The sequence below is a fragment of the Kitasatospora sp. CB01950 genome, from assembly GCF_001905465.1.
GTDB lineage: Bacteria > Actinomycetota > Actinomycetes > Streptomycetales > Streptomycetaceae > Kitasatospora.
Genome location: NZ_LISX01000012.1, coordinates 1 through 115,343, shown reverse-complemented (window position 1 = coordinate 115,343; position 115,343 = coordinate 1). Strand labels below are relative to the sequence as shown.

Sequence of the window (115,343 nt, the reverse complement as noted above, 5' to 3'; positions counted from 1 at the left end):
CCGTGCGCGCGCCGTTGTGAAGGAAGGGGATCGATTCTGCCCACCTCCGAGCCTGTTTGCGCAAGGCCCTTCCGCTGCTCGTTCGTATCTGACAGAGTCGTCCGCCATCCGGTACACGCTGACCGGTGACGGGGGAAGTGGGAACATGCTCGGCTTTGTCCTGCGCCGACTTCGCGGGCGGCTGCCGCTGGCTGCCGCCGTGCTCTTCACGGTGCTGATCACCACGACGGTGCTGACCACACTGGTCGCCTTCAACCGCACCGCCGCTGAGGCCGGCCTGCGCCGGAACCTGCACGGCGGCGGTCGACCGGTCGTGCAGTTGAGCGCCGACCACACGGTCGACACCAGGTCGGCGGACGACGCGAAGGCCGCCGCGCTCGGCGCCCGGCTGTTCGACGGGCTGCCGGTCGCCACGCAGTCCCTGGCGCTCAGCCGCGCCTACGGGCTGCCCGGCCCGCCGAACCCGACCCACGAGGCGGACCTGACGGTGCTGGCCGCGCTCGACCACGGGCAGGTCCGGCTGGCGGCCGGCCAGTGGCCGACCGCCGAGGGCGCCGCCGCGGGCCCGGGCACCGGCGGGACGGTCCGGGCGGCCGTGCCGAAGAGCACCCTGGTCCGGCTCGGCCTGGCCGAGGACGCGCTGCCCGCGCAGATCACCCTCTCCGACCGGTACGGCGGCAAGCCGCTGACGCTCCTCGTCACCGGCGTCTACCAGGTCGCCGACCGGGACGACCCCTACTGGCGGCTCGACCCTCTTGGTGGCCGCGAGATCCAGATCAGCGGCTTCACCACGTACGGGCCGATGCTGGTGGACGACGGCGTGTTCACCTCCGGCCTGCTGGCGCAGGGCCGCCGGAACGCGATGCTGACCGCCGACTTCTCCACCGCCGACCCGGAGCGCATCGACCGGATCCGTTCCCGCGCCGAGCACCTGCCGGAGCTCGCCAAGCAGTACAGCCCCGACCTCCAGCAGACCTCCGAACTACCAGCCCTGCTGGCCGAGTTGAACTCGGCGACGCTGGTCACCCGGTCCACCCTGCTGATCGGCGCGCTGCAGCTCGCGGTGCTCGCGGGCGCCGCGCTGCTGCTGGTGGTGCACCTGGTGGCGGAGCGCCAGTCGCCGGAGAACGCGCTGCTCACCTCGCGCGGCGCGACCCGGGGCCGACTGGTCGCCTGGACGGTGCTGGAGACGCTGCTGCTCGCGCTGCCCGCCGCCGTGCTCGCCCCGTTGCTGACCGCTCCGCTGCTGCAGCTGCTCACCTCCTGGGGCCCGCTCGCCGGGTTGCCGCTGGCGCACACCGACACGGCCGTCCGCTGGCCGGTGGCGGCGCTGTGCGCACTGGCCTGCGTCCTCCTCGCCGCGCTGCCCGGCCTGCTGCGGCGCGGCGGCGAGCGGGTGGTGTCGCGCCGGCAGGCCGTGGTCTCCACCGCGGCCCGCTCCGGCGCCGACCTGACGCTGCTGGCCCTCGCCGTGATCGCCTACCAGCAGCTCGACGCCCGCACCGGCGGCCTGTCGGCCGACTCCTCCGGGCAGTTGGGCATCGACCCGGTGCTGGTCGCGGCGCCCACCCTGGCGCTCTGCGCGGGAACGCTGCTGGTACTGCGGGTGCTGCCGTTCGCGGCACGGCTCGGCGCCCGGCTGGCGGCCCGCGGCCGCGGGCTCGGCCCGGCGCTCGGCGGCTGGCAGCTGGCCCGCCGCCCCGGCCGGGCGAACGGCCCGGTGCTGCTGCTGGTGCTGGCGGTCGCCACCGGCGTCCTGGCGCTCGGTCAGCACGCCGCCTGGCGCGACTCGCAGCACGACCAGGCCGACTTCGCCGCGGCGGGCGGCCTGCGGATCCAGGCGTCCGCGCTGCCGCCGATGGGCCAGGGCGGCCGGTACGCGACGCTGCCCGGCGGCGACCGGCTGCTCCCGGTCGCCGGGTTCGACCAGTGGCTGCCCGGCGACCGGAAGGGCCGGGTGATCCTCACCGACACCGCCCGCGCCGCGGCCGAACTGCACGTCCGGCCCGACCTGTTCGACCACCGCCCGGCCACCGAGCTGTTCGGTCCGCTCGCCGAGCCGCAGCCCACCGGCGTCCCGCTGCCCGGCACGCCGTCCCGGATCGACCTGACCCTGGACGTCCACGTCGCCGACCTCCCCACCGACGGGTCGGTCCCGCCCTGGCGGCAGCAGCAGCTGACGGCCCCCGACCTGTGGCTCCAGCTGCGCGACAAGTTCGGTGCGGCGTACCGCATCCTGGCCCCGCAGCTGCCGATCCGCGGCGAGACCACCCTCTCCGTCAACCTGAACGCGCTGACCGCCGCACCGCTGGGCTCCGTCGCCGCGCCGCTGACCCTCACCGGCCTGGAGCTGACGTACGGCACGAACTCCAGCGAGGCCGCCAGCGAGGTGACGCTCCGCCGGCTGGCCGTCGCCGACTCCGTGACCGCGGCGCCCACACCCGTCTCCGCGCCCGCCGGCGCCTGGAGCCTCGCGTCGGGTTCCCCCGTGCGGGTGAGCGGCCCCGACCAGGACCGGATGATGACCGCCTCCTACACCCCGCCCCCGCCCGGCAGCCCCACCGAGGCGCGCGACAGCAAGCACGCCCTGGTGTACGCCCCCGGCGGCAGCATGACCGGCCCCGAGGTCAAGGGCCTGGCCACCCGCGCCTACCTGACCGACGCCGGCGCCAAGGTCGGCGACCTGATCAAGGTCCAGGACGGCAACACCAGCGTGCCCGTCCGGATCACCGGCCAGGTCGAGGCGCTGCCCGTGTACGGCGCGAGCGCGCTGCTGCTCGACCTCGCCACCACCGACCGCTGGCTGAACGACCGCAGCGCCGAACTCGCGCCGGTCTCCGAGTGGTGGCTGCCCGCCACCGGCCCCGACGACCGCACCCCCGCCGAGGCCGCCGCCGCGCTGCGCTCCGGAGCGACCGCCCAGCGGCTGACGCTCCGCGAGGACGACGTCGCCGCCCGGTCCGGCGACCCGCTGAGCGCCGCCCCGCAGAGCGCGCTCGCCGCGCTGGCGCTGGCCGCCGCCGTCCTCGCCACCATCGGCTTCGCCGCCGCTGCGGCCGCCTCGGCGGGCGAACGGGCCGGCGAGTCCGCGGTGCTGCTCGCCCTCGGCACCCCCCGACGGCTGCTGCGGCGCACCGCCGCCGCCGAACAGGTCGTGCTGGTGGGCATCGGCACCGGCGTCGGGCTGCTGCTCGGAGCCGTGCTGGCCCACCTGGTGGTGCCGCTGGTGGTGCTCACCCCGGCGGCGACCCCGCCGACACCCGAGGTCCTGGTCGGGCTGCCGCTCGGCCAGGTGCTGATCCTGGCGGCCGGGACCGCCGCCCTGCCGCTGCTGTCCGCCTTCCTGGTCGGCGGCCGCCGCCGGGACGTGGCTGCCCGGCTCCGGTTCGTGGAGGACAAATGAGCACCCCGGCCCCCTGGGTCCGTACCCGGCTGCGCACCGCGCCGCTGGCCGCCCTGCTCACCGGCGCCCTGGCGCTGACCGTGGTCTTCCTGGCCGCCGCACTCCCCCGGGCGCAGGACCGCGGCGCGGACGGCGCGCTGCACAGCTTCCTGCGCACCGCCGGCCCGACCGCCACCAGCATCCAGATCACCGCCGCCGTCCCCACCACCGGCGACCCGTCGCAGCAGCTGGACACCACCGCGGGCCGGCTCACCGACACCATCGACCCGGTGCTGCCGCTCGACCCGAGCGGCCCGGTGTACGGACGCCGGGCCGGCTGGGCGCGTTCGCTGGGCGACCCCGCGCTGGACCGCCCCGAGGGCGTGGAGCCCGAGTTCGCCGTGCAGTACCAGCACGGCACGACCGAGCACGCCCGGTTGACGGCCGGCCAGTGGCCGGGCGCCGCCGCCGAGGGCGAACCGATCCCGGTCGCGGTGTCGGAGGCCACCGCCAGGACCGTCAAGCTCACGCTCGGCACGGTGTACGACGGCGGCAAGTCGGTGCAGGACCGCAACCTGGAGAAGCTCCGCCCGCAGCGGATCAAGGTGGTCGGCCTGTACACCGTCGACAACCCGTCCGACCCGTTCTGGGACCGGTTCGGCTGCGCCGTCACCACCTGCATGAACCTCACCCCCAGCAGCGGCCCCGGCGACCCGCCGGAGCGGTACTGGTACGCCGTCGCCCTCACCGGCCCGGAGGGCATGTCCCGCATCGCCGACTGGGGCCGCGCCGCCGAGGACTACTGGCGGATGCCGGTACGGGTCGACGCCCTGCGCGCCGACCGGCTCCGGGAGACCTCCTACGATCTCGCCGCCGTCACCACCGGCCCGGTCGGCGTCAAGGCCTCCACCTCGCTCGGGCGGTCCAACGTACGGATCACCACCGAGCTGCGCACCCTCGTCGACAACGCCTGGAAGCGGCAGTCCGCCATCGACTCGCTCGCCTACGTCGGCCCGGCCGGCGCAGCCGGCGTCGCCGCCGTGGTGCTCTGCCTCGCCGCCGCGCTGACCGCCGAACGGCGCACCACCGAACTGCGGCTGCTGCGCGCCCGTGGCGCCTCGACCCGCGGGATCTGGCAACGGCTGCTCGGCGAAGGCGCGTTGACGGTGCTGCCCGCCGCCGGGCTCGGCGCGCTGCTCGCCTTCACCCTGCTGCCCACCCCGCGCTGGCTGCCCGCCGCCGTCGCGGCCGGCTCGGTGACGCTGCTCGCCCTGCTGGCCTTCCCGGTCCGCACCGCGCTGATGCTCCGCGTCAAGGCCTCCGCCGGCCCGTCCGGTCGCCGCCGCCTGCTGGCCGAACTCGGCGTGCTGGTCGCCACCACGGCCGCCGTCACCCAGGTCGTCCGACGCGGCGTGGCCCCGCTCGGCGAGGGCGTCGACCCGCTGCTGGTGACCGCGCCGCTGCTGGTCGCCCTCACCGGCGCGCTGCTGCTGGCCCGGCTCCAACCCGCCCTGATCGGGCTGCTGGCCCGCTGGGCCGGCCGGCGCCCCGGCGTGATCGGCTTCCTCGGCCTGGCCCGGGCCGCCCGGGGCAGCGGCCCCCGCTCACGCCCCTCGATGCTGCCGCTGCTCGCCCTGGTGCTCGCCGTGACCTGCGGCGCGATCGGCTCCACCGTGCTCAGCTCGGTCGCCGCGCAGCGCTCCACCGTCGCCCGGTACAACATCGGCGCGGACGTCATGGTCGGCGCCGGCTCGCTCGCATCGCTGCCCGACGACTTCGTCGCCGCCGCCGAACGGCTGCCGGGCGCGGACGTCTCGCTGCCGGTCTGGGTCGACGAGGACGTCGTGCTGGTCACCGACGGGAACTGGTCCGCCCGGGTCAACATCGTGGTCGCCGACCCGGTCAAGTACGCGAAGATCGCCGAGGTCGCCGGGCGCGGACGGTTCGACCCGTCGGTGCTCACCGGACCCGTCGAGCCGGGCGGGCCGATACCGGCCGTGGTCAGCAGCGACCTGCCGAAGGGCCGGTTCGACCTCCGGCTGGCCGGCGGCGAGGCCGTCCCGATCCGCAGCGTCGCCGTCGCCGACGGCACCCCCGCCCTGAACGGCTCGGCCGGCACCACCGTGGTGCTGCCGCTCTCCGCCGTCACCGACCTGATGCCGCGCTTCGGCAGCCCCCACGAGTGGCTCGCCGCCGGCAACGTCGACGACACCGCGGTGCGCGCCCTGGCCGAGAAGCACCTCGGGCCGCCGGCCGTCGGCACCAAACCCGGCCACCAGGTGCGCACCCGCGCCGGGGAGGTCGGCGAGCTCGCCAAGGACCCGCTGCAGTCCTCCGCCGAACGGCGGTTCTGGGTCTCGGTCGGCGCCACCGCCCTGTTCGCGCTGCTCTCCGTCCTGCTCACGCTGTTCCGCGCCGGACCGGAGCGCGCCGCCACCCTGGCCCGGCTGCGCACCATGGGCCTGCGGCCCCGGCAGGGGCTGGCGCTGATCCTGGCCGAGGCCCTGCCGCACGCCCTGGTCGCCGCCCTCGGCGGCGCACTGACCGCGGTCTGCTGCGTGCTGATGCTCGGCCCGGCCGTCGACATCGCCCCCCTGGTCGGCGCCTCCGACCCGACCGGGCTGCGGCTCACCGCCGCACCGATCCTCCAACAGGCCCTCGGGCTGGCGCTGTTGGCCGCCCTCGCGGTGCTGGCCGAGACCGCCGTCACCGCCCGTCGCCAGATCACCACCGAGCTACGAGCGGGAGACAACCGATGAGCACTCCGCCCCCGAGCCTGGACGAGCTCCAGCGCAAGGCGCTGGCCGCCAGTGCGCCCCGCGCCGTCCGCTCCGACCTGGCGATCAGCTGCGAGCGGCTGGTCCGGATCTTCAGCAGCGACGGGATCGAGGTCCAGGCCCTCCAGGGCCTCGACCTGACGGTCGACCAGGGCGACCTGGTGGCCCTGGTCGGCGCGTCCGGCTCCGGCAAGTCCACCCTGCTGAACGTGCTGGCCGGGCTGGACACCCCGACCGCGGGCAGCGCCACCGTGGCCGGCTGCGACCTGCTGACGATGACCGCCAAGGACCGGCTGCGCTACCGGCGCGAGGTGGTCGGCTTCATCTGGCAGCAGACCGCCCGCAACCTGCTGCCGTTCCTCACGGCCGCCCAGAACATCGCCCTGCCGATGCAGCTGCGCTCCGGGCACCGCGCCGCGAAGAAGCAACGGACCCGCGTCACCGAACTGCTGGAGGCCCTGGACATCGGCGAGTTGGGCCACCGACGCCCCGCCGAACTCTCCGGCGGCCAGCAGCAGCGCGTCGCCATCGCCGTCGCCCTGGCCAACGACCCGGCGGTGCTGCTCGCGGACGAGCCCACCGGCGAACTCGACTCCGAGACCGCCGTCGGCATCTTCGAGGCGTTCCGCACCGTCAACCGCGACCTCGGCACCACCGTCGTCGTCGTCACCCACGACCCGATGGTCGCCGGCGAGGTCCGCCGCACCGTCGCCATCCGAGACGGCCGCACCAGCAGCGAGGTGCTGCGCCGCACCGTCACCGACGAACACGGCCAGGAGACGGTCAGCGAACGCGAGTACGTCATGCTCGACCGCACCGGCCGGGTGCAACTGCCCGCCAAGTTCCTCGCCGCCCTCGGTATGGAACACCGGGTGGCGGCCGACCTGGCGGCCGACCACATCGAACTGCGGCCGGACGACACCGACGGATAGCAGGCCCCCGTGGAAGTTCCCCGAGTTGCGGGAGAACCCGGCGATCAGCAAGCTCCGGCGGCAGGCGGGCCTCCCGGAGCGACGCCGCCGGCCAGCAGCCGGCGCAGCGCGGTCGGGGTGCGGCCGAGGTGGCGGCGGGCGGTGCGGGTCAGGTGGGCCTGGTCGGCGTAGCCGAGGTCGGCGGCGAGGGTGCTGAGGCTGGTCTCGCCGGCCTCCAGGCGGTCGAGGGCGCGGGCGAGGCGGACGCGGTGGCGGTAGTGGGTGACGGTGACGCCGAGCTCACGCGGGAAGGCCCGGCTGAGCCGGTACGGGGACGCGTCGAGCAGGTCGGCGAGCCCGAGCAGGGTGCCGGCGGCCGGGTGGTCGGCGGCGATCGCCTCCCGGGCGGCCGCGACCAGGGCGCGGTCGGGGTGCTCGTCCGTGCAGGGCGCGGGGCCGGTGGTCGTCCGGGCGACGGCGGTGGCCAGCAGCGCGAGCAGCTCCTCGGTGAGCGCGTAGTCGACGTCCCCGTCGCGGGCGGCGCGCAGCACCCGGCGGTGGGCCAGGTCGAGCGCCGGGTCGACGTAGAACGCGCCGGGCCGCTGCCGGTCGCCGTCCCCCGCGAGGGTGCGCCAGAGCGCGGGCGTGACGATGACCGCCGTGCACCGGTCGCCGCCCGCCGGGTGCGCGAACGCCTCCTCCTCGCCCGGGACGCCGAGGTAGCCGACGCTCGGGTCGAGGTCGGCGGCCGTCCCGCCGGAGCGTCGGCGGAAGCGGCCGCTCCGGACCAGCACCACCCGGTGGCCGCCGTGCACTTCGGGCGGTGACCACCGGGTGTGGTCGCTGCGGCAGGCGACGGCGCTGAGGTCGAAGTCGGGGCGGGCGGCGACGGATCGTAGCGAGAGCACCGGCGAACGGTACTCGGCGGGTCCGACAACGGGCTTGGCCCGCAAGGATGTTCAAGACCCGGGCGGGCCGGGTGGGCGAGGCTGCTCCGCGAAGCCGCGAACGGCTTCCGTTTCCCGAGGAGTGTTTCCGTGTCCGTACTCACCCAGCTCGCCACCGTGTCCGTGAACTGCGCCGACCCGGTGGCCCTGGCCGCCTTCTACCAGAAGGCGACCGGCTGGCAACTCGCCGACAGCGGCGAGGATTTCGCCGCCCTCTCCGCCGGTCCGGCCGGCCCCGGCCTGGCCTTCGTGCGAGTCCCCGCCGACCGCACCCCGAACTGGCCCGAGGACGCCCCGAGCCTCCACCTCGACTTCACCGTCGCCGACCTCCCCCAGGCCGTCGCCGCCCTGCTCGCCCTCGGCGCCGGCCGCCCCGACTTCCAGCCCGGCGGCGACGGCTGGACGGTCCTCACCGACCCCGAGGGCCACCCGTTCTGCCTGGTGCCCGCCTCCGCCTGACCCTCGGCTCCCCCACCGGAGCTTCGGACCCTCGCCCGCGGCGGCGGGCGGGGTCAGCGTTCCGGGTCCCAGTCGATCAGACGGTCGAAGACCCGGGTGTCGCCGCCGAGCTTCAGATCCTCGAGCGGGAAGCGGCCGTAGAACATGAGGAGCAGGTCGGACGCCGGGCCCGCGGCGGCGGCCGAGGGCACGGCGTCCGCGGGGACGGCGACGAGGGCGGCGCCGGCGGCGGAGAGGTCGTTGCGCCAGGAACGGCCCTCGGTGGCGTGGTAGTCGGCGGTGGCGGCCTCGTGCGGCCAGGCCTCCGTGGTGGTGCACATGGTGGAGAGGAACTCCTCCACGCCGTCGAGCGCGATCCCGACGGGCACCGGCTCGGCCGCGCCGGCGGCGAGCTGTGCGTCCCAGGTGTGCACGGCGATCTCGTGGAGCTGGCGGCGGGCGACGCCGGCGCCGGTCAGCGGCGTCTGCGACTTGCCCCACCAGCCCCAGCAGGTGCGCTCCGGGCCGGCCTCGCGCAGGGCGTCCAGCAGGAGCGCGACGGAGGCGGCCAGCCAGCCGAGCAGCGCCTCGCGCTCCTCGGGGGCGGCAGTCTCGCCGATCGGGTCCTGCTTGGCGGTAGCGGCCGGCCCGGCCGCGACGGTCGCGGCCCAGGCGCGGCGGCCCTCGCCGATGTGCTGGGCGAGGTCGCGCAGCGTCCAGCCGGGGCAGGAGGGCACCGGCGCGTCGAGGTCGGGCGCGGCGGCGATCGCGGCGCGGAACGCCGTCGCACGGTCGTCGATCAGGCGCAGCAGCTCGGCGAAGCCGGGGCCGGGGCCGGGGCCGGGGCCGGCGAAGTCAGGGTTGTTGTCCACGCGCGGTGTTGTACCAGCCGCGCCCGCCCGCCGGACACCGGTTTTTGCGCGGCTCTGCCGTCACCACCGCATCCGGACGTCCTCGGCCCAACCCAACAGTCCGTCCACGGCGACGAGTTGGCCCTCGTCGGTGCGGATCGTGCCGCGGTAGCGGCCGAAGCACTGGTCGGTGCGGTTGGCGAGCAGGCCGGCCTCGGTGCGGACCCGGCGGTCGTGGAACGGGGTGAAGGTCAGGTCGACCTGGTCGCTGCCGGGGGTGGTGATCCGCCAGGGCGCGAGCGGGTCGGCGGGGTCGTACTGCCAGTCGAGTTCGGCGCCGATCTTGCTGAGCCGGCCGTCCACGCAGAGCGCGTTCTCGGTGGAGCCGGTACCGACCGTCCACTGGCCGCCGAACTGGAGGCCGACGACGTGCCCGTCGGTGCGGCCGGACGCGGCGCCCCAGTTCCAGCCGAGCGAGCGCGGCCAGCGGCCCCGGCCGTGGTCGAGCACGCCCCAGGCGTCCTCGTCGAACGCGTAGCTGCGGTTGCCGAGCCGGACGGTGCCGGTGGCGGGGCGCGCGGTGTGCTTGGAGGTGTACTGAAAGCGCTTTCCGTCCCAGGGGACGACCACCGACAGCGTTTCGTGGCCGTCGGGCAGCGCGACCAGCAGGTCCACTTCGAGCGGCCGCAGGTCGGCGGTGAGCGCGCGGGCCTGCAGCCGGGTGCCGTGCTTCTCGTGCCGGATCACCACCCGGACCTGTCGGCGGTTCGGGCGCTCGGGGCCGACGACGAGGTCCGCGCCGTGCGGGCCGCCGGAGCCGGCGATCCCCTCCGGCAGGGCGGTGGCGCGCAGCGGCAGGCCGGGGGCGAGTGCGGTGCGTTCGTGGTCCTCCAGGACGCCGTGGTCGTCCCAGGCGAGGAAGTGGACGCTGTCGAGGGTGAGGAAGTCGAGGTCGCTGACGGTCAGCGCGACCAGGTGGGTGGGCGTGGTGACGCACCAGTACTCGAAGCGCTTGGTGCGTCCCCAGCCGCGCAGGTTGGCCCGGTGCAGCGGGGTGCGGGACCAGCCGACGGCGTCGGGGTCGAGCTGCCCGTCGGGGCGGCACAGGTCGACGGGTTCGGTGATCTCACGCTCATGGGTCGCCATCCGCGCACCCTACTGCTGTGCCTCGGGCTCGGCCCTCCCTTTCGGATCTTGTCGGATCAGCGCGCGGCATCGGGCGCCCGGCAAGATCCCGAAGAGCGGGCCCAAGGCCACGGGCCGCCCGCGGCTGCGGACGGCCCGTGATTCAGCACGGTCGGGCTACTTCGCGGCGGCGCCCTCTGCCGCACCCTCGGCGACAGCCGGAGCCTCGTCGGTGGGCACGGCCTTCAGGGCGGCCGTCCGGCGGATGCCGGGGATGGCGAGGGTGACCAGGCCGGCCAGCACGGCCGCGACGGCGCCGATCAGGAACGCGGTGCGGAAACCGCTTTCCGACGGCAGTGCGTGGCCGTGGAAGTCGACCGTCATGTGGGCCAGCACCACGCCGATGACGGCGGAGGAGGTGGACGTGCCGATGGAGCGCATCAGCGCGTTCAGGCCGTTGGCGGCGGCGGTCTCGGAGGCCGGGACGGCACCCATGATCAGCGCGGGCATGGCCGCGTAGGCGAACGCGATACCGCCGCTGATCAGGCAGGAGAACACCAGGACGCCCCAGGCGTGGCCCATCAGGGCGAGCGCGGCGAGGTAGCCGCCGGTGATGACGACCGCGCCGACCAGCAGCGAGACCTTGGGGCCCTTGGCGCGCGACAGCTTGGCGGAGATCGGCGACAGCAGCATCATCACCAGGCCGGCGGGGGCCATCCACAGACCGGCGTTGACCATCGACTGGCCGAGGCCGTAGCCGGTGCTGGTGGGCAGCTGGAGCAGCTGCGGGGAGACCAGGCTCATCGCGTACATCGCGAAGCCGATCACCACGGAGGCCAGGTTGGTCATCAGCACCTGACGGCGGACGCTGGTGCGCAGGTCGACCAGCGGCTGTTCGGTGCGCAGCTCCCACCAGCCCCAGACGGGCAGCACGACCAGCGCGACGGCGAACATGCCGAGCGTGGAGCCGGACGCCCAGCCCCAGTCGCCGCCCTTGGAGATGGCGAGCAGCAGGGAGACCAGGCCGATGGTGAGGCCGATGGCGCCGACCACGTCGAAGCGTCCGCCGGAGCGCACCGGCGACTCGGGGACGAGGGCGAGCACGGCGCCGGCGATCAGCGCGCCGAGCGCGGCGGAGATCCAGAACAGGGCGTGCCAGTCGACCTTCTCCGCGATGACGGCGGACAGCGGCAGGCCGAACGCACCGCCGATGCCGAGCGAGGAGCTCATCAGCGCCATCGAGGAGCCGAGCTTCTGCGGCGGCAGTTCGTCGCGCATGATGCTGATGCCGAGCGGGATGACGCCGGCGCCGACGCCCTGCAGGACGCGGCCGATCACCATCGGCGCGAGCGAGCTGCTGAGGCCGCAGATCACCGAGCCGATGACCAGCAGGGTGAGGCTGATCAGCAGCACCCTGCGCTTGCCGTACATGTCGCCGAGTCGGCCGAGCACCGGGGTGGCGACCGCGCCGGCCAGCAGGGTGGCGGTGATCACCCAGGACGCGTTGGCGGCGGTGGTGTGGAGCAGCTCGGGCAGTTGGGGGATCAGCGGGACGACCAGGGTCTGCATCAGCGAGACCACGATGCCCGCGCCGGCGAGCACTCCGACGACGGGGCCGGTGCGTGCCTGACTCATGGGGTTCTTCTCTTCTCTACGACTCTCCGCACCTGCATATGCATGATGCACATATTGTGTACCATACATATTTGAGTCTTGCGGGATATGCTGCCGAAAAGTGACGCACGGGACGGAGGAGCATGCGGCACACCAAGGAACTCTCCCTGATCGAGCGGGAGATGATGCTGCTCAGCCGCCACCAGGTGCTCGCCACCGCCCGCACCTCCGGCAGCCCCGACAGCCTCGACCGCAGCGCCTACACCCTGCTCAGCCGGATCGAGACCGAAGGCCCGCTCACCATCGGCCAGCTCGCCGAGGCGTTCGGCCTGGACACCTCCACCGTCAACCGGCAGACCGCCGCCATGCTCCGGGCCGGCCTGGTCGACCGGATCCCCGACCCGGACGGCGGGGTGGCCCGCAAGCTGCGCATCACCGAGGACGGGCTGCGCCGCCTGCACCGCGACCGCGACTGGTCGATCCAGGGCCTGGCCCGGGTGGTCGACGACTGGTCCGCCGAGGACCTCGCCGCGTTCGCCGGGATACTCGAACGCTTCAACCGCGACATCGAGAAGATCCAGGGCCGCCCCTGGCCGCGCGCCTGACGCCCGCGCCCCTCCTCACCGCTGCTCCGCACCGCTCCCCCGGCCGCGCGGCCGACGCCCGCGCCCCTCGTCACCGTCCGCCGGCCCGGCGTCAATTCGCGCCGCCGGACGCTCCCCCGACCGCGTTGCACCCGAGCGGGTGGCCGGTGCGGCACGGGACCGGAAACTGGCGGGTAAAACCTGTCGCCCGGGGTCCGGTGACCGCCCCCGGCGAAACGATCAGGCCCTACGATCACCCCCAGGAGCGGGCACCCGGGGCCCCGGGTCGGACCGTGCGGGAAAGGGCGGGCGAGGCGAAGTGGCCGAAGCGGCGATCGATCTCAATGCGGACCTCGGCGAGGGCTTCGGCCGCTGGCACCTCACCGACGACGAAGCCCTGCTCTCGGTGGTCACCAGCGCCAACGTCGCCTGCGGCTTCCACGCCGGGGACCCCTCCACCATGCGCCGGGTGTGCGCACTGGCCGCCGAACGCGGCGTGCGGATCGGCGCCCAGGTCTCCTACCGCGACCTCGCCGGATTCGGCCGCCGCGCGATGGACGTCCCGCCCGAGGAACTCGCCGACGAGATCGCCTACCAGATCGGCGCCCTCCAGGTGTTCGCCCGCGCCGCCGGCTCCCGGGTGTCGTACGTCAAACCGCACGGCGCCCTCTACAACCGGGTGGTGCACGACAACGAGCAGGCGGAGGCGGTGGTTTCGGGCGTCCTGCGCTCCGGCGCGATCTGCGACGGCCCGCTGCCGCTGCTCGGCCTGCCCGGCTCCCGCCTGCTGGCCGTCGCCGAGGGCGTGGGCCTCCCCGTCGTCGCCGAGGCCTTCGCCGACCGCGCCTACACCTGGGCCGGCACCCTCGTCCCCCGCCGCGACCCCGACGCCGTCGTGCACGACCCCGAGGCGGTCATCGCCCGCGCCGTCGGCATCGCCCGCGACGGCACCGTCACCGCCGTCGGCGGCGAGACCATCACCGTCCGCGCCCGCTCCCTCTGCGTCCACGGCGACACCCCCGGCGCGGCCCAACTCGCCTGGCGCGTCAGGGGCGCGCTGGCCTCCGCAGGCGTCCGCGTGGAGGCCTTCACCTGACCTGTCGCCACCCGGCGGCCACCACCGGAGAATTCCTCGAATTCGTGCCGCCACGACCGCCCGGAAATGCCCCGCACACGCCCTCCGCACCCCCCGCACCGAGGCCCACACGCCCCCGTCGCACCCCCTGACGGACGCCCGCCGCCACTCTCAACTGTCCAGGAAGGACAGCAACTTCGCCCACCCGCCGACATGCGCGGCCTGGTTCGCGGCGGCGTCGCCGCCCAGGTCGAGCGTCGCGCCGTCAAGGGTGACCAGGGTGCCCCCGGTGGGCAGGTACGGGAACCCGGCGACGGCGTGCCCCGCGCCGGGGTAGAGCACGGCCTGCCGGTTCGGCGCGGCGGCGGTCGGGGTGCCGATCTGCCGGGCCCAGCGCGGCGCCGGCCAGAGCCGGTCCTGCTCGCCGGCGACGGCCAGGATCGAGGCGGTGATCCGGTCCAGCGCGATCGGCCCGGTCGGCACGGGGGCGCCGTTCTCGGTCCACGCCACCCCGCCCGGCAGGCCGCCGTTGACGTCGGCGGACGGCGCGTACACCATCACCCGCCGTACCAGGTCGGGCAGTTGGGCGGCCACCAGCAGGGCGAGTTCGCTGCCCCGAGAGATGCCCTCGACGGCGATGCCGCCGGTGGCGCCGGTGGCGCCCGTCCGCTCGGCCAGCAGCCGGGCCGCACCGGCCGCGTACTCGACCGGGATGTTCTGCAGCGTGGGCGGCAGTCCGAGCGCGCCGAAGTAGGCGACGGCCAGCGCGGGGTGGCCGTGCGAGGCGAGCAGTGCGGCCGCGCCGACGCCCGAGTTGCCGCCCTCGGAGCCGCCGAGCAGCAGGATCGGGGTCTTGGCGGGCGTCCCGGCGGGCGGCAGGTAGAGGGTGCCGACGACGTGGTCGGTGTCGAGCTTCAGCGCGGTGGCGGTGACGCCGTCGGCCGTCCAGCGGCGGGTGACGGTGTGTTCGGCGGCGGCCGGGCCGTCGGCGGTGGCGGTGATGCGGATCGGGAAGTCGGCACCGGCCGCGGGCGGCGGCGGGGTGAACAGCGTGGTGGCGATGCCGTCGGTCGGGAGCATCGACCAGAACAGGCCCATGCCGTCGACCTGGTGGTAGGAGCCGCTGATCGGCGCGTCCCGGTCGAGGCTGACGGAGCCGTGGCTGTCCGCGCGGTAGACGGCCTTGGACTGCCATCCGTTGCCGGCGATGTCCCGGGCCTCGGCGGTGACGGTCACCTCCTGGCCCGACCGCAGGCCGCCCACCACCAGGTGCACGGGCTGGTCGGCGAGCGTGTCCTTCTCGACCGCGAAGATCACCAGGTGGTGCCGGTCCGATCCCGACGTACAGCCCGACGAGCCGATGAGCAGCAGCGCGCCCAGGGCAGCACCCAGGGCGCGGCGAGTTGTCCAGACCATTCTTCCCCCCGTGTCGCGGAGCATTCTGCCGTGCGACGGGAGTGGTGCTCAAGCGAACCGACTCTCGAACTTCCGCTCCGTGCGCAGTGGTTGACCGCACGCCGGACGCCCGCCCGCTCCCCGCCCACTATTGGGGAAATCACCTCATATGTCCGATTGCTAGTTCCCCGACACCTGGAGCCCCTATCATGCGGCCACGCCGGACCGAGCCCCCCAGGACAGGCCCTGGCCGCAACCGGACCACCCCACGAACGAACAGGACGGACGCCATGCTGAACCACCGAGCGATATCCGCGGGGGTAGTCCGGTGATCGACTGGTTCCACGGGGCCGTACTCGGTCTGCTGCAGGGCCTGACCGAGTTCCTGCCGGTCTCCTCCAGCGCGCACCTGCGGGTGTTCTCCGCCCTCCTCGGCTGGGACGACCCGGGCGCGGCATTCACGGCGGTGACGCAGTTGGGCACCGAGACGGCGGTGCTGATCTACTTCCGCCGCGACATCGGCGCGATCATCAAGGCCTGGGTGCTGTCACTGTTCAAGGCCGAGTGGCGACGCGACCAGAACGCGAAGCTCGGCTGGTACGTGATCGTCGGCACGCTGCCGATCGGCATCATCGGCAAGCTGTTCCAGGACACCATCGAGACCACCCTGCGCGATCTGCGGCTGATCGGCACCACGCTGATCGTCTTCGGCCTGATCCTCGCCGTCGCCGACCGCTCCCGCGCGGTCCGCAACGCCCGCCCGATCAGCTCGCTGACCTTCCCGCACGCGCTGATCTACGGCGCGGCCCAGGCGCTGGCCCTGATCCCGGGCGTCTCCCGCTCCGGCGGCACCATCAGCGCCGGCCTGTTCCTCGGCTACAGCCGGGAGGCGGCCGCCCGCTACTCGTTCCTGCTGGCCATCCCGGCCGTGCTGGCGTCCGGCGGTCTCGAACTGCTCAAGATCGGCGAGGGCCCGGCGCCCGCCTGGGGCCCGACCGTCCTGGCCACCCTGATCGCCTTCGCGGTCGGCTACGCGGCCATCGCCTGGTTCCTGAAGTACATCTCGAACAACAGCTTCATGCCGTTCGTGATCTACCGGATCCTGCTCGGCATCACCATCATCGGCCTGGTGGCCGCCGGCGTCCTCACCCCGGACGCGGGCGCGGCGCACTGACCCCACCCGCACCCCCGCGAAAGGGGCGGGCCCCCGAACCACCGGGCGGCCCGCCCCTTTTCCGTACCCCTACCGCCGCGCACCCGCCCCACGCACGTCCGCCCGTCGGCGACCGGTCGGCGGGGCTTCCTCGAATGGCGCGGCACGGCAGCCGACACTGTCAACGTGCCTGTTTGTTAATCGATCTGATGTGCGATTGGATTCGGTGGCATGACACTCTCGTGGAAACTGGTCGTGGACAGCGCCGACGCCTCCGCCATCGCCGCGTTCTGGGCCGCCGCCCTCGAATACGAGCGGGAGGACCCCACCGCCCTCATCGACTCGCTGCTCGCCGCCGGCCGCCTCCCGGCCGCCGCGGTCCGCGAACACCCGGACGGGCGCAAGGAGTTCCGCGGCTACGCGGCCGTCCGCCACCCCGAGGACCCGTACGACCCGGTCTCCGACATCGGCAAGGGCCGCCGCATCCTCTTCCAGGACGTGCCCGAGCCCAAGGAGGGCAAGAACCGCCTCCACCTCGACATCCACTCCGACGGCCGGCTCGAAGCCACCGTCGCCCGTCTGGAGTCCCTCGGCGCCACCCGCCTCAAGGAGCACGACCAGGGCCCGATCGGCCACTGGTGGGTCATGCTCGACCCGGAGGGCAACGAGTTCTGCGTCGCCTGACGCCCCTCGATCCTCACAACTCCGCGGCGCCGTCGGCGAGATGGTCGCCCAGTGCGGTCCGGTGGTAGAGCACGCGGCGGCCGACGCGGGTGCGGTCGACCAGGCCGGCGTCGCGCAGCACCGCTAGGTGGCCGCCGACGGTGCCGACGGACTGGGCCATCAGGGCGGCGAGTTCGCTGGTGGTGGCGGGCGTGTCGAGGTGGCGGAGGATCACCGCCCGGCCGGCCCCGATCAGCCGGGCGAGCGCCCGGGCACCGCCGGTCGCGCTGCCGGTCGCGCTGCCGGCGGTGCCCGTCCCGCGCGCAGGGTAGACGAGGGCGTGCGGACGGCCGGGCGCGTGGCACAGCCAGGAACTGCGGCGCGCGCTGACCGGAACGAACAGCATCCCGTCCGCCCCGACCGCCCGATCGTTCCCGGGCCGGTCGCCGAACCGGATCGCGTCCGCGCCCACCCACGCGCTGCGACGGTTCATCAGGTGCAGCGCGCGCGGCCACCCGTGCGCGGCCAACAGCCCGGCCCGGTGGGTGACGTCCCGCTGCAGGACGGCCCGCCGGGCGGGCCACTCGGCGGCCAGGTGGGTTTCCCAGACGCTGCGGAACAGCTCGGCGGCCCGCGCGCCGTGGTCGCGCCCGGTGCACCAGTCCACGTGCCCGCCACCCGCGCTGTGCGCCAGCGACAGTCGCAGGCCCTCCCGCACCACCTCGTCCGACACCCGCGCCACCTCGGCGAGTTCGGACTCCAGGGTGGTCTCCATCCCGCCGCCCGGCGGCAGTGCAAGGTGGTCCGGCAGATGCTTGCTCGCCGACATCAGCCCGACCAGCCCCCGCGCGTACGGGTCCGCCCGCAACCGGGCGTGGAACTCCACCCGGTGCCGGGCATGCCACTCCGGATGCCACGAATCGGCTGCGGGACGGGCGAGTTGGACGATCGCCGCCAGCGTCTCCGCGAACGGCGACAGCGCGAACCGGGAGCGCGTCAACGCCTGCGCATCCAACCGCAGCATCACCACGGCGAACCCCCGCCCTTCCCCAGGTTTCGGTGAACGGCGAAACGATAGAGCCCCGACACCCGCGCCCGCTCACTCTGCGGGTGCTTCCACCACTCCTTCACCACTCGGACCTCCGCCCGGACCCGCAGCGGCCAACGGGCAGCGCTGCGGGAGGAGTTGCCGCCGACTACGCAGCAGCGCGCGTCCGGCGGCCGCAGGCCCTGAGGCCCTGAGGTCCTAGCGGCCGGAGCGGCGGGAGCGGCGGCGCACCAGCAGGGCGATCACGGTGCCGAGCACGGCCACCGCGACCAGACCGCCGAGGACGATCGTGGTGGTGCTCTCCCCGTTGTCGTCGGATTTCGCGACCGGGTCGGACGAAGCCGACGGCGAAGCGGCCGCAGGCGCGGTGGCGACCGAGGAGACCGAGGCCTCGGCGGCCGGTGCCGAGGACGAGGGCACCGCGGCGGGCAGTGCGCTGGCTCCGGCGGCGGCCGGGCGCAGCGCGAGCGCGGGGGCGGGGTGTTCGGGCTTGGCGTCGCCCTGCGCGAGTTCGATCCACCGGTCGGTGTGCCCGTCCGAGTAGTCGACCAGGGTCTTGAACACCACCGAGGCGGCGGCGGGGAGTTGACGGATCTTCACGCTGTACTCGGCGGCCGCGCCGGGCGCCAGGGCCGGGCCCTCGAGGGCGAAGCCGTCGGCGGTGGGCGTGAACTTCCAGCCGTCGGGGGTCGTGACGGAGCTGACGTCGGCGGGGGCGAGCCCGGCGGGCAGCGTGACCTTGACGTCCTTGATGCCCGCCGTGGAGGACTCGCCCTCGACGGAGAAGGTGACGGTGGCATCGACGGCGAGCGCCTGCGCGGTCGAGGAGTTGACCTCGACGTGGGCACTGGCGGTTCCGGCCGCTCCGAGGACCAGCCCGAGGCTGAGCAGGGCGGTCAGGGCGTGGCGAGGCGCTCGCGGTCGCTGCATGGGCGTGACTCTACCGGTCGCGGGCCGTCAAACGGCCGCGAACGGCGGCATGGACTTCGGCTTCCTCGGCGGGGTCGGCGGCCAGTCGGCGCAGACGTTCGAGGACGCGGGCGTCTCCCGTGGTGGTGACGTGCGTGGCGGCGAGTTCCCGGGTGGACTCCTCGCAGTCCCACAGGCATTCGACCGCGGGGCCCTCCCCGAAGTACGGGTCGGTGACGGCGAGTGCCTGGGCTGCGCGGCCGCGCAGTTCCGAGGAGGCCGCTTCGCCGTACACGTGCCGCAGGGCGGGTACCGCGGCGTGTGCGCGGAGCCGGCCGATGCCGTCGACGAGGCTGCCGAGGGCGGTGCCGGTGACACCGTTCAGCGAGATCCACTGGTGGAGTGCGGCGACCACCAGCGGGGCGTCGCAGGCTTCGCCGGCGTCGGCGAGGAGGCGGACGGCTGCTTGGCCGAGGGCGCTGTCGGCGCTGCCGGTGGCCGGGTCGGCCCAGCGGCGGGCGTGCCTGAGCGCCTCGGGACCTCGCATCCGACCGAGCAGTTCCAGCGCGGTGGCGACGATCCGGTGGTCGAGGTCGGCGGCGGCGGTCTCGATGTACTCGGCGGCGGCCGGGTCGCGTTGCTCGACCAGGTGACGCATCGCGGCGCAGCGGGCGCCGGCCGGTCCGCCGGCGGCGGCCTCGGCCAGCAGCGGCGCGTCCTCGGGTCGGACCACGGCGGTGAGGCAGCGGGCGGCCGCGGCGGCGCGCCGGGCGAGGGCTCCGGGTTCGGTGCCTTCGCCCTGGTCGGCCCAGGCGAGGACGTCGGCGGTGGACCAGCCCGGCGTGACGCCTTGCCGATTGAGCTGCCGTTGCCACAGGTCGAACGGCGACTGCTCGCTCGCGGTGGCGACCCGCGGGTGGTGGACGGCCCACAGTCGCCAGACCCGCGGCTCGTACGCGGCGCGGATGGCTTCGCGCAGTTCGGCGTCGCCCTCCGGTCCGGACGGGAAGCGGTTCAGGACGGCGGGGGCCAGGGCGAGCAGGGTCTCGTCGGTGTCGCGCAGGGCGAGTTCGTCGAGGGCCCAGGCCCAGTTGGTCCCGGTCGTGGTGTAGGCGCGCAGCAGGTCGAGGGCGTCGCGGCGGCCGTAGCCGGCGAGGTGGCCGAGTACGGCAAGGGCGAGGCCGGTGCGGGCCTCGTCGGTGTCGGTGGCGTCCTCGGGGGAGGTGAGGTGGAGTTCGAGGCCGGTGAGGGGGGCCTCCAACTCCATGTAGAGCCGCGCGTAGTACAAGGAGCGGTTCTCGACCTGCCAGTCGGCGCGGGGGTCGTTGGTCACGCAGCTCTCGACGGCGGCGATCGCCTGGTCGCGGTCTGCGGCCAACGCATGCAGCTGCCCGTCTCCGCGGCCTCTCTGGAGGAGGCCGAGGAGGCTGGCGCTGGGCGCTATCACTGGCTCGAACATGAGGTCAGCATCCGTTGCGGCGGTCGTCGTGGCAACGGGATTTCCGTCGCCGGGGTCGGTTGGCACAGCTCAGGCGCCCGGGCGCCGGAATCACCGAAGGTTACCGCCTGGGGGGCCGATCCGCACACAGGGCAACGGATTTCCGCAGGTACGACTGTTTCCGGCCGCCTCCGCCCGCCCTGCCCGCACCGGGCCTCGGACGCCGCTCGCGCCGGGGCGCCCGGTCCGTCCGTACCGGATCGACCGGTTCCGGAAGGCGGGCGCCCCGGCGTACGGGAGGTTGCCGGCCGGCCTCAGATCGGCCGGGGGGCGCGGGGTGCGGGCAGCGCCGCGCGGATCCGCTCGCGCAGTTCCGCGACCTCCGGCCGGCGCTGGTGGCGGACGGAGAGCCGGTCCATTGCGCGCAGCCGGTCCCAGGTGCGTTGGGAGGAGGTCTGCCCGATCGAGTCGAGGACGCGGTTCGCCTGGGCCACGGCCGCCTCGTGCTCGTCCGCGATCCAGTGCGCGGAGGCGAGGGTGATCCGGTCGAACAGTGCGGAGCGTTCCCGGCCGGTCCGCTGCCGCAGCCGGATGGCCTGCTCGGCGTGGTGGACGGCGGCCGGGACGGCGCCGGTGTCGTGTTCGGCGAGGGTGCGGTGGGCCAGGGCCTGCATGCCGTGCAGTTCCGCCTCGTCGAACAGCGCCATCCAGCTCGGGGTGGGCCGGTCGGTCGGTCGGACGAAGAGCTCCTCGGCCTCGCCGAGGGCGCGGTGGGTGGCGTCGGCACGGCCGAGCGAGGCCTGCGCCCAGGCTTCGACGGTGCACAGCATGGCGCGGGTGCGGGGCAGTGCGCCGTCGGCGGCGCGGGTGCCGGCCCGGGCCAGCCGCATCAGGTCGAGGGCCTCGTCGGCGCGGCCGAGGTGGAGCATCTGGCGGGCGGCGCGGGAGACGGCCTCGCCGGCCCGGGGGCGGTCGTCGGCCTCCCGGGCGGCCTGCGCGGCGATCACGAAGTAGCGCTGGGCGGTGGGTTCGAGGCCGACGTCGTGGGACATCCAGCCGACCAGCACGGCGAGGTTGGCGGCGACCGTCCAGAGCCGGCGTTCCAGGGCGGCGGGGTGGCCGTGGGTGAGCAGGCCGCCGACCTCGTTGAGTTGGCCGACCACGGCCTTGCGCTGGAGTCCGCCGCCGCGGGAGGCGTCCCAGGCGCGGAACACCTCGACCGAGCGTTCCAGGGCGGCGACTTCGTCCTTTCCGACCGGGCCCGGTTCGTAGGCCTCGGTCAGGGGTTCGGGGCCGTCGCCCCGGACGACGAGGGGGCGGGTGGCGGCTTCGGCGACCGCGCCGCCGGTGAGCCAGTCGTGCAGGTTGTCGGCGATGACCGCGCCCGCCGCGAGGGCTGCGGTGGCGCCGACCAGTCCGCGTCTGTTCAGCATGAGGTCCATTCCCGTGAACTCGGTGAGGACCGCGGCCGTCCGGTCCGGCGCCCCGGGTTCCGTCGGCGGTGTTGCCGTGCTGCCGGACCTGGCGGGTCGGTGCCGTTCGAGTCCTAGGTCCTCGGTGGTGACGACACGGCCGAGCCGCTCGGTGAACACGGCGGCCAGCACCCTCGGCACCGGGTCGCGCGGGATTTCGCCCTGCTCGATCCAGCGCCGGACCCGGGAGGTGTCGGTGGACAGCTGTTGCTCGCCCAGTGCCGCACCCCGCCGGTTGACCAGCCTCGCCAGTTCGCCCTTCGACCAGCCGGTCAGGGCGAAGTGGTCGGCCAGTCTGCTGTTCGGCCCCCTGCTCAACTGAAGCCCCCAGGTGATCGGCTGAGCCCGACAGTAATGGCTCTGGCACATGCCGAGCGACCATTCGCCAGGGTTCGCCAGGGCGCGCTACGTGGTGTGCCAGTACCGATCGGGTGTCAGGTAGGTATGCGCCACCCCGACCTCGCGTCGGAACCGCCCCCGACCGGCCCGGATGTCGACCCGACGGTCCGTCGGGAGCCGTTCGCGGACGAGTCGTCCAGGGGGTGGCGCGACCGGGTGGCGCGGGGGCGCCGGGCATGGCACGGACGGTCGGACGGACGCATTTCCCCAGGGTGCGGCCGGTTCGCCGGGCCGGCTCCGTGCCCGGCGCCCGCGCTCCACCCGGCGGCCCCGACCCCTGTCCGTCCGGGCCTCGAAGCGTTGCCCCCGGTCAAGGAAGGACCCTCACCCGCCCATGTACTCCACAGCCGCCACCGGTATTCGACCGACCGCCCCGAACGGGGTGGACGGCGCGGCCGCGCGCCCCCAACGCTCCGGACTGCGCCCCCCGACCGCCGGTGCGGGCCGTCCCGCGCCGCGCGCCGTGGAGCTGCGCGACCCGCGCGGGCGCACCACCCTGGTGACCCGCCCGATGCCGGAGCAGGCCGGGCGGCTCGGCCGTCCGATGCCGGGGCGGGGTGTGGAGGCGTTCGTGGACCGGGTGGATCCGGCCGCGCTGCAGACCCCGGGGGTGCGTGCGGCGCTCGCCAACATCGCGCGGATATGTCCCGCGTTCCTGCCCCGGCAGGTGCTGCGCGAGGGCGCCCGGCACATTCTGGTCGCGGGCACCATCGGCCGGGCCCCGGTGGTCGCCAAGTGCCTGAACCCGGCGGCGCTGCGCGGCCCGCAGGCAGCGAAGCTGATCGACCGGTTCCACCACGAGGTGGCGGTGTACCGGGCGTTCGTGCGGCACCGCCCGCCGGTCCGGCTCCCCCGGCTGGTGGCGGCGGACCACGACCGCTGCGTGCTGGTGCTGGAGCGGGTGCCGGGCCGTCCGGCGGCCCGCGAGCGGCACCCGGCCAACGCGCCGACGCCGGGCGAGGTGCGTGCGGTGCTCGGCGCGGTGCGCACGCTGAACCTGTGGCGGCCGCCGACGGACGTGTTCGACCAGCCGCTGGACTACCAGCAGGAGATCGGCCGCTTCCACTCGCTGGGCCTGCTCACCGACCGGGACGCGGGCGACCTGCGCGCCCTGCTGCACGGCCTGTCCTCGGTGCCGCGCCAGCTGTGCCACGGCGACGCGTTGCTCGGCAACGTGCTGCTGGCCCCGACCGGCCCGGTCCTGCTCGACTGGGAGCAGGCCGGCTGGTACCTGCCCGGCTACGACCTGGCGGTGCTGTGGAGCGTGCTGTCGGGCGACACCGCGGCGCGTCGGCAGATCAGCCAACTCGCCCAGTCCGGCGGCACCTTGGCCCGGGACGCGTTCCTGGTCAACCTGACGCTGGTGCTGATGCGGGAGCTGCGCATCCACGACCTCCCGGGCGCGGGCGAGGAGCAGCGGATCATGATCCGCCGGCTGTACGACGACGCCGCGCTGGCCCGCCGCGCGGTGCGCGCGGCCGTCGGCACCCGCTGATCGGCCGTCAGTTCCCCAGCAGCGCTCCGCCGAGGGAGTCCAGAACGGCGTCCTCGGCGGGCAGTTGGGTGCGCAGGCTGAGGGTGTCGCGCAGGTGGCGCTCCAGCGGGTGGCGGCGGTCGAGGCCGGCGCTGCCGGTGAGGGTGAGGGCCTGCTGGACGGTGTCGGCGGCGGTGCGGGCCGCCAACAGCTGGACGGCGGGGGCCCGTTCGGCGGCGGTCGGGTCGGCGTCGGTCCGGGCGGCGAGGCCGTGCACGAGTTCCTCGGCGCCGGTGAGCCGGGCGTCGAGCTCGCCGATCGGTCGGCGGTGTGCGGCGCTGCCGCGCAGGCGGCCGGCCGACCAGTCGAGCGCGGCCCGGGCGGTGCCCAGCAGCACGGCGGCGAGGGCGAGTTGACGCCAGGCGGCGGCGAGCGGCGGGCCGGCGGGGGCGGTGCGGGGCAGCAGGGCGGCGTCGGCGCCGACCCGGGCGCCGGTCAGCAGGACGTCGTGGCCGGCGGCGGCGCGCAGGCCGAGTTGGTCGGCGGCGGGGTCGATCTCCAGTCCGGGGCTGTCGGCGCGGACCAGGAACAGGCCGGTGCGGGGCTGCGGTTCGTCGGTGCGGGCTTCGACGGCGAGCCAGGCGAGGGCTTCGGCGCCGGGACAGTGCGCGGCGCGGCCGGTGAGGTGCCAGGCGTCGCCGTGCCGGCGGGCGGTGACGGCGGACGGGCGGCCGGGTGCGGCGCGCAGGGTGCCGACCAGGGCGGGGCCGCGGCGGGACTCGGTGAGCAGTCGCCGGTAGAGCGCGGCGGGCCAGGGCGCGGTGCGGGCCTGTTCGGCGTGGTGCAGCAGGGTGTGCGCGGTGAGCAGGGCGACCGAGGCGTCGCCGCGGCCGAGTCGGGCCAGCACCCGGACGGTGTCGGCGAGTCCGGCGCCCGGGCCGGCGTGGCGCTGGCCGACCGTCAGGGTGAGCAGGCCGGCTTCGTGGACGGCTTCGATGCCCTGGTAGGGGAAGGTGCCGTCGCGGTCGTGTTCGGCGGCGCGGGCGGCGAGCAGGTCGACCACCCGGGGCAGTCGGCCGAGTGCCCGTTCGAGGGCGGTGCCCGTGGGTTCGACGGCGGGGACGGCGTTGACGGCGGGGGTGTGCGCGGGGGTGCGGGGCATGGCGGCGGGCCTCCGGGCGGGCGTGGTCGGTCGGGCGGTCCTGGACTCGGGGTCGGTCAGGACGCCGGACAGGCCGCGCCGGCGGTGCGCCGGAGGTCCACGTGCAGGCGGCGGGTGAGCAGCAGCGGCCGGGGCATCGCGCCTAGTCCTGCTGGAACATCTCCGCCGGAAGCGGCTTCAGGAGCTGGTAGAGGTCGTCCGAAATCGGTCGGTCCCAGGAGGCGATGGTGACCTGGACGTCGTCGCTGCGCCCGAACTGGGAGCAGTACAGGCGTCCTTCGCTGACCTTGACCTTCCGGACGATCAGCAGGTCGTCGCCGAGCATGACCGGGAAGTCCTCGGCGGAGACGAAGTCGACCGGCTCGTCGTTCTCCAGGGCGGCGAGCAGCTGGCGGACCTCGAAGGGGACGCCGTCCTCGCTGTCGCGGGCGGGCGATCCCTGCGGGACGTTGCCGATCAGCATGGCCGGGCCGCGGCCGCCGAGCAGGTCGTAGCGCAGGAAAATGCCCTGGCAGGAGCCGTCCGGAGCGGCCATGATCATGGCCCCGAACAGGCCGGGCCAGTCGCCCGGATCCATGGCCAGGACGTCGAAGTCCGGGCCGGCGGGCTGTCCGGAGCGACGGCGGAGAAATGACATGGGCCCATCGTACGTGCCCGGTGGGCCGGGGCCGGTGAGTGGGTCCGCGATCAGGCCGGGATCTACGCTCAGGGACCAATGTTGACTCTGAGCAACCGTCCGGGCTACGTTCGGTTCAGCACGAAGGCCGCTCCGGGCGAGATCCATTGGGTGCGGCTTGTCGCGGCGTGCCTGCGCGCATTCCCTCACTGCGTTCGTGGCCGTGTGAGCTCAAGTCGTGCGAACTCACAAGCACCATTTGCTGATTCAATCGGTCTTCGCCCTCGCGGCAGCCTGCGGACGACGCAGCAGGCGTTGTGCGGTGGGCGGCCCGGTCGGGCGGCACACAAAGCCATATGGAATACCGAGCCAGGTCCGCGGGGGCCCTCCAGCCGTCGCGTTCGCGGACCTTGCCCGGATCACCGCCGCGTGGGGGCGTGCGGAATCCGGGTTTCGGCCCTGCCGGGGGGTAGCTCTTCCCGGTCGGGCCTGCTCCCGTCGCGACGGCTGCCGCACTCTGTGCGGCCAGGGGTGGGAGGGCCCGTCATCGGCGCCGGTGACGGGCAGCACAAGCAGGCGCCGTGCCAGGCCGCGTGGGGGCGGTCGGCACGGCGTCTGCCTGCTCTTACTCTCTGGCAGGCTTGTCGGACAGTCAACAAGTTTCGGCCCATCAGAACTCTTTTGTAACCTCGGAGTATGCCCGCTCGTCATCTTTCCGAGCGGTTTCGACGGGTGCGGACCGGGGCAGTCCGGGCGTACCGGTCATTGCCTGAACGGCCGAAATCGGCCCGTGCGCGGCCGAATTCGACACCGGGGGGGCCGTTTCGGTTCGCGGGGCTCCGGTTTCAGTCCTTCTCCTGCCGCGCGGGGTCGAATTCGCCGTCCCGTGCGCCCAGTACGAAGGCCCGCCATTCGGCGGGGGTGAAGATCAGGGCCGGCCCGTCGGGCTCCGCGCCGTTGCGCATCGCGATGCAGCCGTCGACGAAGGCGATCTGCACACCGGTCGGGTCGTCGCCCGCGGACTGCCATTCGGCTCCGCTCACGTCCAGCTCGATCTTGCGCCGGTCCGCCGCCTGTGCCGCCATCCTGGTGCTCCCTCCGCTGCGGGTCATGTCGAGCTGCCAGCGTAGCCATCGCGGGCGGGCGGCTCGGCGGATCGCGCCGGGTCTGCCCCGCGGGTGGTCGAGATGGTCCGATCCGGCCGTGTCCGGCCGACACCTGTGCTAAAGGCGGGCGGCCGGGGTCCGTTCGAGGTAGGGATGGGTGACGAGCAGTCAGCCACGCACCGGGGAGCAGCCGATGGACCAGCGGGACGGCAGCCGCGCCGACGTCATCCCGATCACCACCGCGCCGTCCGCCCCGCCGGTGGGCTCCGCCACCGGCACGTTGACCGCCCCGACGCCGACGGTGCCCCGGCCGTCCCGGCCGACCGGGCACGGGCGGGTGGGCGTGGTGCTGGTCTCGCACAGCCACGAGGTGGCGGATGCGGTGCGGGCGTTGGCGCTGGCGGTGGCGGAGTCGGCCGATCCGGCGCCGGTGGTGGCGACCGGCGGCTCGATCGCGGACGGCCTGGGCACCAGCGCGGTGCTGGTGGCGACGGCGGCCCGCCGGGTCGACCAGGGCCACGGGGTGGCGGTGCTGTGCGACTTGGACGGGGCGGTGGAGACGGTGCTGGCGCTACTGACCGACGCGGACGAGCACGGTCTGCCGTTCCCGGTGCGGTTCGCGGACGCGCCGTTCGTGGAGGGCGCGGTGGCGGCGGTGGCGACGGCGACGGCCGGCGGCGACCTGGCGGCGGTGCTGGACGCGGCGGAGGAGACCGGGCGTCGTCCGAAGCGCTGACGCGGTCTCTGCCGGTCGTCGTACGAAGTGTGGCCGATGGGTCGGTTTGGGCCCGACCGGGCGGGTTTTCGGCCCGTCGGGCGGGTGGGCGCGGCTAGAGTCGGCGCATCGGCCCGGTGGGGGGATCCCCGGGCCCGGCGAGGGGTGGTGTGCGCGATGCGAGTGGTGATCACCGGCGGGGCCGGATTCATCGGGGCCAATCTGGCCCGGGAGTTGACGTCCCGTCCGGAGGTGTCGGAGGTCCGGGTGGTGGACGACCTGTCCACCGGCAGCAAGGCCAACCTGGCGGGCGTGGACGCCACGCTGTTCGAGGGCACGATCCTCGATCCGGCGCTGCTGGACGCGGCGTTCGCCGGGGCGGACGCGGTGGTCCACCTGGCGGCGCTGCCGTCGGTGCCGCGTTCGGTGGCGGCGCCGCTGGCCAGCCACCACGCCAACGCCACCGGCACGTTGGAGGTGCTGGAGGCGGCCCGCCGGGCGGGCGGGCTGTACGTGGCGGCGGCGTCCTCGTCCTCGGTGTACGGCGCCAACCGGGAGTTGCCGAAGCGCGAGTCGATGCGCACCGCCCCGATGAGCCCGTACGCGGTGTCCAAGCTCGCCACCGAGGCGTACTTGGGGGCGTACCACCACTGCTACGGCCTGGGCGTGCTCCCGCTGCGGTTCTTCAACGTCTTCGGGCCGCTGCAGGCGGCCGGCCACGCGTACGCGGCGGTCGTGCCGGCGTTCCTGGACGCGGCGCTGCACGGCCGCCCGGTGTCGGTCCACGGGGACGGGCTGCAGAGCCGTGACTTCACCTATGTCGGCACGGTCGCGCAGGTGCTGGCCGAGGCGGTGCTGCGCCGGGTGGTCAGCGCGGAGCCGGTGAACCTGGCGTTCGGCACCCGGACGACGCTGGTGGAGCTGATCGCCCTGATGGGCGAGGCGCTGGGCGCGCCGGTCGCCGCCGAGCACGTCGAGCCGCGACCGGGGGACGTGCGGGATTCGCAGGCCGACAACTCCCGGTTGCGGGAGCTGTTCCCGGATGTCCGGCCGGTCCCGCTGCCGGAGGGGCTGCGGCGCACCGCGGCCTGGTTCCGGACGCTCTGAGGCGAACCGGCGTTCCGGGGCGCGGCGTTGTGCGCCCCGGGGCACCGTTATGCGTCGGACAGGGCGAAGTGCGCTGCACTGTTTCCGGCCAGCGCCAGCGCGATCCGTTCCTGCACGTATGCGTCGACGGCGGGCAGCGCGTCCGGGTGGAACCAGGCGACTTCCAGCGACTCGTCGTCGTTCACGCACGCCTCGCCCGCCAACGGACGGCAGCGGAAGGTCAGTTCGAGGTACTGGCAGCGGTCGCCGTTGGGGTAGTCGATCACCGGGGAGACGGTCACCGAGGTCAGCGCCTGCGGCTCCACCGTCACGCCGGTCTCCTCCAGGCACTCCCGCACCGCGGCGTCGGCGGGCTGCTCGCCCGGGTCGATGATGCCGCCGATCAGCGCCCACTCCCCGGTGTCGGCCCGCCGCCCGAGCAGCACCCGTCCGTCGTCGTCCACCACGACCAGCGTCACCGCCGACAGCCACAGGGCCCGCTGCCCCACCAGTTCGCGCAGTTCGGCCAGAAACACAGGAATTCCCATGCCCCGAGCCTACGGTGTGCCGGTCCGCGGACCGGTCAGCGCCACCGTCAGGGCATGGGGCGGGCCGGGGAGCCGATCACGGTGGTGCGGGCGGGGACGTCGCGGGTGACGACGGCGCCGGCGCCGACGAAGGCGGCGGGCCCGAGAGTGCGGCCCTGCAGGACGACGGCGTTGGAGCCGACGGTGACGTCGTCGTGCAGCAGGACGGCGCCGGAGACGTTCGCACCGGGGTAGACGGTGACGCGGGCGCCGAGGCGGGCGTCGTGGCCGACGGTGGCGTTGTAGTGGACCTGACTGTGCGGCCCGAGGGTGACGCTGCTGGACACGTGGGCGCCGCCCATCACCAGGCACCCGTCGGCGAGTTCGGTCTCGGGTGCGACGATCGCCCGCGGGTGCACCAGCGTCGCAGGCCGTCCGCCGGCCGCGTCCAGCGCCTCGGCCAGCCTCGCCCGCACCGCCGGATCGGCGATGCCGATCAAGTACGCTGCGCCGGCCGGGAGTTCGTCGGGCTTGCGGACGGGCAGCCCGCGCACCCGCTCGCCCGCGAGCCGGTCGTCGAGGAACCCGGCGACGGGCACGCCCGCCGCGATCGCGACATCCAGCGCCTCCCGGCCGACGCCGCCGGCGCCCGCGATCCACAGCATGTGTCCCTCTCCCCTCACCGCCTGCTCCCGGACCTTACGGCACTCCGGGCGGCGACGGGGCGATCCGCCGCCGCCCGACCGAGGGCCTGTCCACCCGTCCGGGGGCCGGTCCGTCCGGGCGAATCGTTCCGTCAGCGACGCAGTTCCTCCGGGGCCAGGCGGGGTGCGGCGGCGGTCGCCTGGCGGGGCAGGACGAGCCGCGGGGCGGCGGGGGCCTCTGCGGGGATCGGGAAGCCCGGGTTGACGCCGCCGGCGGCGGTGATGCCGGTGGGGCGCAGCAGCATGCGGGCGGTGCCGACGAGTATCCGCAGGTCGAGCAGCAGGGTCCGGTGGTCGATGTACCAGAGGTCGAGTTCGATCCGTTCGGGCCAGCTGATGGAGTTGCGGCCACGGATCTGGGCCCAGCCGGTGAGGCCGGGGCGCAGGGCGAGGCGGCCGCGCTGGCGGGGCGAGTAGTGGACGACCTGTTCGGGCAGGGTGGGGCGGGGGCCGATGACGGCCATGTCGCCGCGGACGACGTTCCACAGTTGCGGGAGTTCGTCGAGGCTGGTGCGGCGCAGCAGGGCGCCGAGGCGGGTGATGCGTGGCGCGTCGGGTTCGTCCTCGAAGCGTTTGTCGCGCATGGTGCGGAACTTGAGGATGCGGAACTCCTGGCCGTGGCGGCCGGAGCGGGTCTGGCGGAAGATCACCGGTCCGCCCATGGTGGCGCGGATCAGGAGGGCGATCACCAGGCCGAGCGGGACGGCGATGATCCCGGCCAGTGCGGCGACCGCGAGGTCCCCCCCTCGCTTCATTTCTCCCCCAACTGGGTTGGTGCGTTGTGGTGTTGTGGGCCCCGGTCGGGGCGGGTTGCGGGCGCGCCGGGCTGCGGGCGCGCAGAGACTGCGGTCCTTGCCGTGCGTGTGCGGGTGCGGTGGTGCGGGTGGCGCCGGTCAGTCGGTGGTCCAGGGCAGTCCGCGTCGGCGGGCGACGGCGGCGTAGGTCTCCAGGGAGATCCGGGCGACGTTGCGCTGGTCGAACTGTTCGAGGGCGCGGCGGCGTGCGGCCGTGCCCAGGCGTGCCCGCAGGGCCGGTTCGGTGAGGAGCCGGTCGAGTGCGGTGGTCAGTGCGGCGGCGTCGGCCGCGGGGGCGAGCAGCAGGTGCTGGTCGTGGGTGCCGATCTCGCGGCAGCCGCGGATGTCGCTGAGCACCATGGGCAGTCCGCCGGCGGCGGCTTCCATGCCGGAGCGGGAGAAGCCTTCCCGGTAGGACGGCAGGACGAACACGTCGAGTGCGGCGTACACGGCGGGCATGTCGTCGCGGCTGCCGAGGAATTCGAGTCCGGCTTCGGCGTCGCGCAGGGCGTCGGGCTTGTCGGGGTCGTCCGGTCCGATCCACACGAAGCGGGCCTTGCCGGCCAGCGCGCGGGCGGCTTCGGCGTACTCGCGGATGCCTTTCTCGGCGACCCGTCGGCCGACTCCGCCGACCAGCAGTTCGTCGTCCCGCACGCCGAGCCGGTTGCGCAGGGCGGTGCGCAGTGCGTCGCGGGCGGGGCCGGGTGCGGGGAAGCGGTCGAGGTCGACGCCGTTGCCGACGATGCGGGCGCGCCGGGCGGGGACGCCCCAGCGGGCGAGGGTGCGGTGGTCCTCGGCGTTCTGGTAGAGCTCGGCGTGCGAGAACCGGGCGGCGAACGCTTCGGCGCCGAGCACCAACAGCCGCTTCGCGAGCGGGTCGTGGGCCTGCGCCCAGAGTCCGTGGCAGGTGTTGACGACGACGGGCACCCGGGCGAGCCGTCCGAGGACGCGGCCGAGGACGCCGGTCTTCGGGTTGTGGGTGTGCAGCACGTCGGGCCGGATCTCGCGCAGCGCGGCGAGCAGTTCGCGGGCGGCGGCGAGGTCGGCGGCGGGCTGCCAGGAGCGGGTGAGCGAGGGCAGCGGCCGGTGCTGGACGCCGAGTTGCTCGATGCGCTGCCGGTAGGGCCCGGGGGCGCTGAGGCCGTAGGTCTCCAGGCCGGCTTCGACGTCGACGGCCAGTTCGGTGGCGAGCAGCAGGTGCAGCGACATGTCGACGGTGGTGAGGTGGGCGACCCGCAGCGGCCGGCCGCCGTCGCCCTTCAGCCGCAGCTCAGGCACGGGCGCCCACCGCCTTCGCGGTGGCGACGATCCGGGCGTAGGCGCGTTCGGGGATCAGTCGGCCGTAGAGCTTGGCGCGGAAGAAGTCGATCGGGTCGGTGCGGCGGACCGGCACCCGGTACAGGCGGACGGGGTCGCCGCCGGGCAGGTTGCGGCCGACCTGGCCGGTGGCGCTGGTGCGGAACCGGGCCCGCAGCGCGGTCTCCATGTGCGGGACGGGCGTGCCCCAGGTGTAGGCGAAGTGGCGCGGCCGGGTGCCGAGGTGTTCCTCGACGTCGTCGCCGCAGGCGTCGAGTTCGCCGGTGGTGAGCAGTGCGGGGCGGGCGTGGCTGCGGGTGTGGTTGGCGACGGTGCACAGCCCGGACGCGGCCATTTCGCGCAGCTGCTCCCAGCCGATCCCGACTGCGGGGGCGCCCTTGGCGGTGGAGCCCTCCCAGCTCATCGGGCCACCGACCATGCCGCTGGCCAGATAGACGGTGAACGGCAGGGAGCGTTCGCGGAGGATCGGCCAGGCGGTGTCGTAGGTGTCGGCGAAGCCGTCGTCGAAGGTGAGGACGGTGCTGGGGGTGCGCAGGCCGGCGTCGAGGCGGTCGGTGGCGGTGTCCAGGGAGACCACGCGGCCGGGCGGGAGCTCGGCGAGCAGGTCGGCCTGGGCGGTGAAGTCGGCGGTGGAGAGGTCGAGTTCGTCGGCGGTGCCGCCGCCGATCCGGTGGTAGATGAGGACGGTGGCGCCCTCGCCGGGGACGCGGCCGGCCGCGCGGGCCAGCTGCTGTTTGACCTTCGTCCTGATGCCGGTGCTCGCGCCTGCGCCCGTGCCGGTGTTCGCGCTCGTGCCGGTGTTCGCGCTCGTGCCGGTGTTCGCGCTCGTGCCTGTATGTGCGGCGTCGACGGCGTTGCTCGCCATGACTTCCCCCTCGCGGTGCCCCCGCACCGGACCAGTACGGTCGCGGTGCCCCCGCACCGGACCCTGATGTCTCCCCCGGCCCGCGGCTTGCGCGGGCGATGCGTCTCACAGTAGGGGGAAGTGTGGTGCCACTGCTGCGGAAAAGTGAAAGAAGTGCGGAGGTAGGCCGAAAATCGGCCGATCCGACCGGCGCTGCCCGTTAGGTGAACGTTTCCGGCCGTTCGCACCCCTTGTGGTGCCGTGCCCCAAGCACCCCGGGACCGTTCAGGGGCCCCGGTCAGGACGCGGTGCCGCGCCCGGGCCGCAGCAGCGCCAGGCCGACCCGGGCGAGCAGCAGCACGCCGGTGGCCAGACAGCCGGTCACCGCCATCACCCAGGCGGGGCCGTCGCTCTCCGGGACCAGGAAGGCGACCAGGATGCCGAGCACCACGCAGCCGACGCCGACCAGGGACAGCAGCAACTGGTGGCGGCGCAGTGCGCAGCCGCCGAACGCGGTGGACCAGCGCGTAGTCGGCCGGTCACTTGGGGTGTCTGCCATGCCCTCCACGGTAACCCGGCCGCGCCCGGCGGGCCACGGCCCTTCGGCCCTGGTCAGCGGCCCCGCGGCCGGTCTCCGGCCGCCCGCGCGGGCCGTTCTCGGGCGGCCCCGGTCGGCCGTTCGGACGGTTTCCGGTCGGCCGCCGGAAGCCGCCTGCGAAATCTCGCCGTCCGCCGTACAACCATCCCGCCACGTCGATGGTCTCCACTACATTGAGCGATCCAGGAGCCGTCCGACGTGCGGGTCGGGAGTACCCGCCGCGGGCTAGATCACTCGGGAGCGGAGCCGCCGTTCCCGGGGTCGGAGGCCGGCTCCGCCTGCCGACGGTACCGCCACGCCGCATGCCGGCGACCGAGGGGGGAACCGTGTCGTACGCCACCACCGCTGCCGCCGTCTGCGCCCCGCCCCAGCCTGCCGCCGTCCCGGCCGCCCCCGTCCGGGCGGAGCAGCCGCGGGACCGGAGCAGTTGGCTGCGTTTCAGTCCGGCCCAGCCGTTGTTCCGGGCCCGGGCCGCGCAGCGGCTGGCGGTGCTCGCCTATCACGGGATCACCGATCCACGGTCGTTCGGCGCCCAGCTGGACCGACTGCGACGGCTGGCGACCCCGGTGTCGGTGCAGGACGTGGAGCGCTCGCTGGCCGAGGGCCGGCCGCTGCCGCCGCGTTCGGTGCTGGTGACCTTCGACGACCCGGACCGCACGGTGCTGCGGCACGCGCTGCCGGAGCTGGTGGCGCGCCGGATCCCGGCGGCCGCGTTCGTGATCGCCGAGATGGTCGGCACCGAGCAGCCGTTCTGGTGGCACGAGGCGGCGTTCCTGGCGCGGCACGGCGGCCGGGCCCGACTGCTGCCCGGCGGCGGGGACCCGGCGCGGGTGCTGGCGCTGCTCAAGGCCCTGCCGGACCCGGACCGCCGGCGCAGCCTGGCCGAGCTGCGGGTCTCCGCGTACCGCCGGCCGCCGGCCCAGGAGCAGCTGCGCCCGGAGGACCTGCGGGCGCTGCGCGAGGCGGACGTCACGGTGGGCAACCACACGCTGGGGCATCCGTCGCTGCGGCGCTGCGACGAGGCGACGGTGCGGGCGGAGATCGCGGGCGCGCACCTGTCGCTGACCCGCTGGCTGGGCGAGGCGCCGTCGGCGTTCGCGTACCCGGACGGCGGGTTCGACGAGCGGGCGGACGCGGTGCTGCGCCAGCTCGGCTACCGGCTGGGTTTCCTCTCCGACCACCGGCTCGGCCCCCGGCTGCCGGCCCATCCGCTGCGGATCAGCCGCCTCCAGGTGGACTCCACCACCTCGACCCGCCGGTTCGACACCATCCTGTCGGGCCTGGAGCCGGCCGTTCAGCGCCTGCTGGGCGCCCAGGCGTAGCGGCGCAACGGTCCGTCGGGCGTAACGATTCGCCCGTCCGCCGCTGGGCGGGCGGGCGTGGGTACGGACGGGCGGGCGGGCGGTCAGGCGGTGCTGGTGGGCCGGATGTTCCGCATCCGGCCGACCGCGTACACGCAGCCCGCCAGGGCGAGGTCGGAGAGCAGCATGAAGCCGATCGAGTAGCTGCCCTTGGTGCTGTAGATCGCGCCCATGACCAGCGGCGGGACGAACCCGCCGAGGCCGCCCATCGCGCCGACGATGCCGGTGACGGAGCCGACCTGGGCGACCGGGGTGACCTGCGAGACCAGCGCGAACACCGAGCCGCTGGTGGTGCCGAGGCCGGCGGCCATCAGCAGGAACGCGATCGTGCCGACCGGGCTGAGCGCCGGGTCGAAGGCCTGCACGACGGCGAAGACCGCGGTCAGTGCGAGCGCCCAGCCGGTGACCACGGCCGGGTGGACGCGGTCCGACAGCCAGCCGCCGAACGGCCGGAAGACGACGGTGACGAGCGCGAAGCCGGCCGCCTTGGTACCGGCGTCGGTCGCCGACAGGTGGTACCAGGTCTTCAGGTACGTCGGCAGGTAGACGCCGAACGCGACGATGCCACCGAAGCCGATCGCGTACAGCCCGGACAGCTCCCACGTCACCCGCAGCCGCCCGGCCCGACCCAGCCGGGTGACCAGCGAATCGGTCGGCACGGCCCGGTCCGGGCGGTCGCGCAGCAGCAGCGCGGCGAGCACGGTGTACGCGGCGAGCGCGATCGCCATCACCAGGAACGGCAGGTCGTGGCCGTGCTTCCACAGCCGCGGCGTGAAGTACCCGGACAGTGCGACGCCGCCCATGCCCATGCCGAAGACGCCGAGGCCCAGGCCCCGCTTGTGCGCGGGGAACCAGGAGTTCACCAACGGCACCCCGATCGCGAACGTGGTGCCGCCGAGCCCGAGGAAGAACCCGACCGCCAGCAGCGCCCCGTACGAGTCCCGGGCCGGGATGATCAGCAGCACGGGGACGATGGTCAGCGCCGAGATCAGCGGGAACATCAGCCGGGCCCCGTACCGGTCGGTGAGCGCGCCGACCGGGACCCGGCCGAGCGAGCCGACGATCACCGGGACGGCGACCAGGAACGACTGCGCGAACGACGTCATGTGGAGGGTCTTGTCGAACTCGCCGGCCAGCGGCGCGATCAGGTTCCACGCCCAGAACGTCAGCGCGAAGCCCACCGTCGCGACCACCAGGTTGGTGTACGCCGTCCCCGACATCCGCTCGCTCGCCGGCACCCGCTCGTTCGAAGTCGTCACCTGTCCCATGGGACCCAAGCCTCCGCACCCGCCGCCGCCCGCACCGGCCGACCCGGCCGCACCACCGGCCCGCCGTCAGCCGGACGGAGCAGGCGGCGGGCTCACCGCCCGGCCGGCGGCATCTCCCACGGGTCCTGCGGCAGCGGCTCCCCCGTCTCCAGCAGCGACTTCAGGTTCGCCAGCACGGCCGGCCAGCCGTGCGAGACCGCTTCCAGCGCCGCCCGGTCGCGCAGCTTCTCGTGCGTGACGGTCAGCCGGACGATGTCCCGGTACGGCTCGATCAGGAAGGTGACGGTGGCGGCGTCGTCGGCGAACAGGTCCGGCCGGTCCTCGAAGGTCAGCGTCAGGCGCTTCGGCGGCTCCGCCGCCAGCACGTGCCCGGTGGCGTCGACCGTGCCGGAGCCGTCCGTACGACGGTGCTCCCAGGCGGAGCCGGGCCGCCAGTCGGAGACGTTGGCGTGGCCCCAGAAACGGGCCGTCGCCCCGGAGTCGGTCAGCGCGTTCCACACCTGTTCCGGCGTCGCCCGCAGGTAGGTGGCGTACTCGTAGGTCGGGACGGGATCGCTGCTCATGGCGCACTCCGCTCTGCCGGGGTCACGGCTGCCGGGCCATCCTGCCGACGCCCTCCGACCACTCGCAAACGCTCGCCCCCGAACGTTCGGCCCCCGGAGGCGAAGATCGTCACCCGGGCCGTCCGCGCGTCCCGGCAGGTCACCCGGATGTCGAGGTCTCCCGACATCCCCCGCCGTCGGCCGCCGTCGGAACCGAGCCGCCCAGGTACCCGGCCACGTCGTGGCAGTCGTGGTCGTGGTCGTGGGCGACCGCCCAGCGCGCCCGGCCGAGCAACAGGCTCGTGACCGCCACGGCCAGCACCAGCCGCCGCCGGACTCTCATCGCACCCCTCCGCCCTGGGCCCGCCGGGCCCGTCAGGCGGCATCCTCGCGGCTGGTTTGAACTCGTTCAAGAAAGGGTGGGCGATGCTCACCGGACCGGGGTCCGCGCCGACCGGAGGTAGAGTCGTTGCTCGTGAAGATCGCCCTCGTGGACTCCGGAATCGGCCTGCTCGCCGCCACTGCCGCGCTGCGCCGCCTGCGGCCGGACGCGGACCTGGTCATCTCCTGCGACCCCGACGGCATGCCGTGGGGCCCCCGCACCCCCGAGGACATCACCGAGCACGCCCTCGCCTGCGCCCGCGCCGCCGTCGCGCTGGAGCCGGACGCCCTGGTCGTCGCCTGCAACACCGCCTCCGTGCACGCGCTCGCCCGGCTGCGCGCCGAGTTCGAGCCCGAACTGCCCGTGATCGGCACCGTCCCCGCGATCAAGCCCGCCACCGCGGCGGGCGGCGTGGTGGCGATCTGGGCCACCCCGGCCACCACCGGCAGCGCCTACCAGCGCGGCCTGATCGCCGAGTTCGGCGGCGACGCGAGCGAGGTCCACGAGGTCGCCTGCCCCGGCCTGGCGGAGGCCGTCGAGCACGCCGACGAGGACGCCATCGCCGCCGCGATCGCCTACGCGGCGGCCCGCACCCCGGCCGGCACCACCGACGTCGTCCTCGGCTGCACCCACTACGAACTCGTCGACGACCGCATCGCCTCCGCGCTGGCCGTCCCCGCCCGCTTCCACGGCTCCGCCGACGCCGTCGCCGCCCAGGCCCTCCGCCGCATCACCTCCCCCACCCCCGGCGCCGGCACCCTCACCGTCCTGCACTCCGGCCGCCCCGCCGCCCTCCAGACCGCCGCCCTCAACTACCCCCAGGGCGAAGTCCTCATCGGCGCCCGGGTCTGACCCTCCCCGGGGGCACCCGCCGCCACCGGACTCCGCCGGGACACCGGACGCCACCTGCCGCGACGCTGCAGCACCCGCGAGCGCACACTCCTCGGCCAGGCACGCCCTTCCGCCCCGACGGCAGCCCGCACGCCCCGCTCCGACCAGCCCCAACAGGCTGCCCCGCGCCGCGTCCCGATGCCGCACCACTGGCCCGTCGGCCGGCTGGCCTGCCCGGGCCCCTCGCGGCCATTGCGCCGAATCCGCCCGACCGCAGCCCGGCGACCGTCGTTCCGCCTCGGCGTGCCCGGGCCCACCGACATATCGGGCCCGACCGTCCGCCCCTGGCCTCGCCCCCCTCCGCCCGGCCGCCGCCTCAACATCGCCGCGCCCCTGCCCTCTCCCCTCCCGCCCAGCCGCAGGCCGCCGCGCCCCGGTGTCCGCGCGACCCCTCTGCCCGGCCCCACCGATAACTTGGGCCCGACCGTCCGCCCGTTGGCCTCGCCACCCCTCCCGCCCGGCCGCAGGCCGTCCCGCCGCCTCAACGTCCCTGCGCATCCGGCCCTCGCCCGCCGACATGCCGGGCCCGACCGTCCGCCCACCCCCTGCCCCCGCCCGGCCGCAGGCCGTCCCGCCTCAACGTCCCCGCGCATCCTGCCCTCGCCCCCGCTTCCGCAGGCCGCCGCGCCCCGGCGTCCGCGCGCCCCCTCTGCCCGGCCCCGCCGATATGTCGGGCCCGACCGTCCGCCCTCGCCCCCCTTCCGCCCAGCCGCAGGCCGTCCCGCCTCAACGTCCGCACGCACCCTGCCCTCACCCTCCGACTTGCCGGGCCCGACCGTCCACCCGCCCCCTGGCCCCGCCCCCTTCCGCCCGGCCGCAGGCCGTCGTGTCTCGGGGTCCGCTCGTCGCCCGTGGGGCAGACTGCCGGGGTGACCGTGCTGTGGTGGGTGTCGGTGGTGGCGCTGGTGGCGTGGGTGTGGCTGGCGGCGTGTCACGGCGGGTTCTGGCGGACCGATCAGCGTCTGCCGCGCGGGGGTGCGGAGCCGTCGCGGTGGCCGGAGGTGGTGGTCGTCGTTCCGGCGCGGGACGAGGCCGGGGTGCTGCCGCTGTCGCTGCCGTCGCTGCTGGCGCAGCAGTACCCGGGCCGGGCGCGGGTCGTCCTGGTGGACGACCACAGCAGCGACGGCACCGCCGAGGCGGCACGGGCGCTGGCGGCGGGCCCGGGGCTGGAGCTGGAGGTGACCACGCCCCCGCCGCTGCCGGAGGGGTGGACGGGCAAGCTGTGGGCGCTGCGGCACGGCGTCGAGCGGGCGGGGGACGCCGAGTGGCTGCTGCTGACGGACGCCGACATCGCTCACCGGCCGGGCTCGCTGCGGGAGTTGGTCGCGGCGGGCGAGGCGCACGGGCTGGACCTGGTGTCGCAGATGGCGCGTCTGCGGGTGGCGTCCGGCTGGGAGCGGCTGATCGTCCCGGCGTTCGTGTACTTCTTCGCCCAGTTGTACCCGTTCCGCCGCTCCAACCGTCCCGCCTGCCGGACGGCCGCCGCCGCGGGCGGCTGTTCGCTGGTGCGCCGCCGGGCGCTTGCGCGGGCGGGCGGGGTGGCGGCGATCCGCGGGGCGGTGATCGACGACGTCTCGCTCGCCCGCGCGGTCAAGCGCACCGGCGGCCGGACCTGGCTGGGCCTCGCCGACCGGGTCGACTCCGTCCGGCCCTACCCGGGGCTGGCGCCGCTGTGGCGGATGGTCTCCCGCAGCGCCTACGCCCAACTCCGTTACTCCCCGCCGCTGTTGCTGGGCACGGTGGTCGGCCTGGCGCTGGTCTACCTGGTGCCGCCGGTCGCCGCGGTGACCGGCGCTCTGGCGGGCGACCTGCGCACGGCCGTGACCGGGCTCGCCGCCTGGGCGCTGATGGCCGGCACCTACACGCCGATGCTGCGCTACTACGGCCGCCCGCCGGCGGAGGCCCCGCTGCTCCCCTTCACCGCGCTGCTGTACCTGCTGATGACGGTCGACTCCGCCGGCCGGCACTGGCGCGGGCGCGGCGCGGCATGGAAGGGCCGCACCTATCCGGACCCGCAGCGCGCCGACCGGACTGGCACGATGGGCTGATGGACCGTCAGGAGATCGGGCGCATCGCCCACCGTGACCACCCCGTCGCCGCCCCGCTGTCGGACGCCTCGGTGCACCGCCTGCTGGAACGCCAGCTGCGGCGCTGCCCGGACGGCCGGCTGCTCGACCTCGGCTGCGGTGAAGCCGCCTGGCCGGTACGGGCGTTGGCCATGCATCCGGGCCTGCGCGCGGTCGGCGTCGACAGCAACCCGGCCGCGCTGGAGGACGGGCGCCGGAGCGCCGAGCGGGCGGGTGTCACCCATCGGATCGCCCTGCACCACTGCGACGTCCGGGAGTTCACCACCCCCGAGCCGTTCGACGCCGTCCTGTCGGTCGGCGCGGCCTACGCCTTCGACGGCCTGCTGCCGACCCTGAAGGCCGCCCGTCCGCTGCTCGCCCCGGGCGGCACCCTGCTGCTCGGCGAGTCCTACTGGGACGGCCGACCTCCGGACCACGCGCGGGAGTTCTTCGGCGACGACCTCACCGACCTGCCGGGCGTCCTGGCCGCGATCGCCGCCGCCGGCTGGTGGCCGATCGCCGGGCACACCTCGACCCGCGAGGAGCTCGACGCCTACGAGTGGTCCTGGACCGGCTCCCTCACCGACTGGGCCCTCGACCAGCCGCCGGGCCCCGACCGCGACCAGGCCCTCGACGCGGCCGCCCGCCACCGCGACCAGTGGCTCCACGAGTACCGCGACGGCTTCGGCTTCGTCACCCTCCTGCTGCGCCCGGAAGGCTGAGGGGCCGGTCAGCGGGTGAGCAGGCGGCGGGCCGTCGGCTTGACGTACTCGTAGCGGGTCATCTGTTCGAGGTCGCGGAGCCAGGCGGTGCGGCCGGGGGGTTGGCGGAGGAGTTCGCGGTAGATCTCCTCGAATGCGGTGGAGACGTGGTCGAGGGAGAACCGGCCGACCACCCAGTCGCGGCCCCAACTGCCGAGTTCGGCACGGCGGTCGGGGTCGTCGGCGAGGACGCGGATCTGGGCGGCGAGGGCCTTGGCGTCGGCGGGCCCGTCGCCGTGGCCGTACATACAGCGGGAGGCGTGCGGTTCGACCAGCGGGCCGGGTTCGTGGATGGCGGAGTAGCCGTTCGCGCCGTGGACGATGACGGGCTTGGCGAAGGCGAGGCCGCGCAGGGCGGAGCCGCCCATGCCGAGGACGAGGTCGGCGGCCTGGTACGCGGGGCGGGGGTCGGAGCGCTGGCCGGTGAGGACGATGGCTTCGCGGCCGAGTTCGGCGTTGAGGCGGGCGGCTTCGGCGCGCAGCGGCTCCTCGCTGGGGCCGCCGCCGACGACGGCGAGGACCAGCGAGGGGTCGTCGAGGAGGCGGACGGCGGCCATGGTGCGGCGCACGCCCGCGTCCTTCTCCAGGCCGGACACCAGTCGGGTGACGATGCACAGCAGCAACCGGCCGTCGCCGGCGCCCACTTCGGCGCGGAAGGCGGCGCCGGAGACCGAGCCGGGCGCGTCCTCGGCGGTGTTGACGGGGGGTTCGATCAGCCGCAGGTCGCGGTGGCCGAAGGTGCGCGCGTCGGGCATCAGCGCGCCGAGGCCGAGGACGAGCGGCTGGTGGCGGGGCATGCCGCGGAGCATGCGGATGCCGTAGAAGGTGGTGACGATCGGGAGGCGGCCCTGCCGGCCGGGGCCGAAGTAGGCGTTCCGGGCGGCCCGGACCTCCCAGGCATGGACGAGTTGGGAGCCGTGTTCGTCGGCGAGCCGGCCGAGGCGGGCCCGGATGACGGCGTGCGGGGTGTCGGGGTCTCCGGCGACGACGAGGTCGAGGTCGTGGGAGGCGGCGAGTTCGACGAGCGGCGCCGGGCCGTCGACGCCCTGGGCGAAGAGTACGGGCTGGTGCCCGCGGTCGCGCAGGGTGCGGGCGATGTCGACGGCGTTGAGCTGGGCGCCGCCGAGCGCAAGGTTGTTGAGATGGACCAGGACACGGACCGAACGCACGCTCACTCCTCCCACTGGTGCGGTACGAAGACCGGCGCGGCGAGCACCACCGCGCGCGGCGGGGTGTCCAGCATCGGGCCGAACACGTCGAACTGGCCGGCGGAGTGCCAGCTCATCAGGGTGCCGCCGTCGGTCTTGCCGATGGAGTAGACGCCGGTCCACAGGGTGTAGCGGCCGCGCGGCAGCGGCAGCCGGGGGATGACGCAGGCGACGCGGTGGTCGCCGCCGGTCAGCCGGATCTCGTGGCTGATCTGGAAGATCGGGCTGGAGGTGCCTTCGCTGACGCCGAGGTGCAGGGTGGCGTCGCCGCGGTAGTCGCCGGCGAGGGTGAGTTCGACGGTGACGGGTTCGTCGGTGTGCAGGGTCTCCTCGCCGCTCCCGGCCCGGACCTCGTACTTCAGCAACGCCAGCGGCTCGCCGACCCGGGCGGAGGCCTCGGACTGCGCCTCGATGGAGTCGCGGTAGCCGGCCAGCGCGTCCTTGATCCCGGCGTCCACCCGGACGGTGCCCTGTTCGAGCCAGACGCCGCGCCGGCAGATCGACTGCACGGCGGGGAGGTCGTGGGAGACGAAGACGATGGTGGTGCCCTGTTCGGCGACTTCGCGCATCCGGTCGAGGCAGCGCTGCTGGAAGACGGCGTCGCCGACGGCGAGGACCTCGTCGACCAGCAGGACGTGCGGCTCCAGGTACGCGGCGACGGCGAAGCCGAGGCGCATCTGCATGCCGGACGAGTAGAACTTCACCTGCCGGTCGATCGCGCCGCCGAGGCGGGCGAACTCGACGATGTCGTCGAAGCGTCCGGCGACCTCGCGGCGCTTGAGGCCGAGCAGCGCGCCGAACAGGTAGATGTTCTCCCGGCCGGTCAGGTCGGGGTGGATGCCGGCCCGGATCTCGATCAGCGCGCCGATCCGGCCGCGGACGTCGATGATGCCCGCGTACGGGTACATGACCCGGGTCAGCATCTTCAACAGCGTTGACTTTCCTGACCCGTTGGAGCCGATCAGGCCGACGGACTCGCCGGGTTCGATGTGCAGGTTGATGTCGCGCAGCGCCCAGCGCCAGTCCTCGCCGCGGTCGCCGCGCAGGCGGCGGGCGGCCTGTTCGACGCGGTCGCGCAGCAGCATCCGCTGCTGGTCGGCGCGGAAGCGCTTCCAGACCTGCTGGGTGCGGATGGTGCCCGGTGGGTAGTCACGCGACATCGGCGATCCCCGTTTCCAGCTTCTTGAAGAACAGGTAGCCGCCGACCAGGAAGACCACCGAACTGGCGGCCGCGATCAGCGTCATCCGCCCGTCGGGGGCCTCCCCGTACAGCAGGGCCTTGCGGTAGCCCTCGATCACCGCGCCGAGCGGGTTGACGCCGACGTAGATCTCCTGCAGCCGGTGCGGGATCTTGGCCAGCGGGTAGGCGACGGGGGTCGCGAACACGCCCATCTGCGTGATGATCGGCAGCAGGTGGCGGACGTCGCGCAGGTACACCACGGCCACCGAGAGGATCAGCGCGATGCCGTAGGTGAACGCGAACTGGATCAGCAGCAGCGGCAGCGCCCACAGGAAGGTGGCGGCGGGGGCCGTCCAGAACACCAGGAACATCAGGCCGAGCACGCCGACGCCGATCGCCATGTCCACGGTGGCGACCAGCATGGTGGCCAGCGGGAACACCTCGCGCGGGCAGTACACCTTGTTCAGCAGGCTGAGGTTGTTGGCCAGGCTGAGCGCGCCCTGGTTCATGGTGTTGCTGAAGAACTGCCAGACGATCAGGCCGACATAGGCGAACAGCGTGTACGGCACGGCGCCGGTCTCGATCTTCACGGCGCGGTGGAAGACCAGCGTGAAGATGGCGCACAGCGCGAGCGGGGTGAGCACCGCCCAGGCGAAGCCGAGCACCGCCTGCTTGTACCGGGCGCGCAGGTCGCGTTCGGCCAGTGCGCGCACCAACTCCCGTGCCGCCCACAGCTCGTGGGCAACCTGGACGGGGCGCAGCCGTCGTTTGAAGACCAGTTCGGGCGGTGGTCCGTCCGGGATCGCGACGCCGCCCGGCGGGTGCCGGTCCTCGCGGTCGTCGATGACCTGTGCGCGCTGTCCCCCCACGGACTCCCGCCCTCTCCGGGCACGGCGCGGCCGCGCCCGGTGTCTGTGTCGACTGTGTGTCGGCGCCGGGCGGACGCTGCGGTCCGGCCGGGCCCGGCGACCACCATGACACAGAGTGTGGGGGCGGCGGGCGGGTTCCGTGAAGATTGCGCCAGCTCAGCCCGGTTGTCGACGGTTTCGGGCCGAACTGACGCGCCTGCCAGGGACGTTCGCGGGACGCGAGGCCGGTGCTACTGGGCTTCGGTGACCAACCGGTCGAGGGCGGCGGGCATGTTGTCGACGCCGCCGGCCCGGGTGGGCGAGGTACGGCCGTTGCCGTCCACGATCACCGTGGGCAGTTCGTTGACCTGGTAGTCGGCGAACAGCTTGGGCGCCTGCTCCACCGCCCGGTCCACCTCGGCGGAGCGGTACGCGGCCCGGAACTTGGCGGCGTCGATGCCGTGCCCGGCGGCCCAGTCGGCGGCGCCCTGCTCGGTGGCCAGGTCGGCGTGCTCGTCGCGGACCGCGCGGAACACGGCGGCCTGCCGGCGATCCACCTCGCCGAGCCGGTCGAGGGTGTAGAACAGCCGTGCGTGGGCGCGCTGTTCGGCCTCGTCGGGGCTGCCGACCCAGATCGCCGGGATGCGGCGCAGCGTGACGTCGGAGCGGTGCTTGGCGGCCCAGTCGGCGAGCGGGGCTTCGAGGGCCGCGGAGTGCATGCAGTCGTACCAGAAGAACTCGACGGCCTCGTGGGTGCGGGTGGCCTTCGGGCCGTTCGTCGAACCCTGCGGCGCGGGGGCCTGCGGGGCGGCGGCCTGCGGTGCCGGGGCCTGCTGCGCGGGGGCCTCTTGGGTCGGGGGCGGGGCGTGGTGGTGCTGCTTGGCGGCGGCCAGGTACTGATCGGGAGTCAGCAGCTGCTTCCCGGTCAGGCCGTGCGACGCGGTCGGAAACGCGGACACGGCGTGGGCGGCGGCGGCCGGGGCGGCGACCAGGCCCCCGGCGACGGCGATCAGGACGGTGGTTCTCAACAGCGGCTTCACGAGGGCAGCGTGGCAGGCCGCCCGGGTGCGGGCCAGGTGATCCGGCCCCGGTCGGCGGAATTCGCCGGAACGGAGCAGTGCCGGTCGAACTGACGTCGGACGTCCGGGCATTGGCGGGACCTCAGGCGCCCGGTGGGCGGGCGCGCCCCCGCTCGCTCACCCACCCCGGCCCCGCCCACCGGCCCGGGGTCACTTGCCGAGGGCGCGCAGCTGGGCCTTGGCCTCGGCCTCGGAGGCCTGCGGGACGCCGATCTGCACCTGGTCGGAGCCCTCCTCCTTGACCGGGCAGTACCGGGCGTCCTTGACCGGCATGGGCAGGGTCAGCACGCCCTCGTTGCGGACCATCACCAGCAGCGAACCGGTGGTGCAGGAGGAGTTGGGCGCGACGGGCGGCGAGGCGAGCCAGGTGACGGCCTGGTACACCGGCACGTTGGGGTGCAGCACGGTGCCGTTGGCCTTGTCGGTGGCGAAGGTGCCGGAGCCGAGGACGCCGCTGACGAGCTTCTCGAACTGCGCGGTGTGGTCGGTGCGCAGGTCGGCCTTGCCGTAGACGACGCAGTCCGTGCTCGTGGTGTTGGTGAGCTTGATGACGCCGGTGATCCGCGGGTCGGCGCTCCGGTCGAGGGTCAGTTCGGCCTTGACGTCACTCTCCTTCTCGGAGCCGCCGCACGCCTTGACGTCACCGGCGGGCTTGGCGGGCGCGGACGACTTTCCGCCGGTGGCGCCGGTGCCGCCGGCGGAGGCCCCGGCGGACGGCGCGGCCGCCGAGCCGCCCGCGGCGGAGCTGGTGGCGGGTGCCGGGTTGGCGGCGGTGTCGGGGTCACAGGCCGTCAGGGCGAGGACGGAGCAGGCGAGAAGGGCGGCTGCGGCGGGCTTGCGGAGGTTCATGGGGGCTCCTGCGGGGGCTGTGTCCGCTCCGCCGGTCGGCGGGGCATGCGTCACCACGCGTCCGTCTGTCGGACGGTTCCTCGGGTATCCGTCCGGAACGCCGCTGTTACACGTCCGGGACGGCGCGCGGACGCCAACTCCCCTCAGGGCCGGTCCCGTTCGGGCTCGGACGGTGCGGCCGGTGTGACGCCGTTCACCTCGAACCGGTCCAGCCGGAACACCGGCCCCGCCGCACGATCACCGCTGCCGCCGGCGGGCCCGGGGCCGTCAGCTCTCCCAGTCGACCGAGGCCACCGCCCCGGCCCGGGTCGCCCTGACGGCGAGGATCTGGTCGCCGAGGTCGGGCTCGAAGGTGTAGTCCAGCACGACCGGGGGCCGGCCTTCGGACGGGCCGGTCGGCCACAGCCCGATGCCGGTCAGGCGCATGGCCGCCACGAAGGCGTCCGGCCCGACCTCCGCGCCCGCCGCCTCGCGGACGAGCCGGGCGGCCGTCCCGCTGTCCTCCCACTCCTCGAGGTGGAAGTCGATGAAGGAGCGGTCCTCGTGCAGGTACGCGCGCAGGGCCGTGCGCGCCGCCGCGTCGAGGGTCGGCAGGTCGGTGAGTCGGGCGGCGAGGTCGTCCAGCACCTCGGCGGACGGCTGGGCGGACGGTCCGGCCCAGAGCCGGGCCTCGACCTGGGCGTCCCCCAGTTGCACGGCGCCCTCCCAGACGACGTCGGTGTCGTGGAGCGCGTCCGTGTCCAGTCGCCCGAAATACGTGTGTCCCATGGCCATCGGGCGACGGTATCTGCGCGGTCCGACATCGGCGTCAGCGAGTGCGGGCGACCTGGCGCAGCAGCGACTGCCAGCGGGTGGCGACGGCGTCGAGGTCGAAGTGGGCGAGGGCGTGGGCGCGGGCGGCGTCGCCGTACGGGGTGCGGTCGGCGGCGAGGAGGGCGCGGAGGGCTTCGGCGGTCGCGGCGGGGTCGCCGGGGGGTGTGAGCAGTCCGGTCTCGCCGGGGCGGACGACGTCGGAGACCCAGCCGACGTCGGTGGCGACGGCGGGCAGCGCGGCGAGGGCGGCTTCGATCAGGACGCCGGGGACGCCTTCGGAGTCGCTGGTCAGCAGCAGCAGGTCGGCGGCCCGGTAGAGCGGCGCGGGGTCGGCGAGCGGGCCGAGCAGGTGGGTGCGGGGGCCGGCGTCGGCGGTGAGGCGCGCGCGCAGCGGGCCTTCGCCGGCGAGCGCGAGTCGGACCGTCCCGGGGAGGAGGGCGTGCGCGGCGAGGGCGACGTCGGGGCGCTTCTCGGGGCTGAGGGCGCCGATCCAGGCGACCAGCGGCCCGTCCCCGGGCAGCCCGAGAGCCGCCCGGGCGGCGGCCTTCTCGGCGGGGCCGGCGGGCGGCGAAAAGCGTTCTGCGGGGCGGGCGTTGGGCAGCACGTGCAGCCTGCGGGCGGGCAGCCGGAAGCGGGTGCGCAGCAGGTCCACGGCCTGCGGGGAGATCGCGGCGACGGCGGCGGCCCGGTGCAGGAACGCGCCGACCCGCAGGCGCCGCGCGGCAGTCGACGTCCAGTGTCGGGGGTCGCCGATGTTCACGTAGACGAACGGGGTGCGGGACGCCATCAGCCCGAGCGCACACGCCTGCAGGGTCGACGAGCCGTGCGCCACCACCACGTCGACCCGTCCGGCCGCCCGCCGCAGCGCCCGCAGCGTGTCCGGATGATGGCGGGACGGCCCCAGCACGGCCACCGGCTCCCCCGGGTCCGCGTCCGGATGCGGATGCAACGCCACCAGCTCGGACACCTGCCCCCGGCGCACCAACTCGCCGTGCAGATCCCGCGCCGAACGCTGCGCGCCACGGGCCCGCGGGTCGGTGATCACATGCAGAACGCGCGGCTCGGCCATGCGCCCGACCCTACCGAGACGCCTCGGGCCGGCGGGCCCGGTTCACCCAACTGGACCCGCCGAACCCACAGTTGCCCGCTCGTGACCCGCCGGACCCGCCGGACCTGCCGGACCCGCGGGTTCAACTCCGCTGGCCGGCGGCCGACTTCCGCAGTTCGGCCAGGTTGTCGGCCAGGAACTCGTCCACCGTCCGGGCCGGGCGGCCGAGGAGGTCGGCGACGGCGGCGGTGACCTCGGCGAGGGAGCCGGCGGCCGCGCCCCGGAGAAGGACGGCGAGGTCCTCCGCGAAGCCGATGGGCGCGCCCCGGCCGGCGAGGGCGGCGGCGAGGTCGCCGGGGGTGAGGGTGACGCGGCCGACGGGGCGGCCGAGCGCGGTGGCGACGCGGTCGGCGAGTTGGGCGTCGGTGAGGGCTTCGGGGCCGGTGAGGACGAAGGTCTCGCCGGGGCGGGCGGGTCCGGTGAGGAGGACGTCGGCGCAGGCGGCGATGTCGTGGCAGTCGATGTGCGAGATCGGCCCGTCGCCGTAGCGGCTGATCAGCCGCCCGTCACCCGAATCGGCGACCGCGCCCGATCGGCCGACCGCCCCCGACCGCCCCCCGCCCGTCGCCGCCCGCGCGCGGATGCGCTGCGCAACCGGGAGCGCCTGCTCGCCGAGGCCGACGCGGTGTTCCGGGAGGAGGGCACGGGGGCTTCGCTGGAGGGGGTCGCCCGCCGGGCGGGCGTCGCGATCGGCACCCTGTACGGGCACTTCCCGACCCGCGCCGCGCTGATCGCCGCCCTGCTGGAGCAGCGCACGGCCGAACTGTTGGTACACGGCGAGGAGTTGGCGAAGGGCGGCGACCCGGGCCGGGCGCTCGCCGAGTGGGTCCGCGCGGTGGTCCGGCACGCCGCCGCCTACCAGGGCCTGACCGAGCAGCTCGCGGCCGGAGCCGCCGAGTTGAGCGAGTCGTGCGCCGAACTGACCGCCCTGTGCGACGGGTTCACCGAGCGGGCCCGTGCGGCCGGTGTGCTGCGCGGCGACACCACCGGCGCCGACCTGTTCACCCTGATGAACGCCGCCGCGTGGAGCCGCGAGCACGACACCCCGGAGCAGGCCGACCGGCTGCTCGACCTCGCCCTGACCGGCATGCTGACCACCGCTCCCCCGCAGACCCTCGCGTAGCGGCACCGGCCGGGTTTACTCCGGTTTCGCGGACGCGGGCCCCGTCCGGCTGGGATGCTGAGCGGCGGTCGGGCGGTCGCCTGGGCAAGGGGGTTGCTGCGGTGCGCGTGGTGTACGTGATCGACAGTGTGAGCCGGGTGGGCGGTGCCGAGCAGGGCCTGGCGGCGATGGCCCCGCTGCTGGTGCGGGCGGGCGTCGAGTTGCAGGTGGCGTTCCTGAAGGAGTCGCCGGGCGGTTTCCAGGCCGAGCTGCGGGCGGCGGGCGCCGAGCCGGTGCCGGTGCTGCGCGGTTCGCGTCCGGCCCGGCTGGCCGCGCTGCGCGCCGAGTTCCGCCGCCGCCGGCCGGACCTGGTGCACACCACCCTGTACGAGTCGGACGTGCTGGGCCGCCCGGCGGCGCTCGCGGCGCGGGTGCCGGTGGTCTCCAGCCTGGTCAACTCGGCGTACGGGCCGGAGCACCTGCGGGCCCGCGGCCTGAGCCCGTGGAAGGTGCGGGCCGCGCAGGGCGTGGACGCGCTGACCGCACAGGGCGTGCGCCGCTTCCACGCGCTGACCGAGCACGTCGCGGACGCGATGGCGGCCCGCCTGCTGGTGCCGCGCCGCCGGATCGACGTGGTGCCGCGCGGCCGCGACCCGCAGCTGCTCGGCTCGGTGACCCCGCAGCGCCGGGCGGCGGTGCGGGCGGAGCTCGGGCTCGCCGAGGACGTGCCGGTGGTGCTGGCGGCGGCCCGCCAGCAGTACCAGAAGGGCCTGGACGTGCTGCTCTCCGCCTGGCCCCAGGTGCGCGCGGCCCGTCCCGATGCGGTGCTGCTGCTGGCCGGCAGCCGCGGCGCGGAGACGGCCCGGCTGGAGCAACTGGCCGCCCGCACCGAGGGGGTGCGCTTCCTGGGGCCGCGGGACGACGTGTTCGACCTGATGGCGGCGGCCGAGGTGTGCGCGGTGCCGTCCCGCTGGGAGGGCCTGGGCAGCGCGGCGATGGAGGCGATGGGCGTCGGCGTGCCGCTGGTGTGCGCGGACGTCCCGGCGCTGCGCGAGACCGTCGGCTCGGAGGACTACGCGCTGCTGGTGCCCCCGCAGCGGCCCCGCGAGCTGGCGGCCGCGCTGCTGCGGGCGTTGGACGACCGGGGCGAGGCGCTGGTGCGGGCGAAGGCCGCGCGGGCGCGTTTCCTGACCAGGTTCACCCTCCAGCAGGTGTCCGCGCGGATGGTGGAGTTCTACGAGCGCGCACTGACCTGACGCCGCACGGTCGGTTCGCTCCCGGAGCGCTTCCGGGGCCCTCCTCCGGCCGGTGTGGACGTTTGATGATGTTTCGTCAGATTGTGTGCGGGCGACCGGAATACGTCCACAGCTTGGTACCGGAATCGCCAAAGTGCTTGCGCCGCAGGTCCGGGCCGGGAAGCATCGATCGCAGGGGCAATGGTCTGGGGGGACCGTCCAACTGTCGTGGTCGCAGCCCGCCCGGAGGGCGGGCGGGCGCGGGCGTCGGGACGAGGCGAGGGGAACCAACCGGTGGAACCGGCAAATCTGTTCACCGTTCTGCGGCGGTACTGGCGGCTGCTGGCCGGCTGTACGGCCGCCGCACTGATCGTGGGTTTCGTGCTGACGCCCGCCGGTGACGCGGTGGACAACGGCAAGTGGCAGTGCAAGGTGGCGATCACTCCCGTCGCGGGCGCGGCCGACACCGTCCGGGCCGACCAGGTGCTGTCGTACGCGCAGGGCTCGGCGGTGACCACGGCGGCGGCGCAGACGCTGCACATCACGGACGTCGCGGGCCTCTCGGCGCGCCGCACGGTGGCGGCCGCGTCCACCCAGATGCTGGTGTTCACCACCACCGGCCCGACCCAGCAGTCCTGCGCGGACCTGGCGGCGGCGCTGTCGGAGGCCACCATCACCGGCTACAGCCAGGAGTCGAAGAAGAGCGCCGACGAGTCGATCAAGCGGCTGCGCGCCCAGGCCGACGCCCAACAGCAGCAACTCGACGATCTGCAGAAGCAGTTCAGCCGGGCCGGTGCGACCGATCAGGCCAAGCTCCAGCCGCAGTTGTCGACCGCGACGGCGGCGCTGACCAAGACCCTCGGCGCCATCGCCGACCTGCAGAACTACAGCCAGACCGACGCCATCCAGCAGTGGGGGTCGATCGACGCCAAGGAGCTCGGCGGCAACCTGTTGACCTCGCCCAGCCGGGGCGTGCGCCTCGCGCTGGCGGTGGTGCTGGGCCTGGCGCTGGGCGTGGTCGCCGCGCTGATGCTGTCCCGGATGGACACCCGGCTGCGCACCCGCGACGGCGCCGAGGAGGCGTTCAACCTGCCGGTGATCGGCGAGATCCCCCGGCTGTCGCGGCGGCTGCGCCGGCTGCGCGAGCCGCTGGTGACGGCCCGCCCGGAGGACCCGGCCACCGAGGCCTACCGTTCGCTGCGCTCGACCCTGCTGCTGACCGGCCCGCACGCGCTGTCCGCGCAGCTCGGCCAGGGCGGCCTGGACCCGGACGACCGCCGGGCCCGGCGGGCCGCCGAACCGGCGCCGGTGGTGCTGGTGATGTCGGGCCGCTCCGGCGACGGGCGGACCACCACGGTGGCGAACCTGGCGGCGACGCTCGCCGAGACCGGACGCCAGGTCCTGGTCCTGGACTGCGACTTCCGCCAGCCCGACCTGCGCAGCCAGTTCGGCGTGGGCGACGGCCCGGGCATGGCGGAGCTGCTGTCGGGCGAGCAGCTGCCCGACCCGGTGGACCTGATCCGCCGCACCAACGTGGCGGGCGTCGCGCTGATCACCGGCGGCAACACCACCGCGTACCCGGCGGCGCTGGTGCTGCGCGCCGGCGAGGTGCTGACGCTCGCCCGCCGGCACGCGGACGTGGTGCTGATCGACTCCTCGCCGCTGCTGCACGCCAACGACGCCTACGACCTGGTGCAGCACGCGGACACCGTGCTGGTGACGGTGATGGCGGGCAACGTCCGCCCGGAGGAGGCCGACCGGGTCTCCGAACTGCTGGCCCGCACCGGCGTCCCGGTGGCGGGCGTGGCGCTGCTGGGCGCGGAGGGCACCACGGGCCGCCGCAAGCGCATCCCGCGCCCGGGCCGGGCCGGCGCGAAGGGCGCCCCCGCCGCGCCGCCCGCGCCCGCGAAGGCCGAGCCGCGCCGTCCCGAGCAGCAGCGCCGCAGCGAGCCGCAGCACCGTCCCGAGCCGCAGCGTCACAGCGAACCGCAGCACCGCGCCGAGCCGCAGCGTCACAGCGAACCGCAGCACCGCGCCGAGCCGCCGCACCGGGTGGAGCCGCAGCGCCGCGCGGGCGAGCACCAGCGTCCGGCCGATCCCCGCCCGGCCGCGCCCGGCTACGGCGAGGAGCAGAACCGCCGCGGTGGGACGACGAGTTGGGGCCGCCGCCCGGCCGAGCAGCCGCCGGAGGAGCAGAACGAGACCACCCTGCAGCTGCGCCTCGGCGAGGAGCGGTGACGGGCGGTCCGGCCCGGGTGCTCTGGCTGGCCAAGGGCCTGGGCCGGGGCGGCGCGGAGCAGCTGCTGCTCAACTGCGCCCGCCACGTGGACCGTTCGCGTTTCGCCGTCGAGGTGGCGTATGTACTTCCGCACAAGGACGCACTGGCGCCCGCCCTGGAGGCGGCCGGCGTCCCGGTGCACTGCCTGGGCGGCGCGCCCGCCCGGCGCTGGCCGCTGCGGCTGCGGGCGCTGCTCGCGGAGCGCCGCTACGACCTGGTGCACACCCACATGCCGGTGCCGGCCGTCGCGGCCCGCCTGCTGACGGTGGGCCGCGGCACCCGCCTGGTGCACACGGAGCACAACCTGTGGGAGCGCTACCGCCTGCCGACCCGCTGGGCCAACGCGCTGACGTACGGCCGCAACGACGCGGTGGTCGCGGTCTCGCACGCGGTGGCGGCGGGCATCGGCCGCCGCCGCCCGGGCGACTGGCTGACGGTGGTGCACCACGGCCCGGACCTGGGCGACGCCCCGTCCGGCCCGGCCGCCCGTCACGCCGCCCGGGCCGAGCTCGGCCTGCCGGACGACGCGTTGGTGATCGGCACGGTGGGCAACCTGACGGCGAAGAAGGACCAGGCCACGCTGCTGGCGGCGTTCGCGCTGCTCCGCCGGGCGCACCCGAACGCCCGCCTGGTGCTGGTCGGTTCGGGCCCGCTGGAGGCGCGGCTGCGTCAACTGGCGGGCGAGGGCGTGCTGTTCGCGGGCTCGCGCGGGGACGTGCCGGCGCTGCTGCCGGGTTGGGACGTGTTCTGCCTGAGTTCCCGCCAGGAGGGCCTGCCGGTGGCGCTGATGGAGGCGATGACCAGCGGCCTGCCGTCGGTGGTGACCAGGGTCGGCGGCATGCCGGAGGTGCTGGACGACGGCGCCGAGGGCCGCCTGGTTCCGCCCGACGATCCCGCACAACTGGCGGCGGCGCTGGAGGAGTTGGCGTCCGATGCCGGCCTTCGGGGGCGGATGGGCGCGGCCGCCCGGGAGCGCTCGAAGTCCTTCGACGTGGCGGGCGCGCAGCGGGCGGTCGAGCGGGTGTACGCACGCGTGCTGGCACGCTGAGTCCGGAGGGGACGAGCACGACGTGAGCGGTGAACTGACGTACCGCGGCCTGGAGTCGGCGGACGTACCGGCGGTCCTGGAGCTGCTGACGGCTTCGCTGGCGGGCGGCCCGACGGGGCGGCGCAGCGCCGAGTTCTTCGACTGGAAGCACCGGGCGAACCCGTTCGGGGCGAGCCCGGGCCTGGTGGCGGTGGCGCCGGACGGCCGGACGGCGGGGGTGCGGCTGTTCCTGCGCTGGTCGTGGCAGGGCGAGGGCGGCCGGGAGGTGCGGGCGGTGCGGCCGGTGGACACCGCGACGCATCCGGACTTCCGGGGGCGCGGGATCTTCCGCCGACTGACCCTCGACCTGCTCGAACAGGTCGCCGGTGACGCCGAGTTGGTGTTCAACACGCCGAACGGCAACAGCCTGCCGGGCTACCTGGGGATGGGCTGGCGGGAGCTGGGCCGGGTGCCGGTGGCGCTGCGGGTGGCCCGGCCGCTGTCGTTCGCCCGGGGCGCGCGGGCCGCGCTGACCCGCCGCCCGGGCCCGTCCCGGCCGCCGCGCTGCGAACTGCCCACCGCCGCCGACTGGTTCGCGTTGCCGGATCCGCGACTGCCGGAGCTGCTGGCGGAGCGGGCGCTGGCGGACGCCGCCGAGACGCGGCTGCACACGGTGCGCACCGTCGAGTACCTGGCGTGGCGGTACGGGGCCGCGCCGGGCCTGGACTACCGGGTGGTGACGGTGGAGCGCGGCGGCGAGCTGGTCGGGCTGGCGTTCGGCCGGCCGCGGCGGCGCGGCCCGCTGGCCGAGTTCACCCTCGCCGAGCTGATCGTCCGCCCCGGTGACCGGGCGGCGGCGGCCCGGCTGCTGAGCGCGGCCGCCGCGTCCGGCTGCGACCACGCGGCGACGCATCTCGCGCCGGGCACCGAGGCGGCGGCAGCGGGCCTGCGGGCGGGCTGTGTGACGGCGCCGCGCACCGGCATGGTGCTGGCCGCCCGCACCCCGACCGGCCCGCTGCCCGCCGAACGCACCCTCGCCGACTGGCGGTTCAGCCTCGGCGACCTGGAGGTCTTCTGATGACGACGGCGTGGCCGGCCGCCCTGCGGCTGCGCGCGGCGGTGCGGCGCGGCCGGCTGACCGCGCTGGCGTGGGCGCTGGTGATGGGCTACGTGACGGTGTTCGTGCTGGCGATGGTGCACACCTCGTACGACACCTGGGGGGCGTTGCTGGTCGCGCCCGCGCTGATGGCGATCGGCACGCCGATCCTGGCCCGGGTGGCGGCGAACAACCCGGAGCGGGGCGTGTTCAAGCTGCTGATCGTGGCGATGGGCGCGAAGCTGTTCTGCGCGTTCCCGCGCTACCTGATGGCGTTCGTGCTGTACGGCGGCGCGGCGGACGCCAAGATGTACGACCAGAAGGGCACGGAGCTCGCCCGGTACCTGACCACCACCGACCTGTTCGCGGGGCTGCACTACGACCTGGGCATGAAGGTGGCCGGCACCGGTTTCGTCATCATCGTCACCGGCGTGGTCTACGCGATCACCGGCCCGACCCTGGTCGGCGGGTTCCTGGTCTTCTCCTGGCTGGGCTTCTGGGGGCTGCTGTTCTTCTGGCGGGCGCTGCAGATCGCCTTCCCGGAGGCCGATTCGCGGCGCTACGCGAAGCTGGTGTTCTTCCTGCCGTCGCTGCTGTTCTGGCCCTCCAGCATCGGCAAGGACGCCTGGATGATGTTCTGCCTGGGCCTGACCACGTACGGCGTGGCCCGGCTGCTGGACCGCCGCTTCGGGGCGTTCGTGTGCATCGCGCTGGGCTCGCTGGGCACGGCGATGGTCCGCCCGCACGTCACGGTGCTGGCGGGCGCGGGGCTGACCGTCGCGTACGTGCTGCGCAAGCGGCCGCAGCAGGTGTCGGCGCTGGGACCGCTGCGCACGGTGCTGACGGTGGCGGTGCTGGGCCTCGGCGTGATGCTGATGCTGCAGCAGGTGTCGACGTTCTTCGGCACCAGCGGCACCGGCGGGGACGCCGTCAACCAGGTGCTGTCGGAGACCTCGCGGCGCACCTCGCAGGGCTCCTCGGTGATCAACGCGGCGACGGCGGAGGATCCGGCGCCCGCGTTCAGCCTGAATCCGGCGCGGCTGCCGGTGTCGGTGATCAGCGTGCTGTTCCGACCGTTCCCGTTCGAGGCGTCGAACATCCAGAACCTGATCCAGTCGGTGGAGTGCTTCGCGCTGCTGGTGATGTTCGTCCGGGCGTGGCCCCAACTGGCCCGCATTCCCAAGCTGTTCGTCCAGCGCAGTTACGTCGCCTTCACGGTGGTGTACACCCTGCTGTTCTGCTGGGCGTTCTCCACCATCAACAACATGGGCATCCTGTCCCGCGAACGGGTGCAGGTGCTGCCGCTGGTCCTGGTGCTGCTCGCGATCCCCCGGCCGGCCGGCTCCGGCCGGCCGGTGGCCGGGCGCCGGCGCCCGCCGGTGTGGCGGGTGCAGCCCGGCCAGTGGGGCGGCGGCCCAGGGCCCGAACCTCCGGTCGCCGTCGGCGTACCGGACACCGTGTCACGAATCCAGGGGGGATCGACCACATGACCACCGACCAGCTGCGCCCAGCCGTCCTCGACGGCGCGCCCGCCTTCCCCGACGGCCTGCCGCTCACCCGGGTCCGGGTGCCCGACCGCGAGCGGCTGCTCGGCCGGCTCGCCGAGGTGCTCGACTCGGGGATGCTCACCAACGGCCCCACCGTCCGCCAACTGGAGGAAGAGGCCGCCGAGTTCATGGGCGTGCCGCACGTGGTGGCGGTGTCGAACTGCACGGCGGGCCTGATGCTCGTCCTGCAGGCCGCCGGGGTGGACGGCCGCCGCCCGGTGCTGATGCCGGGCTTCACGTTCTCGGCGACCGCGCACGCCGCGCACTGGGCGGGCGGCACGCCGCTGTTCGCCGAGGCCCGCGAGCAGGACATCACGCTCGACCCGGCGGACGCCGAGGCCCGGCTGAAGGCCGCCGACTCCCCGGCCGCACTGATGGCCACCCACGTGTACGGAACGCCGTGCCAGGTCGAGGAGTTGGAGCGGATCGCGGACGCCGCCGGGGTGCCGCTGGTGTACGACGCGGCGCACGGCCTCGGCTCGGCCCGGCGCGGCGTGCCGATCGGCAACTTCGGCCTGGCCGAGGTGTTCTCGATGAGCCCGACCAAGGTCGCGGTGGCCGGCGAGGGCGGCCTGGTCGCCACCCGCGACGCGGCGCTCGCCGCCACCCTGCGCACCGCCCGCGACTACGGCAACCCGGGCGACTACGACACGCTGTTCCCCGGCCTGAACGCCCGGATGAGCGAACTGCACGCCGCCGTCGGCCTGACCTGGCTGGCCGGCCTCGCCGAACGCGTCGCCCACCGCGGCACGCTGGTCGCCGAGTTCGCCCGCGCCACCGCCGGCCTGCCCGGCCTGCGCCTGGCGCTGCCGGAGGACGGCGACACGTCCACCTTCAAGGACCTGACGCTGATCCTCGACGCCGACGCCTTCGGGCTGAGCAGCCGGCAGCTGGCCGCCGCGCTGAAGGCCGAGGGCGTCGACACCCGCCGCTACTTCCACCCGCCCGTCCACCGGCAGCGCGCGTACGCCCACCTCGGGCAGGCCGCCGAACTGCCGCGCACCGACCGGCTCGCCGACTCCGTGCTGACCGTCCCGCTGTGGTCGCACATGAACGCCGCGACCGTCCGCCGGGTCGCCGACGCGGTGGTGCGCATCCGGTCCTTCGCGCCGGAGGTGCGGGCCGCCCTGGGCGACGCCTGACCGAGCCTCGCACGGCGGTCCGGGAATTGGGGCCTGTCCGGTCGATCTTGCCGGGCGCACGAGATCGACCGGACAGACCCATTAGTCGGATCGGGTGAACTCGGTTGGACCCCCAGGAGGTTGGGACGTCAGGATGAGCGGCATGTTCAAGGGATTCCGCAGCTTCCTGCTGCGCGGCAACGTGGTCGACCTCGCGGTCGGCATCGTCATCGGCGCCGCGTTCACCGCCGTCGTCACCGGTTTCGTCGCAGCCTTCCTGACCCCGCTGGTCGGCGTCGCGTCCGGCGCGGTCGGCGACTTCAGCAAGGAGGCGTTCACCGTCGCCGACGTCACCTTCCCGTACGGCGCCTTCCTCCAGGCGATGATCAGCTTCGTGCTGGTCGCCGCCGTGATCTACTTCGCCGTCGTGCTGCCCGTGAGCAGGCTGCAGAACCGGTTCAACCCGGTCAAGGACACCCCGGTGGCCAAGGCCGAGTGCCCCGAGTGCCTCAGCACCGTGCCCGCCGCGGCCACCCGCTGCGCGCACTGCACCAGCGAACTGGCCGGCCGCCCGGGCTTCCCCACCCAGGCGACCGCCGCCACCGCCGGCGCAGCCGCCCGCTGAGCCACCGCCCCGCACCATCCCGCTCCACCCCGCACCATCCCGGCCCGGACGGCGCCCGCCGCCCGGGCCGACGCCTGTCCGGAACCCGACGCCCCGGATCGCCCGCGCTTGGCCTTCCCGCGCCTGTCGATACTCGTGCCCGACGCTCCCGGAGTCGGCGGGATGCGTCAACCACCGTGCGGGGAGGGCTCGATGGGCGCAGTGATCGGCCGGCTGATGGCAATCGTGGCGGCCGGGCCGCCGTCGCGGCGTGGCACTGGCTCCGGTATCCGGGCCACCGGCGTTTCGCCTTCGAGCCGCGGCCCGCCGACCGGCGGCGCGATCTCGACACCCACCGCCGCCGGCTGTGCACCGCCCTGGACGCCGGCCGCCGCGCCGCGCATCAGTCGCCCGAGCGGGCTTAAGCGAATCCTGCGGGATCCTCATCCCCGGCCGAGATGATCCTTTTGTCCCCTTCCGACCGGAGGATCGCGCACCGACCATACGTCGGGGATGGCCGAAATGACGCAACCCATTCGGCCGACTATCAAACGAATTGCCCGGTTTGAGCCCGCGAAGAGTCTGTAAACAAGTGAAGTCCGGGCCGTCCCGCTCTCCTCAGCAGGCATGTTGTGGGCTTACGGTATGCCCCATGACCTCGCCCCGCTCCTACGACGGAGTCGGCTACCCCTCTCCGTCCTTCGGCTCCGGCACGCCCATCTACGACAGCCTTGTCGCAGAGCGCGGCATCCCGCAGATCGCACCCATCAACGTGCCCCCGGCCAACGCGGCCACCACCTGGTCCTCCGCCTACGGAAGCTCCCTCACCGACGGGTTCGGCACCGGCGGCCTCGGCGGCGGCTTCGACTCCCCGGGGTCGAACCTGCCCGCCCTGCCCCCGGCCCGTCTCGCTCTCGGCCCCGGCCCGAGCAGTTCCCCGGTGCCCGCCCCGCACATCCCGGTGCAGCCCGGCTACGCCGCCGCGCCCGTGCCGCCGCAGCCGTTCATGCCCGGCCAGCGTCCGGCCGCCCCGGCGTACCCGCAGCCCGCCCAGGCGTACCCGGCGAACTCCTTCGCCACCGCGCCGCAGAGCTTCGCCCCCCAGCAATTCGGCGGCGGCGGCCAGCAGTTCGGCGCCCAGCAGTTCGGGAACCAGCCGGCCGCCCCGCAGCAGGGCTTCGCCGACCAGTCCTTCGGCGGCAACGGCCTGCGCCCGGCGGCCCAGCCCAACCCGCCGCAGCAGTACCCCCAGTACCGCCAGTACCCCCAGGCGGGCTGATCCGGAGCAACGGCAACTCCCCTCCCCACAGGGGCAAGGTCTCATAGCGAAACAGTGTTCCCCGCGTCCCCCACCCAGGGGCGCGGGGACCTGTGCATCCGGGGGTGCCGCCGGTCCACCGACCGGGCCCGGAGCGCCGGTCGGCCTCTGGCAGGATGGACCGCATGCCGACTCTCGACTCCGTCCACCTGTACCCGGTCAAGTCCATGTACCGCCTGAGCCCGGCCTCCGCCGAGGTGCAGCCCTGGGGCCTGGCCGGTGACCGGCGCTGGATGCTGGTGGACGCGGAGGGGGTCGCCCTGACCCAGCGCGACGAGCCGTCGATCGGCCGGTTCCGCCCGTCGCCGTCCGCCGACGGCGCCTCGCTCACCCTGACCGGCCCGGACGGCGCCGCCCACACGCTCCCGGTGCCGACCCTGGCCGGCGGCGCCGAGGAGGCGTCGGTCGAGGTCTGGGGGACGCGTTTCTCCGCCGCCACCGCCGCGAAGGACACCTGCGCGTGGCTGGCCGAGCGCCTGCCCGCGAAGCTCGGCGAGGTCCGCCTGGTGCACCTGGACCGCCCGGGCACCAGCCGTCCGATCGACCCGAAGTACGCGGGCCCGGACGAGACCGTCTCGATGGCGGACGGCTACCCGCTGCTGGTCACCACCACCGCCTCGCTGGCCGAGCTGAACGCCCGGATCGCCGAGGACCACCCGGGCGACGGGCGGAAGGGCGCGGCCCTGCCGATGGAACGTTTCCGCCCGAACCTGGTGGTGGCCGGCACCGAGCCGTGGGAGGAGGACGGCTGGCGCCGGATCCGGGTCGGCGCCCTGGAGTTCCGCGTGGTGAAGCCCTGCGGCCGCTGCGTGGTGACCACCACCGACCAGGAGACCGGCGAGCGTCGCGGCCCGGAACCGCTGCGCGCGCTGGCCCGGCACCACAAGTTCGGCCAGAAGCTGGTGTTCGGCCAGAACCTGATCCCGGTCCGCCCCACGCCGGAGGCCGACGTGCTGGGCACGCTCACCGTCGGTGACGAGGTGGAGGTCCTGGAGCGGGTCGAGGCCCCGCTGCCGGACCGCCGCTGAGCAGCACCCGGAACCACCCCCCGGCTCATTCGTTGAACCGGGCGACGGTCCGGTCCGCCCCTCGCGCTACGGTGGGGGCGATCGCGCAGCGTCTCGCACGCACTCGACGAAGGCGGGGATGACAGATCGTCATGGGTGAGCTCAGGGTCCGGGTCACGCAGGACAGCGCCTCCCGGTGGCGGCGCCGCAGCGGGGAGTACGCGACGCTCCGCGAGGCCCTGGAGGTGGCCGAGCCGGGTGACACCCTGACGGTGCGGGCCGGGCTGTTCCGCGAGGCGGTGGTGGTCGACAAGCCGGTGACGCTGGTCGCCGAGCTGGGGCCGGGCACGGTGCGGATCTCGCCGCCGGAGAGCGCGGTGCGCGGCGGCACGGCGTTGACGGTGATGGCGGGCGCGACGATCCGCGGCCTGACGGTGGAGAGTTCGGACCGCAGCGCCCCGGCGGTGCTGCTGGCCCACGCGGACGGCGCGGTGCTGGCGGACTGCCGGATCGAGACCTCGTCCGCGGTGGGCGTGGAGATCACCGACGGCGCCCGGGCGCAGCTGCTGAACTGCACGGTGGAGAACCCGTCCGGTCTGGGCGTGCGGCTGCGGGCGCAGGCGCAGGCCGAGCTGGTGGACTGCGAGGTGTCGGCGGCGGGCCAGAGCGGTGTGGCGGTGCTGTCGGGGTCACGGCTGCGCGCGGAGCGGCTGAAGGTGCATCACACGGGCGGCGCGGGCGTGCTGCTGGCCGACCCGGGGTCGCTGGCGGAGCTGACGGGCTGCGAGGTGTACGAGGTGCGCGGCTCGGGCGTGCAGGCCGAGGCGCAGGCGGTGGGCCGGTTGACGGACTGCGCGGTGCACCGGGTGTCCGGCAACGGGCTGAGCCTGGACACCGGGGCGGAGCTGGAGCTGTCCAACTGCCGGGTGCACGAGGTGCCGGAGAACGCGGCGGACCTGCGCGGCGGCTCCCGGCTGACGCTGCGGCAGGTGACGGTGCACGCGTTCGGCCGGGGTGCGCTGTCGGTGTGGGACGGCGGGACGAAGGTGCTGGCGGAGGGCTGCCGGTTCCACTCGGCGCAGGGTGACTATCCGGCGCTGTGGGTGAGCGACGGCGCGGCCCTGGAGCTCGTCGACTGCGCCCTCGACGACCTGCCGGACGCCCTGTTCGTCCTCGACCAGGGCTCGTCCGCCTCGGCCCGCGACTGCTCGTTCACCGCGATCCGCTCCTCCGCGGTCTCCGTCTCTGGCGGGGCCAGCGCGGACCTGTCGGGCTGCCGGATCCAGGGCGCGGGCACCGGCCTGTGGTTCCGCGACCACGGTTCGGGCGGGATGCTGACGGACTGCGAGATCGCGGACGTCGCGACCGGTGTGATCGTCACCAAGGGCGCGGACCCGGTGCTGCGCGAGTGCACGGTGCGCGGCGCGAGCGAGGCCGGGGTGTACGTGTCGGCGCAGGGCCGCGGCGAGTTCGACACCGTACGGGTGTCGCAGGGCGGCGGGTTCGGCTTCCACGTGATCGACGGCTGCCGGACGAAGCTGGTGCGCTGCCGGGCGGAGCGCAACGCCCGGGCCGGGTTCGAGTTCTCCGAGCCGGGCCCGGTCGCGGAGGGCTGCACCTCGGACGACGTGGCGCCGCCGCCGGCCGCGCCGGTCCCCGCGCCGCGGCCGACCGAGCCCGCCCCGCCGCCGCTGGCGACGCTCGCCACCGCCGTCCAGACCGCGTCCTCGTCCCCGTCCACCGCCGTGATCGCGCCGATCCCGGACTGCCGCCCGGCGGAGGTGGCGCTCGCCGAACTGGACGCCCTGGTGGGCCTGGCGACGGTCAAGCAGGAGGTGCGGACGCTGATCGACCTGATCTCGGTCGGCCGGGCCCGCCAGCGCGCGGGCCTGAAGGCCCCGTCGCCGCGCCGGCACCTGGTCTTCACCGGCTCCCCCGGCACCGGCAAGACCACTGTCGCCCGCCTGTACGGGGAGATCCTGACCTCGCTGGGCGTCCTGCAGCGCGGCCACCTGGTGGAGGTCGCCCGCATGGACCTGGTCGGCGAGCACATCGGGTCCACCGCGATCCGCACCGCCGCCGCGTTCGACAAGGCGCGCGGCGGGGTGCTGTTCATCGACGAGGCGTACGCGCTGGCCCCGGAGGACGGCGGGCGGGACTTCGGCCGGGAGGCGATCGACACCCTGGTGAAGCTGATGGAGGACCACCGCGACGAGGTGGTGATCATCGTGGCGGGCTACACCGCCGAGATGGAGCGCTTCCTCGCCGCCAACCCCGGTCTGTCCTCGCGTTTCTCGCGGACCGTCACCTTCCCCGACTACACCGCCGACGAGCTCCTCGACATCGCCCGCTCCCAGGCCACCGAGCACGAGTACCACCTCGACGAGGCCACCGCGTCCGCCCTGCACGCCCACTTCGCGGCCCTCGACCGGGGCGTCGGCTTCGGCAACGGCCGCACCGCCCGGCAGGTCTTCGAGAGCATGATCGAACGCCACGCCTCCCGCGTCGCGCACCTCACCGACCCGACCACCGAGGACCTGCAACTCCTGGTGCCCGCCGACCTGCCGTCCTGACCTGCCTTTTTCCGCGCGGCAGTTGCCGGCCGTGCGGCAGGATGGCGGCCATGGACGGACACACCCCCGACGGCTGGGTCACGCTCTTCCGCCACCCGAACACCGGCGAGCGCCGGCGGCTCGGCCGGCAGCTCGTCGTTTGACTGCGTGACCGGGGCATCGACTGGTTCCCGTTCGCCGAGGGCGAGGTCGAGGCCGGCCTGATGTGCGGGATCCGCGACGACGGGGACTGGCACGGCACGCACTACCTCCGCGTCCGGGCGGACGCGCTGCGCCGGCTCGGACTGCACCCCGATCAGCCGACCTCCGGGCCGGCCGACCCGCTTCCCCCCAAGTGGTGGGGCCCGTGGGCGCATTGAGCGGTGTCGGCGTGCCGGGCGAGGGTGGCGGCGAGGCGGTCGCGCAACGCGGTCTGGGCCTCGATCCGGCGCTCCAGCACGGCGAGCCGCTCCCGGGCGACGGCCAGCGCCCGGCCCGACGGCGGGCCGCTGGTCACGTCGCCGTCCAGGCACGGCAGGAACACCTGCACGTCGTCGAGGGTGAGGCCCGCCGCCAGCAGCGCCCGGATGTTCCGCACCCGGACGGCCGCGCCGCCCCCGTACACCCGGTAGCCGTTGGCCGCCCGGGCCGAACCGATCAGCCCCGCCTGCTCGTAGTGCCGCAGCGCCCGGGTGGTCGCCCCGGTCGCGGCGGCCAGTTCACCGATCCGCACCCGGACGATCATGCCACCACCGCCCCGCCGTCCACCGGCAGCACCACGCCCGTCACGAACTCCGCTGCCGGATCGGCGAGTTGAGTGATCGCCCAGGCCACCTCCCGGGGCCGGCCGAGCCGCCCTGCCGGGGTGTGCGCCAGCTGCCGGGCCCGCAGCGCGGCCAGCTGCTCCGGGCCCAGGTCCCGGACGATCGGCGTCTCGATCGCCCCCGGCGCGACGGCCACCACCCGCACCCCCTGCGGGGCGAGTTCGACCGCCCAGCTGCGGGTCAGCGTGTCCAGGCCCGCCTTGGTCGCCGCGTACACCGAACTGCCCGGCCAGCCGCGCTGACCGATCGACGTGCTGACGTTCACCACCACCCCGCGGGCGGCCGCCAGCAGCGGCAGCGCAGCACTGGTGAGCATCGCGGGTCCGACCAGGTTGGTCGCCAACTGCTCCGCGACCGCCTCCCGCCGCAGCTGCCCGAGCGGCGAACTGCGCACCACCGCCGCGTTGTTGACCAGCACGTCCAGGCGCCCGTACCGCTCCGTCACGGCGGCGACGATCCACTCCGGGCCGCCGTCCACCGCCACGTCCCCGACGAGCACGTCGATTCCCTTGTGCTGATCGGCAGTTGCCTCCAGCCGCCCCCTTCCCCTGCCGACGGCCACGACCCGGGCGCCCTGCTCGGCGAAGGCCCGCGCCGTCGCCCGTCCGATCCCACTGCCCGCCCCGGTGACCAGGACGATCCGCTGCTCGTTCGTCATGCCACGGATCGTCCGACCCTGCCGCCAACGTCAAGGTCAAGCACGGGCGTTCGGGCGAGCCGGCCGCCGCCGTCCACGTGCAAGGATTGCTGCCGCTGCCCGGGCGCACCGGCGCAACGGGCAGGGGACGAACGCGACTTCAGGAGGATGCGGAATGAGCAACCTGGGCAGATATCAGGACATCGTGACGGAGGCGAAACTCGCGGGCGGCGTCGACAAGTTGATCGAGATCATCGAGAAGACCGCCGCGGGCAAGGGCCACACACGAGGCGTCAGGAACGGCGCTGTCGGCACCATGGCGGTGGCCGCCCTGATAGCCGGCGGAGCCGTCACCAAGCGCGCCTGGGACCGTCGAAAGACCCGCCAGGCCCAGCAGGCCAAGGAACAGCTGCGGACCATGGCCGAGCAGGGCCGGGAGCCCGGCTCACCTCACTCCTCCGGCCGGCAGGACCACTGACGCACCGGCCCGCCCCTCACCCCGCAAGGCCACACTCGATCCGTCCCCGCTGCCGGACCGCACGCGGGTCGCCGGACTCGGCGAGCAGCGCGAGCGCGGCCGTCCAGTGGGTGCGGGCGGCGTCCGGGTCGCGCGTGTGCAGGGCCTGGGCGAGGCCGTCGAGGCTGAGGGCTTCGTGCCAGGGGTCGGCGAGGTCGTGGTGGGTGGCGGCGGCGAGGTGGAAGAAGGCGGCGGCCTCGTCGGGGCGGTCGAGGCGGAGGTGGGTCTGTCCGGCGCCGTGCCAGGCGAGGGCTTCCCGGGTGCGGTCGCCGAGGCGGCGGTTCAGGGCAGCGGAGCGGTGGTAGGCGTCGAGCGCCTCCGTGTACTGGCCGGTGGCCTGCTGGGCGTCGCCGAGGGCGAGCAGCCAGAACGCCTCCAGCCGGTGGTTGCGCAGGCCCAGTGCGATCTCCACGGCTTCCTGGGCGAACGTCAGGGCCTCCCCGTTCTGGCCCTGTTCGCGCAGGATGTCGCTGAGCAGGCGCAGGACGTTCCCCTCGCCGCGCCGGTCGTCCGTCGCACGGTACGCGGCGAGGGCCTGTTCGGCGGCGGACCGGGCCGGTTCGGGGCGGCCCGCGTGGTGGTGGACGCCGGCCAGGTTGGCGAGCACGGTGGTGGCCCAGTGGGCCTCGCCGAGGTGCCGGAACGCGGCGAGGGCCTGCTCGAAGTGGGCGGCGGCCTCGTCGAGTTGGCGGCGTCGCAGGTGGCCCAGGCCGAGCAGGTTGAGCGCGTGGGCCTCGTTGGCCCGGTCGCCCAGCTCGTGCCAGAGCGCGAGGGCGTCCCGGTGGTGGTGTTCGGCGGTGTCGAGCAGGTTGATCCGGGTGCAGGCCATTCCGAGGTCGGTGAGCAGCAGGGCCCGCGCGGCCCGGTCTCCCTGCCGCTCGGCCGCCGCCAGGCCGAGGCTGCCGACCGGGATCCAGTCCGCGCCGGGCGGGGAGGGGGCGGGCGCGTTCCAGGACGCGGCGGCCAACTGCCAGGTGTGCCGGTCGAGTCCGGCCGCTTCGGCGGCGCGTACGGCGTGCAGGAGGTTGGTCCGGTCGCGTTCGGCCCAGTCCACGGCGGCGTTGTGGTCGGCGAAGGTCAGGGGCTGCACGCCGTCGGCCGGCGGTTCGAGCGGGAGGCGGTCCTCGGCCGGGCTCAGCCACTGCTGGGCGGTGTCGGCGGTGTGCAGGTACCAGTCGAGCACCCGGCGGAGTGCGGCCTCCCGCCGGGCCGGCGACTCCTCCTGCTGGGCCTGGTCGGTGGCGTAGGCGCGCAGCAGGTCGTGGAACTGGTAGCGGTCGGGCGCGGTCTGCTCGACGAGGTGCGCGCCGACCAGGGTGTCGAGCAGCTGTCGGGCCCGGCCGGCGGTCAGTTCGGCGAGCGCGGCGGCGGCGGGCAACCCGAACTCGGGCCCGGGGTGCAGGCCCAACTGCCGGAACAGCCGGGCCGCGGGCTCGGGCAGCGCCCGGTAGGACCAGGCGAACACGGTGCGAACGGCGTCCGCCTCCTCCTCGTCCCCGACGCTCAGCACGTCCCAGAGGGCGGATTCGTCCCGCAGGTCGGCGATCAGGTCGTCCAGCCCGAGGTGCGGCAGGCTGGCGGCGCGCTCGGCGGCGATCCGCAGGGCGAGCGGGAGCCGGGCGCACAGCCGGGCGAGCTCGGCGAGCTTCGCAGGGTCGTCCGGCGGCCGGTGCCCGGCGGTGACGGCCCGCAGCAGCGCGACGGCCTCCGGCTCGGGCAAGGTGCCCACCGTGAGACGGCGCGCCCCGTCCCGCACGGCGAGCGGTGACAACCGGCTCCGGCTCGTGACCAGCACCAGGCACCCCGCGCTGCCGGGCAGCAGCGGACGCACCTGCCCGACCCCGGCCGCGTTGTCCAGCACCACCAGCATCCGGCGCCCGGCCAGCAGGGACCTGTACAGCGCGGCCGCCGCGTCCTCGTCCGCCGGGACGGACCCGGCCGGCACACCGAGCGAGACCAGGAACCGGTCCAACGCCTCCCGCGCGGCGACGGGCCGCCCGGGGTCGTACCCGCGCAGGTTGACGTACAACTGCCCGTCCGGGAACCGCTCCCGCACCCGGTGCGCCCACCGCAGCGCGAGCGACGTCTTTCCCGCCCCCGCCGTCCCCGCGATGACGCACACGGGAACACCCGCACCGGCCAGCGCCGCGTCCAACTCCTGCAGCTCCCCGACCCGGTTGACGAACCCCCGCACATCCGCCGGCAGTTGACGCGGCACCGGCGCACCCCGCCCGGCCTCCGGCACACCGTGCAGATGAATGCCGCCGCTCACCGTCCCGGCCTGCACGGCCTGGTGCGCGGTGCCCGACAGCTCGTTGTGCCCGTCGATCGCCTACTCCCCTTCCGCGCGGGACGGTTCGAGGGGCGCCACTTCCCGGGCGAACCAGGACGCCACGTCCTCTCCCCGGCGGTACAGCGAACGGATGAACCCCTCCCAGACGGCGACGAGTTCGGGCTCGGTGTGGCGAACCGCGCCGGCCGGCTCGCCGGTGCCCGTGTACAGCACCTGGTACAGGGTGCCGCCGCCGAGCACGACGATCTCGGGCAGCGGGCCGGACTCCTCCGCCAATTCCTCGGCGTGGACGATACGGACCCGCTCCCCGCACTCGGCGCGCATCCGCAACGAGTGCAGCTCCCACCGCAGGTAGGCGCTCAGCGGCCGCTCGACCACCCGGACCCGGTGGAAGAACGATCCGCGCTCCTCGTCCTCGCGCCCGATCGCCTCCAGCGCCCCGCGCCGTTCCTCCAGCAGCCGCAACGCGCCCGCCCAGTCGCCACGGCGCAGCGCGTCCCGGCTGGGGCTGTTCTGCTCCTCGAAGTACTGCCGGCGTTCGAGTTTCCAGGAGTCCCGCCCACGGATCCGCGCGTCCCGCTCCCGGAAGTCGCGCCGGTACTCCTCCCGGGTGAGTCGGCATCCGTCCTCGGGATTCAACGCCGGGGCGCGGCGCTCAGGCATCCGGGATGTCCGGCTTCGCGGCGGCGAGCATCGCGCCGGGGATGACGACCAGGCGTTCGTCCTCGCCGATCAGGACGCCGTCGGGCAGGCGGTCCCGGTAGGCGTCGGTCGCGTCCGTCCCGATGACGGCGATGTCGCCGTTGGCGAGTTGCCAGATGTCGGGGCACTCGTCGCGGCCGTCGGAGGTTCCCAGCTCGGCGGCCGACTTCCCCAGACGCCTGGCGAACGGTGCGGAGACATCAGCCTCCCACGACCTGTCCATAGGTTCCCCCTCCATCGGCGAAACAGTGGTGGACAATCCTATCCCTGACACACCGTCACCGAGCATCCCTCGGAGGCGGTTTCCCCGCGACGCCGGGCCCGGTCCGGGACGCTCGGCGCAGCTTGAGCGCCGCGCGGAGGGCGCCGACAGCCCCGGCGCGGGCTACGGTCCGAGCGGGCAGGTCTGGGCCGGGGCGGCGAGGAGGACGGTCAGGGCGACGGCGGTGGCGGCGATGCCGGCGACGACGGCGAGGAGGCGGACGAATTCGGGGTCCTCGGGGATTCGGGTGCGCAGGCCGGTCCAGCGGGTGAGGCGCCCGGCGAGGGCGCCGCCGGCGGCGACGAGGGTGAAGCAGACCGGGAGCAGGGCGTTCAGGGCGGACAGGCTGCCGGGTTCGAGGCGGGTGTCGCACCCCGTCCAGCTGCTGGCGACGATCTTGATCGCGGCCAGGGTGGCACCTGCGGCGAGCACCGCTCCGATGCTCGCGGTGGCCGGTCGTCCCAGCAGGTTCACGGCGCCTCCTCCTCGGGGCCGCGCCCGCTGCGCGCCCATCCCCCCTCCCGGACGTGCGGCACGCCCGGGCGGTTGCGCCGACGGAGGGTCAGAACACGGCGGTGAAGGCGGCCATTCGGCTGTGGTCGAGGTCGGGGCGGAGGCGGCCGCCGCGAGTGAGGGTGGCCATGCCGTGGAGGGCGGACCAGGCGAGTTCGGTGTAGCCGGCGGGGTCGAGGCCGGCGGCGGTGGCGCTCGCGGTGGCGGGCTCGGCGATGGCGGCGAACGCCTCGTGCAGGGCGGCGGGTGCCTCGGGGGTGCCGAACGGCAGCGGGTTGGCCATGGTGAAGATCGCGTCGTAGAGCGCGGGGTTGGCGACGGCGAACGCCAGGTACGCCCGGGCGACGGCCCCGAACGCGGCTCGCGGCTCGTCGAACTCGGCTGCGACGGCCCGCAGTTGGACGGCCAGCTCGGCGCACCCCTGGACGGCGACGGCGGCCACGATGGCGTCCTTGCCGGCGAAGTGGCTGTACAGGACGGGCTGGCTGTACTCGATGCGTTCGGCGAGGCGGCGGGTGGTGACGGCGTCCCAGCCCTCGGTCTCGGCGAGTTCGCGGGCGGCCCGGACGATCAGCTGTTCCCGTTCGGCGCGTTCGCGCGCCCTGCGCTCCTTGATAGCCATGCCCGAAACCCTAGCACCGCTAGACAACTGACGGGCCGTCGGTCTAGCGTTGTTCACATCGCTAGCGCCGCTAACCAGCGGGCGGTGCAGCCCACTTCACGACCTTGGGGGAACCACCATGTCCATCGCCGCCACTCTCGCGGACGCACCCGCCACCGGCCGCGTCCGGTTCCACCTCGCCACCGTCGGCACCGTGCTGATCGGCCTGTTCCCGCTCTGGTTCGGCATCAGCTACATCGTCGCCCCGGAGTCCACCGCGCCCGGTTTCGGCCTCCCTGCGTGGCCGCACGGCGACGCCGCGATGTTCCTGATCACCAAGGGCATCCGCGACGTGGTCTCCGGCCTCGTCCCGCTCTCCCTGCTGCTGCTCGGCCACCGCCGTGCCTCCGGCTGGGCACTGCTGGTCACGGCGCTCATCCCGATCGGCGACGGCACCACGATCCTGACCCACCACGGCAGCACCGCCATGGCGTTCGGCGTCCACTGGGCGACGGCCGCGTTCATGCTCGCCACCGCCGCCCTGGTCCTCATCGAGAAGACCGGCGGCACCACCGGGAAGACCGGCGCCGCCGAGAAGCGCAGCACCGCTGGCCGCTAGGCCCACTCGCCGCCCGCGAGGAACGCCTCCAGGGCGGCGCGGTGCGGCCCCGGGTCGATGTGCTCGGCGGCGAGCCACTCGTCCGAGTAGTACTTGTCGAGGTAGCGGTCGCCGGGGTCGCAGATCAGCGTGACGATGCTGCCGGTGCGGCCGGCGGCCCGCATCTCGGCGACCAGCTTGAGCGCGCTGTACAGGCCGGTGCCGGTGGAGGCGCCGGCCTTCTTGCCGAGCGCGGCCTCCAGCAGGTGGACGGCGGCGATCGAGGCGGCGTCGGGGACGCGCATCATCCGGTCGATCGCGCCGGGCACGAAGGAGGGCTCCATCCGGGGGCGGCCGATGCCCTCGATCCGGGAGGAGGTGGGGACGGTGGCCTCGGGGTCGCGGCGCACCCAGCCGTCGAAGAAGCAGGAGTTCTCCGGGTCGGCGACGCAGATCATGGTGTCGTGCTGCATGTAGTGCACGTACCGGGCGATGGTCGCGGAGGTGCCGCCGGTGCCGGCGGTGGCGACGATCCAGGCGGGCTCGGGGTGCGGCTCCATCCGCAGCTGGGCGAAGATCGACTCGGCGATGTTGTTGTTGCCGCGCCAGTCGGTGGCCCGCTCGGCGTAGGTGAACTGGTCCATGTAGTGGCCCCCGGTCTCGGCGGCGAGCCGGGTGGAGGCCTCGTACACCTCGCAGGCGTTGTCGACCAGGTGACAGGTGCCGCCGTGGAACTCGATCAGTTCGATCTTGGCGCGGCTGGTGGAGCGGGCCATCACCGCGACGAACGGGACGCCGATCAGCTGCGCGAAGTACGCCTCGGAGACGGCGGTGGAGCCGCTGGACGCCTCGATGACGGGCTTGCCGGGCCGGATCCAGCCGTTGCACAGGCCGTACAGGAACAGCGAGCGGGCCAGCCGGTGCTTGAGGCTGCCGGTGGGGTGGGTGGACTCGTCCTTCAGGTACAGGTCGATGCCCCACTCGGCGGGCAGCGGGAAGCGCAGCAGGTGGGTGTCGGCGGAGCGGTTCGCGTCGGCCTGGACGCGCCGCACGGCCTCCTTGAGCCAGGCCCGGTACTCCGGATCGGAACGGTCCACGTCCGAAGTCGAAAGGGTCGGAACGGTCATCGCACACTCTCCTCGCACCCGCCGGACACCCACCCACTGTAACAGGCGACTACGATAAGTGACGGTTACGGCGGCCCCAGCTTCCTCTTATGGGAAGCCGGGGCCGCACAGCCTGACGGCTCGTCAAACCGCCGCCACCGCTTGCAGGATGTCCAGCCGGGCGGCCCTCGCCGCGGGCCGCAGCCCGGCCAGCGCGCCCGCCACCAGGCCGACCAGCGCGACGACGGCCAGCCGCCCGACGGGCAGCGCGAACGAGCCGGTCCCGGCGCTGTCCGCGGCCCGGGTGAGCGCCCAGCCGAGCAGCGCGCCGAGCGCCAGCCCGCCGGCCGTGCCGAACGCGGCGACCAGCACCGACTCCCAGCGCACCATGGCCCGCAGCTGCGCCCGGGTCTGCCCGACGGCCCGCAGCAGGCCGAGCTCGCGCAGGCGTTCGTGGACGGCCAGGGTGAGCGTGTTGGCGATGCCGAGCAGCGCGATCAGCACGGCGAGCGCCAGCAGCGCGTAGACCACCGAGAGCATCATGTCGACGCCGGACGCGGCGCTCTCGGCGTACTCGTCGCGGGTCTGCACCTGCGGGTTGCCGTAGCCGTCGGCCACCTCGGCGATCGCGGCCTTCCCGGCGTCCAGGCTCACCCCGGGCTTCAGGGCGACGGCGACCAGCGTGTCGGAGTCCTGGACGCGGTGCGGCTGCCAGGCCTGGCGGCTGATCAGGTAGTCGCCGGTGACGCCGCCGCCCCGGTACAGCGCCCGGACGGTGAACGTGACCGTCCCGTCGGTGAAGCGCACGGGGACGACGCTGCCCACCCGCCAGCCCCGGGCGGCCGCCTCGGTGCGGGAGACGGCGAGGCCGTCGGCGCCCAGTTCGGCCAGCGAGCCGTCGATCCGCCCGAGGTCGGTGACCTGGGCCAGCTGCTCCGGGTCGGCGACGTCCAACTGCTTGCCGTGCCCGTCCACCTGGGCCACTCCCCGGCCGAGGCCCGCGGCGGCGCGGACCTCCGGCAGGGCGGCCAGGGCGGGGGCGAGCTTCGGGGAGACCCCGCTGCCGCCGGCCCCGGCGGCGGGGGCGCTGACGGCGAGGTCGCCGGCGAAGGACCGGGCGACGGTGTCGTCCAGGGTGGCCCGCACGGACGCGCCGAACACGGTGAACAGGGTGACCACGGCGACGCCCACCATCAGCGCGCTGGCGGTGGCGGCGGTCCGCTTCGGGTTGCGGGCGGCGTTGCGCCGGGCCAGCGCGCCGGTGACGCCGCGCAGCCGGGGCAGCGGCGCGCCGAGCAGCCGGACGGCGGACGCGGCGGCGACCGGCCCGAGCACCACGGTGCCCAGCAGCAGGGCGAGCGCCCCGCCGACGGTCAGCGCCAGCGACGGCCCGCGGGTGGCGCCGAGGATCAGCGCCGGCAGCCCGCCGAGCACCATCAGCACGCCGACGCCCGTCCGTACCAGGGCACTTCGCCCGGTCGCGGCCTCGTCCACGGCGGTCTCCCGCAGTGCGGCGAGCGGGGCGGTGCGGGCGGCGCGCAGCGCGGGGGCGAGCGCGGAGCCGGCCGCCACCAGGGTGCCGACCAGCAGCGGCAGCAGGACGGTGGCGGGTTTGACGACGGTGCCGCCGGTGGGCAGCGTGAAGCCGATCGCGGCGAACAGCGCCTTGAGTCCGGCGGCGACGCCGAAGCCACCGAGCAGGCCGAGCGCGGAGGCCAGCAGCCCGAGGGTGAGCGCTTCACCGAGGGTGGTGCCGAGGACCTGCCGGCGGCTCGCGCCGAGGGCGCGCAGCAGGGCGTTCTCGCGGGTGCGTTGGGCGGTGACGATGGCGAAGGTGTTGTGGATGGTGAAGGTGGCGACCAGCAGCGCGATGCCGGCGAACACCAGCAGCAGGGTGGTGAACAGTCCGAGGAAGCGCCCGGAGACGTCCGCCGTGGACTGCGCGGTGGCGTCCGCGCCGGTCAGCGCCTCCACTCCGGCGGGCAGCAACGGCCGTACGCGTTCCACCAGTTGGCGTTGGCCGAGGCCGTCGGCGGCGCGCAGCCGGACGGTGGAGACCTGGCCGCTGCCGTTCGGTGTCAGGTGGGCCTGGGCGTCGGCGAGGGTGAGCGCGGTGAAGGTGCTGGGGCCCATGCCGTCGGCGTCCGCGCCGAAGGTGGCGATGCCGACGACGGTGATCCGCACCGGGTCGGGGGTGCGCACCACGGTGGTGTCGCCGACGTGCAGCTTGCCGGCCTTGGCGGCGCCGCGGTTGATGACGGCCTCGCCGGGGGCGGCGGGCGCGCGGCCTTCGGCGAGCCGGTAGGGGTTGAGGGTCGGGTCGGCGATCCAGTTGCCGGCCCAGGTGGGCGGGCCCTGGCCGCCGACCGGCTTGCCGTCGGCGCCGATGAGCTGACCCGCGCCCTGGACGGCCCCTTCGGCGGCGGCGACGCCGGGCACGGCGCGCAGCCGGTCGACGATCGCGGCGTCGAGCGGGGCGCGGACACCGCCCGGGACGGCGGGGTCGGCGAGGGCGTCGGCGCTGCGGACCACGGCGTCGGTGCCGGCGTTGGCGTCGGCGAACAGGGTGTCGAAGTTGGCGCGCAGGGTGTCGCCGAGCACCATGGTGCCGGTCAGGAAGGCGACGCCGAGGACGATCGACAGCACGGTGCCGACCAGGCGGCGACGGTGGGCGAGCAGCGAGCGCGCCCCGATCCGGACGGATGCGTTCACCGGGCGGCCGCCGGGGAACGGCGTCCGTCGAAGGCCTTCATGCGGTCCAACACCCGTTCGGCGGTGGGCCGTTGCATGGTGTCGACGAGGCGGCCGTCGGCCAGGAACAGCACGGTGTCGGCGTATGCGGCGGCGGCCGGGTCGTGGGTGACCATCACCACGGACTGGCGCATGGTGTCGACGGCGGAGCGCAGCAGGCCGAGGACTTCGCCGCCGCTGCGGGAGTCGAGGTTGCCGGTGGGTTCGTCGGCGAACACCACCTGGGGGCGTCCGGCGAGCGCCCGGGCGACGGCGACGCGCTGCTGCTGGCCGCCGGAGAGCTGGCTCGGGCGGTGGTGCAGGCGGTCGGCGAGGCCGACGACGTCGATCAGGGCGTCCAGCCAGTCGGGGTCGGGGGCGGCGCCGCCGAGGTCGAGCGGCAGGGTGATGTTCTCCCGGACGGTCAGCGTCGGCACCAGGTTGAACGCCTGGAAGACGAAGCCGATCCGTTCGCGGCGCAGCAGCGTCAACTCCCGGTCGCCGAGCGTCGAGAGCTCGGTGTCGCCGAGCCAGGCCCGGCCGCCGCTCAGGGTGTCGAGCCCGGCGGCGCAGTGCATGAGGGTGGACTTTCCGGAGCCGGAGGGCCCCATCACGGCGGTGAACCGGGCGGCGGCGAACTCGACGCTCACCCCGTCCAGGGCCCGCACCCGGGTCTCCCCCGCGCCGTACTCCTTGACGGCGTCCTCGACCCGGGCGGCGGCGCTCATCGCTTCACCCCGGGCGTGTCCTGGCCCTCGGTGAGGACGGCGCGGCGCTCGCGGTACTCGTCGGCGTCGATCTCGCCCTGTGCGTAGCGGCGTCCGAGCACCGCCAGCGGCGCGTGCTCGGCCGTGCCGGCGCCGCACCAGCCGCGGCGGCGCCACACCGTCCGGCGCAGCACCAGCACGGCGAACACCACGACCAGCAGCCAGAAGAACGGGAACACCAGCACCCAGGGGCCGGGCCAGTGCCCGTAGCCGTCGGCCAGCAGTTCGACCATCGGAAGTCATCTCCTCGGAAGGGGGGCGGGGATCGTCCCCTGCCCGCCCCTCCACCGTCCCGCCGGCCCCGCCCCCGCCGCGTCCCCCACCGGGCGGCACCGCGGCTACTCCCGGTGTACTACCCGAGCCAGCCGGGCCGGACCAGGCCGGATTCGTAGGCGGCGACGACGAGTTGGGCGCGGTCGCGGACGCCGAGTTTGACCATGGTGCGGCTGACGTGGGTCTTGGCGGTGAGCGGGCTGACCACCAGGCGGCGGGCGATGTCCTCGTTGGTGAGGCCGAGGCCGACCAGCGCGAGGACTTCGCGTTCGCGGTCGGTGAGGACGTCCAGGCGGGCGGTGGACGGTTCCTTGGAACGGGCGGCGAACTCGCCGATCAGGCGGCGGGTGACGCCCGGGGAGAGCAGCGCGTCGCCGTCGGCGGCGACCCGCACGGCGCGCAGCAGGTCGCCGGGTTCGGTGTCCTTGACCAGGAATCCGGCGGCGCCGGCCCGTAGCGCCTCGAAGACGTACTCGTCGAGTTCGAAGGTGGTCAGCACGACCACCCGGACGGCGGCGAGTGCGGGGTCGGCGCAGATCCGGCGGGTCGCGGCGAGGCCGTCCAGGCGGGGCATCCGGATGTCCATCAGGACGACGTCGGGGCGCAGTTCGGCGGCCCGGGCGACGGCCTGTTCGCCGTCGTCGGCCTCGCCGACGACCTCCAGGTCGTCCTGCGCGTCCAGCAGCGCCCGGAATCCGGCCCGGACCAGCCGCTGGTCGTCGGCGAGCAGCACCCTGATCATGCGTCGACCTCCTTCGCGGTGAGCGGCAGCCGGGCCCGGACCTGCCAGCCGTCCGCGCCGTCGGGCCCGGCGTCCACGGCGCCGCCGAACGCGGCGGCCCGCTCGCGCATGCCGACCAGCCCGGTGCCGCTGCCGCCCGCGTCCCCGCCGCCGGGCGGCCCGGGGTCGGCCACCGACACCTCCAACCGACCGGGGAGCCACGCCAGTTCGACGGTGGCGGTGCGGGCGGTGGAGTGCCGCAGGACGTTGGTCAGCGCCTCCTGGACGATCCGGAACGCGGCGAGTCCGAGGCCCGCGCCGAGCTGCCCGGCGCGGCCCTCGGTGCGGACGGTGACGGCCAGGCCCGCGTGGCCGGCCTGCGCGACCAGTTCGTCGAGGCGTTCCAGGCCGGGGGCGGGGGTGCGCGGCGCGGCGGCCCCGGGGGTGCGCAGCGTGCCGAGCACCTGGCGGACCTCGCCGAGCGCCTCCTTGCTGGTCGCCTTGATGGTGGTGAGCGCGTCCCGGGCCTGTTCGGGCCGGGCGTCGAGCAGTTCCAGGGCGACGCCCGCCTGGAGGTGGATCAGCGAGATCGAGTGCGCCAGGATGTCGTGCAACTCCCGTGCCATCCGCAGCCGCTCCTCGTCGGAGCGGCGTGCCCGGGCCTCCTCCTCGGCGGCCCGCACGGCGGCCATCTGCTCGCGCCGGAACCGGGCCAGTTCGGCGCCGACGAAGACCAGCAGCAGCCAGGCGGTGACGCCGAGCTCCTGCCAGCCCGCGACCGAGCCGGCGGGCGCGCGCAGCCAGGACGCGGGCACGGCGTAGCTCACCAGCAGGTGCAGCAGGTAGAAGCTGCCGGCGCTGATCCAGGCGGCCCGCCGGTGGCCGCGCTGCACGGCCGAGAAGAACGCCACCACCATCGCCACGAACGCCGGCCCGTACGGGTACCCGGCCCACAGGTAGAGCGCCGTCACGGCGGTGTTCGCGGCGACGGTGACCGCCGGGTACCGGGCGCGCAGCACCAGCAGCGCGGGGCCGAGCACCAGCAGCAGGTACCCCCAGGCGTCCAGCGGGACGCGTTCGCCCTGGTGCCGGCCGGCCACGGTCGTCCCGACCACCTGGACGACCGTCACCACGACGGCGGCCGCGACCGGCCACCCCGCCTTGCCGGCCCGCACCCACACGGGCACCCACGGCTGCCGAACGTCTCCCATACCGGAAGGCTAACCGCGCCCCGGGCCCGCACCATCGGCCGCGCGGAGCAGACCCGCGTACTCCCGCCGCAGTACGCCCGGCCACGCGCCGTGATCGATCCGTCACCCCTGGTACGGTCGGTCCGGCACCGCGACCGCCCACCCGGAGGAGGCCCCATGCCCACCACCCTGCGCCGAGCCGTCATCCCCGCGGCCGGACTCGGCTCCCGGCTGCTCCCGCTCACCAGGGCCATCCCGAAGGAGATGCTGCCGGTCGGCGACCGGCCGGTGATCGAGCACACCGTGCGGGAGTTGATCGACTCCGGCATCACCGACATCACCATCGTGGTGTCCGGCGACAAGTCGCTGATCCAGGACCACTTCCGGCCCAACCCGGCGCTGGTCGCGCAGTTGCGCGCGGCCGGCAAGGACGCGTACGCGGACGCGGTGGAGGACGTCGCGGACCTGTCCCGGCGCGGCCACATCACCTATCTGTTCCAGCACGGCCCGTACGGCAACGGCACGCCGGTGCTGAACGCGGCCCGCGACTTCGGCGACGAGCCGTTCCTGGTGCTGTGGCCCGACGACGTGTTCGTCGCGCGGGTGCCGCGCGCCCGACAGTTGATCACCGCGCACGAGAAGACCGGCGCTCCGGTGCTGGCGCTGATGCCGATGGACCCGGCCGAGTCGCACCGCTACGGCGTCCCGATGGTCAAGGAGGATCTCGGCGAGGGCGCGCTGCGCATCACCGGCCTGGTGGAGAAGCCCGATCCGTCGGTCGCCCCGTCGCACTACGCGGCGATCGGCGGCTACGTGCTGACGCCCGGCGTGGTGGACGAACTCCGCGAGCAGTACCGGCAGTTCCGGGCCAACCCGGTGGGCGAGCTGTACCTGACCGACGCGCTGAACGCGTACGCGGCCCGGCGCGCCGTGTACGGCCAGGTCATCGAGGGCCGCTGGTACGACACCGGCAACCCGCAGGCATACCTGCTCGCCCAGTTCGCGCACGCCCTCGCGCACCCCGAGTACGGGCCGCCGCTGCTCGACCTGGCCCGCACCCGGCCGGGCCCCGGAGCCGGACGGGCAGCCGGGGCCGAGCGGGGAACCGGGGCCGGACGGGCAGCCGGGGCCGAGCGGGCGGCCGGAGGCGAGTAGCCGGCCGGGGCCGACGGGCCGTCAGGGGATGCGCACCGCCCGGCCGGTGACCCGGACCCGGACCTCGCCCTCGGTCAGGTCCACGGTCAGCAGGCCGGGCCGGCCGAGGTCCTCGCCCTGGTGCAGCGTCAGCCGGGCGGTCTCCAGGTGCCGCAGGTGGCGCAGGTAGGCGCCGAACGCGGCGGCGGCCGCGCCGGTCGCCGGGTCCTCGACGATGCCGCCGACCGGGAACGGGTCGCGGACGTGGAAGGTGGCGGCGTCCTGCTCCCAGACCAGCTGGAGGGTGACCAGGTCGAGGCGGCGCATCAGCGCGGCCAGCGCCTCGAAGTCGTAGTCGAGGTCGGCGAGTCGGGCCCGGGTGGCGGCGCCGATCACCAGGTGCCGGGCGCCCGCGTAGGCGATCATCGGCGGCAGCTGCGGGTCGAGTTCCCCGGCCTTCCAGCCGAGCGCGTCGAGGGCCTCGGCGAGGTCCGCGGCGTCGGCCTCCTCGACATACGGCGGAACACTCGTCAACGTCGCCGTGAACTCTCCGCCGGCGGTGCGCTCCACCGCGACCGGCACCGGGCCCGCCTTGGTCTCGAACAGCAGCTCGCCGGGGCCGATCAGCTCGCCGAGCGCGACGGCGGCGGCGATGGTGGCGTGCCCGCAGAACGGCACCTCCAGCCGGGGGCTGAAGTAGCGGACGGTGCGGCTGCGCGGCTGGTCGGGCACGGGCGTGAGGAACGCGGTCTCGGAGTAGCCGAGCTCGGCGGCGAGGGCCAACTGCTGCCGGTCGCCGAGCGCGGTGGCGTCCAGGACCACGCCCGCCGGGTTGCCGCCGGCGGGGTCGGCGGTGAAGGCGGCGTAGCGCAGCGGCTCGGCCGGATCGGCCGGTGTGTTGTCGGTCATGCCCGGCTGAACGGACGGCAGGTCACGGCCATTCCCGCGGCGGCCCCCCGGAACGTACGTGCGGGGATCAACGCTAGACTGCCGCATCCGGCTCTCATAACCGTATCGAGGATAGAAGAAACATGGCTGAGGCCCACCCGAAGGTTGTTGTGGTTGTTCCGACGTACAACGAGCGGGAGAACCTCCCGATCCTGGTAGGTCGGTTGGGCGAGCTCGGCATGCCGAACCTGCACGTTCTGGTAGTGGACGACAACTCCCCCGACGGCACGGGCGACGTCGCGGACAAGCTGGGCGCGGAGTCGGGCGGCACCCTCACCGTGCTGCACCGTACCGAGAAGGACGGCCTGGGCCGGGCCTACATCGCGGGCATGACCAAGGCGCTGGACGACGGCGCGGACATCGTGATCCAGATGGACGCCGACCTGTCGCACCCGCACACCGCGGTCCCCGCCATGGTGGAGAAGCTCACCACCACCGACTCCTCGGTCGTCCTCGGCTCGCGCTACGTGCCGGGCGGCTCGACCGCGTCGGAGTGGCCGTGGCACCGCAAGGCGCTGTCGGCGTGGGCGAACTTCTACGTCAACGCGATCCTGCAGCTGAAGGTCAAGGACGCCACCGCGGGCTTCAAGGCCTGGGAGGCGCAGGCGCTGCGCAAGGTCGACCTGCCGTCGGTGCGTTCCAACGGCTACTCGTTCCAGGTCGAGATGAACTACCGCGTGGTCAAGCGCGGCATGCGCATCTCCGAGGTGCCGATCCGCTTCGAGGAGCGCGTCGAGGGCATGTCGAAGATGAGCCTGGGCGTGCAGCTGGAGTCGGCCGTCGCGCCGTGGAAGCTCCGCTTCGGCAAGTGACCTTCCGGTAGTGCGCCGAACGGCGCGGGTCGACGATCCGTCGACCCGCGCCGTTCGCGTTCCCGTCAGCTCCCGGCGACGGCCTGCGGGTCCTCCAGGTAGGGCTCCCAGGCGAGTTCGGCGGCGCCGACCAGCCCGGCGTGGGCGACCTGCGCGGGGACGATCGGGACGCGTCCGCTGCGGCCCCACAGGCAGCGTTCGGCGACCTGGGCGGCCAGCCGGTCGGGGGCGGCGGCCAGCAGGTCGAGGTGCAGGCCGCTGAGCACGATCCGGTCGGGGTTGAGGATGTTGACCAGCCCGGCCAGGCCCAGGCCGAGGCGGTCCACGACGTGTTCGACGGCGTCGGCGGACTCCGGGTCGCGGGCGAGTTCGCGGGCCTGCGGGAGCAGCGGCCGGTCGGGGTCGGGGCGGCGCTTGGCGGCGGCGAACAGCGCGTCGGGGTCGGTCTCGGCGTTCAGGCAGCCGCGGTTGCCGCACGGGCAGGGCCGGCCGAGCGGGTCCACGGTGAGGTGGCCGACCTCCAGGGCGAGGCCCGAACTGCCGGTGTGCAGGCGGCCGTCGACGACCAGGGCGCCGCCGACGCCGCGGTGTCCGGAGGTGACCAGCAGCAGGTGCCGGGCGTCGCGTCCGGCGCCGTGGCGGTGTTCGGCGAGCGCGGCCAGGTTGGCGTCGTTGGCGACGGCGGTCGGGAGCACGGTACGGGCGCGCGGGCCGAGGTCCGCGCCGGCCACCCGGTCGGCGAACAGCTCGGCGACGGGCGCGCCGGCCGGCCAGTCGAAGTGCAGCGCGGCGAGCGCGGCGCCGTCGGGTTCGGTGACGGGGTTGGGCAGCGCGAGGGCGAAGCCGAGCACCCGGCGGCGGCTGCCCCGGGCGAGCGTCGCGCCGGCCTCGGCGACGGCGCCGAGCAGGCGATCGGGCGCGGTGTCGGCGGGCAGCGGCAGGTGGGCGGTCTCCAGCAGCCGGCCGCCGAGCGCGGCGAGGGCGACGGAGACGCCGTCGGCGTGCAGCTGGGCGGCGAGCACGGCGGGGCCGGGGTCGGCGAGCGCGAGGCGGTGCGAGGGGCGGCCGCGGCCGCCGCCGGCGGGGCGGGAGTCGACGCTGATCAGACCGAGCGCCTCCAGTTCGCCGGTGACGGCGCCGGCGGTGGCGCGGGTGACGTCGAGGGCACCGGTGAGCGCGGAGCGGGTGGGGGCCTGTCCGGTGTGGATCAGGCGCAGCGCCGGTCCGAGCAGGGTGCGGCCGCGATCGGGGGCGGTGCGGTGCGGGGTGCTCACGGCGGGGCTCCGATTCGGGCTTGAAGGTGTGTGCGGCACTCCCCTATTCTGACTTTGTGCCGCTACTGAACAAAACAGAAGCCCGTTCCTCCTCCCTCGCCTCCCCGTCCGGCCGACGCTCCTCCTGGTCGGCGGCACGCCTCGCCCTCACCGCCTTCTTCGCCGTCGACGGCTTCCTGTTCGCCTCCTGGGTGGTCCGCATCCCGGATGTCCGCGCCCAGGTCGCCGCCTCGCACAGCGCGCTGGGCCTGGCCCTGCTGTGCATCTCGGCCGGCGCGGTCGCCACCATGGCCCTGGTCGGCCGGCTCTGCCTGCGCTTCGGCTCCCGCCCCGTCACGGTCGCCGCCCTCGCCGTGTTCTCCCTCTCCGTCGCCCTGCCCGCGCACACCCACTCCGTGCTCGCCCTCGGCACCGTCCTGCTGCTGTTCGGCGCCGGGTACGGCGCGGCCAACGTCGCGATGAACAGCGCCGCCGTCGACCTGGTCGCCGAACTCCGCCGGCCCGTCATGCCGAGCTTCCACGCCGGGTACAGCCTCGGCGGCCTGCTCGGCGCGGCGATCGGCGGACTCCTCGCCGGACGCCTCTCCGCCGCCTGGGCGCTGACGCTGGCCGCCGCCCTCGGGGCCGTCGTCACCGCCGTCGCCGGCGCCGCCCTGCTGCGCGCCCCGGCCGCCCGCCCCCGCACCGTCAACAGCCCTGCCGCGCCCGGGCGTTCACGCCCGACCGGGCACGCCCGGCTGCTGGTGCTGCTGCTCGGCCTGGTCGCACTGTGCACCGCGTACGGCGAGGGCGCGCTCGCCGACTGGGCGACCCTGCACCTCACCGACGACGTCCACGCGAGCGCGGCGCTGGCCGCCGCCGGGTACGCGGCCTTCGCGTTCGCGATGACGGTGGGCCGCCTCTCCGGCACCTGGCTCACCGAACGCCTCGGCCACACCCGGGTGCTGCTGCTCGGCGGCCTGGCCGCCTGCGCGGGCATGGCGACCGCCGCCCTCGCCCCGTCCGTCCCCGCCGCCCTCGCCGGCTTCGTCCTGGTCGGCCTCGGCCTCGCCAACGTCTTCCCGCTCGCCATCGCCCGCGCCGGCGAGACCGCCGGCCCGCAGGGCGTGGCCACCGCCTCCACCCTCGGCTACGCGGGCATGCTCATCGGCCCCCCGGTCATCGGCTTCCTCGCCGACGCACTGTCCCTCCCGACGGCCCTGCTCACCGTCGCCGCCTCCTCCGCCCTGGCCGGCCTGCTCTCCCTCACCGTCCGCCGCCCCCGCACCACCTGACGCCCTCCCACTCCGCCCTCCCGATCCTCGCGCCACACGAAGTGGGCCTGACAGATCCACGCAGGATGATCAACGGCGACGGAAGCACCGGCGGCGGCACGTCTCCGGCCGATCGCGGCACAGGGCCCGGGGGCGGCTCTGTGACCGCCGACCCACCAAGTCCTGCCGACGCCCCGCACCACTGCAGTGGAAACCCGACCGCCCCGTTCGGCAGCAGGCAACTGCCGAACGGGGCGGAGGCGTCTCTTCTACGTGGTGCCTGTTCTATTGATCAGACGGTGCCGAGGATCTGGCCCCAGTCGATCCAGCCCGGGGTGGCGAAGTCGTCGCCGCCGTTGGAGAGCCGGGCCGTGGTGGTGCCGTTGGTGACCAGGTAGTCCGTCTGGTTGTCGCCGTTGATGTCGGCGAAGTTCACCAGGTTCTGGTTGGTGGTCGTCCCGGTGATGGTCTTCGGGCGGAGGTACCAGCCGCCGTGGCCGTCGCCGCCCTGGTTGATGTAGGTGGTGACGGCGGCGTCGTCGTTGACGATGTTGTAGTCGGCCCGGCCGTCGCCGTCGATGTCCGCGAACCGGACGCGGCTGCGGTCGTTGGTGACGCCCCAGGCGACCTGGCCGAGGCCGGTCCAGCCGCCGTTGCCGATGACGTCGCCGCCCTTGTTCAGGAAGACGCTGAACGCGCCGCTGTCGTTGAACATCACGTAGTCGGCCTTGCCGTCGCCGTCCCAGTCCGCGAAGCGGACGTGCGCGTAGTCGGCGCTGCCGGTGGTGATCTGCCCGATGCCCTGCCAGCCACCGCCGCCGGCGATGTCGCCGCCCTTGTTCAGGAAGACGCTGACCGCGCTGTTGGAAGTGAAATACAGGTAGTCCACCCTGCCGTCGCCGTCCCAGTCGGCGAAGCGGACCTTCGCCCGGTCGCTGGTCAGGCCGACGGCGACCTGGCCGAGGTCGGTCCAGCCGCCGTGGCCGTCGCCGCCGTTGTTCAGCTTGACGCCGATCGCACCGTTGTCGGCGACGGTGATCGCGTCCATCAGGCCGTCGCCGTTGAAGTCGCCCCAGCGGAGCTTGCCGTCGCCACCGGACTCGGTGCCGGCGGAGTGGCGGCCGTAGCTGAACGACCCGGAGGACCAAATCGCCGTGCCGTCCGCCTTGTAGATGACCAGGTTGCCGTCGGGCTGGAAGAACATGACGTTGCCCGCCGTGTCCGTTCCGCTGGCCCACAGGGCCGTGCCATCGGTGTGGGCCGCCTGCGGGTAGGCGACCAGGTTGCCGTCGGCCTGCAGGGTGAGCACGGCGCTGGCCCGGCCGCCGGTACCCGTCTTCCACGTGCCGTAGCCCGGGCTGCTGATGACCAGCTCGCCCCCGTCGAAGCGCATCCGGGCCGCGCCCGCGGCCCAGGTGGTGCCGCTCGGGTAGTTGGTGTCGTCGCTCGGGAACAGCACGTACCCGGGAGTGCCCGACAGCAGCGCCACCTGGCTGGGCGTCAGCGCGATGCCGGACCAGACCTGGACATTGGAGACCGCCCCCTTGTAGAAGCTCTGCCGGGTGCCGCCGTTGAGGAAGTCACCCACCCGGAAGCCCTTGGTGAACCCCGTGACGGCGGCGTGCGGCGTCGAACTGACCACGATTCCGTTGACGTACAGCGCCATCACGCCGGTCGTACTGCTGTAGGTCGCGGTCAGGTGCGACCAGGAGCCCGTCCGGACGGGAGCAGTGCCGGGGCGCACACAGTCGAACGACCAGCCGAAGTCGGCCTTCGCCATGCAGAAGGTCCACTGGTGGGTGGTGCTGTCCGGGTAGACCGTGAACCCGGAGGTGCTGTTGCCGTCCTGCGAGAGCAGCACACCGCCCTCGACGTCCGGCTTGGCCCACACCGACACGGTGAAGCTCTTCGCCACGTCGAGCGCCGGCGTCGTGGTGCTCAGGACACCGGTGGAGGTGCCGTTGAGGTGGACGTCGGGGCTGAACAGGTCCTTGCTGCTCCAGGTCGCGCCGGCCTGACCGGTGAGGTTCAGGGTGCCGGTGCGGTCGGCGGCGGTGGTGACGGCCGCGCCCTCGGTGGCGTTGTCGTTCAGCGCCCAGCTGTGGGTGGCGGTGACCAGGGTCTGGGCGGGCCGGCCGCTGATCGTGGTGCCGTTGAACAGGTTCGCGGAGGCGGCGCCGTTGGCGTCCACGGACCAGAGGTCGAGGGTGCCGTTGCGGTCGATGTCCGCGGCCTGCAGGGTGGGCTTGGCGGCCTTGGTCCAGCCGCTGGAGGCGACCAGGACCGGGGTTGCCGTGTTGCCGAGGGTCATGGCCAGCAGGTTCGCGGAGCTGTAGTAGTACAGCTGGCCGCCGGTGTCGGAGCGGGCGAACATCCTCGGCATGCCGTCGGTGCCGAGTGCGGTGACGATCGTCCAGCCGGCCCAGGTGCCGCTGCCGGTCGGGTTGGTGTCGGAGAGGTCGACCTCGGCGGGGAAGAAGCCGCCGGGCTGGACGGTGGTGGGCTGCAGGTAGAGCGAGCCGTCGAGGATGCTCAGCAGCGAGGGGAACGGGTTCGGCTCTCCTTCGGCCGCGATGGTGTAGAGCTGCCCGGCGTTGGCGATCCAGGCGGCCTTGGCGCTGGTGACGGGCGAGGTGAAGGCGACCGACGGGACGCCCTTTCCGACCAGCGGTGACAGGGCGGAGCCGTCGCCGTTGCCGTAGAGGACCATGCCCGCACCCGTGGTCGGGTTGTACTGGAGAACGTCGTTGAAGCCGCCGCCGGAGCGGAAGTGGCCGACGATCGCCTGGGTGCCGTTCCAGTCCGCGGGTGCGGGGTTGGAACCGGCGGTTCCCTGGGCACCGAGATTGTCCGCTGCCGCGTTCAGCGACTTGTCGGTGGCGCCGCTGGCGAGCCAGAGTCCGGCGGGCAGTGCGGACTTGCCGCCGACGGCGGCGAGGTCGGGCAGGCCGTCGCCGGTGAGGTCGTTCTCCGGAGCGGTGGCGGCGGGCGCCGCGTTGAGCTCGACGACCTCGCTGTCACCGCTGGGGTTGCCACCGGCCGAGAGCGCGGTGACGGTCAGCACGTTGTGCGCACGGGTCGGCTTGATGGTGACGGTCGCACTACCGGCCGCGGCGGGGACCGTGCTGGGTGCGGCACCGTTGAGCTGGTAGGTGTAGCTGGCCGGGACGCTTCCCACCGGGTTGGCGGAAATGGTCACCTGGGTCGGGGTGCCGACCTTGAACGGTCCGGAGCCGATGTTCGCATTCGGCTTGCCCGGTGCGGTCGGGTCGAAGGTGAACTTGCAGGTCGCGCTGGTGCCGCTGTTGGCGAGTCCGTCGTTGGTGTAGACGGTCCAGGAGAAGGTTGTCGCCGCGCCGCCCGAGGCGTTCACCAAGGTCTGCCTGCTGACCTGGAGTTGGGCCGTGGTGCCCGAGTCGGCCGGCGAATCGTCCGCCGATGCCACGACGGTACCGGTGGATGTCTTGACCAGCCGGAAATAGGCGCCGAGGCGACCGCCCTCGGGGTCGGACACGGCTGCGCGCAGCACCACGTCGCCGTTGCCGACCACGGTCGGGGGGGCTGCGGTGCAGGAGGTCGCCGGCGAAGTCGTCAGCGTGGTGGGAGTGTTTGGGACGTGGTTGTACGTCGTCGTCATGGTCATCGAGCTGGGCTGGAACTTCTTCCAGCCATAGCCGTCGGACTCGTTCGTCGCGCGCAGGCCCAGGGTGATGTCGCCCCAGTTGCCGTTGGCCGCGCTCTGCATCACGGAGGTGGTGTCGAAGCCGACCGAGGCGGCGGGGCAGCTGCTGCTGTAGCCGTTGGCGACGTTCTTGGTCGCGCTCTTGCTGCTCCAGCCGGGCTGGCTGTTCCACGTGGTCGACGACGAGATGGCACCGGTGTGCCACAGTTCGACTTCGCGTGCGCTGCAGGACGGCGCCCAGGTCTCGGTGGCATAGAACGTGGATGAGACGATCTGCGCCCCGTAGATGCTGTTGGGGACGGACATCCGCGCGTAGGACCGACCGACGTAGTAGGGCGAGTCCCAGCTGTTGTAGCCGACCCGCAGGCCCGTGCTGTCCGTCGTCTTCCAGTAGCTGGTGGTCGGGAACGCGGAGCTGACGTATGTCCAGCCGAGCGCGGAGCCGCCCTGGCTGGGGGGATCGGCGGCGAAGGTCGGATCGAGATAGAGCGGCCAGACGGTGCCCTGGCCCGACAGCAGTGCCGGGTCGGGGGTGAGGGTGATGGCGCCCGACGCGTACTCGGCCTTCAGCGGCGCGGTGTGAGCGGTGGCACCGGGGCCGGCGACGCCGGAGCGGGCCGGACTGCCACTGCGGGCATCCAGCACCTTGCCGTCCGTCGGGTCGGTGACGGTCGGCACCGAGGCGTCGACAGCCGAGTCCCAGACACCGCGGACGGGCGCGGGCGCGGAGAACGCGACCCTGCCGTGCTTGTCCTTGGCCGTGATGTTCCCCGCTGCGTCGGCGGCCAGGTCGACCCCGGTCGTCCGGGTGGTGAAGGAGAGCTTCTTCAGGGCCGGGTTGGCGGCCGCGGCCGCGTCCTTGATGACCAGGACCTCGGAGAAACCGCCCTGCGCGTCGGCGGTGACCTTCAGGTCGATGCCGGCCAGCAGGCTGTAGGTGGCGGTCGGGCCGTCCAGCACGGGGCTCGGCAGGTTCTTCACCAGCGAGGCCGGCAGGGACAGCGACAGCGAGCGATTGCCGCTCCTCATCTCCGCCAGCGGGCCGGAGCCACCGCCGGAGAGGGTCAGCGCACTGCTGCTGACCTTCGGCGCGATCGAGCCGTCGGCACGCTTCACCAGGGTGGCGTCCAGCGACTTCCAGCCGCCGTCCCGGTACGTGCGCACCGGAGTGACGGACTGCTCCAGGGTGAAACTGCCGTCCGGGTTGGCAGTCAACTGGCCGGTCGGAGTGGTCGCGCCCTGCACCACGACGGCCTTCCCGGAGGTCCGGGCCTTCGAGGACGCCTGATCGGCCGTCAACGGACCGGCAGCCGACGCGGGCGACGACGACGGCGTTGCGGGGGTGTCCGCGTGCGCCGGTATCGCCGCGGTGAGGGTCAGTGCGGTCAGCGTCGCACCCAGGGCTGCGGCGAGCGCGCGTCTTGGCGTGGAAGGTGGCACGAGAGTGTCCCCTGCCCTTTCGTTCATCGGTTCAGAGGCGGCAGTACGCCGACTCCAGGCGAGAGATTCGCACACGGCCCGACCGGCCTCCGAAGCGCCCTGATAAACAGTCAGAACGAATTGCAGAGCTTGCCTATATTTTGCCCATATTTGACCATCGCAGACGAAGTAAAGAATTCGCAAAATCGCTTGCTTGAGCAGGAGTTGGCTGGTGACGCGGGGTGGACACCCTTGCCATGATCGTCGCCGGACCCGGCGGTGATCACCACGTCGGGCCATCGGTGCTGCCCTCGTGCAGCCGACTGTAAAGGCGTGACGAACCCCCATGCTCCGTAGAGCAAAAAACCAAGTCGGCATACCAGCCACAGATGTGATACACCGTCAACAAAGGCCCTGGCAATGGGTTCGGGGAATTTCGGCGGCAACGCTGGTCTCCGCACTGATCGCCGTGCCCGCGCAGGCGGCCGAGAAGTCTCAACCCTGGAAGCCCGGTGCGCCCTCGACGGCTGCCGTGAAGGGCGTCAAGGACCTCAAGCCGAAGATCGCCAAGCAGGTCAGCGAGGCGCAGCGCACCTTCACTCCGCGCGGCACCACGTGGCCCAAGGCAGCCAAGGGCCAGGCTCGCCTGGCCGCGCCTTCGGAGAAGTCCGATGGCACCAGGCAGGCCGTTGCAGGTACGCCGGTCTGGCTCCAGGCGGCCAAGTCCGGCAGCGGCGCCCACAACGGGCCGTCCGATGTCGGTGTGACGGTGCTCGACCATGAGAAGTCCGCCGCGCTCGGTGTCTCCGGCGTGGTCTTCAGTGTCGATGCGTCCACCGGCGGCGCGGCCGACGGCAAGGTCCGGGTCGGCGTCGACTACTCGGCCTTCGCCGAAGCCTATGGCGGCAACTACGCGTCCCGCCTCCAGCTGGTCACCCTTCCGGCCTGCGCGCTGACCACCCCTGAGGTGGCATCCTGCCGCGTGCAGACCCCGCTCCCCACCCAGCGGGACGCCAAGGCGTCCAGCGTGTCCGCGGAGCTCGAACTCGCGAAGTCGTCGGCCGTGCAGGCCTCGACCGACGGGACGAGCAGTCACGCGGTTCCCGCCGTCTGGTCCGGCGACGGGTCGGTCGCGCTGAAGGCCGCTTCGACGTCGGGCGTCCAGGTCCTCGCCGCGACCGACTCCGGCAACCAGGGCGGTGGCCCGTCGGGCAACTACGCCGCCGGCACCCTGTCGCCGTCCGGCTCGTGGACCGGCGGCAGCGCCGGCGGTTCGTTCACCTACGGGTATCCGATCCAGCTGCCCACCGCCAGTTCATCGTTGGCGCCCAGCTTCAACCTCGGATACGACTCGGCGTTGGTGGACGGCAAGACTGCCTCGACGCAGGCGCAGTCCTCCTGGGTCGGTGACGGCTGGTCGACCCCGGACTCCTTCATCGAGCAGACCTTCACCTCCTGCACCGACAAGCCCGAGGGCACCGCGTCTCCCTCGGAGACCAACGACCAGTGCTACGCGGGGCCGGTCCTGACCCTGTCGCTGAACGGCTCGTCGAGCGCGCTGGTCTGGGACTCCGGGAAGAGCACCTGGAAGCCGCAGAACGACAACGGCGAGGTCATCGCCCACGTCACCGGCTCCAACAACGGCACCGGCACCTACAACACCGACTACTGGACGGTCACCGACCGCTCCGGCACGGTGTACTACTTCGGCCGCAACCAGCTGCCCGGTTGGAGCACCGGCAAGCCGGTCACCAACTCGGTCGACTCGGTGCCGGTCTACTCCTCGCACCCGGGCGACCCGTGCTACAACGCCGCAGGATTCAACTCCTCGGCCTGCACCATGGCCTACAAGTGGCACCTGGACTACGCCAAGGACGTCCGCGGCCAGGCCATGTCCTACTGGTACACCCAGGACACCAACTACTACGGGCAGAACAAGGGCGCGTCGAACACCAAGTACGTCCGCGACTCCTACCTGTCCCGGATCGACTACGGCTTGCTGGACAACGGCGCCTTCGGCACCGTCCCCAACCAGGTGCACTTCCTCACCGACTCGCGCTGCGTGGCCGCCACCTGCGACCCGATCTCGTCCTCGAACGCCGGCACGCAGTACCCGGACGTGCCGTTCGACCTGGTCTGCAACAGCGGCGCGACCTGCACCTCGAAGTCGCCGTCGTTCTTCTCGACCGTCCGCCTGAAGCAGATCGTCACCAAGCAGTACTCGACGGCGACTTCCCAGTACGCGCCGGTCGACACCTACGACCTGGCGCAGACCGCGCCGCCCACCGGCGACGGCACGTCACCGACCCTGTGGCTGGCGTCGATCACCCGCACCGGCAGCGACACCACGGCCGGCGGATCGGGCTCGATCAAACTCCCGCCCGTGGTCTTCGGCGGCACCACCATGCAGAACCGGGTGGACACCGCCAACTTCCCCGGCATGTACCGCTACCGGCTGACCTCGATCACCACCGAACTCGGCGGCCTGACCGGCATCAGCTACGGCCTGCCCAACCAGTGCACCCCCGCCTACGTGGCCTCGGCGAACGCCTCCAGCAACACCAACTCCTGCTACCCGGTGAGCTGGACGCCGAAGTTCTACACCGACCCGATCACGGACTGGTTCCGGAAGTACGCCGTCACCGAGGTCCGGGAGACCGACCAGACCGGCGGCGCGCTCACCAAGGTCACCTCCTACGAGTACGGCGGCGGCGCGGCCTGGCACTACGACGACAACGAGGTCGTGCAGGCCAAGTACCGCACCTGGGGCCAGTTCCGCGGCTACGCCGACGTCACCACCTGGGTCGGCGACGGCACCAAGGACCGTCGGACCAAGCAGAAGACCAGCTACTACCGCGGCATGGACAAGGACTGGCTGTCGCCCACCTCCATCCGGTCCGTCTCGCTGACGGACTCCCAGGGCGCCAGCCACCCCGACAGCGACCAACTGTTCGGCATGGCCCTCGAGAAGACGGTCTTCAAGGGTGACGGCAGTACGGTGGACAATCTGAGCATCAGCTCGTACTGGGTCTCCCCGGCCACCGCGACCCGCAACCGCACCGGTCTCCCCGCGCTCACCGCGCTCACGGTGAAGGACGCGGAGAGCTACAACCGTCAGGCCATCACTTCCACCCAGCCCACGACGTGGCGGGTGGGGGCGACCGACCACACCTACATTTCGGACACTGCGGACGCCAACTTCGGCGAGCTGAAAGCCACTTACTCGCACACCGTGCCGGCGAACCCCGCCTACGACCAGTGCACCACGTACACCTACGCCCCCGCGAACACCGCTCTGAATCTCGTGGGCCTGGTCGCCTCGCAGGAGACCGTGTCGGTGGCATGCGGCGGCTACACCGAGGGCAGCATCGCCTCGGCCCCGGCCGGCTACAACACGCTCACCGCCCCCGCCACCGTCAACCGGCCCGCGCAGGTGGAGTCAGCGACCCGAACGTTCTACGACGACCCGAAGTTCGGAACCGCATTCCCGCAGACCACCCCGCCGACCCTCGGCGACGTCACCATGTCGCAAAAGGCCTCCGGCTACACCGGAGGTGCCTATACCTGGCAGACCGGTGCACGCACCACGTACGACACGTACGGACGCCCGCTGGTCGTGAAGGACGCGAACGGCAACGCCACGACCACGGCGTACACCATCAACAGCGTCGGCCTCACCACCGGCACCAACGGCACCAACGCCAAGGGCCAGCCCCTCAAGACGACCATCGCGCCGGCTCGCGGCCTGGCCGTGTCGGTGACCGACGCCAACAACATCACCACCACCAGCCAGTCCGACGCACTCGGCCGGCTCACGGCAGTGTGGACGCAGTCCCGATCGACGGCGCAGCCGGCCAACCTCAAGTTCGGCTACACGGTGTCGAACACCGGCCTGTCCGGCACGACGACGGCCAAGCTCAACGAAGCTCAGGACTATCTGACGTCGGTGACCGTGTACGACTCGCTCGGCCGTGTCCGGCAGACCCAGTCGCCGACCCCGCAGGGCGGCCGACTGATCACCGAGTCGTTCTTCGACTCCCACGGCTGGGTCACCAAGGCCAACAAGGCCTTCTGGGACCCGGACCACCTCCCGACGACGGCACTCGCCACGGACGCCGCGGACGCGAAGGTTCCGAACCAGGAACTCACCACCTACGACGGTCTCGGCCGTGCGGTGCGGGTGGACTCGCTCAAGTTCTCGGCAGTCCAGGAGAGCACGACCACCGTCTACGGCGGCGACCGCACCACGGTCGTCCCACCCGACGGGGCCACGGTCAGGACGACCGTCACCGACCCGCTCGGTCGCACCGTCCGGCTCGACGACTACAGCGTGCGCCCGACTGTGACGGCACCGGCCGACACCTTCACCGGCGACTACACGGTGAGCGGCGGCACCAGCCAGTCGATCACCTACGGTTTCGACGTCCAGGGCACGCAGAACACCGTCACCGCCGGAGGATCCACCTGGACCACTTCGTTCAATCTGCTCGGAGAGGTCACCGGCCGTAACGATCCCGACGCCGGTAGCGCCACGATGCAGTACGACGCCGTCGGCAACCTGGTCGAGTCGACCGACTCGCGGGGCAAGAAGACCAGCTACACCTACGACGCGCTGAACCGCAAGACCGCGGCCTACGCCTCGGCGGTCACCGCACAGTCGGACGCCACCCGGACCGCCTCCTGGGTGTACGACAACGACAACAACGCCGTCGCCGGTATGGCCAACCCCATCGGCCACGCCACCACGGTGACGTCCTACTCCAACGGCGCCGCCTACGAGACGCAGGCCTCGGGCTTCAACGTCTTCGGCGCGTCCCTCGGCGAGACGGTCAAGATCCCGGACACCGAGGGCACGGCGCTCGGCGGCAAGTCCTATGCGGTCACGCACACCTACACCGCCAACACGGGCCTGCCCTACACCGACACCTACCCCAACGGGAACGGCCTGTCGGCCGAGACCGTGATGCACACGTACACCCCCGTCCACGACCTGCCGGCCGGTCTGTCGTCCGGCAGCTACGCCTACACCCAGGACACGACCTACGACGCCTACGGCCGGGTCTCCCAGTCGCAGATCGGCAGCCCCACCGTCGGCTACGGCGTCATCACCAACACCTATGACGCCCACACCGGGCGCCTGACCGACCAGCTCGTCCAGCGCGCCACCAGCACCAGCACCCCGAGCGACGTCGACCGCCAGCACTACGACTACAACCTGGCCGGCAACACCACCCGGCAGGTCTCCACCCGCCTCGGTACGACGTCCGAGACGCAGTGCTACAGCTACGACCAGCTCGACCGCCTCACCCAGGCGTGGACCGCCACCGACTCCTGCGCGGCCGCTCCGACCAAGGCGGCACACGCGCAGGTCGGCGACGCCGTCGCCGGCGGCGCCTACTGGACCGAGTGGGCCTTCGACGCCCTCGGCAACCGCACCAGCCAGGTGGAGCACTCCACCACCAACGGTGCCGACGCCACCACGACCTACACCTACAACGGGAACGGAAAGAACCAGCCCCACACCCTGACCTCGGCCACCGGTGGCACCAGCCTCGAGTACGACACCGCGGGCAACGCCACCAAGCGCGCCACCGCAGCAGGCGGCACCCAGAACCTGACCTGGGACGACGCGGGCCGCCTGACGTCCATCAAGGGCGGCACGGCCGGCGACAGCAGCTACGTCTACGGCACCGACGGCAAGGTCCTGCTCCAGAAGGACCCGGGGAGCACGATCCTCTACCTGGCGGACCAGCAGTACACCCTCAACACCGCCACAGGTGCCGTCACCGGCATCCGTTACCTTTCCCTTCCGGGCGGCGGCACCGTCGTTCGCACGGGCACCCTGACCAACTACCGGTTCGAGATCGCGGACCCGCACGGCACCGCGACCCTCGTCCTCGACCGCACCTGCCAGACCCCGACCTGGCGCCAGTTCACCCCTTACGGCGCCCCGCGCGGCACCGCCGCCACCTGGCCCGACAACCGGGGCTTCCTCAACGCCCCAGCGTCCACAGCCACCGGCCTGACCGTCCTCGGCGTCCGCCAGTACGACCCCGTCACCGGCCGTTTCATCAGCCTCGACCCGCTCTTCGAATTCACCGACGCACAGCAACTCGGCGGCTACAACTACGCAGCCAGCAACCCTGTGGCGAAGAGCGACCCCGAAGGCCTGATGGCCTGGGACCCGCTGACGGAGGTTTCTGTCGGAAAGCCTTCCGACCTCCAGGCGGAAGTCAACAAGGTACGGTCCAAGCCTGGCTACAAGGACAAGCCTGCATACGTTCCTCCACCGGATCCGGCGGAGACGAAAAAGTGGCGGAAGGCCCGCATCCAGTGGCTCAAGAAGCCTGGAAATAAAATTTCCAACCTTGACGTCATGGAGAGGAGCTACCACAACAGCTGCGTCAAGGGCTCTCGCGACGGGTGCCAGTATGCCAATGTGAGCACCATCTACATGCTGGAAAAATTCGTCGAGGATGCCGCCAATCGAATTGACGAAGGTTCCTATGTGTTCGATCAAGCCCAGTTCGACTACATGACCGGAAAGAACAAGGACATGAGTTGGGGGTTCAACAACGAGGAGTACCGCATCGCCTACGACCTGGCTTCAGGTCCGCACGGCAAGAGTGTGGTAGCGGTCCCCGAGGGGACCGATAAAGCCTTCGATGCGTGGGTCGACGGCGTGGCAACGGAGTTCAAGACAGTGGCTGGAACGAAGAATTCGATCGAGAAGGCCTTCAAAAACAGCAAGGGCAAGGGTGCCGATCAAGTCATCATCAGGGCCGCCGACAATTCCAAGGCATCGGAAGCACTGAGAGGAATTGGCTCCTTCGAAGCCTCAAATACGGCAGACTTCAAGTCTTATGAGATCAGTGCTACTGGAGACTGGGGCGGTTGGAGCATCACTGGAACAGTGGGCTCCAAGCCCAAGTGCCACGGCAGCTGCTGAGCCGCGAACCGAAAATTCTAGCACTCGACGTGCTGCATTTCTGGATATGATGCAAGCCGTCGGGCTCGGGGCCCTCTGAGCCCTTCAATGGGATGTGCCGACCAATTCACGTGGTCGGCACATCCTGGCTTTCGGCCCTTTTCCCGGCCGCTCTGCGGCCGGAATCGACGTGCGTAGGCCTGGGCCCGCCCGCGCTACCAACCGGGACCCAGGGGCCCGAGGGGTTGCAGCCCTACCCGTCGGGCCAGCCACTTGGCACGCTCCGTGGCGCCATGCGGAACGTGGATGAACACCGTATGGTCCGAAGCTGGCTCATCGCCGTGAATATCGCGGCTATTGATGGCGATCTGGACATACGCGTCCTTGTGGCGCATCTCCAGCTGAAGTTCCGGCACGGCCGGCCAGTTGAAGTAGGTCCACTCGATCGAACCGATCCCGGAGCCGACCACATCGAGGAATGCCTGCTCGGTCGATCCGACCTGCTGGTGTTCCAGGCTGATTTTGACAGGAAGCAGTGCCGCCACTCGCGGATCCCCTGTCACGACCAGGTGCCGGACCTCATCGGTGGACTCGGGTGTGAACGGGTCATCAGGACAGACCACGCCGTTCGGGAATGCGGCAACCATGCGCTGTGCCTCTACGAGTGTCAGCGCCTCACTGAACGCCCCGAAGTGGAAGTCGTCCATGGGGACAGCAAGGCTCAGCAGACACCGGACCGCCCCGTAGGCTTCCGACAGATCGGTGGTTCGCAGAACCGGCAAGGCATTTGAAGTACTCACGCCTGGGGATTCTTCCAGAAGTAGCCTGACGAGTCATCCGACGTCACGCCGATGCCTCCCCTGCACCTCCAGCAGCACTCAACCTCGCTTCACCATGGATGAAGCCTCCTTACCTGCACCCGTGAGGCCGCACTGCATGGGCCACGTCCGGGGGGAAGTGGCGAAGGCATCGATCCGTTCTCAGACTCTCGCCCGATGGGGTCGGGTGTCACCTGATACTGCAACTCAGCACCGGCTGATTCCTCGAGAACGAGCAGGCTCTTGACGGAATCCCAGCACAATGACCACACCCGACAGTCGGCCGTCCACCGTCCGGCCGCACCCCTGACTACCGAAATGCTGGACGGCGGCCCGCACGGACCGCCGTCCCGTCACTGGCGACCTGTCAGGGCTTGTAGAGCCGCGTCACGCTCTGAAGCGTGCCCTTCGAGTCGAGCTTCACCACGTACTGGTTGCCGTAACAGTGGTACGGCGCGGTGGGCTGCTTGTGCTGAATGCAGGGTGTCCTTGGCCTTCATGAAGACGAAGACGTCGACCTCCTTGGCTTGAGGTCGGCGTCAAACAGCAGGGTCATGGTGTCGTTGCCGACGTCACAACCAGGATCCACGGGGGAGCGTCCTGCCCCACCCGACAGCACCCACCACACCGATCCGCCCCTCCCCATTGCCGGTGTTGCCCCTGTGACAGTCGTTGCGCCCCATACCGCACCCTCAGCTCCTGCACACCCCGGTGATCCGGTACGGCTCACCGGGGACCAGCCCGAGCCGGGCCGCCCACGCCGCCGCCTGTTCGGCGGTGGCGTCGCGGTCGGCGAGCCGCGCCGAGACCAGCCCCGGCGGCAGCACCGTCAGCGCCTCCCAATGCGCGGCCGTCAGCGCGAGGTGCCGCAGTCCCGTCAACTCGCCCAGGACGGCCACGTCGAGCGTCCCGCAGCGCGACAGGTCGAGCCACCACAGGGCGGGCAGTGTGCGCAGCACGGCGAGGTCCGACGGACCGTCACCGGACAGGTCGAGAACGCCCAGGTGCGGATGGCCCGCCAGCGGCGCGAGGTCGTCGGCGGCGACGACGGCCGTGAGCGACTCGACGGCCACGCCTCGCAGCGCACCGAGGCCGTCGGCGGGGCGGGCGGCCAGGGTGACGCGGCGCAGGCGGGGTGCGGCGGCGAGCGGGGCAAGGACAGGGGCGGGGCCGGTGAGGCGGGCGTGCAGCAGGGTGGCGGGCACGGTGCCGGGCGTGGTCGCGGCCGTCAGGGCGGTCGGCGGGCCGTCCGGTTCCTCGGCGGACTCCGTGAACTCCAGGTACGGCGGTTCGTCGTCCTCGATCTCGTAGCAGCCGCGTTCCAGCAGGTCGAGGCAGCGGGTGAGCAGGGTGGTGACGGAGTCCGCGCGGTAGGCGGGGCCCTCGTAGTGGTCGCCGCCGAGTTCGATCACCTGCCCGGGGCGGCTGGCCCCGGCGGGGGCGAGGTCGACGGCGTAGTAGTTGCCGGCATCGTCGGTGGCGAACGGAAGCCAGGCCGGGCAGTTCCAGTCGAACGGCGGTGCGGCGTACGCCAAGTACTCGTGCGCACCGGGGAGTTCGGCGAGCGAGAGCAGGCGCGGCCCGTCGAGTACGTCGTTCTCGCCGCTGCCGTCCGCGATCAGGTACAGGGCGCGCAGGTCGGCGGGCAGCGGGAAGCCGAGGGCCGCCTCGATCCCGGCGATCCGCCGCGGCGTGGCGGGCGGCGGCAACTCGGCGCGATGGCCGAGAAGTTCGGCACGACGGTCGATCGACGCCCGGAACAGGTCGGCGGCCCGTTCGGGGTCGCCCGCCGGGGGCGCGGTGGAGTCGGGCCGGTCCTCTCCGGGGGCGGGCAGATACAGATCGGGGTCGAGGACGGCCCCGTGGCCGCCCCTGGCGGGCCGGACGAGGGAGGTGTCACGGGTCGCGGTGAGCGTGAACGGGCCGTCGGCCAGGTGGTGCAGTTCGAGCCGGGTCCGGGGCCAGCGGCGCAGCGCACCGATCTCGGTGGCGAGCGCGTAGAGGTCCCGGGTGTCGGGCACCAGATGCCGGCGGGCACCGTCGGCCAGCGTCCAGTGCCCGTCCACCCATCGATGGACGGGCCCGCCGCGGAAGTCCAGGCGCAGGACCGCCCACTGCTCGGGCGCAGTGCTCGCCACCTGCACTAAAATCTCCCGCGCCGCCTGCTCAAGACCGGCACCCGCGCCACCCGGGTGTTCGCTCATCCCGCCATCCTCCCAGCGCCGCAGGACAGTTACCCCTCCGGGGCGGGGGACCTCGTGACGGATGGGCCTGACGACCCACGAGAGCATCCGACATCTGCATGACGAAAACCACTGAGACAAACGACGCGGAACTGCTCACATCGTCCACGAATCTTGCGGATCGCACCCAGGAGAAATGTAAGCCAATCAAGCGGTCAAACCTGCACGGATCGCCCCAAACTCCACACCACAGCACCCGAACCGGAATCTTCCTGACTGCTTGTCGAAAACAGCGCCCACGAGATCTGCAAGTGTGGCAAATTCAGCATCGAACGGCCCTCGATTCCCCCAGTTCCTCCAGCATTGTCACAGTGGACAAGGCAACCCTCCACCGCCAGTACCAACTGGATGCCCTCGCGGACCGGGTCACTGGTAAGTCCGAAACCGAGGCGGACCACACCGGCGGATACGCCGGAGCCATGGTGAAGGCCGCCGGCGGAGAGCTCGCCCTGTACTGGAAAGGAGCGGTTCCGCAGAACATCGAGGACGTACGGAAGGACGCCGCCGCTCAGGGGCTCAAGGTCTCCATCACTCAAACCTCCTATTCCGCGAAGGAGCTGGAGGACGCACGGCGGAGGCTGGAGGATGCGGTCAAGGGCAAGGACGCAGGGACTGAGCCCGTCGCAGCATGGAACTCCATCGCTGTCCTGTCGAACGGCACCGGTCTCTACATCAGCTACAACAGCCCCACATCCCAGGCCCTGGCAAACCCCTCGCCGTCCGAGGTTCCGGCCCACCGCGTGACTACCGTGTCGGCCAAGGAGTTCGCCACACGTGCCCAGGCCCTGGCCGGCGTCCCTGTCCAGGCCGCCGAAGGACCTGAAGGTACTGATACCTACGGCCGCCATGACGACTCGACCCCCTTCTGGGCGGGTGCCGAGCTCAATGCGCCGGGCAACAAGTTCTGTACGTCCGGGTTCGGCGGATCTCATGGTGGCACTGACGTCATTCTCACCGCTTCACACTGTGGAACCTCCGGAACGTTCGCTACAGGGACCGGCCATTTCGAGGGCTGGGCGCAATCCTCCGACCTCGGCTACGACACAACCTTCATCGCGCTCAACGGATCGGCTGGAAACCAGTTCTACGATGGCGCGTGGAACGATCCGAACGGATACCACAAGCACATCGCGGGCTGGGGCCTCAACCATGACGGCGACTACGTCTGCACCTCGGGCGCCATGTCCGGTGTCAAGTGCGGTATCCAGGTCAGGTATGCCGGGGTGGATTCCAACATCGGCGGGATCACCCGGCACAATGTGGTTCAGGCGATGCGCACCAACACCGGCGACCACGCTGCCGCAGAGGGAGACAGCGGCGGCCCGGTTGTCACCAGTCCTGACTGCAGCTACGGCAATGACATGCAGGCTCGCGGTCTGATCAGTGGATCCTGGGGACGGTATGTCGTGTGTCCGACGTGGGGTGTCGGTATTGCCATGGAAACCACCTGCTACGAAGGCGTACAGTTCATCGGCATGTCTGCCATCGTGAACACGCTCGGCTTCACCTTGTACACCTGATGCATCGAGGAGCCCCCGTGAACCGGTCCGCCGTTCGTACTGCCGCCGTTGTGCTCCTCACCATGGGACTGGCCGCATGCGGTACCACTCGTGGGGGCTCCCCCATCTCACCTCCGCCCGCCGCGGACACCGAGGGGCGGATCATGTCTCTGACCGGCGACGGATTCACGCTCTGTGGCATATCCGGCGCTGTCACCCCTGCCGGCCATCACTATCGGGTGGACGTCTGCGGCGACCCGGCAAAGGCCCGTACGGCACTCGAACAGCGATTCCCAGGGTTGACCGATGTTCACATGTACCAACCCGACGACAGTGGCAAGCACACTCCGCAACAACTCGTCACCCGGTACTGGGTGAATCGCACCACCGGCGACGGCTTCACCGTCACCTCGACCCGGATCACCCCCGACGGCACGATCGCCGTCGGCGTCGACGGCGACCTCGACCGAGCCCGGTCCGTCCTGGACCAGCGCTTCCCGCACTGGACGACCGTCCACCCGGAAACGTCGTCCAACCCCCTCTGACAACCCCTCCGACACGGTGCCGACGCTCGCCGCGACAGGTCAGGACGAGCCCCCGGCGCTACGCCTCCGGGGCGGCGTCCTCGCCGGGGAGGCGGAGGTCCCAGCCGACCAGAGCGCGGAGTTGTTCGGCGGTGACGCCGTCGGGGACGGGGCGGGGGGCCTCGTGGCGGATGGGGGGCTGCCAGCCGTCCTCGGGGTTCCAGGTGCGGACCTGGCGGGCGGGGGCGCCGGCCACCACGGCGTAGTCGGGGACTTCGCCGGCGACCACGGAGTTGGCGGCGACCACCACGTTGCGGCCGATCCGCGCGCCGGGGAGGATCACCGCGCCGGTGCCGATCCAGGAGCCCGCGCCGATCGAGACGGGTTCGTTGCGCGGCCACTGCTTGCCGATGGGCAGTTCGGTGTCGCGGTACTCGTGGGCCTGGTCGGTGATGTAGACGTTCGGGCCGGTCCACACGTCGTCGCCGAGCACGATCTGCTGGTGTCCGACGATGTGGCTGCCGCGGCCGATCACGCAGCCGCCGCCGATCCGGACGATCGGCTCGGGGCCGAGGTCGAGTCCGGGCAGGAAGCCGGCCGAGATGGTGACGCGTTCTCCGATGATGGAGAACGGGCCGATGGTGATCCACTGTTCGTTGAAGACCGCGCCGAGCGGGAACGCCAGCTTGGTGCCGTCGCCGAGTTCCCCGAACCGGTACGGCCCGGGGTTGCGGTTGCTGACGGCGCCGGTGTCCTGCACCCAGCGCCAACCCCGGTGCACCAGGCGCCCGGCCGCCCGGCGCGACCTCTCGCGGACGGATCCCAGCAGCGCGCGGACGATCGACATGCGCTCACCGTATCGGCCGCCGACGACCCGCGACGGGCAACGGGACCAAGCTCACACCGGCCGGTAACTTCCGACGTACCGCCAGCTCAGCGCACCCAGCGCGCGGGCCGCTTCTCCAGGAACGCCCGCATGCCCTCCTGCGCCTCCTCGGAGCCGAACAGCCGCGCGGACTGCGCGACCAGCTCCTCGGTGTGCCGCTCGAAGGACTCCCGGACGGCGGCGTTGGCGAGCTGCTTGGACTCGGCGAGGCCCTGCGGCGAGCACAGCCGCAGCGCGTCCAGGATCGTCTTCAGCGCGGTGCCGGTGTCGTCGGCGGCCTCGGTGACCAGGCCGATCCGGGCGGCCTCGGCAGAGTCGAAGGTCTCGCCGGTCAGGTAGTAGCGGGCGGCGGCGCGCGGTTCCAGCTTGGGGCGCAGCGGCAGCGAGATGACGGCGGGGGCGAGGCCGAGGCGGGCCTCGGTGAAGGCGAAGGTGCAGGCGGGTCCGGCGACGGCGAGGTCGCAGGCGCCGACCAGGCCGAGTCCGCCGGCCCGGACGTGGCCGTCGAGGCGGGCGATGACGGGCTTGGGGCAGTCGACGATGGCGCGCTGCAGGGCGACCAGGCCGCGCGGTCCGACGGTGGGGTCGTCGCCGGTGGCCTCGGAGAGGTCGGCGCCGGCGCAGAACACCCGGCCGGTGTGGCCGAGGACGACGGCGCGGACGTCGGGGTCGGCGGCGGCGTCGGCGAGGCCCCGGGTGAGTTCGGCCATCAGCCGGGTGGAGAGGGCGTTGCGGTTGTGCGGGGAGTCGAGTTCGAGGGTGGCGACGGCGTCGGCGGTGCTGCGCCGCAGGAGGGGGGCTTCGCTGGTCATCGGGCGGTCTGCCTTCCGGCTGAGGGTGGGTCGGACGGTCTCCGCCTGCACCCTGGCACGACACCGGGTCTACTGACCAGTACCCGATATGTCGTACACAGTCTCAATTCCCTTAAGGTCTAGACCTATTGACACTTAACAGCCAACCTGGCTTGAGTGCATGGCACACCGCTCGTTCCCCCCACAAGGAGTGGCCGATGCCCCCCACCCGAACCATCTCCCACCGCCGCACCGGCACCGCCCGCGGCCGGATCGCCGCCCTGCTGACCGGTGCGCTGGCCGCCACCGGCCTGGCGGTCATGCTGCCGACCTCCTCCACCGCCGCCACCGCCTGCGCGAGCCCCTACTCGGCCTCGCAGGTGTACACCGGCGGCACTGCCGCCTCCTACAACGGCCACAACTGGAACGCCAAGTGGTGGACCCAGGGCGAGACGCCGAGCACCGCCGGCACCGGCGTCTGGGCCGACCAGGGCGCCTGCGGCACCGGTGGCGGCACCACGCCGAGCCCGAGCCCGACCCCCACCGGCACGGTCTGCGCCTTCCAGACCTGGATCGCGGGCACCCAGTACACCACCGGCACGGTGGTCCGGTACGCGCCCAACGGCCAGTTCTACATCGCCACCCACGACAACCCGGGCTACGACCCGACGATCTCCACCTGGTACTGGAGCCCGTACAACACCTGCGGCACCGACCAGCCCTCGCCGAGCCCGAGCACCAGCACGAGCACCAGCCCCAACCCGGGCGGATTCGTGGTCTCCGAGGCCCAGTTCAACCAGATGTTCCCGAGCCGGAACCCGTTCTACACGTACAGCGGCCTGGTCGCGGCGCTGAACGCCTACCCGGCGTTCGCGGGCACCGGCTCCGACACCGTGAAGAAGCAGGAAGCGGCGGCGTTCCTCGCCAACATCAACCACGAGACCGGCGGGCTGGTGTACGTCGTCGAGCAGAACACCGCCAACTACCCGCATTACTGCGACACTTCCCAGCCCTACGGCTGCCCGGCCGGCCAGGCCGCCTACTACGGGCGCGGCCCGATCCAGCTGAGCTGGAACTTCAACTACAAGGCGGCGGGCGACGCGCTCGGCATCGACCTGCTGCACAACCCGAACCTGGTGCAGACCGACGCGGCCGTCGCCTGGAAGACCGGCATCTGGTACTGGATGACGCAGAACGGCCCGGGCACCATGACCGCCCACAACGCCATGGTCAACGGCAAGGGCTTCGGCGAGACCATCCGCTCCATCAACGGCTCGCTGGAGTGCAACGGCGGCAACCCCGCCCAGGTCCAGAGCCGGATCAACGCGTACACCAACTTCACGTCCGTCCTCGGCGTCCCGACCGGCTCGAACCTGAGCTGCTGACCCGCCGGCGGCGCGGGTGACGGACCCTCGTCACCCGCGCCGCCCGTCGCCCCCGAACCGCCCGTCGCCCCTGCGCCGCTCGCCGTACGCGCCGCACGTCGCCCGCGCGCCGTTGCGACCGCACTGCTCAGCGGCGCACCAGCATCGTCATGCCGACGCCCGCGGCCGCGAACAGCGCGCCCAGCAGCAGCCAGCCGGACGGGCCGTGGGCGATCACCACCGAGGTGATCAGCACCGGGCCGACCATCATCGCGGCCGACATGCCGGTGTTGAAGACGCCCTGGTAGGTGCCGTGCGCGTGCTCCTTCGCCAGGTCGTAGCCGAGCGCCCACGCGCCGGCCTGGCTGTACACCTCGCCGAGCGCCTGGAGTCCGACGCCGGCGGCGATCACCAGCGCCGCCGCCCAGCCGGGCAGGCCGGCGGCCAGCGCCAGCACCGCGCAGGAGCCGGCCACCAGCAGCGCGCCCCGGCGGAAGATCCGGGCGGCCGCGCCGACCTCCTCGGTGCCCCGGGTGGCCCGGACCTGGAGGGCGATCACCAGCGCGGTGTTCACCAGCAGGGCGCCGGCCACCATCCAGCGCGGCGCGTCGGTCTCCCGCACCACCCACAGCGGCACCCCGACCTCGATCATCACGAACTGCAGCGTGATCACCGCGTTCAGGCCGGTCATCGCCAGGTAGCGGCCGTCCCGCAGCACCGCCCTGACGCCGCCCTCGGCCTTGGTCCTCGCGGCCTGTTCGGCGGTGCGCGGCGGAAGGCGCACCAGCAGCAGGTACATCACCGCGATCACGCCGTACGTCGCGCCGTCGACCAGCAGCGCCGTCAAGTACGCGCCGCGGGTGTCGAGTTGGAGCACCAGCGCGGCCCCGACGGTGCCCAGCGAGATGCCGACGTTGGTGACCGAGCGCAGGTAGGCCCGCCCCGCGACCCGGCCGTCCACCGGCAGCACCTCGGCGAACAGCGCGCCGCGCACCGCCGAGCCTCCCCGGTCGGCCGCGGCCAGCAGGCAGGCCAGCGCCGCGAACACCGCCAGGTCGTGCACCAGCACGTACCCGACCGCGCACACCCCCTGGACCACCAGCAGCACCACCAGCACCGGCTTGGGCCCGAACCGGTCGGACAGCCGGCCCGCCGGCACGCCCGCCGCCAGCCCGAACGCCCCGGCGACCGTCAGCACCACGCCGACCTGCGCGACCCCGAAGCCCAGGATGCGGGTGAAGAACAGCACGGACAGGGTCATCGAGAGGCCGTTGCCGGCCGTGTTGATCAGGGTGATCACGGACAGCCGGCGCAGCACCGGGTCCTGGGGCAGCAGCCGGGCGAACCGGCTCTTTCGGGCATGGCTGGGCAACGCGGCCTCGTCGGCCGCGAGTTCAGTGGCGGTCATGACCTGATCAGACCGGGTGCGGAGCGGCCGTGGTATTGATTTAGCCCGGGCCTGAATCCACCGGCCCGAACAGGGGGAACACCATGGTGCTGCGGTTCCGGCTGGGCCTGGCCGATCTGGCCGCCACGTACTTCGCCTGCTCGCCGCTCCAGGAGACGGTGCTCAGCCTGCGGATGTGGACCCACCCGGGCCAGTACCCGCACGGCGCGGCGTTCGAGGCGATGCGCCCCGCCTTCGAGGCGCTGCCGGCCGCGCCGCTGCTGCGCGCCCTGATCGCGAGCAACAAGTACGTGCCGGACTTCCTGACGCCCCGCCCGAGCGTCCCGTTCCCGGACTTCCGGGCCGAGCTGGCCGTCGTCCGCGCCTTCGAACCGGCCCGGCTGCGGCACGAGTTCGCCGTCACCTTCCTGCCGCACGACCGCGCGGTGCCGCCGCTGCTGGCGTCCTTCGCCGACCGCCCGGCGGAGCTGATCGGGGACATCGCCGACGCCCTGGAGCAGTACTGGACGCAGGTCCTGGAGCCCGCCTGGTGGCCGCGCGCCCGCTCGGTGCTGCACGCCGACATCGTGCACCGCTCCCGGGTGCTGGCCGAACGCGGCGCGGCGGCCCTGTTCGCCGACCTCGACCACCGGCTGCACTGGACGGACGGCGTGCTGACCATCGACCGCAACTGGGGCGACGGCGACCAGGACATCCGGGTGGACCGGCGCGGCCTGGCCCTGCTGCCGACCTGCTTCGCGCGCGGCGCGATCACCGCGATCGGCCCCGACCTGACCCCGTCGATCAGCTACCTGGCACGCGGCCAGGGCAATCTGACCGGGCCCGTCGACCCGCCACCCGCACCGCAGGCCCTGGAACAGCTGCTCGGCGCGCCCAAGGCCCGCCTGCTCGCCCTGCTCCAGGAACCCACCGCCACCACCGAGTTGGCCCGCCGCCTGGGCGTCACCCCGGGCGCGGTCAGCCAGCACCTCGCCGTGCTGCACGCCACCCGCCTGGTCACCCGCGCCCGGTACGGCCGGCTGGTGCTGTACGCGCGCAGCCCGCTCGCCGACCAGCTGGTCGGGCCCTGACGGCCGCTCAGCAGAACGCCATCACCGCGCCGGTCGCCACCGAGTGCCGGGCCGCCCGCATCAGCTGCAGGCAGATGAACGACTCGGTGCCGTAGCGCCGCCAGCCCTCGGCGTCCGGGGCGGGGCCGTCGCAGGCGTCGGAGACCTCCTCGGAGTCCGGGTCCAGGTCCTCCGGCAGCCCGAGCGCCTCGGCGAGCGCCTTCAGCTCCGCCAGCAACCGCACCGAGGAGCCGAGCGAGCCGCCGGACAGCTCCTCGTCGACCAGCACCGGCCCGAAGTCCACCGGGACGTAGTAGCCCTCGCAGTCCGAGTGGTGCACCAGGTGGTCGAACGGGCCCGGCGGGTCGTCCGGCACGTCGAAGTACGCCTCCCTCAACAGCTCGTCGTCGGTGGCGCGCCGGCCGTCCTCCAGTGGCTCGGGCAGCTGCCCCTTGGTCGCCAGGTGCACGGCGACGCGGCGCAGCGTGTGCAGCCCCGAGTAGCCCCACACCCGGTCGCAGAACTGCTCGCCGGTCTCCGGTTCCCGCCAGCCCGGCAGGCCCTCGCGCTCCAGCACCGCGCGTATCGTCGCGCACTCCTCGCGGAACCAGTCCGCGGTGTCCTGTTCGGCGTCGATCAACGCACCGACCATCACATCGAGTCCCATGCCCGCGATCCTGCCAGCCGGCGCCGACACCGGGTGGATCATGCGCCGGGCCGCGCCGTCAACTCCGTTCAGGTATAGACCTGTTGACGAGTTGGTCCAGTCCACTTACCCTCCTGTTGCCGGCTCCCGGGCACCCCTGTACGGAATCCCCCACACCAGACAGGGAGTACCGATGCACGTCCGCTCCAGGCAACGCCTCCGGGCCAGACTGCTGGCCCTGCTCGCCACGCTCGCCCTGCCGATCGCCCTGCTCGCCGCCACCCCCGCGCACGCCGCGGCCAAGCTCACCGCCACCTTCACCGGCGACAACTACGGTTCCTGGTGGAAGGGCACGTTCGTCGTCAAGAACCCGAACGCGACCGCCGTCAACGGCTGGACGCTCGAGTTCGACCTGCCCTCCGGCGTCACCATGACCGGCACCTACAACGGCACGGCCACCACCACCGGCAGCCACGTCGTCGCCACCAACGCGTACTACAACGCGACGGTGCCCGCGAACGGCTCCACCGAGCCGTACAGCTTCTGGTTCATCGGCAACGGCCCGATCACCGCGCCGCTCAACTGCCGCGTCAACGGCGACAAGTGCGACGGCACCCCGGACGTCCCGCCGACCGCGCCCGGCGCCCCGACTCCGGTCGACGCCACCGCCCACACCATCTCGCTCGGCTGGACGGCGGCGAGCAAGGGCGACTTCCCCGTCGCCTCGTACGACATCCTCAACGGCTCGACGGTCCTCGGCTCCGCCACCGGCCTGTCCACCACGCTCACCGGCCTGACCCCGGCCACCACGTACACCCTGAACGTCCGCGCCAAGGACACCCGCGGCAACACCGGCCCGCTCAGCACCCCGGTGTTCTTCTCCACCGTCGACCCGGCCACCGACACCGTGCCGCCGACCGCCCCGGGCAACCTGCGCTCCACCGGCACCACCTCCACCGGCGTCTCGCTCGCCTGGGACGCCGCCACCGACAACAAGCGGGTCGCCGCCTACGACGTCTACCAGGGCGCCGCCCTCGTCCAGACCGTCACCACCACCACGGCCACCGTCGGACAGCTCTCCCCCGCCACCCCGTACACCTTCACGGTCAAGGCCCGGGACGCCGCCGACAACAACTCCCCCGCCTCCAACGCCCTCACCGTCACCACCGGCGACCTCGCCGGCCCCGGAAAGTACTCACGGGTCGGCTACTTCGTCCAGTGGGGCATCTACGGGCGCCAGTACTTCGTCAAGAACCTCGACACCTCCGGCAGCGCCGCCAAGCTCGACGTCATCAACTACGCCTTCGAGAACATCGACCCGGTCAACCTGACCTGCCTGGCGGGCGTCACCAAGGGCACCACCTCCGACCCCGAGGACCCCGAGCAGGGCACCGGCGCGGGCGACGCGGACGCCGACTACGCCCGTCCGATGAGCGCCGCCCAGTCCGTGGACGGCGTCGCCGACGACGGCTGGTCACCGCTGCGCGGCAACCTCAACCAGCTGAAGAAGCTCAAGGCCAAGTACCCCAACCTCAAGGTGGTGGTCTCGCTCGGCGGCTGGACGTACTCCAAGTTCTTCTCCGACGCCGCCGCCACCGACGCCTCCCGCAAGAAGCTCGTCTCCTCCTGCATCGACGTCTGGATCAAGGGCAACCTGCCCTCCTACAACGGCGCGGGCGGCCCCGGCACCGCAGCGGGCATCTTCGACGGCATCGACATCGACTGGGAGTGGCCCGGCTCCGCGGACGGCCACCCCGGCAACCACTACTCCGCCGCCGACAAGGACAACCTGACCCTGCTGCTCGCCGAGTTCCGCCGCCAGCTCGACGCCCTCGGCGGCTCCCACAAGCTGCTCACCGCCTTCACCCCCGCCGACCCCGCCAAGATCGGCCAGGGCTGGGACCTCTCGAAGATCTTCCAGTCCCTCGACATCGCCAACGTCCAGGGCTACGACTTCCACGGCTCCGGCTCCGACAACTCCTGGGAGCCCAACCGCACCGGCCAGCAGGCCAACCTCCACACCGACCCCACCGACCCCTACCCGTTCCACTTCTCCGTCGAGAACGCCGTCACCACCTACCTCGACGCCGGCGTCAACCCCCGCAAGCTCACCATCGGCTTCCCCTTCTACGGGCGCGGCTGGCAGAACGTCACCGACGGCGGTGCCCACGGCGCCTGGCAGGCCGCCGGCGGCGCAGCCCCCGGCCAGTTCGCCGAGGAGGCCGGCACCCGCGGCTACAACAACCTCATCACGTCCGTCCCCAACCTGACCGTCTACCACGACCCGGTGTCCGTCTCCACCTACGCCTACACCGGCAACGGCGGCCAGTGGTGGACCTTCGACGACGCCTGGTCCATCGACCGGAAGACCGCCTGGCTCAAGTCCAAGAACCTCCTCGGCGCCATGGTCTGGGAAATGTCCGGCGACACCCCCTCCGGCACCCTGATGAACGCCCTGGACACCGGCCTCAAGTAAGCCCCCCGCCCAACAGCGCGAAGCGGAAGGCGCCCCACGCAAAGATCCGCCCGAGAAGGGAACTCCCCTCCTCGGGCGGATCCGCAACCCTTACCGCCCCGCGACCGACGCCAGCTTCCGCGCCGCCCGGTGGTCCCGCATGAGCTGCGCGAACGTCGTGTGCCCCTGCGTGGTCCGCGCGAACGCCCGCCACGCCGGCGTGATCAGCGAGACCGCCGCGTGGAACATCTGCGGCCGCTTCTCGAACGAGGCCAGCATGATCTTCCCGGCCCGCATCTCCACGCCCAGCCCCGCCTTGATGGCGAAGGAGTAGTTGAGCGCCTGCCGCCGCACGTCCGCCGCGCCGTTCGCCTCCGCGACCTGCACGGCCCACTCGCCGGCCAGCCGCCCCGACCGCAGCGCGTACGAGATGCCCTCGCGGGTCCACGGCTCCAGCAGCCCGGCCGCGTCACCGGCCACCAGCACCCGCCCGCGCGACAGCGGCGAGTCCTCGGCGCGACACCGCGTCAGGTGCCCGGACTCCACCAGCGGCGTGAACCCGGACAGCCCGAGGCGACGGATGTAGTCCGCCAGGTACTGCTTGGTCCGCTCGCCGTCGCCGCGCGCGGAGATCACGCCGACCGTCAGCGTCCCGGAGTCGGTCTTCGGGAACACCCACCCGTACGAGCCGGGCAGCGGCCCCCAGTCCAGGTGGATCCGCCCGGCCCACTCGCGGGAGACGGACTCCGGGACGGGGATCTCCGCCTCCAGGCCCAGGTCGATCTGGTCGAAGCTGACGCCGACATGACGCCCGATCCGGCTCGCGGAGCCGTCCGCGCCGACCACCGCCCGCGCCTCGACGCGCCCGCCGCCCGCCAGCGTCACGAACACGGTGCGGCTGTCGCCGCCCTGCTGCTCGACGCCGGTCGCGGTGACGCCGGTGACCAGCACCGCGCCGGCCTGCTCGGCGGCCTGCACCAGACGCAGGTCGAACTCGTCGCGGTTGACCACGCCGAACAGCATCCGCTTCGAGCGCCGGGTGCGCGTCCACTTGCCGTTCAGCGCGAAGGTGACGGCCGAAATCCGGTCCTGCAAGGGCAACTTGAAGTCGGCCGGCAGTGAGTCGCGGGACGGGCCGATGATGCCGCCGCCGCAGGTCTTGTACCGGGGGTGCTCGGCCTTGTCGAGCAGCAGCACCCGCCGTCCGCGCGTCGCGGCCGCGTACGCCGCCGACGAGCCGGCCGGTCCTGCGCCGACCACGACCACGTCCCACACGCCGTCCAGCAGCGCCGCCCTCTCGGCGGCCGCCGCCGGATCGATGTCCGTGCTCGCGGGCGCCACAACCGCCTCGTCCGACACCTCGTCACCGGTGTCCGCGGCAGGGGCCGCGACCGGCTCGACGGGGTCCTGTTCCTGGGTGCTACCGGTGTCAGTCACGGTCGCCCATCCTAATCTGCCCGCCCGGGTCTCCGGCCAGGACCCGCCCCGGCCGTGGGGCGGGCGTCCCGGCCGCCGCCGCCTACCTGCTGTGACAGCACAACCGCAGGTCAAGGCCTTGCCAAGGGCGTCATGAACAGGTTCAGTAAGTGCCATGCCGCATATCGCGCTCCCCACCCCCTACCCCGGTATCCGGGGCCTGCTGTCCTTCAACCCCGCCTCCGGCCTGCCGCTGAGCGAGCTCGCCGAGCAACTCCTGCGCGGCGAGTCCCCGTTGTCCGTCGGCGAACGCGAACTGATAGCCGCGTACGTCTCCTCGCTCAACTGCACCCGTTACTGCTCGGCCGCGCACGGCGCCACCGCCGCGCACCGCCTGGACGGCGACTTCGCCCTGGTCGAGGCCGTCCAGCGCGACCTGTCCACCGCCCCCGTCTCCGACCTGATGCGTGCGCTGCTGCAGATCGCGGGCAAGGTCGCCGAGAGCGGACTGTCCGTCACCGAGCAGGACATCGCCGCGGCCCGCGCCCTCGGCGCGGACGACGCGTCCATCCACGACACCGTGCTGATCGCGGCCGCGTTCTGCATGTACAACCGCTACGTCGACGGCCTCGGCGCCATCACCCCGGAAGACCCCGCCCTCTACCGCGAGATCGGCGCCCACCTCTCCGACCACGGCTACCTCCCCCAGCCCGGCGAATAGCCCCGCCCGACCCCTCCCGTCCGCCGCCCGGACGACCCCGGCCGGGCGGCGGCCCCACGCTCACAACTTGGCGAGGAAACGGTCGAGTTCGGCCCGCGAGAAGACCGACACCTTCACCCGCACCGGCCGCCGCCGCCCCGGCAGGCGCAGCCACAGCGAGTTCCACGTCCGGCCGAGCTTCACCTTCGCCACCAGGCCGGCCGCATCCGCGAGCGGCACCACGTGAATCAGCCGGTTCGGGCCCGTCTCGGTACGCGGCCCTCGCAGCACGTACACCGAACGGTCCGTCACCGCCAGGTAGTAGGCCTCCTGGAACATCAGCCCGATCACCCCGACCGTCGCCAACAGCCAGTTGGTGTGGGCGCCCACGCCGAGGACCACCAGTCGCGGCCGCTCGCTCTCGTCCAGCCGCAGCACGGCCCGGCGCGCGGCCGACACCAACGCCAGCTTGCGGTCCATCACTTCGGTCTTCATCCCGCGTTCCCCCGTCTCTCGGTGCAGCGGCAGAGACTATCGCCCCGCGCCGAGCAGCGCCGCCCCGACCGCCAGCCCCGCGCCGGCCCCGAAGCACGCCTCGTCCACGACGCCCCGCTCCCCGCGCCGCACCCGCTCGACCGCACCCAGCACCGTCGCGGCGGCGAGCAACGACGCGGTACGCCGATCGGCCGCCCGCCACGGCCCGGCATGACGCGCCAACAGCGCCAGCCCCAGCGCCGAAGTGCCGTACTGCAGAACGGTGTACAGCGGGACGCCGGCCACCCGCCGCTCCAGCACGGGCAACGCCCGCACGCCGGCCCGGCCCTGATGGGTGAACGCGTCCCACACCAGGTGGCTCGCCGCCCCGATCGCCAACGCCCCGGCTGCCCGGGCGAGTTCACCGGTCCCGGGTCGCGCCTCGGGCACCACCTCGCCCCACGCCCCGGGCACCGCCGCCACCAGCGGCCGCCGCCACACCCCGTACCACCCCGCCACCAGCCCGGCCCCGATCACCACGTCGACCGTCCCGGCCGCCCACCACCGATGCGTCACCCCGCCCCACCGGTACGCCCCGGGCGCCACCGACTCCACGAAGAACGGCACATCCGGCGCCATCGCCCCCGCCACCAGCCCCGCCGCCACCACCGCCCCCCGCCGCCGGGCCCCCCGCAACCCGCCCAGCACCCCGGCGACATGACTCAACGTGAACGGCATCCCCCCACCCTCCCACTCCCCCGCCCCGGCCCTGGGCCGACACGGTCACCCACAGGCACTCATGCAGCCGCCCTGGCCGTCGCCGCCCCCTCACCCGCCCGCGCGGGCAGCGCGGCACCACGCGCCGCAACACCACGGGCCCCGCCGCAGCGGCCCCGCCGACCGACTGCCACCCCCTCGGCACAAGCCTCGCGCGCCGCAACGAGCCCGCACGGACACAGCACGCACCCGGCCCCACCCCCGGACAGGCCCGCCCTCACCGTGCCGGCGCAGCCCCCGTGGCCGCCCGCCGCCCGCCCTCCAAGTACCTCAACTCGCCTTCCGCACGGGCCTCCAGCGCAGCGACCAGGCGGCGCAGCCGGGCCGGCGGGAGCATCTCCGCGGCCTCCCGCAGGGTCGCGAAGTGCCAGTCGCGGAGTTCGCCGGTGGGCAGCCGCAGGCGCAGCACCTCGGAGGGCCCGAGCCGGCCGCCGTCGTAGACGAGGCGGAGGCCGCCGCGGCTGCGGCTCCTGCCCGGTTCCCAGTCGACGGCGAGCAGCCGCAGCTCCTCGGGGCGCAGCCGCAGGCCGAGTTCCTCGGCGGCTTCCCGCACCGCCGCCGCGGTCGGCGATTCACCGCGTTCGACGACGCCGCCGGGGAACTCCCAGTGCGGCTTGTACGCGGGGTCGACGAGCAGCACCCGGTCCCGGTCGTCGAACAGCAGGACCGCGGCGGCGACGGTGTCCCCGTCCCCGCCCTCGGTGCGCACGATCGGACAGCGCGCGGCCCCGCTGCGCACCACCTCGGCGATCCGCTCCGCGGTCTGCCGCGGCGTCAGCACCCCGTTGTCGATCATCCGCGCGTCCCCGGCCAGCCACCCCCGGGCGGCGAGGTAGACCGGCAGCGCCTCCCGGCTGCGTTGCCGCGCCGCCGCGCCGTCGCCGATCGAGGCGCCCGAGCGGGTGGCGATCCTGGCCCGCAGGATCGTTTCGACCGGGTCCAGGACGACGTGGTGCACGGGCAGCCCGCGCCCGGCCAGCGCGCCGAAGATCTCGTCGCGGTGCTCCTGCCGCAGCAGCGTCATCGGGACGAGCACCGGCCCGTCCGCCTCGTCGGCCAGCGCAGCGGCGGTCTCGGCGACCAGGCACCGCCACGCGGGCAGGTCCGGCAGGTCGTCGGGGCCGACCCGGCCCGGCGGCAGGGTGGCGCGCAGCAGCGTCCCGACGGTCTCCGGCTCGAACAGCACGCTTCCGGGCAGCAGCCCGGCCAGTTCCCGGCAGGCGCTCGTCTTGCCCGCTCCGACTGCCCCATTGACCCAGACGATCACAGCACCCCTGCCCCTCTGTGCCGGCCCGACCGGTCCGCCGGGCAGCGCGGGACCCGGGCCCCGGCGCCATCTCCTCTGGTACCCACTCCCCGCCCTCCTGAAAGGACCGCCTTTCCCGCCCCGGGAGGCGCCCGGGGCCTGTCCGGGCCTACGCCTCGGGTCCGAGCAGCAGCTGCTTCTTCAGCACCTTGCCCATCGCGTTGCGCGGAAGGTCCTCCACCAGCACGACCCGCCGCGGCCGCTTGTGCACGGACAGCCGCCGCGCCACGAAGTCGATCAGCTGCTCCCCGGTCAACTCCCGTTCCCCGGCGACCACATAGGCCACCACCACCTGCCCGAGGTCGTGGTCGGGCGCGCCGACCACGGCGGCGTCCAGCACGCCGGGGTGGTCGCGCAGGGCGGCCTCGACCTCGCCGGCGCCGATCCGGTAGCCGCCGCTCTTGATCAGGTCCACGGACGCCCGTCCGACGATCCGGTGGAACCCGTCGGGTTCGATCACGGCCACGTCCCCGGTCCGGAACCACCCGTCGGCGGTCCACGACGCGGCCGTCGCGTCCGCCCGCCCGAGGTACCCGTCGAACAGCGTCGGCCCCTGCACCTGCAACTCGCCGACGCTCTCCCCGTCCTGCGGCACCGCCTGCCCGTCCTCGCCGACCAGCCGGGTGCGGACGCCGGGCAGCGGCACGCCGACCGCGCCGGGCCGCCGTTCGCCGTCGGCGCGGGTGGCGACGGTGATCAGGGTCTCGGTCATGCCGTACCGCTCGGCGGGGGCCTGGCCGGTGAGGCGGCGCAGCTGTTCGAAGACGGGGACGGGCAGCGGGGCGCTGCCGGACACCAGCAGCCGGGCGGCGGCCAGCTCGCGGGCGGCGTCGGTGTCGGCGGCGATCCGGGACCACACGGTGGGCACCCCGAAGTACAGGCTGCCGCGGGCGGCGGCGTACCCGGCGGGGGTGGGCCGTCCGGTGTGGACGAGGCGGCTGCCGGTGCGCAGCGCGCCGAGCACGCCGAGGACCAGCCCGTGGACGTGGAACAGCGGCAGGCCGTGGACGAGGGTGTCGTCGGCGTTCCACTGCCAGGCGTCGGCGAGGCCGTCGAGTCCGGCGGCGACGGCGCGGTGCGGGATCAGCGCACCCTTGGGGGCGCCGGTGGTGCCGGAGGTGTAGAGCACGAACGCCGTCCGGTCGGGGTCCTCGACAGCGGGCCGCCACTGGGCGCTCGCCCGGTCGGCGAGCCGGACCGGCAGCGGCGCGGGCCCGTCGGCGTCCTGCGGCAGACGGGTGCCCGCCAGCAGGGTGGCGCCGCTGTCGCGCAGGATGTGGGCGCGTTCCAACGGCCCGGAGTCGGGCGGCAGCGGCACCACGGGGACGCCGGCCAGCAGTCCGCCGACCACGGCCGCGACGGTCTCCGCCTCGGGCCGCGCGAGCACCGCCAGCGCGGGCGCGCCGGCGGCCCGTTCGGCGACCGCTCCGGCGGCGCCGAGCAGTTCTTCGAGCGACAGTGCCCGCCCGTCCACCGCCACCGCGTCCGCGCGGTCCCCGTACGTGCCGTCCAGTGCTGTCAGCAGTCCCATGCCGCCCGACTCTACGAGGCGCGGCCGTCGGAGTACACCCGCCGGGCCGCCCACCTGGCGGGACGTCATTCACCGTGCTGAGCTGGGACGTTACCGAACCCCTCCAGTTCCTTTACCGAATCTCGTGGCCTACCGGAACCACTTCTACCGCCCGATTCGGACTATGGCCGGGCCCCGCCGGGGCCGGTGGGATAGGGGTCGTCCCGGCCGGTCCGGCCGGGAACCGTCTTTCGAGGAGTCCCTTTGGGCATGCACCCCGCCACCGCGGGTCCCCGTCGCTCCCACGCGCTGCGCGCCGCCGCGCTGCTCGCCGTCGGGGCCACCGCCCTGACCGGCGCCACCGCGACCGCCCGCACGGCGGCCGACCTGCACCTGCCGGCCGCGTTCCACCTGCGTCCCGCCTCGGCCGGGCACATCGACGCGATCGGCCGGGTCGCGCCGATATCGACGTCCGACTGCGTGTCGCAGCTCGGCATCCACTGCTACTCGCCGCTGCAGTACCGCCAGGCCTACAACCTGAACCCGCTGTACCAGCAGGGCGTCACCGGCAAGGGCCGCACCATCGTGATCGTCGACTCGTTCGGCTCGCCGACCATCCAGCACGACCTCGAGATGTTCGACAAGCAGTGGGGCATCCCGGACACCCAGGTCGAGGTCGTCAAGTGGGGCAACGTCCCGCCGTTCGACCCGACCAACGAGGAGCACACCGGCTGGGCGGGCGAGACCACCCTCGACGTGGAGTACGCGCACGCCGTCGCCCCCGACGCGCACATCGTGCTGGTCGAGACAGGCGTCGCGGAGACCGAGGGCGTCACCGGCCTGCCGGAGATGATGGACGCCGAGAAGTCGCTCATGCAGCACCGCGACGTGGACGTGATCTCGCAGAGCTTCGGTGCCACCGAGAACACCTTCCCGGGCTTCGACAAGGGCAACTTCAAGTCCATCGAGAGCCTGCGGTACGCGTTCAAGTTCGCCGCCGCCAAGGACGTCACCGTGCTCGCCGCCTCGGGCGACAACGGCGCCACCGACGCGATGGAGAACGGCTCCGACCTGTACCCGTACCGGGTCAACTCCTTCCCGTCCGCGGACCCGCTGGTCACCTCGGTCGGCGGCACCCAGCTGACCCTGGACAACAACGGCAACCGCACCGCCCCGGACAAGGTCTGGCACGACGACTACGGCGCGGCCGGCGGCGGCGTGTCCGGCGTCTTCGAGCGCCCCTGGTACCAGACGGGCGTCGCCAACGTGACCGGCAACCACCGCGGCACCCCGGACATCTCGATGAGCGCGGCCGTGGACGGCGCCGCCTGGACGTACGAGTCCTACGACCCGACCCGGGTCGGCTGGCACCTGACCGGCGGCACCAGCGAGGCCACCCCGATCTTCTCGGGCATCGTGGCGCTCGCCGACCAGCTCGCCGGGCACCGCCTCGGCCAGCTCAACCCGCGCATGTACGCGATGGCCGCGCTGCCCCCGCAGCTGAGCGGCATCGTCGACGTCACCGCGGGCGACAACTCCTGGGACGCCGTGACCGGCTACAAGGCCGTCAAGGGCTACGACCTGGCGTCCGGCCTCGGCACCATCGACGCCAACCGCTTCGTGCACGCCATCGCCGGCCGCTGACCCGCAGCCGCCGAGCACGGAAAGGGCGCGGCCCCCGGGACAACTCCCGGGGGCCGCGCCGCTGTTCGGCCTGAGGCAGGTCAGCCCTTGCGGGCCTTGACCTCGTTGGTGAGTTGGGCGCTCGCCCGTCAGCGCCGGACGGTTCAGGTACCCGCGCGCCAACCCCGCTCCCGCGACATACAGTTCACCCGCGACACCCACCGGCACCGGCCGCAGGCGCCCGTCCAGCACCAGGACCCGCGTGTTGTCCAGCGGCCGGCCGATCGGTAGCACCACCGCCGG

Annotated in this window: 96 protein-coding genes and 1 pseudogene; 39 read left to right on the top strand and 58 right to left on the bottom strand. The window is 73.5% G+C overall.

The window, feature by feature from the left end; translation table 11 throughout:
* The first annotated feature begins 145 nt into the window (after nt 1–145).
* From AMK19_RS26485 to AMK19_RS26475, 3 genes are read left to right on the top strand one after another with little or no spacing between them, the layout of a single operon-like run.
* Nucleotides 146–3,403, top strand: a complete 3,258-nt coding sequence (locus AMK19_RS26485) for an FtsX-like permease family protein (protein ID WP_073815969.1) — start codon at nt 146–148, stop codon at nt 3,401–3,403.
* The gene (locus tag AMK19_RS36135; protein WP_073815967.1) at nt 3,400–6,141 is read left to right on the top strand and encodes a hypothetical protein; all 2,742 of its coding nucleotides are present in this window, start codon (nt 3,400–3,402) and stop codon (nt 6,139–6,141) included. Before AMK19_RS26485 ends, AMK19_RS36135 begins: the two co-directional genes overlap by 4 nt.
* Nucleotides 6,138–7,091, top strand: coding sequence for an ABC transporter ATP-binding protein (locus AMK19_RS26475; RefSeq protein ID WP_073815965.1), 954 nt, complete (start codon nt 6,138–6,140; stop codon nt 7,089–7,091). The genes AMK19_RS36135 and AMK19_RS26475 overlap by 4 nt, the downstream gene beginning before the upstream one ends.
* 44 nt (nt 7,092–7,135) lie before the next feature.
* Here the strand turns inward: AMK19_RS26475 and AMK19_RS26470 are convergent, their stop codons facing one another.
* The gene (locus tag AMK19_RS26470; RefSeq protein ID WP_073815963.1) at nt 7,136–7,978 is read right to left on the bottom strand and encodes a helix-turn-helix domain-containing protein; all 843 of its coding nucleotides are present in this window, start codon (nt 7,976–7,978) and stop codon (nt 7,136–7,138) included.
* Between the two features lie 129 nt (nt 7,979–8,107).
* On the opposite strand from AMK19_RS26470, the gene AMK19_RS26465 reads away from it, so the two are divergent.
* Entirely contained in the window at nt 8,108–8,476 is a 369-nt protein-coding gene (locus tag AMK19_RS26465; protein ID WP_073815961.1) for a VOC family protein, read from the top strand.
* Nucleotides 8,477–8,529: 53 nt separating this feature from the next.
* Here AMK19_RS26465 and AMK19_RS26460 read toward each other — a convergent pair whose 3' ends face one another.
* The 3 genes from AMK19_RS26460 to AMK19_RS26450 all read right to left on the bottom strand — a co-directional run bounded on the left by AMK19_RS26460 (nt 8,530) and on the right by AMK19_RS26450 (nt 12,066).
* On the bottom strand, nt 8,530–9,327 hold the full coding sequence (locus AMK19_RS26460; protein ID WP_073815959.1) for a maleylpyruvate isomerase N-terminal domain-containing protein: 798 nt from the start codon (nt 9,325–9,327) through the stop codon (nt 8,530–8,532).
* Between the two features lie 60 nt (nt 9,328–9,387).
* Nucleotides 9,388–10,452, bottom strand: a complete 1,065-nt coding sequence (locus AMK19_RS26455) for a DUF2804 domain-containing protein (RefSeq protein WP_073815958.1) — start codon at nt 10,450–10,452, stop codon at nt 9,388–9,390.
* 156 nt (nt 10,453–10,608) lie between these two features.
* On the bottom strand, nt 10,609–12,066 hold the full coding sequence (locus tag AMK19_RS26450; protein WP_073815956.1) for an MFS transporter: 1,458 nt from the start codon (nt 12,064–12,066) through the stop codon (nt 10,609–10,611).
* Between the two features lie 122 nt (nt 12,067–12,188).
* Here AMK19_RS26450 and AMK19_RS26445 point away from each other — a divergent pair, with 122 nt between their 5' ends.
* Together AMK19_RS26445 and AMK19_RS26440 are read left to right on the top strand one after the other, a co-directional pair.
* A complete protein-coding gene (locus tag AMK19_RS26445) occupies nt 12,189–12,650 on the top strand; it encodes a MarR family winged helix-turn-helix transcriptional regulator (protein WP_073815954.1) in 462 nt (153 codons plus the stop codon).
* Nucleotides 12,651–12,948: 298 nt separating this feature from the next.
* Nucleotides 12,949–13,725, top strand: coding sequence for a LamB/YcsF family protein (locus AMK19_RS26440; protein WP_073815952.1), 777 nt, complete (start codon nt 12,949–12,951; stop codon nt 13,723–13,725).
* Nucleotides 13,726–13,875: 150 nt separating this feature from the next.
* On the opposite strand, the gene AMK19_RS26435 is transcribed toward AMK19_RS26440, so the two are convergent.
* Nucleotides 13,876–15,120: an acyl-CoA thioesterase/bile acid-CoA:amino acid N-acyltransferase family protein gene (locus AMK19_RS26435; protein ID WP_073815950.1), complete on the bottom strand. Its 1,245-nt coding sequence runs from the start codon at nt 15,118–15,120 to the stop codon at nt 13,876–13,878.
* A 310-nt stretch (nt 15,121–15,430) separates the two neighbouring features.
* On the opposite strand from AMK19_RS26435, the gene AMK19_RS26430 reads away from it, so the two are divergent.
* Nucleotides 15,431–16,273, top strand: a complete 843-nt coding sequence (locus tag AMK19_RS26430) for an undecaprenyl-diphosphate phosphatase (protein ID WP_073816083.1) — start codon at nt 15,431–15,433, stop codon at nt 16,271–16,273.
* 210 nt (nt 16,274–16,483) lie between these two features.
* Nucleotides 16,484–16,936 carry a VOC family protein gene (locus AMK19_RS26425; protein WP_073815948.1) on the top strand — a complete coding sequence of 151 codons (453 nt, stop codon included), beginning with the start codon at nt 16,484–16,486 and terminating at the stop codon, nt 16,934–16,936.
* A gap of 13 nt (nt 16,937–16,949) precedes the next feature.
* Here the strand turns inward: AMK19_RS26425 and AMK19_RS26420 are convergent, their stop codons facing one another.
* From AMK19_RS26420 to AMK19_RS26405, 4 genes are all read right to left on the bottom strand, one after another.
* The gene (locus tag AMK19_RS26420; RefSeq protein WP_241844596.1) at nt 16,950–17,939 is read right to left on the bottom strand and encodes an ArsR/SmtB family transcription factor; all 990 of its coding nucleotides are present in this window, start codon (nt 17,937–17,939) and stop codon (nt 16,950–16,952) included.
* Nucleotides 17,940–18,161: 222 nt separating this feature from the next.
* Nucleotides 18,162–18,893 (bottom strand): DUF1775 domain-containing protein, encoded by a 732-nt coding sequence (locus tag AMK19_RS26415; protein WP_073815944.1) that lies wholly within the window; start codon nt 18,891–18,893, stop codon nt 18,162–18,164.
* 10 nt (nt 18,894–18,903) lie between these two features.
* A complete protein-coding gene (locus AMK19_RS26410; protein ID WP_073815942.1) occupies nt 18,904–20,331 on the bottom strand; it encodes a hypothetical protein in 1,428 nt (475 codons plus the stop codon).
* Between the two features lie 293 nt (nt 20,332–20,624).
* Nucleotides 20,625–22,100: a DNA-binding protein NsdB gene (locus AMK19_RS26405; RefSeq protein ID WP_073815940.1), complete on the bottom strand. Its 1,476-nt coding sequence runs from the start codon at nt 22,098–22,100 to the stop codon at nt 20,625–20,627.
* 415 nt (nt 22,101–22,515) lie between these two features.
* Between AMK19_RS26405 and AMK19_RS26400 the strand changes: the two genes are divergently transcribed.
* The gene (locus AMK19_RS26400) at nt 22,516–23,676 is read left to right on the top strand and encodes a phosphotransferase (RefSeq protein ID WP_241844595.1); all 1,161 of its coding nucleotides are present in this window, start codon (nt 22,516–22,518) and stop codon (nt 23,674–23,676) included.
* Between the two features lie 7 nt (nt 23,677–23,683).
* Here AMK19_RS26400 and AMK19_RS26395 read toward each other — a convergent pair whose 3' ends face one another.
* The 4 genes from AMK19_RS26395 to AMK19_RS26385 all read right to left on the bottom strand — a co-directional run bounded on the left by AMK19_RS26395 (nt 23,684) and on the right by AMK19_RS26385 (nt 26,518).
* Nucleotides 23,684–24,817 (bottom strand): acyl-CoA dehydrogenase family protein, encoded by a 1,134-nt coding sequence (locus tag AMK19_RS26395; RefSeq protein WP_083647375.1) that lies wholly within the window; start codon nt 24,815–24,817, stop codon nt 23,684–23,686.
* Nucleotides 24,818–24,873: 56 nt separating this feature from the next.
* Complete coding sequence (locus tag AMK19_RS38695; protein WP_341869173.1) at nt 24,874–24,954, bottom strand: putative leader peptide; 81 nt, start codon at nt 24,952–24,954, stop codon at nt 24,874–24,876.
* Between the two features lie 5 nt (nt 24,955–24,959).
* A complete protein-coding gene (locus AMK19_RS26390) occupies nt 24,960–25,454 on the bottom strand; it encodes a hypothetical protein (protein ID WP_073815938.1) in 495 nt (164 codons plus the stop codon).
* Between the two features lie 824 nt (nt 25,455–26,278).
* On the bottom strand, nt 26,279–26,518 hold the full coding sequence (locus AMK19_RS26385; protein ID WP_073815936.1) for a DUF397 domain-containing protein: 240 nt from the start codon (nt 26,516–26,518) through the stop codon (nt 26,279–26,281).
* 178 nt (nt 26,519–26,696) lie between these two features.
* Here AMK19_RS26385 and AMK19_RS26380 point away from each other — a divergent pair, with 178 nt between their 5' ends.
* Nucleotides 26,697–27,275: a PTS-dependent dihydroxyacetone kinase phosphotransferase subunit DhaM gene (locus AMK19_RS26380; RefSeq protein ID WP_338015818.1), complete on the top strand. Its 579-nt coding sequence runs from the start codon at nt 26,697–26,699 to the stop codon at nt 27,273–27,275.
* A gap of 156 nt (nt 27,276–27,431) precedes the next feature.
* On the top strand, nt 27,432–28,361 hold the full coding sequence (locus AMK19_RS26375) for an NAD-dependent epimerase/dehydratase family protein (protein WP_073815934.1): 930 nt from the start codon (nt 27,432–27,434) through the stop codon (nt 28,359–28,361).
* Nucleotides 28,362–28,408: 47 nt separating this feature from the next.
* Here the strand turns inward: AMK19_RS26375 and AMK19_RS26370 are convergent, their stop codons facing one another.
* From AMK19_RS26370 to AMK19_RS26345, 6 genes are all read right to left on the bottom strand, one after another.
* Nucleotides 28,409–28,888, bottom strand: a complete 480-nt coding sequence (locus tag AMK19_RS26370; protein ID WP_073815932.1) for an NUDIX hydrolase — start codon at nt 28,886–28,888, stop codon at nt 28,409–28,411.
* Nucleotides 28,889–28,935: 47 nt separating this feature from the next.
* Nucleotides 28,936–29,532: an acetyltransferase gene (locus AMK19_RS26365; RefSeq protein ID WP_073815930.1), complete on the bottom strand. Its 597-nt coding sequence runs from the start codon at nt 29,530–29,532 to the stop codon at nt 28,936–28,938.
* Between the two features lie 131 nt (nt 29,533–29,663).
* Nucleotides 29,664–30,326, bottom strand: a complete 663-nt coding sequence (locus tag AMK19_RS26360; protein ID WP_073815928.1) for a sugar transferase — start codon at nt 30,324–30,326, stop codon at nt 29,664–29,666.
* Nucleotides 30,327–30,464: 138 nt separating this feature from the next.
* Nucleotides 30,465–31,643 (bottom strand): glycosyltransferase, encoded by a 1,179-nt coding sequence (locus tag AMK19_RS26355; protein ID WP_073815927.1) that lies wholly within the window; start codon nt 31,641–31,643, stop codon nt 30,465–30,467.
* On the bottom strand, nt 31,636–32,547 hold the full coding sequence (locus AMK19_RS26350) for a polysaccharide deacetylase family protein (protein ID WP_083647373.1): 912 nt from the start codon (nt 32,545–32,547) through the stop codon (nt 31,636–31,638). Before AMK19_RS26350 ends, AMK19_RS26355 begins: the two co-directional genes overlap by 8 nt.
* A gap of 277 nt (nt 32,548–32,824) precedes the next feature.
* A complete protein-coding gene (locus tag AMK19_RS26345) occupies nt 32,825–33,085 on the bottom strand; it encodes a hypothetical protein (RefSeq protein ID WP_073815925.1) in 261 nt (86 codons plus the stop codon).
* Between the two features lie 365 nt (nt 33,086–33,450).
* Here AMK19_RS26345 and AMK19_RS26340 point away from each other — a divergent pair, with 365 nt between their 5' ends.
* A complete protein-coding gene (locus AMK19_RS26340) occupies nt 33,451–34,446 on the top strand; it encodes a polysaccharide deacetylase family protein (protein ID WP_073815923.1) in 996 nt (331 codons plus the stop codon).
* Between the two features lie 83 nt (nt 34,447–34,529).
* Here the strand turns inward: AMK19_RS26340 and AMK19_RS26335 are convergent, their stop codons facing one another.
* The 3 genes from AMK19_RS26335 to AMK19_RS26325 form a co-directional block, all read right to left on the bottom strand.
* A complete protein-coding gene (locus tag AMK19_RS26335; protein WP_073815921.1) occupies nt 34,530–35,753 on the bottom strand; it encodes a nitrate/nitrite transporter in 1,224 nt (407 codons plus the stop codon).
* A 92-nt stretch (nt 35,754–35,845) separates the two neighbouring features.
* Nucleotides 35,846–36,316, bottom strand: coding sequence for an SRPBCC family protein (locus AMK19_RS26330; RefSeq protein ID WP_073815919.1), 471 nt, complete (start codon nt 36,314–36,316; stop codon nt 35,846–35,848).
* A 139-nt stretch (nt 36,317–36,455) separates the two neighbouring features.
* Nucleotides 36,456–36,638 (bottom strand): hypothetical protein, encoded by a 183-nt coding sequence (locus tag AMK19_RS26325; RefSeq protein ID WP_073815917.1) that lies wholly within the window; start codon nt 36,636–36,638, stop codon nt 36,456–36,458.
* A 132-nt stretch (nt 36,639–36,770) separates the two neighbouring features.
* Here AMK19_RS26325 and AMK19_RS26320 point away from each other — a divergent pair, with 132 nt between their 5' ends.
* The 3 genes from AMK19_RS26320 to AMK19_RS26310 all read left to right on the top strand — a co-directional run bounded on the left by AMK19_RS26320 (nt 36,771) and on the right by AMK19_RS26310 (nt 40,356).
* Nucleotides 36,771–37,529, top strand: a complete 759-nt coding sequence (locus AMK19_RS26320; RefSeq protein WP_073816075.1) for a glutamate racemase — start codon at nt 36,771–36,773, stop codon at nt 37,527–37,529.
* A gap of 908 nt (nt 37,530–38,437) precedes the next feature.
* Nucleotides 38,438–39,616, top strand: coding sequence for a glycosyltransferase (locus tag AMK19_RS26315; RefSeq protein WP_073815915.1), 1,179 nt, complete (start codon nt 38,438–38,440; stop codon nt 39,614–39,616).
* A complete protein-coding gene (locus tag AMK19_RS26310) occupies nt 39,616–40,356 on the top strand; it encodes an SAM-dependent methyltransferase (protein ID WP_073815914.1) in 741 nt (246 codons plus the stop codon). The genes AMK19_RS26315 and AMK19_RS26310 overlap by 1 nt, the downstream gene beginning before the upstream one ends.
* Nucleotides 40,357–40,364: 8 nt before the next feature.
* Here AMK19_RS26310 and AMK19_RS26305 read toward each other — a convergent pair whose 3' ends face one another.
* The 8 genes from AMK19_RS26305 to AMK19_RS37545 form a co-directional block, all read right to left on the bottom strand.
* Nucleotides 40,365–41,564 carry a glycosyltransferase family 4 protein gene (locus AMK19_RS26305; RefSeq protein ID WP_073815913.1) on the bottom strand — a complete coding sequence of 400 codons (1,200 nt, stop codon included), beginning with the start codon at nt 41,562–41,564 and terminating at the stop codon, nt 40,365–40,367.
* A 2-nt stretch (nt 41,565–41,566) separates the two neighbouring features.
* Nucleotides 41,567–42,763, bottom strand: coding sequence for an ABC transporter ATP-binding protein (locus AMK19_RS26300; protein ID WP_073815912.1), 1,197 nt, complete (start codon nt 42,761–42,763; stop codon nt 41,567–41,569).
* Entirely contained in the window at nt 42,753–43,652 is a 900-nt protein-coding gene (locus tag AMK19_RS26295) for an ABC transporter permease (protein WP_073815911.1), read from the bottom strand. The genes AMK19_RS26300 and AMK19_RS26295 overlap by 11 nt, the downstream gene beginning before the upstream one ends.
* A 230-nt stretch (nt 43,653–43,882) precedes the next feature.
* Nucleotides 43,883–44,671 (bottom strand): thiol:disulfide interchange protein DsbA/DsbL, encoded by a 789-nt coding sequence (locus tag AMK19_RS26290; RefSeq protein WP_206745153.1) that lies wholly within the window; start codon nt 44,669–44,671, stop codon nt 43,883–43,885.
* Nucleotides 44,672–44,860: 189 nt separating this feature from the next.
* Nucleotides 44,861–45,559: a hypothetical protein gene (locus tag AMK19_RS26285; RefSeq protein ID WP_073815909.1), complete on the bottom strand. Its 699-nt coding sequence runs from the start codon at nt 45,557–45,559 to the stop codon at nt 44,861–44,863.
* Between the two features lie 267 nt (nt 45,560–45,826).
* Nucleotides 45,827–46,333 carry a DUF2004 domain-containing protein gene (locus tag AMK19_RS26280; RefSeq protein ID WP_083647369.1) on the bottom strand — a complete coding sequence of 169 codons (507 nt, stop codon included), beginning with the start codon at nt 46,331–46,333 and terminating at the stop codon, nt 45,827–45,829.
* Nucleotides 46,334–46,367: 34 nt separating this feature from the next.
* On the bottom strand, nt 46,368–47,441 hold the full coding sequence (locus AMK19_RS26275) for a glycosyltransferase (protein ID WP_073815905.1): 1,074 nt from the start codon (nt 47,439–47,441) through the stop codon (nt 46,368–46,370).
* A gap of 121 nt (nt 47,442–47,562) precedes the next feature.
* Nucleotides 47,563–48,255, bottom strand: coding sequence for a hypothetical protein (locus AMK19_RS37545; RefSeq protein WP_241844594.1), 693 nt, complete (start codon nt 48,253–48,255; stop codon nt 47,563–47,565).
* On the opposite strand from AMK19_RS37545, the gene AMK19_RS26265 reads away from it, so the two are divergent.
* The 11 genes from AMK19_RS26265 to AMK19_RS26215 all read left to right on the top strand — a co-directional run bounded on the left by AMK19_RS26265 (nt 48,136) and on the right by AMK19_RS26215 (nt 62,388).
* A complete protein-coding gene (locus AMK19_RS26265) occupies nt 48,136–48,603 on the top strand; it encodes a TetR/AcrR family transcriptional regulator (RefSeq protein WP_241844604.1) in 468 nt (155 codons plus the stop codon). The genes AMK19_RS37545 and AMK19_RS26265 overlap by 120 nt on opposite strands.
* Nucleotides 48,604–48,704: 101 nt before the next feature.
* Nucleotides 48,705–49,838: a glycosyltransferase family 4 protein gene (locus tag AMK19_RS26260; protein ID WP_073815902.1), complete on the top strand. Its 1,134-nt coding sequence runs from the start codon at nt 48,705–48,707 to the stop codon at nt 49,836–49,838.
* 273 nt (nt 49,839–50,111) lie between these two features.
* Entirely contained in the window at nt 50,112–52,055 is a 1,944-nt protein-coding gene (locus AMK19_RS26255) for a CpsD/CapB family tyrosine-protein kinase (RefSeq protein ID WP_073815901.1), read from the top strand.
* A complete protein-coding gene (locus tag AMK19_RS26250) occupies nt 52,052–53,143 on the top strand; it encodes a glycosyltransferase (protein WP_073815899.1) in 1,092 nt (363 codons plus the stop codon). The genes AMK19_RS26255 and AMK19_RS26250 overlap by 4 nt, the downstream gene beginning before the upstream one ends.
* Before the next feature lie 22 nt (nt 53,144–53,165).
* Nucleotides 53,166–54,200 (top strand): GNAT family N-acetyltransferase, encoded by a 1,035-nt coding sequence (locus AMK19_RS26245; RefSeq protein ID WP_073815897.1) that lies wholly within the window; start codon nt 53,166–53,168, stop codon nt 54,198–54,200.
* Complete coding sequence (locus AMK19_RS26240; RefSeq protein ID WP_073815896.1) at nt 54,200–55,708, top strand: hypothetical protein; 1,509 nt, start codon at nt 54,200–54,202, stop codon at nt 55,706–55,708. Before AMK19_RS26245 ends, AMK19_RS26240 begins: the two co-directional genes overlap by 1 nt.
* Entirely contained in the window at nt 55,705–56,907 is a 1,203-nt protein-coding gene (locus tag AMK19_RS26235) for a DegT/DnrJ/EryC1/StrS family aminotransferase (RefSeq protein ID WP_073815894.1), read from the top strand. Before AMK19_RS26240 ends, AMK19_RS26235 begins: the two co-directional genes overlap by 4 nt.
* Nucleotides 56,908–57,049: 142 nt before the next feature.
* A complete protein-coding gene (gene mscL / locus AMK19_RS26230) occupies nt 57,050–57,511 on the top strand; it encodes a large conductance mechanosensitive channel protein MscL (protein ID WP_241844593.1) in 462 nt (153 codons plus the stop codon).
* A gap of 631 nt (nt 57,512–58,142) precedes the next feature.
* Nucleotides 58,143–58,769: a DUF6643 family protein gene (locus AMK19_RS37540; RefSeq protein ID WP_073815889.1), complete on the top strand. Its 627-nt coding sequence runs from the start codon at nt 58,143–58,145 to the stop codon at nt 58,767–58,769.
* A 164-nt stretch (nt 58,770–58,933) separates the two neighbouring features.
* On the top strand, nt 58,934–59,836 hold the full coding sequence (locus AMK19_RS26220; RefSeq protein WP_073816071.1) for an MOSC domain-containing protein: 903 nt from the start codon (nt 58,934–58,936) through the stop codon (nt 59,834–59,836).
* A gap of 131 nt (nt 59,837–59,967) precedes the next feature.
* Entirely contained in the window at nt 59,968–62,388 is a 2,421-nt protein-coding gene (locus AMK19_RS26215; protein WP_073815887.1) for a right-handed parallel beta-helix repeat-containing protein, read from the top strand.
* 295 nt (nt 62,389–62,683) lie between these two features.
* On the opposite strand, the gene AMK19_RS26210 is transcribed toward AMK19_RS26215, so the two are convergent.
* On the bottom strand, nt 62,684–63,100 hold the full coding sequence (locus tag AMK19_RS26210) for a MerR family transcriptional regulator (RefSeq protein WP_083647384.1): 417 nt from the start codon (nt 63,098–63,100) through the stop codon (nt 62,684–62,686).
* A gap of 8 nt (nt 63,101–63,108) precedes the next feature.
* Entirely contained in the window at nt 63,109–63,849 is a 741-nt protein-coding gene (locus tag AMK19_RS26205; protein WP_073815886.1) for an SDR family NAD(P)-dependent oxidoreductase, read from the bottom strand.
* A gap of 154 nt (nt 63,850–64,003) precedes the next feature.
* On the opposite strand from AMK19_RS26205, the gene AMK19_RS26200 reads away from it, so the two are divergent.
* Nucleotides 64,004–64,306, top strand: coding sequence for a hypothetical protein (locus AMK19_RS26200; RefSeq protein WP_073815883.1), 303 nt, complete (start codon nt 64,004–64,006; stop codon nt 64,304–64,306).
* Between the two features lie 16 nt (nt 64,307–64,322).
* Here AMK19_RS26200 and AMK19_RS26195 read toward each other — a convergent pair whose 3' ends face one another.
* From AMK19_RS26195 to AMK19_RS26175, 5 genes are all read right to left on the bottom strand, one after another.
* On the bottom strand, nt 64,323–66,617 hold the full coding sequence (locus AMK19_RS26195; protein ID WP_073816069.1) for an ATP-binding protein: 2,295 nt from the start codon (nt 66,615–66,617) through the stop codon (nt 64,323–64,325).
* A gap of 60 nt (nt 66,618–66,677) precedes the next feature.
* Nucleotides 66,678–67,301, bottom strand: coding sequence for a DUF6879 family protein (locus AMK19_RS35465; protein ID WP_073815881.1), 624 nt, complete (start codon nt 67,299–67,301; stop codon nt 66,678–66,680).
* A complete protein-coding gene (locus AMK19_RS26185) occupies nt 67,294–67,563 on the bottom strand; it encodes a hypothetical protein (RefSeq protein ID WP_073815879.1) in 270 nt (89 codons plus the stop codon). The genes AMK19_RS35465 and AMK19_RS26185 overlap by 8 nt, the downstream gene beginning before the upstream one ends.
* A 162-nt stretch (nt 67,564–67,725) precedes the next feature.
* Nucleotides 67,726–68,076, bottom strand: coding sequence for a hypothetical protein (locus AMK19_RS26180; RefSeq protein ID WP_073815877.1), 351 nt, complete (start codon nt 68,074–68,076; stop codon nt 67,726–67,728).
* A gap of 88 nt (nt 68,077–68,164) precedes the next feature.
* The gene (locus AMK19_RS26175) at nt 68,165–68,737 is read right to left on the bottom strand and encodes a TetR/AcrR family transcriptional regulator (RefSeq protein WP_073815875.1); all 573 of its coding nucleotides are present in this window, start codon (nt 68,735–68,737) and stop codon (nt 68,165–68,167) included.
* A 118-nt stretch (nt 68,738–68,855) separates the two neighbouring features.
* On the opposite strand from AMK19_RS26175, the gene AMK19_RS26170 reads away from it, so the two are divergent.
* Nucleotides 68,856–69,335 carry a DUF4267 domain-containing protein gene (locus AMK19_RS26170; RefSeq protein WP_073815874.1) on the top strand — a complete coding sequence of 160 codons (480 nt, stop codon included), beginning with the start codon at nt 68,856–68,858 and terminating at the stop codon, nt 69,333–69,335.
* On the opposite strand, the gene AMK19_RS26165 is transcribed toward AMK19_RS26170, so the two are convergent.
* The 6 genes from AMK19_RS26165 to AMK19_RS26140 all read right to left on the bottom strand — a co-directional run bounded on the left by AMK19_RS26165 (nt 69,332) and on the right by AMK19_RS26140 (nt 76,122).
* Nucleotides 69,332–70,441: a PLP-dependent cysteine synthase family protein gene (locus AMK19_RS26165; protein ID WP_073815872.1), complete on the bottom strand. Its 1,110-nt coding sequence runs from the start codon at nt 70,439–70,441 to the stop codon at nt 69,332–69,334. The genes AMK19_RS26170 and AMK19_RS26165 overlap by 4 nt on opposite strands.
* A gap of 123 nt (nt 70,442–70,564) precedes the next feature.
* The gene (locus AMK19_RS26160) at nt 70,565–73,132 is read right to left on the bottom strand and encodes an FtsX-like permease family protein (protein WP_073815870.1); all 2,568 of its coding nucleotides are present in this window, start codon (nt 73,130–73,132) and stop codon (nt 70,565–70,567) included.
* Entirely contained in the window at nt 73,129–73,878 is a 750-nt protein-coding gene (locus AMK19_RS26155; protein WP_073815869.1) for an ABC transporter ATP-binding protein, read from the bottom strand. The genes AMK19_RS26160 and AMK19_RS26155 overlap by 4 nt, the downstream gene beginning before the upstream one ends.
* Complete coding sequence (locus AMK19_RS26150) at nt 73,875–74,150, bottom strand: SHOCT domain-containing protein (protein ID WP_073815867.1); 276 nt, start codon at nt 74,148–74,150, stop codon at nt 73,875–73,877. The genes AMK19_RS26155 and AMK19_RS26150 overlap by 4 nt, the downstream gene beginning before the upstream one ends.
* Nucleotides 74,151–74,269: 119 nt before the next feature.
* Nucleotides 74,270–74,932, bottom strand: coding sequence for a response regulator (locus tag AMK19_RS26145; protein ID WP_073815866.1), 663 nt, complete (start codon nt 74,930–74,932; stop codon nt 74,270–74,272).
* Nucleotides 74,929–76,122: a sensor histidine kinase gene (locus tag AMK19_RS26140; protein WP_073815864.1), complete on the bottom strand. Its 1,194-nt coding sequence runs from the start codon at nt 76,120–76,122 to the stop codon at nt 74,929–74,931. The genes AMK19_RS26145 and AMK19_RS26140 overlap by 4 nt, the downstream gene beginning before the upstream one ends.
* Nucleotides 76,123–76,278: 156 nt before the next feature.
* Between AMK19_RS26140 and AMK19_RS26135 the strand changes: the two genes are divergently transcribed.
* Complete coding sequence (locus tag AMK19_RS26135) at nt 76,279–77,256, top strand: UTP--glucose-1-phosphate uridylyltransferase (RefSeq protein WP_083647367.1); 978 nt, start codon at nt 76,279–76,281, stop codon at nt 77,254–77,256.
* 21 nt (nt 77,257–77,277) lie between these two features.
* Here the strand turns inward: AMK19_RS26135 and AMK19_RS26130 are convergent, their stop codons facing one another.
* Nucleotides 77,278–78,144, bottom strand: a complete 867-nt coding sequence (locus tag AMK19_RS26130; RefSeq protein ID WP_073815863.1) for a PhzF family phenazine biosynthesis protein — start codon at nt 78,142–78,144, stop codon at nt 77,278–77,280.
* A gap of 122 nt (nt 78,145–78,266) precedes the next feature.
* Between AMK19_RS26130 and AMK19_RS26125 the strand changes: the two genes are divergently transcribed.
* Nucleotides 78,267–78,995 (top strand): polyprenol monophosphomannose synthase, encoded by a 729-nt coding sequence (locus tag AMK19_RS26125; protein ID WP_073815861.1) that lies wholly within the window; start codon nt 78,267–78,269, stop codon nt 78,993–78,995.
* Nucleotides 78,996–79,060: 65 nt separating this feature from the next.
* Here the strand turns inward: AMK19_RS26125 and AMK19_RS26120 are convergent, their stop codons facing one another.
* On the bottom strand, nt 79,061–80,269 hold the full coding sequence (locus tag AMK19_RS26120) for an ROK family protein (RefSeq protein ID WP_073815859.1): 1,209 nt from the start codon (nt 80,267–80,269) through the stop codon (nt 79,061–79,063).
* 56 nt (nt 80,270–80,325) lie between these two features.
* Between AMK19_RS26120 and AMK19_RS26115 the strand changes: the two genes are divergently transcribed.
* The gene (locus AMK19_RS26115; RefSeq protein WP_073815858.1) at nt 80,326–81,543 is read left to right on the top strand and encodes an MFS transporter; all 1,218 of its coding nucleotides are present in this window, start codon (nt 80,326–80,328) and stop codon (nt 81,541–81,543) included.
* A 271-nt stretch (nt 81,544–81,814) separates the two neighbouring features.
* Here AMK19_RS26115 and AMK19_RS26110 read toward each other — a convergent pair whose 3' ends face one another.
* A complete protein-coding gene (locus AMK19_RS26110; protein WP_158071948.1) occupies nt 81,815–86,503 on the bottom strand; it encodes an FG-GAP-like repeat-containing protein in 4,689 nt (1,562 codons plus the stop codon).
* 589 nt (nt 86,504–87,092) lie between these two features.
* Here AMK19_RS26110 and AMK19_RS26105 point away from each other — a divergent pair.
* A complete protein-coding gene (locus tag AMK19_RS26105) occupies nt 87,093–93,572 on the top strand; it encodes an RHS repeat domain-containing protein (RefSeq protein ID WP_158071947.1) in 6,480 nt (2,159 codons plus the stop codon).
* Nucleotides 93,573–93,766: 194 nt separating this feature from the next.
* On the opposite strand, the gene AMK19_RS26100 is transcribed toward AMK19_RS26105, so the two are convergent.
* Both AMK19_RS26100 and AMK19_RS26095 read right to left on the bottom strand, forming a co-directional pair.
* On the bottom strand, nt 93,767–94,258 hold the full coding sequence (locus tag AMK19_RS26100) for a hypothetical protein (RefSeq protein ID WP_143200402.1): 492 nt from the start codon (nt 94,256–94,258) through the stop codon (nt 93,767–93,769).
* An 803-nt stretch (nt 94,259–95,061) separates the two neighbouring features.
* Nucleotides 95,062–96,573: an SMI1/KNR4 family protein gene (locus AMK19_RS26095; RefSeq protein ID WP_073815851.1), complete on the bottom strand. Its 1,512-nt coding sequence runs from the start codon at nt 96,571–96,573 to the stop codon at nt 95,062–95,064.
* A gap of 350 nt (nt 96,574–96,923) precedes the next feature.
* Between AMK19_RS26095 and AMK19_RS26090 the strand changes: the two genes are divergently transcribed.
* Nucleotides 96,924–98,132 (top strand): trypsin-like serine protease, encoded by a 1,209-nt coding sequence (locus AMK19_RS26090; protein ID WP_143200401.1) that lies wholly within the window; start codon nt 96,924–96,926, stop codon nt 98,130–98,132.
* 143 nt (nt 98,133–98,275) lie between these two features.
* Entirely contained in the window at nt 98,276–98,656 is a 381-nt protein-coding gene (locus tag AMK19_RS35460; RefSeq protein WP_143200400.1) for a hypothetical protein, read from the top strand.
* A 58-nt stretch (nt 98,657–98,714) separates the two neighbouring features.
* Here AMK19_RS35460 and AMK19_RS26080 read toward each other — a convergent pair whose 3' ends face one another.
* The gene (locus tag AMK19_RS26080; RefSeq protein ID WP_073815845.1) at nt 98,715–99,482 is read right to left on the bottom strand and encodes an acyltransferase; all 768 of its coding nucleotides are present in this window, start codon (nt 99,480–99,482) and stop codon (nt 98,715–98,717) included.
* 86 nt (nt 99,483–99,568) lie between these two features.
* Nucleotides 99,569–100,333, bottom strand: coding sequence for an enoyl-CoA hydratase family protein (locus AMK19_RS26075; RefSeq protein ID WP_073815844.1), 765 nt, complete (start codon nt 100,331–100,333; stop codon nt 99,569–99,571).
* 197 nt (nt 100,334–100,530) lie between these two features.
* Here AMK19_RS26075 and AMK19_RS26070 point away from each other — a divergent pair, with 197 nt between their 5' ends.
* Nucleotides 100,531–101,697, top strand: a complete 1,167-nt coding sequence (locus AMK19_RS26070; RefSeq protein WP_083647365.1) for a glycoside hydrolase family 19 protein — start codon at nt 100,531–100,533, stop codon at nt 101,695–101,697.
* A 127-nt stretch (nt 101,698–101,824) separates the two neighbouring features.
* Here the strand turns inward: AMK19_RS26070 and AMK19_RS26065 are convergent, their stop codons facing one another.
* Entirely contained in the window at nt 101,825–103,084 is a 1,260-nt protein-coding gene (locus AMK19_RS26065) for an MFS transporter (RefSeq protein ID WP_083647364.1), read from the bottom strand.
* Nucleotides 103,085–103,167: 83 nt separating this feature from the next.
* On the opposite strand from AMK19_RS26065, the gene AMK19_RS26060 reads away from it, so the two are divergent.
* A complete protein-coding gene (locus tag AMK19_RS26060) occupies nt 103,168–104,154 on the top strand; it encodes an ArsR/SmtB family transcription factor (RefSeq protein WP_198953450.1) in 987 nt (328 codons plus the stop codon).
* A gap of 7 nt (nt 104,155–104,161) precedes the next feature.
* Here the strand turns inward: AMK19_RS26060 and AMK19_RS26055 are convergent, their stop codons facing one another.
* Nucleotides 104,162–104,800 (bottom strand): hypothetical protein, encoded by a 639-nt coding sequence (locus AMK19_RS26055; RefSeq protein ID WP_073815842.1) that lies wholly within the window; start codon nt 104,798–104,800, stop codon nt 104,162–104,164.
* Nucleotides 104,801–104,972: 172 nt separating this feature from the next.
* On the opposite strand from AMK19_RS26055, the gene AMK19_RS26050 reads away from it, so the two are divergent.
* Nucleotides 104,973–107,255, top strand: a complete 2,283-nt coding sequence (locus tag AMK19_RS26050) for a glycosyl hydrolase family 18 protein (protein WP_073815841.1) — start codon at nt 104,973–104,975, stop codon at nt 107,253–107,255.
* Nucleotides 107,256–107,345: 90 nt separating this feature from the next.
* On the opposite strand, the gene AMK19_RS26045 is transcribed toward AMK19_RS26050, so the two are convergent.
* Nucleotides 107,346–108,671: a geranylgeranyl reductase family protein gene (locus tag AMK19_RS26045; protein ID WP_443135043.1), complete on the bottom strand. Its 1,326-nt coding sequence runs from the start codon at nt 108,669–108,671 to the stop codon at nt 107,346–107,348.
* 154 nt (nt 108,672–108,825) lie between these two features.
* On the opposite strand from AMK19_RS26045, the gene AMK19_RS26040 reads away from it, so the two are divergent.
* On the top strand, nt 108,826–109,371 hold the full coding sequence (locus AMK19_RS26040) for a carboxymuconolactone decarboxylase family protein (RefSeq protein WP_073815839.1): 546 nt from the start codon (nt 108,826–108,828) through the stop codon (nt 109,369–109,371).
* A 60-nt stretch (nt 109,372–109,431) separates the two neighbouring features.
* Here AMK19_RS26040 and AMK19_RS26035 read toward each other — a convergent pair whose 3' ends face one another.
* From AMK19_RS26035 to AMK19_RS26020, 4 genes are all read right to left on the bottom strand, one after another.
* The gene (locus tag AMK19_RS26035; RefSeq protein WP_073815838.1) at nt 109,432–109,845 is read right to left on the bottom strand and encodes a hypothetical protein; all 414 of its coding nucleotides are present in this window, start codon (nt 109,843–109,845) and stop codon (nt 109,432–109,434) included.
* Between the two features lie 36 nt (nt 109,846–109,881).
* The gene (locus AMK19_RS26030; RefSeq protein WP_073815836.1) at nt 109,882–110,562 is read right to left on the bottom strand and encodes a DUF4184 family protein; all 681 of its coding nucleotides are present in this window, start codon (nt 110,560–110,562) and stop codon (nt 109,882–109,884) included.
* Between the two features lie 256 nt (nt 110,563–110,818).
* The gene (locus tag AMK19_RS26025) at nt 110,819–111,868 is read right to left on the bottom strand and encodes an NUDIX hydrolase (protein ID WP_073815834.1); all 1,050 of its coding nucleotides are present in this window, start codon (nt 111,866–111,868) and stop codon (nt 110,819–110,821) included.
* Nucleotides 111,869–112,016: 148 nt separating this feature from the next.
* Nucleotides 112,017–113,438 carry an acyl-CoA synthetase gene (locus tag AMK19_RS26020; RefSeq protein WP_073815832.1) on the bottom strand — a complete coding sequence of 474 codons (1,422 nt, stop codon included), beginning with the start codon at nt 113,436–113,438 and terminating at the stop codon, nt 112,017–112,019.
* Nucleotides 113,439–113,687: 249 nt separating this feature from the next.
* Between AMK19_RS26020 and AMK19_RS26015 the strand changes: the two genes are divergently transcribed.
* The gene (locus AMK19_RS26015) at nt 113,688–115,061 is read left to right on the top strand and encodes a S53 family peptidase (RefSeq protein ID WP_073815831.1); all 1,374 of its coding nucleotides are present in this window, start codon (nt 113,688–113,690) and stop codon (nt 115,059–115,061) included.
* Nucleotides 115,062–115,178: 117 nt separating this feature from the next.
* On the opposite strand, the pseudogene AMK19_RS38240 reads toward AMK19_RS26015, so the two are convergent.
* Nucleotides 115,179–115,343 (bottom strand): annotated as a pseudogene (locus AMK19_RS38240) (AMP-binding protein); the annotation flags it as partial.

Bases quoted from the DNA above. Each gene is read 5' to 3' on its own strand.
- AMK19_RS26485 (WP_073815969.1), top strand. From the start codon at position 146: ATGCTCGGCTTTGTCCTGCGCCGACTTCGCGGGCGGCTGCCGCTGGCT.
- AMK19_RS36135 (WP_073815967.1), top strand. From the start codon at position 3,400: ATGAGCACCCCGGCCCCCTGGGTCCGTACCCGGCTGCGCACCGCGCCG.
- AMK19_RS26475 (WP_073815965.1), top strand. From the start codon at position 6,138: ATGAGCACTCCGCCCCCGAGCCTGGACGAGCTCCAGCGCAAGGCGCTG.
- AMK19_RS26455 (WP_073815958.1), bottom strand. From the start codon at position 10,452: ATGGCGACCCATGAGCGTGAGATCACCGAACCCGTCGACCTGTGCCGC.
- AMK19_RS26450 (WP_073815956.1), bottom strand. From the start codon at position 12,066: ATGAGTCAGGCACGCACCGGCCCCGTCGTCGGAGTGCTCGCCGGCGCG.
- AMK19_RS26445 (WP_073815954.1), top strand. From the start codon at position 12,189: ATGCGGCACACCAAGGAACTCTCCCTGATCGAGCGGGAGATGATGCTG.
- AMK19_RS26435 (WP_073815950.1), bottom strand. From the start codon at position 15,120: ATGGTCTGGACAACTCGCCGCGCCCTGGGTGCTGCCCTGGGCGCGCTG.
- AMK19_RS26425 (WP_073815948.1), top strand. From the start codon at position 16,484: ATGACACTCTCGTGGAAACTGGTCGTGGACAGCGCCGACGCCTCCGCC.
- AMK19_RS26420 (WP_241844596.1), bottom strand. From the start codon at position 17,939: ATGCTGCGGTTGGATGCGCAGGCGTTGACGCGCTCCCGGTTCGCGCTG.
- AMK19_RS26415 (WP_073815944.1), bottom strand. From the start codon at position 18,893: ATGCAGCGACCGCGAGCGCCTCGCCACGCCCTGACCGCCCTGCTCAGC.
- AMK19_RS26410 (WP_073815942.1), bottom strand. From the start codon at position 20,331: ATGTTCGAGCCAGTGATAGCGCCCAGCGCCAGCCTCCTCGGCCTCCTC.
- AMK19_RS26400 (WP_241844595.1), top strand. From the start codon at position 22,516: ATGTACTCCACAGCCGCCACCGGTATTCGACCGACCGCCCCGAACGGG.
- AMK19_RS26395 (WP_083647375.1), bottom strand. From the start codon at position 24,817: ATGCCCCGCACCCCCGCGCACACCCCCGCCGTCAACGCCGTCCCCGCC.
- AMK19_RS38695 (WP_341869173.1), bottom strand. From the start codon at position 24,954: ATGCCCCGGCCGCTGCTGCTCACCCGCCGCCTGCACGTGGACCTCCGG.
- AMK19_RS26390 (WP_073815938.1), bottom strand. From the start codon at position 25,454: ATGTCATTTCTCCGCCGTCGCTCCGGACAGCCCGCCGGCCCGGACTTC.
- AMK19_RS26385 (WP_073815936.1), bottom strand. From the start codon at position 26,518: ATGGCGGCACAGGCGGCGGACCGGCGCAAGATCGAGCTGGACGTGAGC.
- AMK19_RS26375 (WP_073815934.1), top strand. From the start codon at position 27,432: ATGCGAGTGGTGATCACCGGCGGGGCCGGATTCATCGGGGCCAATCTG.
- AMK19_RS26370 (WP_073815932.1), bottom strand. From the start codon at position 28,888: ATGGGAATTCCTGTGTTTCTGGCCGAACTGCGCGAACTGGTGGGGCAG.
- AMK19_RS26365 (WP_073815930.1), bottom strand. From the start codon at position 29,532: ATGCTGTGGATCGCGGGCGCCGGCGGCGTCGGCCGGGAGGCGCTGGAT.
- AMK19_RS26360 (WP_073815928.1), bottom strand. From the start codon at position 30,326: ATGAAGCGAGGGGGGGACCTCGCGGTCGCCGCACTGGCCGGGATCATC.
- AMK19_RS26350 (WP_083647373.1), bottom strand. From the start codon at position 32,547: ATGGCGAGCAACGCCGTCGACGCCGCACATACAGGCACGAGCGCGAAC.
- AMK19_RS26345 (WP_073815925.1), bottom strand. From the start codon at position 33,085: ATGGCAGACACCCCAAGTGACCGGCCGACTACGCGCTGGTCCACCGCG.
- AMK19_RS26335 (WP_073815921.1), bottom strand. From the start codon at position 35,753: ATGGGACAGGTGACGACTTCGAACGAGCGGGTGCCGGCGAGCGAGCGG.
- AMK19_RS26330 (WP_073815919.1), bottom strand. From the start codon at position 36,316: ATGAGCAGCGATCCCGTCCCGACCTACGAGTACGCCACCTACCTGCGG.
- AMK19_RS26325 (WP_073815917.1), bottom strand. From the start codon at position 36,638: ATGAGAGTCCGGCGGCGGCTGGTGCTGGCCGTGGCGGTCACGAGCCTG.
- AMK19_RS26310 (WP_073815914.1), top strand. From the start codon at position 39,616: ATGGACCGTCAGGAGATCGGGCGCATCGCCCACCGTGACCACCCCGTC.
- AMK19_RS26300 (WP_073815912.1), bottom strand. From the start codon at position 42,763: ATGTCGCGTGACTACCCACCGGGCACCATCCGCACCCAGCAGGTCTGG.
- AMK19_RS26285 (WP_073815909.1), bottom strand. From the start codon at position 45,559: ATGAACCTCCGCAAGCCCGCCGCAGCCGCCCTTCTCGCCTGCTCCGTC.
- AMK19_RS26280 (WP_083647369.1), bottom strand. From the start codon at position 46,333: ATGGCCATGGGACACACGTATTTCGGGCGACTGGACACGGACGCGCTC.
- AMK19_RS26275 (WP_073815905.1), bottom strand. From the start codon at position 47,441: ATGGCCGAGCCGCGCGTTCTGCATGTGATCACCGACCCGCGGGCCCGT.
- AMK19_RS26240 (WP_073815896.1), top strand. From the start codon at position 54,200: ATGACGACGGCGTGGCCGGCCGCCCTGCGGCTGCGCGCGGCGGTGCGG.
- AMK19_RS26235 (WP_073815894.1), top strand. From the start codon at position 55,705: ATGACCACCGACCAGCTGCGCCCAGCCGTCCTCGACGGCGCGCCCGCC.
- mscL (WP_241844593.1), top strand. From the start codon at position 57,050: ATGTTCAAGGGATTCCGCAGCTTCCTGCTGCGCGGCAACGTGGTCGAC.
- AMK19_RS37540 (WP_073815889.1), top strand. From the start codon at position 58,143: ATGACCTCGCCCCGCTCCTACGACGGAGTCGGCTACCCCTCTCCGTCC.
- AMK19_RS26220 (WP_073816071.1), top strand. From the start codon at position 58,934: ATGCCGACTCTCGACTCCGTCCACCTGTACCCGGTCAAGTCCATGTAC.
- AMK19_RS26215 (WP_073815887.1), top strand. From the start codon at position 59,968: ATGGGTGAGCTCAGGGTCCGGGTCACGCAGGACAGCGCCTCCCGGTGG.
- AMK19_RS26205 (WP_073815886.1), bottom strand. From the start codon at position 63,849: ATGACGAACGAGCAGCGGATCGTCCTGGTCACCGGGGCGGGCAGTGGG.
- AMK19_RS26200 (WP_073815883.1), top strand. From the start codon at position 64,004: ATGAGCAACCTGGGCAGATATCAGGACATCGTGACGGAGGCGAAACTC.
- AMK19_RS35465 (WP_073815881.1), bottom strand. From the start codon at position 67,301: ATGCCTGAGCGCCGCGCCCCGGCGTTGAATCCCGAGGACGGATGCCGA.
- AMK19_RS26185 (WP_073815879.1), bottom strand. From the start codon at position 67,563: ATGGACAGGTCGTGGGAGGCTGATGTCTCCGCACCGTTCGCCAGGCGT.
- AMK19_RS26175 (WP_073815875.1), bottom strand. From the start codon at position 68,737: ATGGCTATCAAGGAGCGCAGGGCGCGCGAACGCGCCGAACGGGAACAG.
- AMK19_RS26170 (WP_073815874.1), top strand. From the start codon at position 68,856: ATGTCCATCGCCGCCACTCTCGCGGACGCACCCGCCACCGGCCGCGTC.
- AMK19_RS26165 (WP_073815872.1), bottom strand. From the start codon at position 70,441: ATGACCGTTCCGACCCTTTCGACTTCGGACGTGGACCGTTCCGATCCG.
- AMK19_RS26155 (WP_073815869.1), bottom strand. From the start codon at position 73,878: ATGAGCGCCGCCGCCCGGGTCGAGGACGCCGTCAAGGAGTACGGCGCG.
- AMK19_RS26150 (WP_073815867.1), bottom strand. From the start codon at position 74,150: ATGGTCGAACTGCTGGCCGACGGCTACGGGCACTGGCCCGGCCCCTGG.
- AMK19_RS26145 (WP_073815866.1), bottom strand. From the start codon at position 74,932: ATGATCAGGGTGCTGCTCGCCGACGACCAGCGGCTGGTCCGGGCCGGA.
- AMK19_RS26140 (WP_073815864.1), bottom strand. From the start codon at position 76,122: ATGGGAGACGTTCGGCAGCCGTGGGTGCCCGTGTGGGTGCGGGCCGGC.
- AMK19_RS26135 (WP_083647367.1), top strand. From the start codon at position 76,279: ATGCCCACCACCCTGCGCCGAGCCGTCATCCCCGCGGCCGGACTCGGC.
- AMK19_RS26130 (WP_073815863.1), bottom strand. From the start codon at position 78,144: ATGACCGACAACACACCGGCCGATCCGGCCGAGCCGCTGCGCTACGCC.
- AMK19_RS26125 (WP_073815861.1), top strand. From the start codon at position 78,267: ATGGCTGAGGCCCACCCGAAGGTTGTTGTGGTTGTTCCGACGTACAAC.
- AMK19_RS26100 (WP_143200402.1), bottom strand. From the start codon at position 94,258: ATGGACGACTTCCACTTCGGGGCGTTCAGTGAGGCGCTGACACTCGTA.
- AMK19_RS26095 (WP_073815851.1), bottom strand. From the start codon at position 96,573: ATGAGCGAACACCCGGGTGGCGCGGGTGCCGGTCTTGAGCAGGCGGCG.
- AMK19_RS35460 (WP_143200400.1), top strand. From the start codon at position 98,276: ATGTCTCTGACCGGCGACGGATTCACGCTCTGTGGCATATCCGGCGCT.
- AMK19_RS26080 (WP_073815845.1), bottom strand. From the start codon at position 99,482: ATGTCGATCGTCCGCGCGCTGCTGGGATCCGTCCGCGAGAGGTCGCGC.
- AMK19_RS26075 (WP_073815844.1), bottom strand. From the start codon at position 100,333: ATGACCAGCGAAGCCCCCCTCCTGCGGCGCAGCACCGCCGACGCCGTC.
- AMK19_RS26070 (WP_083647365.1), top strand. From the start codon at position 100,531: ATGCCCCCCACCCGAACCATCTCCCACCGCCGCACCGGCACCGCCCGC.
- AMK19_RS26065 (WP_083647364.1), bottom strand. From the start codon at position 103,084: ATGACCGCCACTGAACTCGCGGCCGACGAGGCCGCGTTGCCCAGCCAT.
- AMK19_RS26060 (WP_198953450.1), top strand. From the start codon at position 103,168: ATGGTGCTGCGGTTCCGGCTGGGCCTGGCCGATCTGGCCGCCACGTAC.
- AMK19_RS26055 (WP_073815842.1), bottom strand. From the start codon at position 104,800: ATGGGACTCGATGTGATGGTCGGTGCGTTGATCGACGCCGAACAGGAC.
- AMK19_RS26050 (WP_073815841.1), top strand. From the start codon at position 104,973: ATGCACGTCCGCTCCAGGCAACGCCTCCGGGCCAGACTGCTGGCCCTG.
- AMK19_RS26040 (WP_073815839.1), top strand. From the start codon at position 108,826: ATGCCGCATATCGCGCTCCCCACCCCCTACCCCGGTATCCGGGGCCTG.
- AMK19_RS26035 (WP_073815838.1), bottom strand. From the start codon at position 109,845: ATGAAGACCGAAGTGATGGACCGCAAGCTGGCGTTGGTGTCGGCCGCG.
- AMK19_RS26030 (WP_073815836.1), bottom strand. From the start codon at position 110,562: ATGCCGTTCACGTTGAGTCATGTCGCCGGGGTGCTGGGCGGGTTGCGG.
- AMK19_RS26020 (WP_073815832.1), bottom strand. From the start codon at position 113,438: ATGGGACTGCTGACAGCACTGGACGGCACGTACGGGGACCGCGCGGAC.
- AMK19_RS26015 (WP_073815831.1), top strand. From the start codon at position 113,688: ATGCACCCCGCCACCGCGGGTCCCCGTCGCTCCCACGCGCTGCGCGCC.